This window comes from Bacteroides intestinalis, assembly GCF_003464595.1.
GTDB classification, from domain to species: Bacteria; Bacteroidota; Bacteroidia; order Bacteroidales; family Bacteroidaceae; genus Bacteroides; species Bacteroides intestinalis_A.
This window is the reverse complement of record NZ_QRZF01000024.1, coordinates 1-86,783: the sequence shown is the minus strand read 5'-3', so window position 1 is coordinate 86,783 and position 86,783 is coordinate 1. Positions and strand designations below refer to the sequence as shown.

At 42.0% G+C, this 86,783-nt stretch carries 49 protein-coding genes, 2 tRNA genes and 2 pseudogenes; 24 read left to right on the top strand and 29 right to left on the bottom strand.

Annotation, left to right across the window (positions count from 1 at the left end; all coding sequences use genetic code 11):
- Positions 1–44: 44 nt before the first annotated feature.
- The 9 genes and pseudogenes from DWW10_RS22805 to DWW10_RS22760 all read right to left on the bottom strand — a co-directional run.
- Positions 45–1,334, bottom strand: a pseudogene (locus DWW10_RS22805) (carboxypeptidase-like regulatory domain-containing protein); the annotation flags it as partial.
- A 2-nt stretch (positions 1,335–1,336) separates the two neighbouring features.
- Positions 1,337–2,026, bottom strand: coding sequence for a hypothetical protein (locus DWW10_RS22800; RefSeq protein WP_022393206.1), 690 nt, complete (start codon positions 2,024–2,026; stop codon positions 1,337–1,339).
- Positions 2,027–2,254: 228 nt separating this feature from the next.
- Positions 2,255–3,787, bottom strand: a complete 1,533-nt coding sequence (locus tag DWW10_RS22795; protein ID WP_118421091.1) for a glycoside hydrolase family 28 protein — start codon at positions 3,785–3,787, stop codon at positions 2,255–2,257.
- A gap of 6 nt (positions 3,788–3,793) precedes the next feature.
- Positions 3,794–5,881, bottom strand: a complete 2,088-nt coding sequence (locus DWW10_RS22790) for a glycoside hydrolase family 2 protein (protein ID WP_118421092.1) — start codon at positions 5,879–5,881, stop codon at positions 3,794–3,796.
- 46 nt (positions 5,882–5,927) lie between these two features.
- Entirely contained in the window at positions 5,928–7,202 is a 1,275-nt protein-coding gene (locus DWW10_RS22785) for a glycoside hydrolase family 88/105 protein (RefSeq protein ID WP_259320523.1), read from the bottom strand.
- Between the two features lie 140 nt (positions 7,203–7,342).
- Positions 7,343–11,605, bottom strand: a complete 4,263-nt coding sequence (locus tag DWW10_RS22780; RefSeq protein WP_118421093.1) for a hybrid sensor histidine kinase/response regulator transcription factor — start codon at positions 11,603–11,605, stop codon at positions 7,343–7,345.
- Positions 11,606–11,823: 218 nt separating this feature from the next.
- The gene (locus tag DWW10_RS22775; RefSeq protein ID WP_118421169.1) at positions 11,824–13,956 is read right to left on the bottom strand and encodes a RagB/SusD family nutrient uptake outer membrane protein; all 2,133 of its coding nucleotides are present in this window, start codon (positions 13,954–13,956) and stop codon (positions 11,824–11,826) included.
- A 34-nt stretch (positions 13,957–13,990) separates the two neighbouring features.
- Positions 13,991–17,134 (bottom strand): SusC/RagA family TonB-linked outer membrane protein, encoded by a 3,144-nt coding sequence (locus DWW10_RS22770; RefSeq protein WP_118421094.1) that lies wholly within the window; start codon positions 17,132–17,134, stop codon positions 13,991–13,993.
- A 432-nt stretch (positions 17,135–17,566) separates the two neighbouring features.
- Positions 17,567–20,863, bottom strand: coding sequence for a glycosyl hydrolase (locus DWW10_RS22760; protein WP_409012385.1), 3,297 nt, complete (start codon positions 20,861–20,863; stop codon positions 17,567–17,569).
- A 542-nt stretch (positions 20,864–21,405) separates the two neighbouring features.
- On the opposite strand from DWW10_RS22760, the gene DWW10_RS22755 reads away from it, so the two are divergent.
- The 12 genes from DWW10_RS22755 to DWW10_RS22700 all read left to right on the top strand — a co-directional run bounded on the left by DWW10_RS22755 (position 21,406) and on the right by DWW10_RS22700 (position 49,790).
- On the top strand, positions 21,406–22,587 hold the full coding sequence (locus tag DWW10_RS22755; RefSeq protein ID WP_118421095.1) for a tyrosine-type recombinase/integrase: 1,182 nt from the start codon (positions 21,406–21,408) through the stop codon (positions 22,585–22,587).
- Between the two features lie 335 nt (positions 22,588–22,922).
- Positions 22,923–26,282 (top strand): SusC/RagA family TonB-linked outer membrane protein, encoded by a 3,360-nt coding sequence (locus DWW10_RS22750; RefSeq protein ID WP_118421096.1) that lies wholly within the window; start codon positions 22,923–22,925, stop codon positions 26,280–26,282.
- A 30-nt stretch (positions 26,283–26,312) separates the two neighbouring features.
- Positions 26,313–28,616: a RagB/SusD family nutrient uptake outer membrane protein gene (locus DWW10_RS22745; RefSeq protein ID WP_022391771.1), complete on the top strand. Its 2,304-nt coding sequence runs from the start codon at positions 26,313–26,315 to the stop codon at positions 28,614–28,616.
- A gap of 209 nt (positions 28,617–28,825) precedes the next feature.
- A complete protein-coding gene (locus DWW10_RS22740; RefSeq protein WP_022391772.1) occupies positions 28,826–30,154 on the top strand; it encodes a PD40 domain-containing protein in 1,329 nt (442 codons plus the stop codon).
- 11 nt (positions 30,155–30,165) lie between these two features.
- Complete coding sequence (locus DWW10_RS22735) at positions 30,166–32,004, top strand: rhamnogalacturonan lyase family protein (RefSeq protein ID WP_022391773.1); 1,839 nt, start codon at positions 30,166–30,168, stop codon at positions 32,002–32,004.
- Positions 32,005–32,104: 100 nt separating this feature from the next.
- Positions 32,105–35,110, top strand: coding sequence for a glycoside hydrolase family 2 protein (locus DWW10_RS22730; RefSeq protein ID WP_022391774.1), 3,006 nt, complete (start codon positions 32,105–32,107; stop codon positions 35,108–35,110).
- A 32-nt stretch (positions 35,111–35,142) separates the two neighbouring features.
- The gene (locus DWW10_RS22725) at positions 35,143–36,969 is read left to right on the top strand and encodes a rhamnogalacturonan lyase (RefSeq protein ID WP_022391775.1); all 1,827 of its coding nucleotides are present in this window, start codon (positions 35,143–35,145) and stop codon (positions 36,967–36,969) included.
- A gap of 2 nt (positions 36,970–36,971) precedes the next feature.
- Positions 36,972–40,331, top strand: coding sequence for an exo-rhamnogalacturonan lyase family protein (locus tag DWW10_RS22720; protein WP_182021520.1), 3,360 nt, complete (start codon positions 36,972–36,974; stop codon positions 40,329–40,331).
- A 93-nt stretch (positions 40,332–40,424) separates the two neighbouring features.
- Positions 40,425–43,628 carry an alpha-d-galacturonidase gene (locus DWW10_RS26620; protein WP_022391777.1) on the top strand — a complete coding sequence of 1,068 codons (3,204 nt, stop codon included), beginning with the start codon at positions 40,425–40,427 and terminating at the stop codon, positions 43,626–43,628.
- A gap of 27 nt (positions 43,629–43,655) precedes the next feature.
- A complete protein-coding gene (locus DWW10_RS22710; RefSeq protein WP_022391778.1) occupies positions 43,656–45,062 on the top strand; it encodes a glycoside hydrolase family 88/105 protein in 1,407 nt (468 codons plus the stop codon).
- Positions 45,063–45,082: 20 nt separating this feature from the next.
- A complete protein-coding gene (gene rhaM, locus DWW10_RS22705; RefSeq protein WP_007666569.1) occupies positions 45,083–45,397 on the top strand; it encodes an L-rhamnose mutarotase in 315 nt (104 codons plus the stop codon).
- A gap of 76 nt (positions 45,398–45,473) precedes the next feature.
- Positions 45,474–49,790 carry a hybrid sensor histidine kinase/response regulator transcription factor gene (locus DWW10_RS22700; RefSeq protein WP_118421098.1) on the top strand — a complete coding sequence of 1,439 codons (4,317 nt, stop codon included), beginning with the start codon at positions 45,474–45,476 and terminating at the stop codon, positions 49,788–49,790.
- Between the two features lie 74 nt (positions 49,791–49,864).
- Here DWW10_RS22700 and DWW10_RS22695 read toward each other — a convergent pair whose 3' ends face one another.
- From DWW10_RS22695 to guaA, 16 genes and pseudogenes are all read right to left on the bottom strand, one after another.
- Entirely contained in the window at positions 49,865–50,551 is a 687-nt protein-coding gene (locus tag DWW10_RS22695) for a DUF4468 domain-containing protein (RefSeq protein ID WP_022391780.1), read from the bottom strand.
- A gap of 358 nt (positions 50,552–50,909) precedes the next feature.
- Positions 50,910–52,859, bottom strand: coding sequence for a beta-L-arabinofuranosidase domain-containing protein (locus tag DWW10_RS22690; protein WP_118421099.1), 1,950 nt, complete (start codon positions 52,857–52,859; stop codon positions 50,910–50,912).
- Positions 52,856–53,863, bottom strand: a complete 1,008-nt coding sequence (locus DWW10_RS22685; protein ID WP_022391782.1) for a uroporphyrinogen decarboxylase family protein — start codon at positions 53,861–53,863, stop codon at positions 52,856–52,858. Before DWW10_RS22685 ends, DWW10_RS22690 begins: the two co-directional genes overlap by 4 nt.
- Before the next feature lie 30 nt (positions 53,864–53,893).
- Positions 53,894–55,216, bottom strand: coding sequence for an MFS transporter (locus DWW10_RS22680; protein WP_022391783.1), 1,323 nt, complete (start codon positions 55,214–55,216; stop codon positions 53,894–53,896).
- 39 nt (positions 55,217–55,255) lie between these two features.
- Positions 55,256–57,577: a beta-glucosidase BglX gene (gene bglX, locus DWW10_RS22675; protein WP_022391784.1), complete on the bottom strand. Its 2,322-nt coding sequence runs from the start codon at positions 57,575–57,577 to the stop codon at positions 55,256–55,258.
- Positions 57,578–57,587: 10 nt separating this feature from the next.
- Complete coding sequence (locus DWW10_RS22670; RefSeq protein WP_022391785.1) at positions 57,588–58,286, bottom strand: vitamin B12 dependent-methionine synthase activation domain-containing protein; 699 nt, start codon at positions 58,284–58,286, stop codon at positions 57,588–57,590.
- A 74-nt stretch (positions 58,287–58,360) separates the two neighbouring features.
- Positions 58,361–59,374, bottom strand: coding sequence for a uroporphyrinogen decarboxylase family protein (locus DWW10_RS22665; protein WP_022391786.1), 1,014 nt, complete (start codon positions 59,372–59,374; stop codon positions 58,361–58,363).
- Between the two features lie 17 nt (positions 59,375–59,391).
- Positions 59,392–60,318: a CobW family GTP-binding protein gene (locus DWW10_RS22660; RefSeq protein ID WP_022391787.1), complete on the bottom strand. Its 927-nt coding sequence runs from the start codon at positions 60,316–60,318 to the stop codon at positions 59,392–59,394.
- Positions 60,319–60,338: 20 nt separating this feature from the next.
- A pseudogene (locus DWW10_RS22655) lies at positions 60,339–60,974 on the bottom strand (corrinoid protein); the annotation flags it as partial.
- Positions 60,975–61,011: 37 nt separating this feature from the next.
- Complete coding sequence (locus DWW10_RS22650) at positions 61,012–62,850, bottom strand: alpha-amylase family glycosyl hydrolase (protein WP_022391789.1); 1,839 nt, start codon at positions 62,848–62,850, stop codon at positions 61,012–61,014.
- A gap of 6 nt (positions 62,851–62,856) precedes the next feature.
- Positions 62,857–63,963, bottom strand: coding sequence for a SusE domain-containing protein (locus tag DWW10_RS22645; RefSeq protein ID WP_022391790.1), 1,107 nt, complete (start codon positions 63,961–63,963; stop codon positions 62,857–62,859).
- A gap of 31 nt (positions 63,964–63,994) precedes the next feature.
- The gene (locus DWW10_RS22640; protein ID WP_118421101.1) at positions 63,995–65,602 is read right to left on the bottom strand and encodes a RagB/SusD family nutrient uptake outer membrane protein; all 1,608 of its coding nucleotides are present in this window, start codon (positions 65,600–65,602) and stop codon (positions 63,995–63,997) included.
- 13 nt (positions 65,603–65,615) lie between these two features.
- Positions 65,616–68,576 carry a SusC/RagA family TonB-linked outer membrane protein gene (locus tag DWW10_RS22635; protein ID WP_022391792.1) on the bottom strand — a complete coding sequence of 987 codons (2,961 nt, stop codon included), beginning with the start codon at positions 68,574–68,576 and terminating at the stop codon, positions 65,616–65,618.
- A gap of 54 nt (positions 68,577–68,630) precedes the next feature.
- The gene (locus tag DWW10_RS22630) at positions 68,631–69,554 is read right to left on the bottom strand and encodes an alpha/beta hydrolase (protein ID WP_118421102.1); all 924 of its coding nucleotides are present in this window, start codon (positions 69,552–69,554) and stop codon (positions 68,631–68,633) included.
- Positions 69,555–69,727: 173 nt separating this feature from the next.
- Positions 69,728–71,239, bottom strand: a complete 1,512-nt coding sequence (locus DWW10_RS22625; RefSeq protein WP_147350488.1) for a DUF6377 domain-containing protein — start codon at positions 71,237–71,239, stop codon at positions 69,728–69,730.
- Between the two features lie 391 nt (positions 71,240–71,630).
- Positions 71,631–73,184 (bottom strand): glutamine-hydrolyzing GMP synthase, encoded by a 1,554-nt coding sequence (gene guaA / locus DWW10_RS22620; protein ID WP_022391795.1) that lies wholly within the window; start codon positions 73,182–73,184, stop codon positions 71,631–71,633.
- 124 nt (positions 73,185–73,308) lie between these two features.
- Between guaA and DWW10_RS22615 the strand changes: the two genes are divergently transcribed.
- Positions 73,309–74,004 (top strand): DUF5039 family protein, encoded by a 696-nt coding sequence (locus DWW10_RS22615; protein WP_022391796.1) that lies wholly within the window; start codon positions 73,309–73,311, stop codon positions 74,002–74,004.
- A 273-nt stretch (positions 74,005–74,277) separates the two neighbouring features.
- Here the strand turns inward: DWW10_RS22615 and mscL are convergent, their stop codons facing one another.
- A complete protein-coding gene (mscL, locus tag DWW10_RS22610) occupies positions 74,278–74,715 on the bottom strand; it encodes a large-conductance mechanosensitive channel protein MscL (RefSeq protein ID WP_022391797.1) in 438 nt (145 codons plus the stop codon).
- 139 nt (positions 74,716–74,854) lie between these two features.
- On the opposite strand from mscL, the gene gap reads away from it, so the two are divergent.
- The 7 genes from gap to DWW10_RS22575 all read left to right on the top strand — a co-directional run bounded on the left by gap (position 74,855) and on the right by DWW10_RS22575 (position 82,152).
- Positions 74,855–75,865, top strand: a complete 1,011-nt coding sequence (gene gap / locus DWW10_RS22605; protein ID WP_007215415.1) for a type I glyceraldehyde-3-phosphate dehydrogenase — start codon at positions 74,855–74,857, stop codon at positions 75,863–75,865.
- A 183-nt stretch (positions 75,866–76,048) separates the two neighbouring features.
- A complete protein-coding gene (locus DWW10_RS22600) occupies positions 76,049–78,106 on the top strand; it encodes a M3 family metallopeptidase (RefSeq protein WP_118421103.1) in 2,058 nt (685 codons plus the stop codon).
- Positions 78,103–78,621, top strand: coding sequence for a DUF4847 family protein (locus tag DWW10_RS22595; RefSeq protein ID WP_118421104.1), 519 nt, complete (start codon positions 78,103–78,105; stop codon positions 78,619–78,621). Before DWW10_RS22600 ends, DWW10_RS22595 begins: the two co-directional genes overlap by 4 nt.
- A 4-nt stretch (positions 78,622–78,625) precedes the next feature.
- Positions 78,626–79,096, top strand: a complete 471-nt coding sequence (locus DWW10_RS22590) for a dCMP deaminase family protein (protein ID WP_118421105.1) — start codon at positions 78,626–78,628, stop codon at positions 79,094–79,096.
- A 77-nt stretch (positions 79,097–79,173) separates the two neighbouring features.
- On the top strand, positions 79,174–80,916 hold the full coding sequence (locus tag DWW10_RS22585) for a S41 family peptidase (protein WP_118421106.1): 1,743 nt from the start codon (positions 79,174–79,176) through the stop codon (positions 80,914–80,916).
- Positions 80,858–81,364 (top strand): 5-formyltetrahydrofolate cyclo-ligase, encoded by a 507-nt coding sequence (locus tag DWW10_RS22580; protein ID WP_259320522.1) that lies wholly within the window; start codon positions 80,858–80,860, stop codon positions 81,362–81,364. The genes DWW10_RS22585 and DWW10_RS22580 overlap by 59 nt, the downstream gene beginning before the upstream one ends.
- Positions 81,361–82,152: a histidinol-phosphatase gene (locus DWW10_RS22575; RefSeq protein WP_118421108.1), complete on the top strand. Its 792-nt coding sequence runs from the start codon at positions 81,361–81,363 to the stop codon at positions 82,150–82,152. Before DWW10_RS22580 ends, DWW10_RS22575 begins: the two co-directional genes overlap by 4 nt.
- Before the next feature lie 3 nt (positions 82,153–82,155).
- On the opposite strand, the gene DWW10_RS22570 is transcribed toward DWW10_RS22575, so the two are convergent.
- Both DWW10_RS22570 and recF read right to left on the bottom strand, forming a co-directional pair.
- Positions 82,156–82,446 carry a DciA family protein gene (locus DWW10_RS22570; protein ID WP_007212658.1) on the bottom strand — a complete coding sequence of 97 codons (291 nt, stop codon included), beginning with the start codon at positions 82,444–82,446 and terminating at the stop codon, positions 82,156–82,158.
- Entirely contained in the window at positions 82,443–83,555 is a 1,113-nt protein-coding gene (gene recF / locus DWW10_RS22565; protein ID WP_022208806.1) for a DNA replication/repair protein RecF, read from the bottom strand. The genes DWW10_RS22570 and recF overlap by 4 nt, the downstream gene beginning before the upstream one ends.
- Positions 83,556–83,853: 298 nt before the next feature.
- On the opposite strand from recF, the gene DWW10_RS22560 reads away from it, so the two are divergent.
- The 4 genes from DWW10_RS22560 (at position 83,854) to DWW10_RS22545 (ending at position 85,409) form a co-directional block, all read left to right on the top strand.
- The gene (locus tag DWW10_RS22560) at positions 83,854–84,537 is read left to right on the top strand and encodes a tetratricopeptide repeat protein (protein WP_007212655.1); all 684 of its coding nucleotides are present in this window, start codon (positions 83,854–83,856) and stop codon (positions 84,535–84,537) included.
- Between the two features lie 140 nt (positions 84,538–84,677).
- Positions 84,678–85,172, top strand: coding sequence for a 6,7-dimethyl-8-ribityllumazine synthase (gene ribH, locus DWW10_RS22555; protein ID WP_007212654.1), 495 nt, complete (start codon positions 84,678–84,680; stop codon positions 85,170–85,172).
- Positions 85,173–85,245: 73 nt separating this feature from the next.
- Positions 85,246–85,328: transfer RNA gene (locus DWW10_RS22550), tRNA-Tyr, on the top strand.
- Positions 85,329–85,336: 8 nt separating this feature from the next.
- Positions 85,337–85,409, top strand: a tRNA-Gly gene (locus DWW10_RS22545).
- A 478-nt stretch (positions 85,410–85,887) separates the two neighbouring features.
- On the opposite strand, the gene DWW10_RS22540 is transcribed toward DWW10_RS22545, so the two are convergent.
- Complete coding sequence (locus DWW10_RS22540) at positions 85,888–86,721, bottom strand: pepsin/retropepsin-like aspartic protease family protein (protein WP_118421119.1); 834 nt, start codon at positions 86,719–86,721, stop codon at positions 85,888–85,890.
- Between the last annotated feature and the right edge of the window lie 62 nt (positions 86,722–86,783).

Here is an 86,783-nt window from a genome sequence, read left to right as displayed (position 1 = left end):
GCTAATATACTAAAAATATTAGGTGTGTTTGCGGAGAATCAGATTAATTTATTACGCTCATTCAAAGTATGTGAGAATACACCACCCAAATCATAGAATCCGGCTTTACCATCGCGATAACCACTCTTTTCAGGTAACACCTTCATCATCCAGTCCGAGTAAGTGGTACGTCCGCTCAAAAGAAGCGATGTCTTTTCTTTAATGATTGGTATTTCAAGATTCAGTTTACTGGTCACCAGTCCGATACCCGCCGAACCTGTAAACTTCTCTTTACTGGCCTCTTTACTGGTTATATTCAGTACAGATGCAATACGTCCTCCATATTGGCTGGGAATACTACTTTTATAAAGTTCCGCATCCTTTATCATATCCGAATTGAAAGCTGTGAAGAAGCCAAATAAGTGATTCGGATTATAAATCGTTCCATTATTCAGTAGTAACAGGTTCTGATCCGCCGCACTTCCGCGCACATTGTAACCGCTGGACGCTTCTCCTACTGTCTTGATGCCCGGAAGTGTCTGAAGCATCTTCAGTACATCCACTTCACCCATTGCAGTAGGAATATTCTTCAGTAAGCTGGGCTGGAATTTTTCCATACCCAACTGAGTACTTCTCACATTCTGCACACGTCCTGAAACAATGATAACTTCGTCCAATAAATGGTCCTCTTCTTCCAGTTCTATGTGAGTATTTCCTTCTCCATAGAGCATAAACTGCCGGCGAGTCTCCTTAATATTCAGTCCATTGATTTCAATCGTATTGTATCCGACAGGAAGCTGGATGGAAAAATTCCCCTGACGGTCGGTAGCAGTAGCAACCCACGGTTCACGATGAACGATATTGATGCCTTCCAGTTCCTGTCCTGTTTTAAAATCAGTTATTTTTCCATTCAAAATAACAGTCGCCTCGGAAGAGGGTTTATACCTGTTTCCTATTTCATACACCTTATTTTCAGAAGAAGACTTCACAATAGGAATAAAAGAAGATACCTGTTCACTATCCTGTATCTGCTCCCCTTTCAGAACTGGAGTAAGAGTGGTAGATAAAAACGTCTCCGGCAGAACAAATATCTGATCGGCATAAACAGTGACTTTATAGCGTGTTGCAGCTAATGCCTGCCGCAAACTTTCGGCAGTAGGCTTCGATGTCTCAGACCTTTTCACCTTGAACGGGGTTGCAATCGTAGTATAAATATGGCAAGATGTATTCTTTTCAACAGCATCCATCAGTTCAAAGATAGAAATACTGTCTGTATTCTGCTGTTGTGCCAGCGCTACGAAAGGGGATATAATAAACAGAATGACTGCTATATATCTTATTTTATATACTGTCATAATTATTTCTTATTGATTAGAGAATCAGCATATTGGGTTAATGCAGTCAAAGCCTCTGCGCGGTAAAGAGTACTAAAGTTCAGAAAATGATCCTTTGCATATCTTTTCAATTGCTTTTTATGATCCGGAAAGAGCTTTAGGAAACTGGAACGTGAAGTCACTGTATATTCTCCCCCCTCTTTAGAAAGCACAAAACGCACCACTTTATCGAACTGTTTATAACTGATTCTATCTTTCTCTACGGATGCTCCCATCCTACACAAAACATACTGAGTCAATCCCATCTGTGGGCTATCATATAGTTGTGCAGCAAAAGTATTGCCATGTGGAACAAACTTTTTATCTCCAATGACAAAGTAATTAACTTTCCTCATATCGACCTCAAGAAGCAACCGCTTTTCAGGGGTAATCACAATCAATTGTTTCTTAAAGGTGTCATACCGGAGCTGTATATCGGTATACAGTGATCCATCATAGCAAACTGCCCCTTCCTGAAATTCATCCATATCCCAATAAGGATGATTTATATAAAAGTAAGGGCTGTAGCTCACTTCTACTTTATTGGTATAAAGAGCTGCATAATCTCCCGCCGCTTTTTTGAATTCATCAAAAAGTGGCTGCTGCGTATACACCGGAGAGAGGATACAGAATGTGCATAACAAGATAAGCAGATGCGCTTTTCTAATATTCATAAGATATTAAGATTAACGGAAAGTTCTTTAATGTGTTATTAGTTGTCTAAAGTAAGCAATATATATGAAATCGATAACTATTAAGAGCATATATTTAGGTTTATTAAACATTTCTATTTCTGGTCGAAAAGAGATGAAGCTCTAATACTGAAAATAAAAAGATTCAAATAGGTAGTAATCCACTTATAACTGATGGGGGAACAAAAGTTTGATGTTCCCCCATTGACTTTAACGATTATACATAATGGGGCGTGACAATTCTCCTGAATATTCTGCTTGCAACGTTCCCCCTGGAATATCTAACTTTACATTGATTAGCATGATATTCCGCCCATCTACTACTGAAACCTTTGCATCTTCTGTTTGAATAGAAGAATTCACAATCACCAGTCCATCTACATCCTGTATTCTTATCAGATCTTTGCATTTTGCATTTAGCCCATTTATCGACACTTCACTCAGTGGTGACTCAGGGATACCGGTAGCATCAATTAATCGTTGACAATTCTCTACTATTACATCTTTGATTGATATATGGTGGTAGACTGGAGTTAAAGGCCCTATGGGTAAGGCTGGTAACCGTTTTGCCAAATCACCGACATAACGGGTAGAGCCTAACATATCCCAACGAAAAACGACACTTGGTGAAACCAGCCGTATACGTTCAAAATACAGATTCTCACCACCCCCGGCACGACTACGTCTGGTTTTAAAATAAAAACCATTATGTGTATTTTCAAAGACACAGTCATGTACATACAAGTTGCGTATCATACCGGCAGTCTCACTGCCACATGTAACGCCACCGGGACCTCTTTTGGCTAAACAATAACGAATAACAATATTTTCAGATGGTTTATTAACACGAATTCCATCATCACCGCGTCCTGATTTTATAGTAAAACAATCATCACCACAATCCAGCGTGGAATATTCAATTAGTACATTCCGTGAAGAATCAATGTCAATACCATCACCACGTGGAGTACCTACACTATTTACAGTAATACCACGGATAATTACTCTGTCACAATATACAGGAACAACATTCCAAAAGATAGTCTCTTCAAATGTAACACCTTCAACAAGAACATTGGTACAATAAATCGGTGAAAAAAACATCGGAAGAAATACAGGTTTATTGTCTTTACCGTCATAGACTCTTTCTTCTACAGAATGTCCATTGTTTATAAACTCTTCTATAACTTTATCACGCATTTGCAGGCGATATATTTCGCATTCTTTTGACGGACCGAAAAGTTTCCCTTCCCCAGTCAGTGCAATATTATCTGCTTGATTAGCATAAATTAAAGCACCCAGAGAGTAAAGCTCTACACCTTCGTTACGGGTCAACACTACTGGCAGATAATCTTTTATTTCTCCACTAAAATGGAGTTCAGCACCCTTTTCCAGATGTAGATTTATATTGCTTTTCAGTATAATCCGACCTGTTTGCCATTTACCGGGTGGAATAATAACCGTTCCTCCCCCTTTCCTACTCAGATCATCAATGGCTTTTTGAATAATGTTCGTACTGCTTTTTCCTAGTTTAGCCCCTTTCTTTGCTATATTTAACGTACGGTCCGGAAATGTCGGACGTACAAGTTGAGGCATCGCAAAAGGAGCCTGTATTGGTGCTATTTCAGTAGGCAGACTCATCGCGCCCACTTGATTACTTGTAGGAATATTACTACCCCAGACATATATAGTAGCTATACCAAAAAATATACCTATCAAAACTTTCTTTATTTGATCAAACATAGTGCTTTACTTTTTTACATTCCAAATACAGGTATCCTCTAACAATTGTTTGCCGGATTTCCCTTTTACTTTAATCTCATTTTTGCCTATTGACAAAGTTATATCATCCCATATGATACGATTGAGATGATCCTTTTTTCCCGTTCCTATTTTCTTTCCATTGATATAGAGAGTCGCTTCTTTCAAATTACTATATACCTTCACCTGTGTATTCTGTTCTGTCCGTTCTTTGAAACGGCGACTATTGATGTAAATCATTGGTTCCGGGTTCCAATTCGCTTTATAAAAATAGAATGCATCTTTCTTGGTCTTACGATCGTAGGTTATCAATCCTTTATCATTGATACCATTTTTATCTCCTTCCTGGCGGATAGTCGATTGATAATCAGCAAATACCCAGATAAATTTAGCCCATAAATAGGGACGTTCAACAAAAGCTGCCCAATTACCTTCATGGCAGTAAGCCTGAGCTTCTTCCGGATGGAAAGAAGCAGGGAATTTACCGTCGACAATGTTACTTCCAGTTCTCTGATCTTTTCCATCTAATGGCCATTGGTGATGGTGAATACTTGCTCCTGCGCCGTATTCGGAAACACCAACAGGCTTATTTTTCGCAGTACTCTTCATTTTATCGAAAAACTTGCCTGCAGCTGGTGCTGCATCGCTGTACCAACCGAAATATTTGTTCCAAGTTACCAAATCAGCACAATCCAAATAATGTGATTGGTCTACGCAAGTCGCAAATGCAGTCTGCCGTGATGGATCCAGACTCTTGAATAATGAGTTTAGTTCTTTTACGAATGGTATAGGGTTATCGTATTCTTTAAACTTTGTACCTTCATTCACTAATATTTCATTGAACACGCCCCAAAAGCAAATTGAGGGGTGATTATATTTTTGGTAAACCAATTCTTTTAAGCCCTCGCGGGCATTTTTTTCGAGACCTTCATTATGCAGATAACCGGTATAGGCATATCCGCCGGGACCGACAAAAGGAATTTCTGTCCATAATATAATGCCATTTTCATCACATAGTTCATACATCGTTTCGGCATGTGGATAGTGTGCTAGACGCATAGCCGTGGCTCCTATCTCATTAATTATAGACATATCCCGATCATAATCTTCACGCACCAAAGCACTTCCTTTTCCTTCTATATCTTCATGACGACAGAAGCCATAGAGGTCCAGATATTCACCATTGAGAAAAAAGCCTTTCTCTGGATCAACTGTGAAAAAACGAAAACCGGTTTTCTGTTCTACTTTATCCACCAACTTACCATTGTCATAAAGTTCTGCAACAATTGTATACAGATAAGGGTCTTTCTTCCCATTCCACAAATGTGGGGTTGAAATTTTGAAAGACTGTTTTACTGATTCACCGTTTGCAGCAGTTTCCCTACTTTCTATAACTTTGCCAGTTGCGTCAAGGACAGTAGTCTTCAATGTCAACCCCACTTTGTTGCCTTGCAATGATAACAAACTCTCTACTGTAATATCCGCAGACTGCTTGGATATATGGTCTTGGTGTATAAATACTCCCGGAGAAGCATAATACAACGGAGAAATACAATTCTTATCCGTTACAATCAGCCGACAAGGACGATGAATGCCACCATATATATTGAAGTCTCCGCTGATAGGCAATATATCTGTACGATAGGCATTACTAGCCCAGACTTCCAGACTATTATCTCCCGGACTCACGTAATCAGTTATTTCCAGACAAAAGGCTGTATAACCACCCAGATGCTGCCCAACAGTTCTACGATTGACAAATATATCAGCAGCCGAATTCACTCCTTCAAAATATAAGAATAATCGTTTATCCTTCATGGCAGGAGTAATCGCCAGATTACGCTGGTAAATCATCATTTCCCGATTGTAAGTGGTTGTTCCTTCCAGATAATTCGCGTTCCAAGTGTGTGGCAAAGTTACAGATGTAAGTGCGGCATCCTTCTTAGTAGCAGTAATAGGTTTATATCCCCACCCTTCATTTAAGGAAATAACTTCTCGCGGAGTATTGTCCGCCAAGATATAGTTATTGATTAGAATAAGAGCTATCAGACATAATAAAATCTTTGTATTCTTCATAAGTTTATAATTTATGATATTATTTTCTTTAGCAAACTATATCAGATTAGTTTTCAGCCAAACGATATACCTCCGCTGCTGCTAACAGGAAACAGCCGACTCCAAAATCTTCAAACTCAGGTGTCCGGTCTTTAAGCGTAGGTTGCCCATGTTCCGGCTGAGAACCCGCTCCCTGCACATAACCGAGTAATCCGTCCTTTCCCCGAACGGCTATTTTACTAAGTGCATTCCATCCTTTTAAGACAGACGGCAAATAAGTTTTCCGATTCAAGATACCTGCATTGATTCCGTAGGCCATTCCTGCGACAAACAAAGCAGTACCAGATGTTTCGGGTCCGGGAGATCGAGAATCACCGGTATTGGATGCTGCTGCCAAACTTACACTCCAAAAGCCATCGGAACGCTGACATTTGAGCAATGCCTCAGACATTAGCTTGAAATCATGAATATATTGCTCTTTATGAACCATATTATCCGGTGAATAGTGAAGTACTCTGGCAAGAGCTGCATATGCCCAGCCATTTCCTCTTGACCAGTAGCAAGGTTTATCTGTTTCAACCAGGTCCATATAAGGAGAATCATAACGATAATCTCTATACCATAGCCCATCTTGTTCATTCAACAAAGGTTTGCCACCACATCGCTCATCTCCTCCTTGGTTGTTACGGGTATACATATACATTTGGTACATTCTTTCAAAATAGCGATTATCATTTTCTATCCAACCGATTTGTGCGAATATGGGCATAGCCATAAATAATGCGTCCACCCAATGCCAGTCATCTATTTCATCAGTACCCAACATATTATCAATTAACTCTTTGATATGCGCTTTACGCTCAGATCTAGAAGAATCTAATAAGTACAGATCAAGATAGGCTTGTCCGCAACATTGAAAATCCGCATGACGGCTGGCATTACCTACTCCCGCCTTCCAATGATGAAATTCTCCCCAGTCAACAGCATATTTCAGCCATTTCGGATTAGGACTTTGGGCATACATAGCCATTAATCCAGCATAATAAACACCTCGCGTCCACATCTTGCTATCTCTTTGCTTTCCTCCTACATACGAAGGCGCTCCTACATCAGGATAATGGTTCATAAAGTAATCATTCACTAATGTCGCACTTTTCAGAATATCCTCCTTTCTCAGAGGGTAATTCAATTCCTTTTCTGATAGTGGTATATATCCGTCAGAAACCTTAAATGCCATTTCAAACGGATAAGCATCCATATATTTTTCCGAATTCGAAAAGGATGCGCTACCGATCGCACACTTCAATACAACAAAGGATACAATAAATAATCTTTTTTTCATGATACTATTCTTATTCATTTATCAGGACTTTATTTCTTTGCAAACATAGAGCGCAAAAGACATAAAGTCAATGAACTATAGTACCAATAACTATATTTTAGTTCCAATCTGAGAATAAAGCAGCTTATTTATTATCTTATTTACTCTTCTTTTATGTCTCGCTTGCGATATTGTGACGGTGATTTTCCAAATTGCGCCTTGAAACATTTACTTAGATAGAAGGGATCGCCAATACCTACCTGATAAGAAATTTCGGAAACATTCAAATCCGTATTCATTAATAATTCAGCAGTTTTTTTCATACGGATGATACGCACATATTCATTGGGACTATAGCCAGTAGCCCCTTTCATTTTTCTGAATAGAGAACTCCGCCCCATACCCAACGTTTGAGCAAAATTCTCCACTCGGAAATCCGTATTACTAATATTCTGCTCAATAAGCTCATGCACTTTGTCCAGAAAGACCTTATCTCTGTCTGTAAAAGTGACAGATGATTGTACCAATCCAGGTTCTGTATTGAATCTGCGGCGCAGCCTTTCACGCGTTTCAAGTAACTTTGTTATACGTGCCAGCAAATACTTTGTGCTAAAAGGTTTGGTAATATAGGCATCTGCACCCGATTCTATCCCTTTTAACTGATGCTCTTCGGAAGAATATGCTGTGAGTAAAATAACCGGGATATGACTCGTTTCAAAATTACTTCTTAACCGTTGAGTAAATTCAAACCCATCCATCCTTGGCATCATTACATCACAGACTACGATATCAGGTTGTTCTTCGGCTATTTGCTTAAGAGCATCAGAACCATTAACCGCAGTCGAAACTGCAAAATATTTATTCAATTGCTCTTCTACAAATCCAAGGACTTCCTCATCATCCTCGACTACCATTACCCTATATTCCTTTATAAAATCGTTATCTGACGTTGATATAATACTCTCCTCTGAGGATTTTTCCGGAATACTCTCAGTACTAGCCACTACTTTCATAGTTTTATTGCTTATGATATCTGCCTCATCATAATTATTATCAGATAAAGGTATGGATACAAGGAAACAAGCACCACCAAGCTCTGAGTCTATATAAATAACGTTACCTTTATGTACTTTTACCAATTCAGAAGTAAGATGCAAGCCAACTCCTGTACCATCCGAAGCATAATTAATTTGTTTGAATCGCACAAATAGATTATCCCGTTGCGCAAATGGTACTCCTTTTCCACTATCTGAAATACTCAACTTGAATAAATCTTCAGTAATAGAGATTTCTAATTTCATGATTATTTTTCCACCTGAAGGAGTATGTTTAAAAGCATTAGATAATAGATTGTAGGCCACTTTATCCATTTTACTCCTATCCAGCAATAATTGCATCTTGCAATTCGACGGTTCAAAGAGAAATTCTATATTTTTCTTTTCAGCCATCTCCTTGAAAGTGGTATAAATGTCATAAAAGAAGCTATCCGGATGGGTCGGTTCCAAATTCAGTTCCATTTTGTCATTCTGCAAACGGCGGAACTCTAACAACTGGTCAATTAAGCGCAGTAACCGAGTTGAACTTTTTGTCAAAATCTTCAATTGTTTGCTGGCAGAAGGTGACAAGTTATCTTGGCTACCTAAACTTTCAATGGCCCCTCTGATGATTGTCAATGGAGTACGAAACTCGTGTGAAATATTAGTGAAGAACCTTAGTTTGTATTCGGTCAGTTGTTTTTCTACCTCTACTGCCATATTCAATCTATGCATCCGAAGCATTAACTTTGTTACGAAGAAGAAAATAATAGCAATGATGATTATGTAGAAAATAACAGCCCAACCTGTTTTCCACCATGGTGCTAAAATCACAATTTCCAAAGTCGTTTCCTGTTCATTCCAAACACCATTGCTATTGCATCCTTTCACTTTGAACACATAAGAACCCGGAGGAACATTACGATAAGTAGCGATATTATTGCGAGATATCGGGTTCCATTCTTTCTCATATCCCTCTAAAAAATAGACGTATTGATTAAGCTCCGGCGCCTGTAGATTCAGCATCGTACATTCCAGATTAAAAGAGTTCTGATTGTACTTTAAAACAATCCTTTTGGTAGTGGTAATACTCTCTTTAAGAGGAGATTCCTGTCCTCCAGGGCTCACACTGTTTCCATTAATCCGTAGTTCGGTAATCAGTACAGACGGTGTATAAGTATCGTAAGTAACCTCCGCCGGATTAAAAATGTATACTCCATTATAACTACCAAACATTAACTCTCCATTTTTCTTTTTCCAAGTAGAGAGTTCATTGAAGATAGCAGCATATCGCCGATTACCTGAAAACATAAAATTCTCAAAACGTTCTGTCTTGGGGTTAAATTTAGAAATGCCACTTTCAGTACTGACCCAAATATTTCCTTCATTATCTTCCTGAATAGCTTGAACCATTTCATTGGAAAGCCCATTATCAGAGTTATAATGTTTAAACAATGATTTCTTGAGTGGTTCCTTCTTAATAAGTAAGTAAAGTCCACCTCCTGTACTACCTAACCAAATGTGTCCGTGACTATCTTCATATACCACTCTGACTTCATTACTATTGAATGACTGCTGGTTTTCGATATCAGGATATAGGTTCGTATAATTGGTCTCATCCTTTATAAACTCATCAGGATTAAAAACTATGACTCCATCATTAGAGCCTACCCATATCAATCCTGTTTGATCCTGAATCATAGCTCTCATCATGTTTTGCTGGTCTTTTTCCAATAAGAACTGCCGAAAAGTTAACTGTCCGTTCCGATGTTCTGCCAAATGCAGCCCCCCACCGAAACTACTTATCCACATACGTTCTTTTGAATCACGCATGATTGTAAAAATATTATCACTAGAAGAGGTTTGTCTCGGATGATCCTGCAAATGATAAATCTGCGGTTTATGATCCTCTTTCGGAGGGAAAACAAGCAGTCCCCCTCCTTTTGTTCCAACCCATTTATACCCTAATGTATCTTCAGCAACAGTAAAAGGTAATCCACCATTCATGCGATAGGTAAAAGAACTCCGTAGTAGCGAATCATATACATGGATATTGCCATCTCGCGTTCCAAACCAATAGTAACCTTCTTTATCCTCATAAATCATGCGAACGGCATTATTCCTGTCACCATCTCCCTGAGAAGTAGGATAGAAAACATCAAAAGGATAACTGGCCAGAGAAATTTTGGTTACTCCGGAAAATTCAGTTCCCAACCAAATTTCACCAGAATTATCTTCTGTAATGCAAAGCAGGTAATTAGTAGCCAGATCTTTTTCTGAAGTATAATGAAATATCCGTCCATCAGGATCAATAGCAAAGAGTCCATTACCAAATGTGGTTATCCAAATGATATCTCTGGAGTCCTGATACACTTGATATCGTTCCTGAGTAATAAGAGACAGTATACTGGAAGGTATTAATTCTAATGGTTCAAATGTATTGTCCGGATGATGCCGCCACAGTATTCCAGACATATTATATACCCATATATGCCCTTTATTGTCAGTATAGAAACTGGCATTTTGCAGTTTTTTCCCTCTAAAAAGTTGATCCGCTGAAGCAATCCTCATGTTCTGGGTGTCAAGAGTATATATCCCACTGTTATTGGCAATCATAATAAGTCCATTGTTGAGCAGACACGAACGTTGAACAGATGCGGATGAGTTATTCGGAATAACAATATCGGGCAGAAACGAATTCTGTTTGTTACTGAAAACTGATATGTATCCATTTGCAATAAAAAAGAGTTGCCCCTCGTACTCATGCGCATTATAAAAGTATCTTTCTCTCATTCGAATCACTGAATCTCCCTCGATTAATGAAAGTTCTTCCTGATTTCCAATCCATATTCTGGATTGAGAGTCTTCAAAAACAAATGAAACAGATAGGTACTGTTGATTTTTAGCACAAGGACGCCATGCATTTAGTTTGTTATCTTTGTAACGCAGACGGCAGCAACCCTGTTTTCCCCATAACCATACATCTCCATTTGAAGCAATCATAAGATTAGAAAATATCTTGGCCTTATTCTCCGGCTCGTAATCAATGAATTTTTCTAACCGGGAATCATAACATAATAAAGTACTCGAGAAGGTACGAATCCAAATATATCCATTCTTATCTTCTGTGATACTTCTTATCCTGTTATCCGAAATTGATAAAGATAGTTCAGCCTGAGGATGTACAACAATAAATTCTTTTCCATTATAACGGTTCAGACCGTTTATCGTTCCCATCCACATAAATCCTTTGCTATCTTGCATCATACATCGAATAGTATTTTGTGACAAACCATTCCGATCAGTAATATTGCTGATTTGAAGGACATCGATAGCCGAAGCTGTGACACTTAGTAAACAGAGTAATAAGATTAAATAAAAACGTCGCATAAGGTATTCTTTTGTGAGATGCACAAATCTAACATTAATTTCTCTACACTGAATTCTTTTTTACTAAAAAATCATATGGCATTGAATTGCAGTCCATATATTGGTCAAATATTCCATTAATCCCCCTCTTTTTATTCTTTCCAGTTTCGTAGAATATATAAAAAAGACCTTGGAAAAGTTTCCTTCTCCAAGGTCAAATCTATTATTGGATATTTTTATTAATTCGCACTAACATACCCTGGATTCTGTAAGGCTGCTTTCTCCGCCTCTGTAAGATTCTTACCACTTTCATTTGTCAAAGCATCGATGAAAGTCTGCGGAATCGGACGAAGGAGATGCTTTTCAGCAACATTAGGAGCTGCTTCAGGGTTATATAATTTAGCACGTTTCACCAATGTTTTGGTACGGCTTAATTCTTCCCAACGATTCCATTCACCTAAACATTCACGTGTACGTTCATTCAGAATGAAGTTAATCAAGCGATCTTTTACATCTGTACAGCCCAATTCTGCTAATACAGTTTCATCTTCTTCAGGCAATTGCTGATAACTGGAAATTTGAAGATTTGAAGCCGTCTTGTTTTCAGAACGGTCAACACCAGTCGACAAGAAATACGTATTCTTTTGGATGAATGATGCATTGAAAGCTTGTGCATTTGTCAATTTAGCACCATTAGCATCTACACACTTACCCAACGTTGCTGTAGCTGTAGAATTAGAGGTGAAAGCCATAGAACCATCTGTATAATATTCACGATCTTCGCCATCTTTCCATTCAGCACGCTTACGTAACACATTTACAGTAGAGATAGCATCTTGGTAATTACCCAATCTAACTTGTGCCTCAGCTTTAACCAAGTAAGTTTCACCAGTACGTGCCATAGTAACATCTCGGTGTGCATCCCCTTTTTCACCAGTACGCGAACCATCATCTGTTTTATTGATACCACAGAAAACATTAGATTGACTAGGATTACCACTTACACCATACGTATTCAATACATATTTACCATTCAGAAATAATGGGAATACATTAGGCACCCATTTCCCTGTTTCTGGGTTTACAAAAGAGTGCGGCTGAGCACCACGTCCATATGTTCCATAAGGAGCATTATCAAATGTATCATCACTCTTCTTATTCAAAATAAAGATAATACCTTCATCTCCCAAAGTAGGAACCTGATCGGCAGTAATTCCGTTTTCAGCTATTACATTAGCTGCCTTCTTGGCTATACTATTCAATCCATAGACAGTTTTAAAAGTCTTCCACATACGGGCATCATTCACATTGTCAAATATAGAATAAGTATATTCTGTAGGGCGGCAACGCTGGAAGTCCATACCACCAATATATTGTCCACGCTGTGTCCAACCACCAGAGAAGTTAGAGAATTGTGGATTAAAATAATTATAAGTACGATTACCAAAACGACCAACAGTTGAGCTATCATCATTATGTAAAGCAGCCATTAAGATTTCGGAATCACCTTCATTTTTACAATCAGTACCGGTCCATTCTGAATAAAGTGTATTATAGTCTTTTGCTAACGGACATTCTGCTATCACTTCATCACAAAGGCTAATACATCTGTCTAAATCGGCTTTTGCAGGATATGTAGAGTTCCAGTCTGCACAACGTTCCGACTGACGATACAACAATGCTTTAGCCAAGAAATGAGCAGCAGTATATTTAGTCCATGTACCATTGCCACGCCATTTGGTTGTCGGCAATAATTTGTAAGCTTCTTCCAAATCTGCAATAACCTGGTTAAGAGTTTCTTCAGCACTTGAACGGCTGAAGTTTCTCACGACCCCTTCAGGAGGAGTGGTCTGAATTACCACACCACCATATTGAGCAAACAAACGATAATAGTTGTAACCACGAAGGAAATAAGCCTCCCCCATTGCTTTATTACGTGTATCTTCATTAGCCAACGTTTCTCCTCTCGAAATCAATAAGTTGGCAGTAGAGATACCATAATACATTTCATCCCATAAAGCAGATACTCCAGGACAATTGTCATTTGCTGCACCGCTTGCTTTCTTACAATCTAGTGGACTTAAACGATTATCATAAGTATTCCAAGGTTCACTGGTCAAGTCAGCACCATTAGTGAATTCATCTGTCCCGTAAAGAGTAATACCATAAGCCCATTCATAACCGAAGTGCCAACGGAGATTACCATAAAGAGATGCTGCCATCGCAAGCACTCCTTCTTCTGTTTCAAGAATTGCATCAGTGTACATATGGCCTGCTTCTTCTTTCAGAAAACTATCACCACATGAAGAGGTACCGCTAGCCAATACAAGTACCATCGTACCAAATAGAACTTTTTTTCTTATATTTTTCATGATATACTTCATTTAAATTTATTATTCTTTGATTTTAGAAACCTACTTGAATACCAAATGTAAAGCCTCTGTTATAGTATGTCGTACCAAGATCCAGATCAATGAAATCTACAGAAGAATAAAGGTTACCTAAGTTTTTAGCCTGAGCATAAAGTTTCAGTGAACTAATACCGATACTCTTACATACTTTTTTATCAAAATTATACCCTAAAGAGATGTTACGAATCTTAATGAAGGAAGCATCTTTGAAACCTAACAAGCTCGAATATGAATCACCACCTGCTGTACTATAGATTGGTTTCTGCCATTCTGCACCTGTATTATCAGGAGTCCAATAATCGATTTCACGCTGATTATACATACCTAATTGGCCTTCACCGCCTGTATTAATCATATAACCAAAACGTCCGTAAAGTTCGATAGAAAGATCAATGCCTTTATAAGAGAAAGTGTTTGACCAGCCCATTGTCCAACGCGGGTTTTTACTACCCAGAATAACACGGTCGTCACTATCTATAACATGGTCACCATTTTGATCTACCGGTTTCACCATACCAACTTCAAATTTATGCCCTTTTTTATTAAATTCAGCCATTTCCGCAGCATCAGATTCCTGCCACAATCCGTCAGCAGCAAAACCGTAATATATATTGATTGACTCACCTATAAACCAGCTGTTATCAATCATATCTTGTTTTCCATTAGCCAGTTCCACAATCTCATCCTTTTGGTAGGCTACATTCAATGTTGAATTCCATTCAAAATCTTTATAACGTACAGGAACAGCATTCAATGTAATATCTACACCAAAATTCTTCGTTTCTCCCACATTCGACATTACTGAAGGATAACCTGTTAATGAAGGCAGTTTCATAGACATCAGCAAATCTTTCGTTCTGGAATGATAAACATCCACTGTACCACCGATCCGGCCATTAAGGAAACTGAAATCAACACCATAGTTAAACTGCGTGGTTTTCTCCCAGCCAAGATTCTTGTTTGCCATCAGATTCTGATCCTTCACATAATAAGGTTCATTTGTAGTCAGAATTAAAGTGTTACCTGTACTAAACGGCATCCAATAGGAACCAATTACACCTAATGTTCCATAAGGATCAACAGAAGAGTTACCCGTAGTACCCATACCAGCACGCAATTTCAATTGGTTAATCCATGTAATGTCTCTCATAAACTCTTCTTGATCAAGACGCCAACCTAAAGCTGCTGAAGGGAAGAAATCCCATTTATTGCCTTCAGCCAATACAGAAGAGCCATCATAACGACCAGATACAGTCAATAGATAACGATCCTTGTAAGAATAATTAATACGAGCCATGTAAGAAGCCAATTGTTGTTCAACCAGTCCTGTACCCATACCAGCCTTATAAGCTGTATTGGTTATATCAATGGCTCCCATATTATTCCACATAAATGTTGGCATTAGTACACCTTGCTCACTCATGTTTGCAGTTTCAGTATTTACTTTCGATGCACTCTGAAGTAAAGTTACATCAAAACGATGTTCACCGATTTTCTTGTTATAAGTGACCATATTATCCAGTGTCCATGAGAAATTACGGGTAGATGCCCACTTTGCATAGTTCTTGCTACCTGCCCGAACTGCTGAACTACTATCAATAAAAATACCTTGACGATTGTAACGGAAATCAGGACCAAAAGCAATCTTATAGCTCAATCCTTCCAATGGCTGCCATATCTTACCAAAATCCATTTGAGCATAGAAACTACCAAGTGCACGGAAATTTTGACGATTATCGGTAGATTTGTTCCATTCGTCTATCACAGTATACACATTCGTCACAGAACCAGCAGGTTGCAAAATGATATCTCCCTTATCATCATAAGGTACTGCATAACGTGGAATAGACTTTGCTGCACTATAAATATCAGTAGGACCTGAATTCGAAGATTGTCCCGTACGAGAATAGCCATAATCCTGAACAGAATAAGAACCGTTTATTGAACCACCAAGCTTAAACCATGGAGTAGGTTGCAAATCCAGAGACATAGAGAAATTATAACGCTCGTATTCCTGACCTTTCTGAGTACCTTCATTATTCAAATAACCAAAAGAAAAGAATCCTTGCATTGTCTCACTACCACCACTACCACTTATAGTATGTTCATGAGTGACACCTGTACGTGTAACCATATCAGCCCAATCCGTATCAGTAACCTTAGATCCATCCCAAGTTCCGTTCACCCAACCTTTATTAACATTTGCCAAAGCATATTCATCACCAGAAAAATAAGCTTGATCTTTATCATAATTAGGTTGATTACCCAATGGATTAACTGATGGATTTGAGTTATAATATGCCCAACGACGCCAAGTTATATAATCGCTAGCACTCATAGCTGGCGATTTATCTTGTAACGTTTCAAAAGTAACCGAACCTGAATAGTTCAAAGACAAAGCACCGGTCTTACCACGTTTGGTAGTAACCAGAATAACACCATTGGCACCACGAGAACCGTAAATAGCTGTTGAAGAAGCATCTTTTAATATATCAATAGATTCAATATCTCTTGGATTGAGAGTTTCGATACCGCCTGAATTCAAAGGCACACCATCCACTACATACAATGGATCATTCTTCGCATTTAAAGAGCGGTTACCACGAATACGAATAGAACCAATCGTCCCCGGACGTTCGCTACTTGTGATATCCACACCAGCAGCTTTACCCTGCAATGCTTCAAAAGCATTCGAAACAGGCTTTACATTCAGTTCTTCCGATCCAACGCGAGCCATAGCACCGGTTACATCGCTCTTCTTCTGAACACCATAACCTACTACCACGACCTCATCCAACATTGCATTGTCTTCTTGTAATGTCACCTGAAGATTTGTCTTTCCAGAAACAGAGATTTCTTGGTCTTTATAACCTATAAAAGAAATAGAGATTGTACCTTTTTCAGGCACATTCGTGAGGGTAAACTTACCGTCGAGGTCAGTGATCACACCATTAGTAGTACCTTTAACCAGAACATTGGCACCAATAACCGGTTCACCGGTTTGGTCAATCACAGTACCCGAAACTGTTTTGCTTTGTGCATAGGCTCCTATAGCCAATACCGAGAACAAAGCAACGAGGAACAGCCGCTGGAGTTTGCCCATGCGACCAAACAGACTTAAATTCTTGCTGTTTTTCATACTTTACTTATTAAGTTAAACAAAAGTTAGTTTTCTATTCTCTCAGGAGATTTAAGGTCTCCCACCTGTGAAAAAGTGTTGCAAATATACATACGGAGGCCCAAAAAGGGAATGTAGGATTGTGTCAAAGCATGGAAAATTTAATCTTTTCAACTGAAAAATAGTATCAACGACTGTGAATAAAATCAAAACGATTAGTCCTCGTAGCATTTTGATTATTCTAGAACTTTTAATATATAATTTGTTACCCAAATATTGTATCACATGAATTTCACTCATGTTTTCAAAACCCAAAGTAATATGCCACAATTTTATAGTCATATAAGATAGCTCCTTCCATACAATTCTTATTCCAGATACATGAAATAAGAACTAAAACGAAAGGAGCTTCCTTATTGACTGCTACAAAACAAGAAAAGATATCACTTTTTATCAAAATATTTGTTTCACCAATAGTACCTCTTCTATAATTCCGGAAGAAACCAGTTTATCATCTGGCGTAGCTATCTCAGGATACGCATACGTATAACGTTTCTCATGTGGTAAAGAAGCATCGCCAATCATTCGGTTCATTAATGAATTAACTACTTCAATTTTTAATGAGTTAATCCCTTCGTTTACACATTCTGTTATATCTGCTTCCCATGGAGAGCACCAAACGGTGGCAACTTCCTTCTCATTAACCCAAATACGAGCTAATGAACCAAGACGGGGAAAACGTAACAATATACGTTCATTCTTTTTCAGATTAGATACAGATAACTCTTTCTGGTAAACAGCAGTACCAGAATAAAAGCGGATAGCAGGATCCATATGCTTTGTCCAGTCAATCAACTCATCGAACATAATTTCACCTGGACCACCGCATTTCGGGTCAAAATAAACATTCCAAGAGCCATCAATAGAAGTAATATCTTCTTTTATATTTGCAATTCTAGGTAACAAGTCTGTATTTGGATGATCGGATGTCACAATAAAGCCCGATTCTCTTGGAGCTAAAACAAATTTGAGTAACATTCCGGTGTTACCTGAAGCTTCAAGAGGCAATGCAAACCGGGATCCTGTCACAGCATCCCAATATTCGGCATAACGTGCTTCAGTACGCAGACGAATGGTATCATTAAATGCCCGTTCACTATGATTATTCAAAAAGTAAACATCAGCATCTGATAAACGACGATGAGTAAAATACACTTTATCTTTAATTGTGTTTCCACTCTTTATTGTTATATCCGGATGAATACCCTCACAAACCAGTACTTCAGGAAGAGATAACCCGCTATAAAGTTTTCCTTTACCAATAGTACGTATACCAGAAGCAGAATCATCTGTTCCCCATAATTCTGCAACCAATGCTTGATACTCCTTAACTTCAGCAGCATCTTTTAAGGAGCCTGATCCTTCAGGGCGAGGTCCGCAAACAGTCACTCCGCCTTTCACAAGCTTTGCAATATGGCGTAATACATGAAGTGGCATATCATTGTTGCGTTGAATCACCAAAATCCGGTAGCTCATACCATCCGGCAAAGTTAACTGCCCATTGATAGCAGTAGTACGCGTCACCAAAGCCTCGGCTGTACAGACATCAAAGTCGTAACCTTCGGGTATTTCAGGCAGACGATAAGACAGTAGCTTGACTGGAGGATTCTGCCCCAGATAAATACAAATATCAATGACTGGCATTCCTTTTCTCATCAAGCCTGTGCAACGTGCTTGATAGTCCCAAAACGGACGACTATATTCCCAATAAGTATTATTACGATTTAAACAATAGTGTTTACCTCCGGCTGTACTCCCGGGATATTTATCAATCCAGGGTTGATAAGCCGAGGCACAAAGTACAAACTCATTTACACCAAAAGCATAGGCATAATCACCAGCATTTTTTTGATCAGCAAAGTTGTGGTAGAAACGGCTACCAGTGAAAGCTTCTGCTGAAGCTATATGCTTACCATAAAAATGTGCTGCCGATGAAGTTTCTTTCACATCATATCCACCGTCAGGGTGTGAAGTCCAGAATTCTCCCTGAGGCTTATACACCCGCCCTTTTGCTTGTAAATTATCAGCTACCAGACTTAAACCATTTCCAGTAGCCTGAGCAGTAAATTCTATCCCTCTCTCATTACAAAGCTTTTGTAAAGTACCATAATAGTTATCTGAGATCATATCTGCCATGGTACGGCGCATGTCATATAAGAAGCCATCACTCTCTGTTCTTGAACCAACAATATATCCCATCATAACAGGTAAATAGCGATGCATGCTATATCCTTTTCTCTGAAAAAATTCTTGTTCAAAACCAGGAGTCCAGTTTTGAGCTCCTCCTTCATGACTATCCATAGTTACTCCCATAGGCAAGCAACCTACAGCCTGCAAAGAATCTAAAATAGGCTCTGTATAATTACGCCAATGAGTAGTAACCGCCTCTACAGACATTTTATCACATTCTAATCCCATAAAATTAGCTCGCCCATGACGTATAGTCGCTCCCGTTGGTTCATGGGCGAAACGCATAATTACCCAGTTTCCTTCAGGGACATCCCATTCCAATCTACCATTTTGATCCATCTTCTCTGTCAAATCAATAATCTTCGAAGGATCTATTTCTACTGAAGATGGATAATCCGGAGTCAGGTTCTTCTCTATATATTCCGAATAGAGTGCTGCACGTTCTTCCCATTGGTCCATCCGGGCACGTGAAGACAATTGGATATCACCTATGAATAAATCCGGCCGATTGTCTTTGGGCAATGCCCAATCATGGAAGTTCAAACGGAAATAGCGTCCTGTTATAGTAGGAAAAGAAATCGTTTTTTGTATCCAACTATTACTGGGAGTTTGGTAAATCGGTTTCAAATCACAGACCTTTCGATAGTTTACACCATCATCCGAGACTTCCAACTGTCCTACATCAGGTAATTTTTGATATCCCATGCCATAAAAACTGTCGGCTGGAGGTCCTGGAGGATTCATAGCCCCGGTTGAAGATTTTGCACCACGTGGACGCACTTGATAACTAATGCTCCGAGCTGTAAAGTCTGTACCAAAATCCAAGTTAACATAAACCGATTTTCCTGTTGGTTGAGATGGTATCTCAACTAATGATTCATTTGATTTAAAAAAATCCACTCCCGATAACTGAGGAAGGTTACAAGTTATTTTAGGCAAACAATTGCGGGATGTTTGCCAAGCATCTTGGGGAGCAGGAAAAGCCAATACGGCTACATCCCAAAATTCTTTCTTTCCTGGAGTCGGCAGAGTTATTGATAAACGTTTTCCGCCATTCACCAATGTATCACTAGCCGTCAACCTCTGCATCCCCAGTTTCTTTGTAATCCAAGGACCACCCGCTACAAATCCGTTAGAGAGGTTTATTTCGAAAGAAAGTCCGATACGTTGTGCTTCCAAAGCCGCAAAACGAAGCATATCCCACCATGCCGGTTCAAAAGCAAGGAGCGCATTTTCACACTTCCCATGTACCTGATCATAGTAAACGACTCCGCCAACACCTGCTTTCTTATAAGCTTCCAAATCGGCAGTGATACCTTCACGAGTTGTTTCTGTCTCTCCATGAAACCACCATACTTTCGTACGGGTAGAGTCTTGCGGATGAGAAAATTCCTCCCATGCCTGTGCCAACGTTGATTGTTTGATACCTGACTGGTTTGAACAAGCCATACAAGTCAATAGACAACCTACTGCAAATACTAAATCTTTTTTGTTCATCATACATTATTTATTAAATTCTTCGGTTCAACTTCATTTATCTGAATAAAAGTTTTCATAGACAAAAGTAACGCAAGGAAATTATTCAAGCATGCGGTCTAGTACCAATAAATGGAATAAAATCCTATTTATAAGGGGAAACATACAAGAAAACAGGTTCTTGTATAGATATTCTTTATTATTAATCAAGTTTTATGGTTAATCTCATACAACTCTATATAATCCTGAATGCGTCAATGATTGTCTGCACTACAGTATATGACCGTCCTTTAATCCCCATTCATGAAACACATACTTTCAATAAATAAGTTTATATTTGCATTCATTAGTGTCTACAAGAAAGCCGCAATAATTCTTTGTGATATTTGGGAATTAGATAGCTGATGGAGAAACTCAAATCAACAAACTTGAATTTGTAACTCTGCTGTATGCAGTAGTATTCGGGAGACAATGTATTTTTGAACCAAGTCTATTTAATTTTTAATTATCCTGCTTTAGTGGGCACTTGTACTTGTATCAAAAAACGTATAAACCCAAAAACGAATATGGCTAATCTTTCAATAGTAATTGTACCAACTAAAAAGCTATCTAACGGAAAACATAGAATAAGAATTGCAGTAGCGCATCGCTCGCAAACCAGATATATTTCAACTCAATTTATATTGGATTCTGCAAGTCAAATGAAAAATGGCAGAGTTGTCAGGCACGAAAATGCAGCAAATATTAACACTTGTCTCCGCAAAATAATCTATGAATATGAAGAAATCCTATCATCCATTCATTATTTGCCAACTTTATCATGTACAGAGCTAATACATACTATCACTCGCGAACAACAAAAAACAGGTATTACTTTTAAGACTGTGGCAAATGAGTATCTTTCCCTCATGAATACTGAAGAACAAAAGAAATCTTATAAGCTATATAATATAGCTTGTGAGAAATTCCTGAAATATATGAAAGGAGATTTTCCTTTAGTACAATTGAGTCCATTACAAATACAAGGATTTGCCAATGCGATGAAAGATGAGGGATTATCGGAAACATCCATTAGGATCTACCTTACTTTAATAAAGGTAATACTCAATTATGCCGGTAAAATGAATTATGTGAGTTACCAGGTTCACCCTTTTGTCCTTTTCAAAATGCCCGTTAGCAATGTCAGAGAACTGGATTTGACTGTGGAAGAGTTGAAAAGGATACGTGATGTGAAATTATTCAAGTCAGCACAAATAATGGCTCGGGACATATTTATGCTTACCTATTATTTAGGAGGCATTAATTTGAGAGACTTAATGGAATATAATTTCAAGAACCAAAACAGTATGCGGTATGTACGCCATAAGACGCGGAATAGTAAAAAGAGTGAGAATGAAATAGCTTTTACCATTCAGCCGGAAGCACAGGTAATCATTGATAACTATATCTCAGATAATGGGAAACTGGTCTTCGGCAAGTATTCATCTTATGAAAAAGTCTATAGTTTAGTTTTCAGACATATATATAAGGTGGCGAATTTGGCAGGAGTTAACAGGAAAGTCTCTTATTACTCCGCCAGAAAAACATTTGCCCAACATGGCTATAATATGGGGATCGAAATAGAAAAGATAGAATATTGTATAGGACATAGCATGAAAAACAACCGACCTATATTTAACTATATACGGATCATGCAGGAACACGCGGATAAAGTTTTCAGGGCAATTTTCGATCAGTTAATAAAATAGCAATTTGAATAATCTTAGTTCAAAGCCTCAACCGTATCCGAACCGCGTTTACTCCGTATCATCTCCGTATTCTATAGATGCGAGTTCGTACGGACTTGACACGGACTTGGTACGGGCTTGACACGGACTTGGTATGTGGAGGATTATAAGTAGGGTTAAAAACACTTCCTTCACAGTAAGATTAATCATAGTAATAACTAAAGTATATATTTCTCAATTCGGCAAATAGATCGTATTATTGTATCGGGTCTTCTTAAAACCTCACTCAAAATACTCCATAAGTCATTTTTTTCATCATTATCAAGTTAACTTTTGTTTAACTTAATAATTTAAGTATGAAAAACAGAAAAAAATCAAGTCTGTTTAGTCGCTTGGAAAAAGTCCAGCGGCTGTTCTTCGTTGCTTTATTTTCAGTACTGGCTATAGAAGCCTCTGCACAAAGCAAAACTATTTCGGGAACTGTCCTCGACAAAACTGGTGAATCTGTAATTGGCGCCAGTGTAGTAGTAAAAGGTACTACTAACGGATCAATTACTGATTTTGAAGGCAAATTTACTATTTCGAATGTTCCTGATAATGGGACGATTCAGGTTAGCTTCGTCGGATATAAAACCTTGGATATTCCAGTGAAAGGTCAGTCCAGTTTCCAAATTACATTAGAAGAAGATAGCGAGATTCTGGATGAGGTAGTTGTCGTAGGTTATGGTGTTGCCAAGAAAAGTGATGTAACCGGAGCATTAACCCAGGTGACTGCAAAAACCATCAGAGAACGCCCCGTACAGAATGCTTTGCAAGCCATGCAGGGTAAGGCAGCCGGCGTACAGATTACTTCTAATAACCGACCGGGAGAATTGGGCGATGTACGCATTCGTGGTAACCGCTCTATCAATGCAAGTAACGACCCATTATACGTAATCGATGGTATTCCTATGACTGCGGGGTCTATGGCTGACGTCAATCCCAATGATATCGAATCTATGGAAATCCTGAAAGATGCATCCGCTACCGCAATCTACGGTTCACGCGGTGCGAATGGTGTCGTCCTGATCACTACCAAAAAGGGGAAAACTGGTAAAGTGACGATTAATTATGATGGTTCCATTTCCTTCTCAAAGATTGATTCAATGACCGATTGGATGAATTCGGGGGAATTGATTGATTGGAATCGGCAATCCAATATTAATGCAGGCGCATATACCGGCAAATATGGTAATGCCCCAGACCCCGACATCGATGGAGATGCTTATTTTGGTGGAGTGACCAAATATCCTTATCTGCGTCCGGTCTTCAATTCAGCGTTCCAGTTTAATGCCGACGGTACTCCTGTACTACGTGATGCAACCAAATATGAGCAGGATGTATTAGGATATGCCGCCAGAGTACCGGTCTATGATTCTTCAAAGATTCCAACTACTCCCTGGACTGATTATGTAACCCGTACGGCAGTTACCCACAACCACCAAATGTCACTTTCCGCCGGAACAGAAAAGTCCAAACTGTATATGTCATTAGCCTATCTGGATCAGCAATCTCCGATGAAGGATCAGGACTATAAACGTTATACAATAAATTTGAATGGTGAAATCCAGGCTACTGACTTTTTGAAAGTCGGTATGGGAGTGAATATCAGTCATTCCATTAAAAACTACGGTATTGTCAGCAACTTCTCAAATACAACGGCTAAGGACTCTTATGGTTTAGCTACCAATCTGATGCCCTACGCACCGGCGTATGATGAAAATGGAGAATTACTGAGTCCGTCAGATGGTCCCTCACAGCACAATGCTTTATTGAACATTGACCAGGCTCAAAATGAAACACGCTATTATGGTGTCATGTTAAGCTCTTTTGCAGAACTTGATTTTGGCAAGATATGGGCTCCATTGGAAGGAGTAAAATGGCGTACCAACTTTGGCTCTCAATATCGCAATGCTCGTGAAGGTAGTTATTATGGCAATGACTTTACCAATCCGCTAGGTTATGCCTCAACAGAACCGAATGTAGCTTACAACAATCAAAGTCAGAAACTGGCATGGACACTGGAGAATATGATCTTTGTAAACAAGACATTCAATAAGATTCACTCTTTAGGCCTGACATTGATGCAATCAGCTGAATATTATCGTACAGAAGGTATAGAAGTACGTGCTTACGAATGTAAGTTCCCTACCGCCTTATGGTATAGCGTAGGTGATTCGAACACTTCAAAAGCAGGTATAGGCTCCTCATTCAGCGAACAACAACGGGCTTCTTATATGGCTCGTGTCAATTACTCATTGATGGATCGCTATCTGCTGACTTTAACAGGTCGCTGGGATGGTGCTTCCATGTTAGCTGTAGGCAACAAATGGGATTTCTTCCCTTCAGCAGCATTGGCATGGAAACTGAATGAAGAAGATTTCATTAAAAGTATCAACTGGATTAATACTTTGAAAGTGCGTGTGGGATATGGTGTTACCGGTAATGCTTCTGTAAGTCCTTATCAGACAGGAGGATCTATGGTTTCCCAATGGGCTAACAAGCCTTTCGGACAAGGCGGCGTAACCACCAATACTACAGGTGCCAAAGCTTCCGTATTGCCCAACAAAATGCTAGGTTGGGAAAAAACAGCTTCTACGAACGTGGGAATCGACTTTGGATTCCTAAATAACAGAATCAATGGTAGTGTTGAATACTATGTTGCCAAAACTTCCGATCTGCTGCTGAACCGTTCAATTCCTATCATGACCGGATATACTCAGATCTTATCAAATATAGGTAAGACTCAGAATAAAGGTTTTGAAATAACCCTCTCTACCACAAATATCCAGACCAAAGATTTCACCTGGAAAACTGATTTTACCTTCTCTACCAATAAAGAGAAAATCGTAGAACTGGCCGATGGCAAAAATGATGATACCGCTAATGGTTGGTTTATCGGAAAGCCTATCAATGAGGTATGGACTTACAAATATGATCGTTTGTGGCAAAATACACCCGAAGACCAGAAATTATTGGCAGTCTATAAAGCCAATGGCATTACCATGTTCCCCGGCATGGCTAAACTGGTCGATCAGGATTTCATTGAAGTACCTAAAGGTACAGAGGGATCAATAACCAAGACAGTGGATATCAATGGACAAAAACAGGAAGTCACATACATGGACAATGGTTTCGGTAAATTCAACAATGACGATAATCATTTCTTAGGTTCATTTACTCCAAAATGGGAAGGCGGATTCACCACTACTTTCATTTATAAGAATTGGCAGTTGAATGCATTCATTTATGGCCGCTTTGGCAACACATATTATGGATTAATGCAAACTTACGGACGCCGTGTGGAAAAAGACACCTGGAGCCCGGAAAATACAGGTGCCAGATTCCCTCAACCACGTGCAGGTGGCGAAACATTTACCGACTATAGCGCATATATGAGTTATACCAAGGGAAATATGATTGCCATTCGTAATATTGCCCTATCATATACACTACCGGAAAAATTATTGAATAAGATCGGCGCATCAAGTTGTTCCATTTATGCTCAGGTATTGAATCCATTTATCTTTGGCGGTGAGTTGGTGAAAGCAGGTATCAATCCTGATGATACCACCGGATGGAGTGAAAAGACCAGCGCAACCAACTTTATCGGAGGTCAGACCAATAACACGGTATTGAATCGTAGTTATGTGATAGGTTTAAGACTTGGCTTTTAATTGATGAATCCTATTAAGAATAAAACAAATATGAAGAAATATATATTACTTTCAATGATTGCACTGGGAAGCATGTCTTGTACTGATAGCTTCCTGGAAGAGAAAATGGTATCTACCATTACACAGGACTATTTTGAAACCGAGCAAGGTCTGGAACAACTGATAGTCGGCACCTATGATGCTTTGCGTGTAACCAAACAATATGAACAGGGCCCAAGTAGTTTAATGTTGGGAGTAGATAACTTCTCTGCAAAAACAGCTAGTCGAGGCATGTATTCTGCAAGTGAATGGAATGCAACCGGTAAATTGGCAGGCTATGCTAATGGCTTGTGCGGTGAGAATGCAAAATCATTATTAGGTTTCTATCCTATCATAAATAACTGTAACCGTGCCATATTATCTATTCGTGAAGGTAAGGCACTCGGAAAATTTGCAAGTGATGCGAACTATGCAGCCAAGGCTTTGTCAGAAGCTTTATTCAATCGTGCTTACTCACTTTACATAATGAGTACAATGTATGGTGAAATATTTGTCCCCAAAGGATACACTGCAGAATTACCTTCCAATTATAATTATGTACGCGAAAGTGTACCCAGTATTTATAGCCTGTTGATTGGAGACTTACGTTATGCCTACGATCATCTACCGGATGTAAATGAACAGAACTTGACCACAGACTTCGGTCGTGCAACCAAAGGTGCGGCTGCCCATTTTCTGGCAAAGCTCTATTTACAACGTGCACAAGGTGCTAAATATGGCAGTTCTGAATATGGCGTGAAAGCTGATGGACATGTAGATACCAGTAACTCAAAGTCTTATTTAGGCATGCTGTACAAAGGTGAAGGTACCGCTGATTTGGATTCTTGTATATATTATGCAACGAAAGTAATAGAACATGGTTATTATGCATTGGAATCAGACTATAGAAAACTGTTTAGTCATCCGATGGGAGACTATTCAAATGAGAACAGTCATGAATTGATTCTCTCCTGTGTATATGGTCCGATGGGAGGTGCTGATAATGGTCGTTACGGTAATCGTTTGCCTTATTTCTTCGGTGGTGATTACTCGAATGCATCCTGGGGGATTCCTGATTTCTGTTGGGAATATCCTACAAAGTCCTCTGCACGCGTTGGTTTCACCAATGATTTCGGTTTCGATTTGTACGTAAATAAGCAGGCTGACTCTCGTTATGAAAAATCATTCCATGTAGAATACACAACGGCACTCAAGGGAGGAGATTCAAACTCATCACCCGCCGCCAATCTAGACTATTATGCTTATGACAGCGATAATAACAAGACTTATGTGTGGACTGATGCAATGGCAAAGTACTTTAACGAAAAGATTCTTCCTACGTACACCAGAGCATCTTGGGGAAATCGCAAAGCTGTAGCCGGTGAACACAAAATGGGTAAAGGCGACCTGGCTTTTGCTTATGTAGAAAATACCAAAGAAACCGCTATCGACATAAATGAAGCTTTAGCGCATCCTTTTGTCCTGATGGCTCGCTGGATAAAAGATGGGAATAAATACTATTACCGTATTCCGACAAAGGCAGAAGGAAACAGCTATACTTATAATGACAAGAGTTATTCTGGTTTGGACAAGATGGGGTCTACCGCATGCCCGGCAACTCTGAAGTACGATGAACCGAATCGTAGCAACTATACACACTACGAATCGGGCCGTGATGTACCTTTATTCCGTCTCGCCGAAACATACCTGCTTCGTGCAGAAGCCTACGGTCGTAAAGGTAACTACAACGCAGCGATTGCCGATATTAATGCAGTACGTGCACGTGCAGCCTATAAAACCGGAGAAAAACGTGCAGAAGTCATAGCCATTCTGCAGCCGGGATATGAAAAACTATCGCAAACCGAACAACAATGGCCGTATGAAGTAGCAGTTGATATGACATCTGCAATGTTGATAGACGAATCTTATTGGGATGGAGTCTCCGATCATTCAAAAGCAGAGATGTATCCCAAGACAGCTACTTCAACAGAAGATCGTTTTGCCAACTTCATTCTGAATGAATTAGCACGCGAATTGAATCAGGAAATAATTTATTATGAGAACTTGCACCATTCCGGTTGGCAGGCAGATCGCATTATCTACCATGACCAACTGGCATCTCCTCAAAAAGGTTTATGGGATTCTTCTGATAACCTGATCAACGGTATCGGCCAAACGGGTGACGGTATGGGTATGTTTGAACCTCATTATACCCTTAAACCATTCACTCAATCCATGCTCGACTTATTGACTGACGAGAATGGTAACCCTTTAGACGACTCAGCTAAAAAGGCTTACCAGAATAATGGTTATTAATCAATGATTTTTTAGAATGGGGACTTATTGTCCCCATTCTATCATGTTATTCTTTTGGGGTGCTGTCGCAAGCTCTCCCTCTTGCTGTACATAAAGCGCATTTATAGGGCATATAAGTGGACAAATAACCATATAAATGTATGAATTTCTATTTTATAGAGCGCTCATTGCGCCTAACTTTGTAACATCAAATAAAAAAATGACATACTATGAGAAAGCTCTGTTTAACCATTATTTTATTAATCGGCTTCAGTAAAGCGCTGCTTGCCCAGTTTGGTAATTGTACCGCATCCGAAATGCAGACTTATACAGATCATGAAACCGGGAACACCATTACCATACTCACCGATACTTTAAAGAACGACCGTTTCCTCTATCAAACAGACCCGATGTGGACATCTGACGGCAAATATCTATTGTTCCGGTCATCCAGCCGTGGAAATGGTGAAAAGATAGAACGTACACTTCCCAACGGAGAGAAACGCAGTTGGACTCCCACACAGATTTATTTTATAGAAATGGCGACAGGCCAAATCATTCAGGCTACGGAAGGCCCCGATCTGGGCAGTGCATTCCTGGCCAATAAGAGCAATCGTATGTTCATCAGCCGAAAAGAAAAAGAAGACTGGAATCTGTATGTCATGAATCTAGATAAATTCTTCGCAGATGTGAAAAAAGGAAAGGTAGGAAAACCCGCCGCCTACGAAACTCTTTTAGGTACTTTTCCCACGAACATGGGACGTCCCGGAGGATACGCCATAGATTGCAACGATGACTATGCTTATATCACCGTAGAACGTGAAGGTACAGAAGAAGAAAAAGAACGCATGGCGAAAAATGCATTCTTGCCGGAAAGTAATCAGCCGGTAAAAATAAAACCATCTCTTTGTGGCATCCGAAAAATGAACCTTGCTACCGGCGAAGTAACCAAAGTTATCGATACCGAATTTAAAACAGGACACATACAGGCCAGCCGTTTCACACCGGGAGAAATAGTTTTCTGTAATGAAACCGGTGGCGATGCACACCAGCGCATGTGGTTCTGTACAGCAGACGGATCGGTCTTCAAGCCTCTTTATAAAGAAACTCCGTTAGACTGGGTCACTCACGAAACTTTTGCAACCAAGGACTATGTTTATTTCAATATCCTGGGTTTTCAGCCTCGTCTTCGTAAACAAGTAAGTGGTATTGCCCGTATCAATCTTCGCACCGATGACGTGGAATTAGTGGGTCAGGTAGAACTGGATAAAGACCGCAAAGCCATAGAAGGACAACTTACCGGACGAGGATTCTGGCATTGCAATGCAAGTCGCGACAATCGTTGGGCAGCGGGTGACACCTTCGGAGGAAATGTCTGGCTCATCAACGTACAAACCGGTCAACGTCATTGGTTGGTTTCGGACACCAAAATGAAACCGGATCATGCACACCCAAGTTTCAGTCCCGACGGCACAAAAGTACTTTTTCAATCCGGACACTTCACAAACGGTACACGTTTGAATCTGATGATGGTTGATATAACTTCATTCAATAACTAAAAAAGAAAGCAATGAAAAACAGATATTTACTCCTCTGTACTTTACTAATCGGTACAGCCGGTAGTTTACGAGCCCAAGATTTACGTGAACGTACTTACTACTATGAGATTCTGGAACCACGACATGAACCGAAGCCTGAAGTGAATGGTTTTGCAACCGAACGAATAAAAGAGCACTTGAACAGAGGACTGACAGCAGCCCCTGCCATGGATGGAAAAGGCATATATCTTAGCTGGAGATTGCTGGAACAAGATGATGCAGATGTGTCCTTCCATTTATATCGTACTGCAAATGGCAAGACGGAACGCTTAACCAAATCTCTGGTAAAATCGACTTGTGATTTCATAGATCAATCTCCTGCAAACGGGAAAGCATCTTATTGGATCTGCGCATTGGATAAAAAGAAGAAAGTGATCGACACATCTGCTAAAATAGAAGTGGAACTCCCATCATTGAAGAATTATCAATCAATCAAACTTAATAGAAATATAAAAGCCGGCAAGATAGCTGTTGCCGATTTAAATGGAGACGGGATTTATGATTACATCATCCGCACGCCGGATAAAAATGTAGACCCGGGAATGCCAGGCACTTTGGGTGGAGAGACTTATCAAATTGAGGCTTATCTGAATGACGGTACTTTTTTGTGGTCTAAAGACCTGGGACAAGGTATAGAACCGGGCGTATGGTATTCTCCTTTTATCGCTTACGACTTCAATGGAGACGGCAAAGCTGAAATAGCATTAAAGACTGCTCCTGAAAATTCAAAACGCAATGAAAAAGGACGTGTAGATTCAGGTGAAGAATACTTGAGCGTATTGAATGGCATGACTGGAGAAGAAATAGCCCGCGTGAATTGGCCTGAGCGCAATGACAGATATGGAAATCTTGTCCGCCAGAATCGTAATCAGATAGGTATGGCATATCTGGATGGGAAGACACCTTATATATTAGCTTGTCGCGGAACCTATAAATTGATGGTTGTAGATGCCTGGCAATTAAACAGCAACAAACTGGAACGCGCCTGGAGATGGGATAGTGATGAAGAAAACCCTGTAGTAAGAAGTATGGGATCACATAACATGATATGCGGAGATGTGGATCAGGATGGAAAAGATGAAATACTCTTAGGCTCATGCATGCTTGATAACAATGGTACACTATTGTGGTCTACTGGATTAGGACACCCGGATAAGATTTATCTGACAGATATCGACCCGAATCGTCCGGGAATGGAAGTATTTCTATGTTTGGAACCTTGGCATGACAACGGCCGTGGAGTTTGTGTGGTAGACGCAAAAACCGGACAACCCGTTTGGAACATCGGTCACAAAACGTTCCATGTGGGTGACGGCATGGTTGCCGACTTCGATCCTACTCATAAAGGGCTGGAATGTTTCGCAAGCGAAGACCGTAAAGGAGGAAGTACGGACAAATACCTGCTTTCTGCAGATGGTCAATATTTAGGTAAGAACGAAGATGTACCTTCCTGCCGAAACTGGGCATGGTGGGACGGAGATTTATTGCGTGAAACATTTAAAGGAGACGATAACCGATGGGGAGCAAACTCTTTTTCTAACGGAAAATCTTTAAGCATCATAAAATGGAAAGGGGAATCTCTGACAGAAGGTATTGAAGGGGATATCCTGATGATTGCCGATTTATATGGTGATTGGCGTGAAGAGATCATCACAGCCTTACCGGGCGAAATTCGTATTTACACAACGAATATCCCTGCCAAAGACCGTCGTGTAACTTTAATGCAGGATGCAATATACCGGAATTATGTAGCACATCGTTCTATGGGTTATCCACAGGCACCTGTACCTTCCTACTATTTAGGAGAGTAAATAAGATGATTTTGAATGATAATCTATGCAAATGAATTTTTGTCTATAGAATGAAGGGAACTTTACGCTAGTTTTGCTCCCCAAAATAAATTAATAAACCATGAAACGTAGAATCCTTTTATTCCTTTTGGCTTTTATATCCATAAGCCAGTATGTAGGAGCATCAGATGCTCGCAATAAATATAATTTCAATTCCGACTGGTTACTTTCCGTTGGTGATACTCCTGAAGCCCAACAAGTACACTTTCAGGATACAGATTGGAAAAAAGTCACTTTACCCCGCGCTTTCAATGAAGATGAAGCTTTTCGCTTAAGCATCGACCAGCTAACGGATACAGTGATGTGGTATCGTAAACACTTCCGTTTACCCGCTGGCAGTAAAGATAAAAAGGTATTTATAGAATTCGAAGGTGTCCGCCAAGGAGCTGATTTCTACATTAACGGTCAATATCTGGGCCTGCACGAGAATGGTGCGATGGCTGTTGGTTTCGACTTGACTCCTTATATAAAATACGGACAGGAAAATGTAATAGCCCTCCGCATTGATAATGACTGGAATTACAAGGAACGCGCTACCAACACCAAATATCAGTGGAGCGACCGTAACTTCAACGCCAATTATGGTGGTATTCCTAAGAATGTATGGCTACATGTTACAGATAAATTATATCAGACTCTGCCTTTATACAGCAATCTGCAAACCACGGGTGTCTATATCTATGCGGAAGATATTCGTGTAAAATCCCGCAAAGCGGTGATTCATGCGGAATCCGAGATAAAGAACGAGTACAAGCGTGCCAAACAAGTGGCCTATAAAGTTGAGTTGATAGACCGTGACGGTAAAACAATCAAAGTATTCGACGGTGCTCAGACTTTAATAAAACCCGGAGAAACAGTTACTTTAAAAGCAGCTGCAGAAGTGGACGGTTTACATTTCTGGAGTTGGGGATATGGCTATCTGTATACCGTAAAAACAAGTTTATGGGCAGACGGTAAAAAGATAGATGAAGTAGCCACCCGGACAGGTTTCCGCAAAACTCGCTTTGGGAAAGGTATGATATGGCTGAATGATCGCGTAATCCAGATGAAGGGATTTGCCCAACGTACCAGCAATGAATGGCCGGGAGTAGGAATGAGCGTTCCGGCATGGCTGAGTGACTATAGCAATGGATTGATGGTGGAAGATAATGCCAACTTGGTTCGCTGGATGCATATCACTCCATGGAAACAAGACATTGAATCGTGTGACCGCGTGGGGCTGATCCAGGCAATGCAAGCCGGTGATGCAGAAAAAGACCGTGAAGGACGCCAGTGGGGACAACGGACTGAACTGATGCGTGATGCCATCATTTACAACCGTAATAACCCGAGTATCCTGTTTTACGAATGTGGGAATGAGTCTATCAGTCGGGAACACATGATAGAGATGAAAGCGATACGCGATAAATATGACCCTCATGGCGGTCGTGCCATTGGTTCACGTGAAATGCTTGATATCCGCGAAGCCGAATATGGCGGAGAAATGCTTTATATCAATAAGAGTAAACATCACCCGATGTGGGCCATGGAATATTGTCGCGATGAAGGATTGCGCAAGTATTGGGACGAATACTCTTACCCCTATCATAAGAATGGAGAAGGGAACAATTCTTTCAAATCCGCCGCAACCAATAAAATCCAGAAGAAAGTAGATGCACGTGCTTACAATCATAATCAAGATTCATTTACGATAGAAAATATAATCCGCTGGTTCGACTATTGGCGTGAACGCCCGGGAACCGGAGATCGTGTTAGTTCAGGTGGAGTAAAAATCATCTTCTCTGATACTAATACTCATTTCCGCGGGGTAGAGAATTATCGTCGTAGCGGGGTAACTGATGCCATGCGCATTCCCAAAGATCCTTTCTTTGCACATCAGGTGATGTGGGACGGTTGGGTAGATATAGAAAATCCACGCATCCATATCATTGGCCATTGGAATTATAAAGAAGGTACAGTGAAACCGGTTTATGTAGTTTCCAGTGCAGAGAAAGTGGAATTGTTCCTGAATGGAACATCCTTAGGATATGGTAATAGAGACCACCATTTCTTATATACTTTTGAAAATGTAGCATTTGCAACCGGTAAATTGGAAGCAGTGGGCTATGATGAAAACGGAACAGAATGCTGCCGTACCCACTTACAGACAGCCGGTGAACCGGAGCAAATAAAGCTGAGCCTGATTCAAAGTCCTAATGGATGGAAAGCAGACGGTGCAGATATGGTATTGCTCCAGGTAGAAGTAATGGATAAAGATGGCAGACGTTGTCCGTTAGCCAATGACCTGATACATTTCGATGTGGAAGGACCTGCCGAATGGCGTGGTGGTATCGCACAAGGAAAAGACAATTTTATTCTTTCAAAAGATCTGCCGGTAGAATGTGGTATCAACCGCGCACTCATCCGCTCTCTGACAACTGCTGGTACAGTTCGCGTAACTGCAAAAGCTGAAGGTTTGAAATCTGCTGAGATCAGCTTCTCATCATCACCAATAGAAGTAAAAGATGGATTAAGCAGCTATATCCCCGGCAATGAACTGGAAGGCAGATTAACCCGTGGGGAAACTCCATTAACACCTTCTTATAAAGATACGAAAGTAGATGTTGGCATCTTATCCGCTGTCGCCGGCGCAAATAATGAAAACGCTATCAATAGTTTCGATGATAACGAATTGAGCGAGTGGAGAAATGACGGAAGAGCAAACACAGCCTGGATCACTTACCAATTGGAACGTGCCGCACGAGTGGATGAAGTTTGCCTGAAGCTGACCGGATGGCGTTTGCGCAGTTATCCGCTGGAAATCTATGCAGGTGACGAACTGATCTGGAGCGGAGAAACAGATAAAAGTCTGGGATATGTTCATTTGAAAGTAAAACCTGTATTGACCAACGAGATCACCATTCGTCTGAAAGGGGCCAGCAAAGAAGGGGATGCCTTCGGACAGATAGTTGAGGTAGCTGCTCCCGTCGCCAATGAATTGGATCTATATAAAGCTAAAGATGGAGACAAGACCAGGCACGAATTACGCATTGTGGAAATAGAGTTTAAAGAAAACTTATGGCAATAAGGTTGAATTGTTATATAAAACACTGGGTTATTATGTATATACTCCTGCTTTGCGGGAGTATATATGCTTTTTCTCAACCTTACACAGGAGAAAAGCTATCAAGAGGTCTGGTCGGAATCCCTACAGACAAAGGAATGTACTTCAGCTGGCGCATGACGCTGGATGATGCACCCGGTTTGCAGTTCGACATCTATCGAAGCACCAATGGCGGAACAGCCATAAAACTGAATAAGGAACCAATTAGTAAGACCGCTGATTTTCTGGATGAGGATACTGACTTTAAAGCTACTAATCACTGGATACTGAAAGCTGATAATAAAGAAGTAGCCACCTGGACACATTCGGCAGAAGAGGAACTACACCCCTATTTAAGTATTCCAATCCGGAAACCGGAAGATGGAGAAATTGCAGGCGAACATTTCTCTTATACAGCCAATGATTGCAGTATAGGAGATCTGGATGGTGACAGTGAATATGAAATCATACTGAAATGGTCACCTTCCAATTCTAAGCGTCCTCCGCAACGTGGCTTTACAGGAAATACTTACCTGGATGCGTATAAAATGGATGGAACATTGCTTTGGCGCATTGATTTGGGACCGAATATCCGTTCAGGAGCAGCCACCACCAACTTCCTTGTCTTTGACTTCGATGGAGACGGGTGTGCTGAAATCTGCTGCAAGACAGGAGACGGAACCGTAGATGGAACAGGACACGCTATCGGTGATAATCAAGTAGACTGGAGGACATGGGATAAAGAGAGTCCGACTTATGGAAAGATAGTCAATGGCCCGGAATACCTGACTGTGTTTGAAGGTAAAACCGGAAAAGAATTAGATACTAAAGAATACATTCCTACCCGCTATCCCATAGACGGATGGGGAGGCATCGGCGGTAACTGTGGCAACGATAATACCGGCGGACGCTCCGACCGCTTCACTGCGGGAGTCGCCTTTCTGGATGGTAAGACTCCTTCACCTGTAATGGTCAGAGGATGGTATGGACGTACTGTAGTCTGTGCATGGACATTTACTAACTCAACCTTGAAAAGCATCTGGACTTTCGATAGTGCCGCCCCCGGTTTGGAGGGATATTCCGGTATGGGAAATCATAGCGTAACAATAGCCGATTTTGACGGAGACAGTTATGATGAGATCTGCGTGGGAGCTATGACAGTAGACCATGATGGAAAAGGTCTCTTCACAACGGGACTACGCCATGGAGACGCCCTGCATGCCGGACGTTTAATCCTTTCGCGCCCTGGTATGCAAGTATTCGGCGTACATGAGAACGAAGGGGATAATGAGATTGTCAAGCGAACTCCTGCCGTAGCCATGTTTGACGGAGCCACCGGAGAAATCATCTGGCAAGATGGGTTAGGCAAAGACGCCGGACGCGGAGTAGCAGCCGACATCGATCCACGCTATGAAGGAGCAGAATGTTGGTGCAACATCGGTGGCTTACGAAGAGGAGATACCGGAGAATTCATCAGTGATAAGAAACCGAATTCCTGCAATTTCACAATCTATTGGGATGCCGATCCGCTGGCAGAGTTATTAGACCATGTCTCCATCAGCAAGTGGAATTGGCAAACGGAAGAAACTGAACTATTGCTGAAAGCCGAGGGAGTAGTTTCCAACAATGGCACCAAAGGGAATCCCTGCCTGTCCGGAGATATTCTAGGAGATTGGCGCGAAGAAGTTATCTGGGCTTCAGAGGACCAAACAGAACTGCGCATATACACAACAACGATACCTGCCACCGACAGACGTCCAACATTGATGAACGACCGTCAATATCGTCTGGCTATCGCTTGGCAAAACGTAGCATATAATCAACCACCACACACAAGTTTTTAATCATGATGAAAAGAAACAGATTCCGTACTTGTTTGTGCCTTTCATTTTTCTTTCTGTCTTTACTAACATTGAAAGCACAGGACAATCAGGTTTCCGGCTTAAATGCCCGCCAGTTTCACAAATACTGGAAGGTGGAGTCGGAATCGCCCGATTACAAAGTAACGTTCCGGGGAGATACCGCTGAGATTGTCTCCCCAAAAGGGCTGACTCTCTGGAGAAAGGAGAAGATGAGCGGTAAGGTCACCATTGAATACGATGCCTGCGTAATCAGTGAAACGGAGAAGGACCGCCTGAGTGATTTAAACTGCTTCTGGATGGCTTCCGACCCGAAGTATCCGGACAACTTATGGAAACGCGAGAAGTGGCGCAATGGAATATTCCTGAATTGCTACTCCCTGCAGCTTTATTATCTGGGATATGGCGGAAATCACAACTCCACCACACGCTTCCGTCGTTATGATGGCAATGAAGCAGGCATCACCGATCCTCAGGCCCGCCCTGCGGTCTTAAAAGAATATACCGATGCAGAGCATTTGCTGAAAGCGAACCACTGGTATCATATTAAAATTACGAACGAAAATAATAGGGTTAGTTATTATATAGACGGAAAGCGTCTGGTGGATTTCAGGGATGCCAAACCACTGACTGAAGGTTGGTTTGGCTTCCGCACCACCCTATCGCGTACCCGTATTACCAACTTCCGCTACGAGTGCTCACTGCAGGAAACCTCCGTTGTGCCTTTGCAATGGATCGGCGGCACTCCCGAAATGGACAAAGCGGTCAGCTTCGGCGTACCTTTTGAGAAAGGTAAAATCTTTCCTGAAAGCACTTTACGGTTAACCACCGTAAATGGTGAAAACATACCGATCGACACCTGGGTGCTGGCCTACTGGCCGGACGGTTCGGTGAAATGGAGCGGAGTAGCAGGCGTTATCCCCGCCGGAACAGAGGGGGCGACACTTGAACTAGCAAAAAAGAAGTCGGTAAAAAAGGCAAGAACAACAAATCCCAACGATCAAGCATCCGTTTCCGTCACCGAGACACCCCGGAACATTCTGATAGAAACAGGAGTGATTTCGGCTTACATTCCCCGCCAAGGTGAATTCCTGATAGACAGTCTACTATATAAAGGGGTAAAGGTGGGCGAGAAAGCACGTCTGATATGCAGCACACAGAGCACGCCCGTTCTTGAAAGCACTTCGCAGATATCTTTCAGTAACTATGTGAGCGAAGTGAAATCGGCGACGGTAGAGCGCTGCGGCACTGTACGTACGCTGATAAAACTGGAGGGCATACATAAGAATAAGGACGGTCGTGAATGGCTGCCCTTTGTAGTACGTCTCTATTTCTATGGTGGAAGTGAGCAGATGAAGATGGTGCACAGTTTCCTGTTCGATGGAGACCAGAACCAGGATTTCATTCGTGCTTTAGGCGTCCGCTTCGACGTGCCTATGCGCGAAGCACTTTACAACCGCCACATAGCCTTCTCCTGTGCTGATGGCGGAGTGTGGAGCGAACCTGTACAGCCATTAGTAGGGCGTCGTGTACTGACATTGGGCGGTGCAGCAAACAGGAACTCCGACCGGGATGTGACAGATAAAAATGCCGGTAAGGATAAGGAAATCTCCCTACAACAGCAACAGATGGAAGGAAAACGCATCCCACCTTATGAAACTTTTGATGAAAAAAATCGCTCGCTGCTGGACAACTGGGCATCGTGGAACACCTACCGCCTGTCTCAGCTCACTGCGGATGCTTTCTCCATCCGTAAACGGGCCAATGACACGAATCCTTGGATAGGTACCTTCTCCGGCACGCGCAGTGAGGGATATGCTTTTGCCGGCGACGTCAGCGGTGGATTGGGGCTTTGCCTGCACGACTTCTGGCAGTCTTATCCTTCGGCCATCGAAATCTCCGAGACGAAGACTTCCGTAGCTACCCTTACCGCCTGGCTATGGAGCCCCGATGCCGAGCCTATGGATTTGCGCCACTACGATAATGTGGCACACGATTTAAATGCCAGTTACGAGGATGTTCAGGAAGGTTTGAGCACACCTTATGGAATTGCCCGCACCACCACGCTCACCCTGATTCCACAGGGAGGATATACCGGAAAACAGGCTTTTGCCGACCGTGCCAAGCAACTTTCGGAACCGGGTGTATTAATGCCTACTCCCGAATACCTGCACGCGCAGCAGGCTTTTGGCGTCTGGAGCCTTCCGGATCGCAGTACTCCATTCCGCAACCGGGTAGAAGACCGGCTGGATGCGTACGTTGACTTCTACAAGAAGGCCATCGAACAGAACAAATGGTATGGTTTCTGGAACTACGGCGACGTCATGCATGCGTATGACCCTATTCGCCACACCTGGCGCTACGACATCGGAGGCTTTGCCTGGGACAATACGGAACTGGCCTCCAACATGTGGCTTTGGTATAATTTCCTGCGCACAGGGCGTGCAGACATTTGGCGCATGGCAGAAGCTATGACCCGCCATACGGCCGAGGTAGACGTCTACCATATAGGGGAGAATGCCGGATTGGGGAGTCGTCACAACGTCAGCCATTGGGGATGTGGCGCCAAGGAAGCACGCATCAGTCAGGCTGCATGGAATCGCTTCTACTATTATCTCACTACGGACGAACGCTGCGGGGACCTCATGACCGAGGTAAAAGACGCCGAACAGAAGCTCTATACCCTGGACCCTATGCGCCTGGCACAACCACGTAGCGAATATCCCTGCACCGCCCCTGCCCGCCTGCGCATTGGTCCCGACTGGCTGGCATATGCCGGAAACTGGATGACGGAATGGGAGCGCACCCGCAATGTAGCTTATCGCGATAAAATCATCACTGGCATGAAGAGTATCGCCGCCCTACCCAACCGGATTTTCACAGGTCCTAAAGCGCTTGGCTTTGATCCTGCAACCGGTATCATCAGCAGTGAGTGCGACCCGAAACTGGAAAGTACCAACCACTTAATGAGTATCATGGGCGGCTTCGAGGTGATGAATGAAATGCTCCGGATGATTGATCTGTCCGAATGGAGAGATACTTGGCTGGACTATACGGTGCGCTACAAACAGAAGGCATGGGAGCTAAACCGTAGCCGTTTTCGCATTTCACGTCTGATGGGCTATGCAGCCTATCATACACGTAACCCGGAAATGGCAAAGGAGGCTTGGACGGATTTGTTCACAAGACTTGAGCATACGCCGGCACCGCCTTTCCGCATCACAACCCTACTTCCGCCCGAAGTGCCCGCCCCGCTGGACGAATGTACCAGCATCAGCACAAACGATGCCGCCCTGTGGAGCCTGGATGCCATTTACATGCAGGAAGTAATCCCCATGGACGAATGATTTGCACGATTTTCCATATATATTGCATAGTATTCTATGGAAATATTTCGTATTAAGCCGTATTTTTGCAACTAATGAAAAACAAAATATATCATGAAAAAACCTTGTTTTAAATCCTTGGCCGGCATAGCTGCCATTGCAGTGATTGCGCTGGGATTATCGGGCGCCATGCCCGCCCCGAAATATAAGACTGTCACCGTCAACGCACCTTTCGCCATGGAGCCGATAAAGGAATTTATTTTCCCCAACCGTGATTTTTCCATCGCAAATTATGGAGCAGTAAAAGGAGGGAAAACGATAAATACAAAAGCCATCGCTAAGGCCATCAAGGCATGCAATCGCGCCGGTGGCGGCCGTGTCGTGATTCCCGCCGGCGAGTGGCTTACAGGCCCCGTACACCTAATGAGCAATGTGAACCTGCATTTATCCGACGGTGCCATACTGCGCTTCACAGACAATCCAGAAGACTATCTGCCTGCCGTGATGACGTCATGGGAAGGTATGGAATGTTACAACTACTCTCCTTTGGTGTATGCTTTCGACTGTGAAAATGTAGCCATCACCGGAACCGGAACACTGCAGCCCATCATGGACACGTGGCGCAAGTGGTTCAAGCGACCGAAACCTCACATGGACGCGCTGGCCGAACTCTACACCATGGCCTCAACGGATGTTCCGGTAGAGAAAAGACAGATGGCGAAAGGAGAAAATAATCTTCGCCCGCACCTGATACACTTCAACAGATGTAAGAACGTCTTGCTCGATCAGTTCAAGATTCGTGAAAGCCCCTTTTGGACGATTCACTTGTACATGTGCGATGGCGGTATTGTTCGCAATCTGGACGTATATGCCCACGGGCACAATAACGACGGTGTCGATCTGGAAATGAGCCGCAACTTCCTGATAGAAGATTGTAAGTTCGACCAGGGAGATGATGCAGTTGTCATCAAAGCCGGGCGCAACCAGGATGCCTGGCGGCTGGATACCCCGTGCGAGAATATTGTGATACGCAACTGCGACATCATAAAAGGGCATACATTACTGGGCATCGGCAGCGAAATGTCAGGCGGCATACGCAACGTATATATGCACGATTGCGCAGCACCAGACTCCGTGTTCCGCCTCTTCTTTGCCAAGACCAATCACCGCCGGGGCGGTTTCATCGAAAACATCCACATGGAGAACGTAAAAGCAGGCAAGATGCAGCGTGTACTCGAAATTGATACGGATGTACTCTACCAATGGCGCGATTTGGTGCCCACTTACGAAGAGCGCATCACCCGCATCGATGGCCTGTACATGACGAACGTGACCTGCGAACGCACCGAGGCTATCTACGATCTGAAAGGTGATGCCAAACTGCCTGCAAAGAACGTCGTTATAAAGAATGTACATGCCGATGAAGTTACGAAATTCATCAAGAACGTACATAACGTAGAGAATGTAACGGAAGAGAACGTGACGTACGGCCGCTTCCGCAACGCGGCGAATGCTCCGGCTTATGATTATTCAAAGCTACAAAAGGAAAAGTTGGGTCGTGGTGTAGTAGCCATCCGTGAGAACCCGTCAGAAGTAGCTGTTTCCTGGAGATACCTCTCGTCCGACCCCGAGAATACAGCGTTCAACCTCTATCGGGACGGAAAGAAGATAGCCGAAGTACCTGCTACTACGGGAACTTTCTACCGGGATACCTATAAAGGAAAGAAAGCAACTACGTACACCGTAAAACCCGTTGTAAACGGCGTGGAAACAGGACATATCGAGGGCAACTATACACTGCCAGCGAAGGCACCCATAGGATACATCAATATTCCGCTAAATCGTCCGGCGGATGGGGTCACCCCTTCGGGACAAGCATTCACCTATATACCCAATGACGCCTCTATTGGTGATGTCGATGGGGATGGAGAATATGAGATTATTCTGAAATGGGATCCCTCGAACGCACATGATAATGCCCATGATGGCTATACTGGAAATGTCCTCTTCGATTGCTATCGATTGACAGGTGAACGCCTCTGGCGTATTGATATGGGACACAATGTCCGTGCAGGTGCACACTACACTCAATTCATGGTATATGATTTTGATGGCGACGGCTGTGCAGAGATCATCATGAAGACTTCTGACGGAACCATCGACGGACAAGGTAAAGTGATCGGGGATGCTGCGGCCGACTATCGCGAACCGGGTACCCCTGCCAATCAAGGTCGCATCCTGAAGGGTAATGAGTACCTCACCGTCTTCAATGGACACACAGGTGCCGCTATGCAGACTATCGATTATGTTCCTTCACGCGGAAATCTGGCAGATTGGGGAGATAACCGCGCCAACCGAAGCGACCGTTTCCTGGCAGCCGTTGCCTATCTGGATGGCATCCATCCCAGTGTAGTGATGTGCCGCGGATATTACACCCGTACTGTACTTGCAGCTTTCGATTGGGATGGAAAAGAACTGAAACAACGTTGGATATTCGACAGTAACACCCCAGAATACAAAGCTTATGCAGGACAAGGCAATCATAACCTCCGTGTAGCAGATGTAGATGGGGATGGATGTGACGAAATTATATATGGTTCCTGCGCCATCGATAATAATGGTAAAGGGCTTTACTCTACCGGAATGGGACACGGAGATGCCATGCATCTGACGAAGTTTTCGCCCGACATGCCCGGACTTCAGGTTTGGGATTGCCATGAAAATAAGCGCGACGGTTCCAGCTTCCGCGATGCAGCAACAGGAAAAGTATTCTTTCAGGTGAAAAGCGGAATAGACGTAGGACGTTGTATGGCTGCCGACATCGACCCGACAAACCCCGGCGTGGAAATGTGGTCGTGGGAATCAAAAGGACTACGCAATATCAAGGGAGAAGTAGTCAATCCCGATATCAAAACATTCTCTGTCAATATGGCTGTGTGGTGGGACGGCGATTTACTCCGTGAGTTGCTGAACAAGAATGTGGTATCCAAGTACGATTGGGAAGCCGGCGTCTGCAAACCGCTCGTCACATTCGAAGGTGCTGTATCGAACAACGGAACCAAAGCAACTCCCTGCCTGCAAGGCGATATTCTGGGTGACTGGCGCGAAGAAGTATTGCTACGCACAGAAGACAATACGGCACTACGCCTCTATGTATCACCCATAGCAACTGATTACCGTTTCCACACTTTCCTGGAAGATCCGGTTTACAGGATCAGTATTGCTACACAAAACGTAGCATACAACCAACCTACACAACCCGGTTTCTATTTCGGACCTGATCTGAAAGGAAGTTTCAGAGGATATGAATTTAAATAGTAATTATATAATGTAGTATTTAAAAGTATGAACATAAAGACATTCTGCCTGACAGGCACCTTGCTGTTACTCAGCATCAGCACTTATGCCCAGAAAAAGAAGGAAGCAATAAATGACTCCAACACCCCGCTGCACCTGTTGCAACCGGAGTATAAAGTACCCTATAAAGCTCTTTCTACTACTGAAGTAAAAACTGATATCGACCGTATTCTCCGTTATTTGGAAAAGACTACTCATACCCGTGTGGTCAGTGAGAAGACCGGAAAAGTAATCACTGATTATAGTAACTTGCCTGCCGACGCCCAATTGGAACGCGGCGCCTTCCGCCTGGCCAGTTATGAATGGGGAGTTACTTATTCGGCCATGATGGCAGCTGCCGAAGCCACCGGAGACGCAGCTTACATGAAATATGTTACTGATCGCTTCAAGTTTCTCGCCAAAGTGGCTCCGCATTTTCGTAATCTGCTCGAAAAGAATGGTACTACCGACCCACAAATGAAGCAAATCCTGACACCTCATGCGCTTGATGATGCCGGTGCCGTATGTGCTGCTATGATTAAGGCACAATTACAGGATAAATCTCTCAATCTCTATCCTTTGATAAATAATTATCTCGATTTCATTCTAAACAAAGAATATCGCCTTGCCGACGGAACCTTTGCCCGCATCCGTCCACAACTCAACACGCTTTGGCTGGATGATATGTTCATGGGCGTTCCTCCCATAGCCTGGTACTCTCGTATGGCAGATAAAGAACAGTCCAAATATCTGGCCGAAGCCGTTCGCCAAATCTTCCAATTTGCCGAGCGTATGTGGGTACCCGAGAAGAAACTCTTCCGTCACGGTTGGGTAGAAGGTATGGGGGATCATCCTGCTTTCTTCTGGGGACGTGCCAACGGTTGGGCGCTGCTCACCATGACCGAAGTGCTGGACGTAATGCCGTCCAACCATCCCCAGCGTGAAAAGCTCATGAACCTCTTTCGTGAACACGTCCGTGGACTGGCTGCTCTTCAAAGTGGCGAAGGATTCTGGCATCAACTGTTAGATCGTAACGATTCCTATTTGGAAACTTCAGCAACCGCTATCTATGTCTATTGTATCTCCCACGCCATCAACCAAGGTTGGCTCGATGCAATGGCTTACGGCCCCGTAGCGCAACTCGGTTGGCATGCAGTTTCTACACAAATCAATGCAGAAGGACAAGTAGAAGGCACCTGTGTGGGTACCGGAATGGCATTCGATCCTGCATTCTACTATTACCGCCCGGTCAATGTGTATGCCGCACACGGCTATGGTCCTGTAATCTGGGCAGGAGCTGAAATGATCAACCTGTTGAATAAACAGCATCCTAAAATGAACGACAGTGCTATTCAGTATTACCATACTGAACAGAAGACTACCGCACCGATCTTCAGTGTTAGTAAACCCGATTAACCCTCAATGAATAATATATCATGAAAAGAGAAGCATTTAAAATGTTCCTGAAGCCCGGCTTCGAAAAGGAATACGAGAAAAGACATGCAGCCATCTGGCCCGAACTGAAAAAGATGTTATCCGACGGCGGAGTATATGACTACTCCATCTATTGGGACCGCGACACCAACATCCTCTTTGCCTGCCAGAAGACTCGGGGTGAAGAATCCTCGCAGGATATGGGTGCCAATCCCATTGTACAAAAATGGTGGGATTACATGGCGGATATCATGGAAGTAAATCCGGATAATTCTCCGGTAACCATACCCTTGCCCGAGGTATTCCACATGGAATAAACCTTAAAAGTGCATTGAAGTGAGTCTTCAATGCGCTTTTTTCCTTATTTTTGCTACGTACCAAAATCTATGAAATATGAAAAAGCACTTCTCACTTGCGTGCCTGTACTTATTGCTCTCCATTCTTAACACCTCAGCCTCTGTAGAAGTACGTTCTACCCATATGACCACTACCGACGGACTTGCCAATAATTCCGTCTGCTACGTATTTCAGGACAGCAAAGGGTTTATCTGGATGGGAACCCTGAACGGACTCAGCCGCTATGACGGCAATACCTTCGTCACCCTCCTGCCCGAAGGCGATACTCAGCCCGGACGCCTCTCCCTCTCCTCTAACCACGTCCGCTCTATCAGCGAAGACCGTAACGGTTTCCTGTGGCTCGAAACCTCCGGTGAATTCTTCAACTGCTACGACCTGAAGGCAGAACGCTTCGTTGACTTCACCGGTCGCGGTGAATACCGCCAACACTACGATCGCAAGGCCGAAGCTCCCAATGGAGATATATGGTTATGGAACAGTCGCAACGGCTGCCGCCTCATCACCTACCACAATGGTGCGTTTTCATCCGTTGCTTACAAGAAATCCAACGGAAATCTACCTTCAGACAGCGTGGCCTATGTCTATCCCGATCTGCACGGTAACATCTGGATAGGTACTGACCACGGCGTGGCCCTCGTCAGCAGTGCACAGACTGTCATTGTCGACAACAACAACGCCTTTGCCGCACAGAACTTCGGAAAAGATGTCTTTTTTCTCTCTACCGATGGCATCATCAACCGTAAGAGTGGTACTGCACCCACTGCAACCTCCGCCCGCCTGCCACGTGGCGAAGGCGGCATCACCCTGTATGGCACACTCCGTCTGCAAAACGAGTGGGTCATCTTCACCAACACTGGCGGTTATCTGTTCGACATGAAGACCCAACGCATCAGCCGCCATCCGGAGCTCGACATCCGTAACGGCAATGTACTGACGGATAATCGGGGGGACTTCTGGATTTACAACAACACCGGGCAAGTATGGTATGTCAACGCCACCACTCATGCTGTTAAAACCTTCCGTCTCTCCCCTCCCGATAAACTGAACTATGTGGATATGGAACGCTACCACATTGTACACGACTCCCGGGGCATTATCTGGATCTCCACCTACGGCAACGGGCTCTTCGCCTACAACACTATCACAGAAGAGCTCCAGCACTTCGACTTCCAGATTGACGGCTTCAGCCACATCAGCTCCAACTATCTGCAATACATCATGGAAGACAGTTCCGGCGCTATCTGGGTCAGTTCAGAATACGCCGGTATCGCCCGTCTTACTATCCTGAACGAAGGCATCAAACGCATTTACCCTGAAGCCATCTCTCTGTCCGACCGCTCCAATACCGTCCGCATGATTACCCGCCTCAAGAACGATGACATCTGTATCGGTACACGTGGTGGTGGCGTCTATACCTACGACCCGCTGATCAACACACAGAAAAAAGAAGTTCACTATAACTCCAATATCTATGCCATAGCCGAAGACCTCGACGGCACCCTGTGGATGGGTAGCCGTGGCGAAGGTCTCTGCATTGGTGGAAAATGGTATGTCAACCACTCCAACGACGCCCATTCCATCAGTAACAACCATATCTTTACCCTCTACTGCGACCGCAAAGGCCGTATGTGGATAGGCACCTTCGGCGGCGGATTGGACCTTGCTATCAAAAAGGACGACGGATACACCTTCCGCCACTTCTTCACCCGCACCTTCGGACAGCGCCGCACTCGCGCCATTATCGAAGACTCGAACGGCTGGATATGGGTCGGAAATAGTGATGGAGTCTACGTCTTCTCCCCCGATTCCCTGCAAACCGACCCGCAAAACTACCTGACCTACAATTACAACAACGGAAAACTGCGTAGTAACGAAATCAAATGCATCTACCAAGACACCCGGGGCCGGATATGGATTGGTTCCTCCGGTGGTGGCCTCAGTATGTGCATTCCCGGCACCGATTATCACAACCTTACCTTCAGGCATTACGGCACCAGCAACGGTCTCGTCAACGACATGGTCCAAGCCATCGCTGAAGATAAGCAAGGCAACCTCTGGATTGCCACCGAATACGGTATCTCTCGCTTCAATCCCGAAACGCAAGCTTTCGATAATTACTTCTTCTCAGCCTACACATTGGGTAACGTCTATAGCGACAATAGCTCGTGCGTCAGCAAAAACGGCAGTCTACTGTTCGGTACCAACTACGGTTTGTTAGTCATTAACCCCGAACAAATGGGAAATAACTCGGTGCTCAATTCCTCAATAACCTTCACCAACCTCCAAGTGAACGGAATATCCATGCGCCCGGGTGCCCCCGACTCCCCCCTCTCCAGCGCCATGATGTACACCGACGAAATCGAACTGAAACACTTTCAAAGATCATTTGTAATAGATTTCACCACCTTCGATTACTCAAAGACCAACAGCTACACCTACACCTATCGACTGGAGAACTATGATAAAGAATGGAGCAAACCCTCTCCACTGAGCTTTGCATCCTACAAGAACTTACCACCGGGCAAATACAGTCTGCACGTGAAAATTTGCAATGCTACCGGTATTTTGGGCGATCAGGAAGCTGTTCTGAAGATTACTATCACTCCTCCCTTTTGGAAAACCACTTGGGCATTCCTTATCTATGCCCTCTTGCTGGCCGTCATACTCTACATCACCTACCGCCTGATACTCAACTTCAACCTCCTACGCAACAAAGTGCAGGTAGAGAAACAACTGACGGAGTACAAACTCGTATTCTTCACCAACATCTCACACGAATTCCGTACTCCCTTAACCCTGATTCAAGGAGCATTGGAAAAGATACAGAGCATAGACAAAGTCCCCAAGGAAATGGTCAATTCACTGAAGGTGATGAACAAGAGCACCCAGCGCATGCTCCGTCTCATCAACCAATTGTTGGAGTTCCGGAAGATGCAGAACAACAAGCTTGCCCTCTCCCTGGAAGAAACAGATGTCATGGGCTTTCTTCATGAAATATTCCTAAGCTTCAAGGATACTGCGACATCCAAGAATATGGATTTCCGGTTCCAGCCTTCAGCGGCTTCCTACAAGATGTTCATTGACAAAGGGAATCTGGACAAAGTTGTCTACAATCTCTTGTCCAATGCCTTTAAGTATACCCCGAGCAACGGTAAAGTCATCCTTTCAGTTATCGTCGATGAAGACAGGAAATGCTTGGAAATCTCTGTAGCAGACACAGGAATCGGCATTGCCAAAGAAAAACGGGGAGAATTGTTCAAACGCTTCATGCAAAGTAACTTTTCAAGCAATAGTACAGGTATAGGACTACATCTGACACACGAACTGGTAAATGTCCATAAAGGGACTATCAATTATGATGAGAACCAAGGAGGAGGCTCCATCTTCACAGTCTCCCTCCCCATCGACACCAATGCATACGAAGAAAAGGACTTCCTCATTCCTCACGACGCTTTCCTCGAAGAGAAAGCATATAAACCGGAAAACAACGAAGAAGAAAACACCCTGGAAGTAAATGTAACAAAGGAAAAAGAGCCTTCGAACCAGTACAAATTGCTCATCATAGAGGATGACAACGACGTACGCGAATTCTTGAAAGAAGAATTCAAACTTTATTTTGAAGTTGTTACTGAAGCAGACGGCCTTTCTGGTCTGGAACGTGCACGTACATACGATGCCGATCTCATCATCTGCGATGTACTGATGCCAGGACTCACAGGTTTCGAAGTTACCCAGAAACTTAAAAATGATTTCGATACCAGCCACATCCCCATCATTTTATTGACAGCCATGAGTTCGGCAGAGAATCACCTGAAAGGCGTGGAAAGCGGAGCGGATGCATACATCACCAAGCCGTTTAGTCCCAAGCTATTGCTGGCAAGAGCATTCCAGTTGATAAAACAACGTGAAAAGTTGCGGAAGAAATTCTCGGATGATCCGGGAATGATTACGCCTGCTATCTGTACGTCAGAGAAAGATAAACAATTTGCCGATAAGCTTCAGGCTATTCTGGAAGAACAGATTAGCAACAGTGAGTTCGCCGTAGATGACCTTGCTTCAGTAATGGGACTGGGACGTTCCACCTTCTATCGCAAGGTACGTGGAATAACCGGTTATTCCCCCAATGAATACATGCGCATCATCCGTATGAAAAAAGCTGCTGAACTTTTACTTGAAAATCGTTATACAGTGGCAGAGGTATCTTATAAGATAGGTATCGAAGACCCATTCTATTTCAGCAAATGCTTCAAGAAACAGTTCGGAGTATCTCCATCTGTATATTTACGTGGTAAGAACAACCCGGAAGAAAAAGAGGTTGATGACAAAGAAGAAGAGACGTTCGAACAAGAGTGAATACAGAAAAGCCCGGAATTTAAAACTTTCCGGGCTTTTCCATATTAGAAAATTTCTAAATATAAAGAGGATATTTACCAATCATTATTTTCATTCCCAACAAGGCCATTTTTTGCAGCTTCTTCTATTTTATCCATGATAACATTTGAATAAGCATGTGTCATAACAAGTGCTTTAGAAGAACTTTTTTTAGCCTTATATTCATCTTTTTTTTGAAATGGGAAACACTTTTCTATAGCCCACATTTCAACTGATTTCGTAGGTTGTGTACCCCCTATTGCTCCCATTATGCCTCCACCAATATACTTACTAACATCATAATTTTGTACGGTATAAGTTACACGGATTTTGCCATCCTTAATATCTACTCTGATAATAGGGTGTATACTGATAACATAAGAATTCATACCACCTGCATGAGCTGCAATACCTCCTATAAACCCTTTACCAATAATTACACCGGATTCTTTATCATTTAGCTGAATAACTGCATCAGCATCATTGAATGTGGCAGTGAACCAATAATTCAATGCAACATAAAGCTGATCTTTAGTTTGTTCCCCACAGTCAATAACCTGCGTATAAGTTAATGAATTATTTTTATCCAATGAAATCCCCGCTCCCAGATTCTCAGCCGCCTCAGTCCATTTATCTCCATACTTCTCAACTGCATACTTCTCAAGTTCTTCAGCACGCATAATTTGAGCACTTGCACATACTGCCATAATACATACCAGCGTGCTTACAAAAAATCTTTTCATATTATTAAAACATGCATCGTAAGTTCATCAATGCCTTTATGATAAAATAGTATTGGCGCATTAAAGAATGTGTGAACCTATTAGTTCAATTCACTAAAATTTAAAGTCGAGTTTTATCATTTCGGAACAGGACTAAACACTTCCTTATATGTGTCTGTTGTGTTGTACAACTGTGCAAAGATAAGGAGTTTTCTGTAAAGTTTTAATTTTTGCAGACTTTTTCCTAAAAAAAACGTAATACATACAAAATGAGGTTGTGTCAAATGCTGACACAACCTCTTTCCATATAAAAATAAATAAATCACTAGCTCAAAGCTTTTAAAGCTATAACTACAGATTAATCTAAGGTAAGAGATGATTAAAATCCGGCTTGCCGCAATATGGTTTGACTAATGGGGAGTAGTTCCACTTTCTCTTCCTTTCCTGTGACTTCATTCAGCAAGAAAACCTCCAACTTGCCATTCCGATAGATTGAACGATGATTCTCAATATACTTATAACGTGTATTCTCTACAGGCTTATAGAAATAGTCAGTAAATCCATCAATATATTGACGTCCCTTTTCTTCTATAAATTTTAAAGGATAGGCAAAAGCCTGGATACCATAAAAGAAATAGTGTTCGCCTTTTATACCCTTCACTACTCTGACATTTGTTTTAAATGAAAGCCTAACTTGGTCCTTTGAATTAAATTTACGTTTGAAGATAAGATACTGCCCTTCTTCTTTGTAAGATTCACTACATATTACACCTTCCGCCCATTGGGGTCTACGAATCTTGAGGGTCAAATCCATTGGACGCTCCAAAGTAATAACAAACTTATATTCATTCTTTAGGGGATATTCTGTTTGATTTTCAATACATACACGATTGCCATCAATACGAGTATCAAGCCTGCAGGGCATTAGAAGATTGGCAATCAAAGTGCGATTTTTACCCTGCATCCATGCATTCTGTAGAAAATACGGAGTGATTCTGCCTGCATTAGGTGCACAGCACACAGCAACATCCTGATGAACGGGAGAATATTTATACCGGGTTTGTGTCTTGCCTGGTTCTGCATCACCGTTGCGAGTACCATCCATCTGATATGAATTATCCGTCTTCAGATAGGCAATACAGGAATGATAAGGATGGCGGGCTCCCTGAGCTGCATTATAGAATATATTTTCTATGGATTCAGCTAGAGCTGTGTCACCGGTACGTTGCAATAATACACCATAACTATCTAATAATTCATGCAAAGAACAATATTCATAACCCGTATGGGTAGCATCTGCTTCCCGTCCGCCAATCCATTCATCGCCAATGGCACCACCGGTAGCAGTAGTAACGGTATTGATTTTCCGCAAATATTCCATTAGCGCCTTCTTTATTTTGACATCTTCCGAAGCACTGGCAGCAACAATCATCGGTCGAAGGTGTTCGTAAGTATGCACGGCATGACAGTTCAGTTTATACTCCTTATTCAATGCATTTGTCAACTGTGCATCCCGTTCCCATGCATAAAATTTGGAGTAATCCAGATACAGAAACAGGGCATAATCAAGATATTTCTCTTCACCAGTTAGCTGATACATACGGTCAAGGACATCTGTAAAAGTAAGGCCGTGTCCAACACCTCCATTATAATTCTTTCCAGTATCGAAAGGATGGGAAGCATCAACAGGATAATTTGTCATCACATTATCTACTGCACGTACCAAGGCGTTCCATACTTGTGGTTCTTTAGTATATTCGTAATATGCCAATAAACCACGATACAAGGTAGCTTTTGCCCAAAGTTCTCCATTCTCAGATGTAAAATGATAACGGAGGTCGGAGGCGTAAATCCCCAGATATCCGTCTGCATCCTGGGTACTGAGAATGTCGCTGATGTATTTTTTTACACGAGCAATGTGCTTTACATCATTCAAGAGCAATGCATTCCTCAAATAACCATCCCACCAGTTTGACTGTGATTCGGAATTCCACCATTTATATTGTTCATCTCCTTCAGCATCTCCTTCCTTATTATTACCCAGATCTTTTGCTTTACTATTTTTGTGCAGACGTCCGCTGCCATAGATAGGATCATTGATAAGGTCAGGTACTAGCTTATCCAGGTTCCCCACAAAACCATTTAAGTCAGCTTGCATTTGAGTTTTTAGCCATCCGACAGGCTTGATAGCCCCGAATGGGAAAGAGGTGTAAACAGGTACTTCTTTCATTTGTTCGATAGCTTTTGGAAGGCTTTCAGAGATTTGTGCCCTCGCTACTAGCGAGGTACACAATCCCATAAGTATAATCCATATAAATTTTCTGCTCATTTCATTGATATTTCACGTAAATACTTCATATTCTCAACCGGAGTAGAACGAGGTATTTCACAACCTGCCATCATAATCCAGTTCTCGCGTGGAATACTATTTTTTACTTCTTCATATTTAGTCTTTATTAATTCCCTAGAACCATCCATGACTACAGTTACAGGATCGAGATTACCACATACAACTACTTCATTGCCCAATATCCGATGTGCCTCTGCTACATCTACCATCCAGTCGGCATCCACAATATCCACATCGGTCTGAGCTAGGGAAGGAAGAATGTGAGTAATGTTACCGCAAATATGGAGTTTTACAATAGCCCCATGTTCATGGATGAAAGCAAACAATTCCTTGTGCAGCGGCTGAACAAATTCATCGTACATTTCATCTGAGATTTGTGAACAGAGTGCATCGCCTACACCGATGATGTTAGCGCCGGCTTCTATCTGTGCCAAAGCAAAGTTTTTACCCATTTGCAGACATTTCTGCATAAGAGCCTTCACCATGTCAGGCTCCATAATCATATTCATCATAGTTTCTGATACACCACAAAGGTCAGCAGTTTCGGCAATGGGCCCCTCTATCCAACCAATGATGGGAAAGGGATTACCCAACTTCTCACGGAATAATTTTACTCCATTGATACGGTCAAGGGTACGCTCGTGTGCATATACATCAGGAATCTCCAGCTTCTCAACATCTTCCATACAAGTAATCAGTTTGTCAGCTTTTGGCGAACTGTCTCCATCAAATGTTATTTTGGCTCCAAAAGCCGATGCTTCACGATAAGGGTCGGAAATAACGCTGACCGCATCGTGATCGTACATTTCCAGTAGTTCCATGTTCGATTCTACCAGAATGCGGTAGTCTTGCATAAACTCACTATAGGTTTTGCCATACAAAGTAGCAGCATGCATCATCAGAATCGGATGAAAGTAAATTCTTCCATCATTGGTTTTAGGAGTAGCAAGCATCCTGTGAATTCTTTCTAACTTGGTTTCCATATTCGTTTTTCTTTATTGTTAATGTTAATATTAGTCGGCAGCTTGTTTCACTTTCGAACCAAGCAATGCGTAATACAATATATAGAGTTCTCCAATAACTACAATGAACCAGGTCCAACGCCACATCCCGCCCATCGCATCGGCAAACATACCCTGAAAAAGAGGAAGTAACGAGCCACCGATTACTCCAATCATAATTGTACCTGAAGCAACAGAGGTGTATTTACCCAAACGGCTGATGGCTAGCGTGAAAATGGAACCCCACATCACTGAGTGGAAGAATCCGACTGCCACCAGCAACCAAGGATTATCGGTAACGATAGCTCCCACCGTTGAGAGTGCAGCAAATATAGCAGCTACTGCCAATTGGGTTTGAGGAGGAATACTGTTCAAAGAACTGGATATCAATCGCCCTATGAGCATACCGCCCCAATAGAGAGTAGCCATCAGTGCCGGTATGGCAAAGTTAACTCCACCTATAGTGAGTGAATCCATTCCGAAGAACAAGAATTGGCGTCCAGCATTCTGAAGTTCGATAGCATATAGATTGATATTAGCGCCTACGCAAACTTCCACACCCACATAGAAAAAGATTCCCAATACCCCCATCGTCAGATGGCTGAATGACCATACAGACTTTTCCAACTTCTCGCCGGATTCTGCTTTCGTTCCTTTAATATCGGGCAGTTTCATGCGAGTAAGTATCAGAGTTACAACTGCAAACACAACCATCAATCCTAAGAAAGAAACTTGAATCTGGCTGATATTCACTTCTTCCATAGAGAGACCACCAAAGACGATACCAGTCACGAAGAAAGGAGCCAATGTAGTACCTACCGAATTGGCTGAACCACCGATATTCAATCTCTGTACAGGTTGTGTATTCTTTACGTCGCAAGCTGTCAGATAGGGATTGATAACTACTTGTAGGATGGTGGCACCTGCACCAACCACATAAGAACCCAGCAGAAATATGACATATCCCCAAGGGATAATGGCAGAGCTTATCGTGAAGTGCGAATCAGGAAATTCAATAGTATAGAGTGAAGATAGCCAGAAGATGCCCAACCCTGCAATCAAGATGAGGATGGCTTGGATCAGTGTACGTTTATAGCCGTATTTCGTTACCCAGGAGGACCCGATACCACCTGTCAACGGGTATGCCATGAACCAGGCAAAGGATATCAGTGTGGCAAATGTGTTCTTTAAATCACCAGCATTGCTAAGGAATACGGCTTTCAAAGGGCCTTGAAACTGTCCATTTGCTGTAGTCAGAAAGCCAACGAAGAAGAACAGGATTACCAATGTAATGAATGGAGCCAGATAATTGACTTGTTTCTGTTGTTGTGACATAGGTTTGAGTTTTTAAGTTCTTAAATTTATGGATTCAAGCTATTCAACTAAGGTGAATTTGGCGGATTTCAACTCTACGCTGTTGCAGCCAATCATGGCATCAAAATCACCTGGTTCGCAAACATACTCCAAATCAGAATTATAGAACTTCAGCAAGTCGGAAGTAATTTGGAAGTCTACCTTCACCGATTGTCCGGCTTTAATGAATACTTTCTGAAAGCCTTTCAGTTCTTTCAATGGACGGATAATACTGGCAGCCTTGTCGCAGATATAAAGTTGCACAACCTCATATCCATCCCGTTTTCCGGTATTTTTCACCGTTACACTGGCTGTAAGCTGGCCTTTGGGACTCATAACTGAATCATTCAGGATTACATCGCTATATTCAAAGTTTGTATAACTCAGACCGTAGCCGAATGGGTATAATGGCTCATTCGATACATCGAGGTAACCACTACGGAATTTCTGGAACCACTTGTCCATCGGCTTTCCCGTATTTTTACCGTTGTAGTAGATGGGTATTTGTCCCACACTTTGCGGCCAGGTGGCAGTTAGCTTTCCACTTGGGTTCACATCTCCGAAAAGTACATCGGCAATGGCATATGCAGCTTCGGTTCCAGGAAACCATACATTCAAGATGGCAGGAAGGTTAGCCTTCTCCCAGTTGATAGTTAACGGACGGCCTGTAAAAAGAACCAATACGATAGGCTTACCTGTTTCAGCCAATGCTTTCAATAAATCTTGCTGGGGCTTCGGCAAGTCCAATATTGAACGGCTGCTCGATTCTCCACTCATCTCGGTAGATTCTCCCAAGGTAGCTATAATGACATCCGCATTCTTGGCAACATTCAACGCTTCAGCAAGAATCTCGGTATCCGGGCGGTTATCTTTCTCAAACTCTTTGCCAAAATAGACACGCTGTGCGTATTCTTCACTTTCGAAAGGCTGACAGCCACGCGCAAATACAACTTTTGCTTTGCTACCCACCGCCTCTTTCAGTCCTTCGACCACTGTAGCGGCACGTTGGATGTCATGTGGATAAAACCAAGGCCCCAGCATCATCGGACGGTTATTGCCATGAGGACCAATAACAGCAATCGTTCCTTGCTTCGCTAATGGAAGCAATGGTTTAGCAGGAACAGCAGGGTTTAGTGTAATACTGTCGTTCTTCAAGAGGACGAAGCTTTCACCTGCTGCCTGACGTGACTTAGCACGGTTCTCTTTTGTAAAGAACTCTTTCGCAGGACGAGTTACATCACAATACTTATATGGATTTTCGAACAGCCCCAATTGATACTTAGCCTCCAACACACGACGGCAAGCTTTGTCAATCAGCGCCATCGGTACACGACCATTTCTCACAGCTTCCGGCAACATATAGTGGTAAGCATAGGCCTCCATATCAATATCCGTTCCAGCCTCCAAGGCACGGATGGTAGTAGATACCGGGTCGCCAATACCATGACGGGGCAGGTCGTTAATAGATGCATAGTCAGTAAGCACCAGTCCTTTAAAACCCCACTGTTTGCGAAGCAAATCATCTAATAACCACTTATTGGCAGTAGCAGGTACATTGTCCACTTCATTGAAAGAGGACATCACAGTAGCGACCCCTGCTTCGACTGCTGCCTGATAAGGATAAAGGTAGTCATTGAACATGCGCAGGCGGCTCATATCCACTGTACTGTAATCACGTCCTGCATCGGGTGCTCCATAAAGAGCAAAATGCTTTACACAGGCAAGAATTTGGGTATTGGTTGCAAACCCCGGCTCTCCCTGATAGCCTTTCACCATAGCTTTAGCTACTGCACCACCTAAGAAAGGGTCTTCACCAGCACCTTCTACAATGCGTCCCCAGCGAGGATCACGGGTAATATCCACCATCGGGCTAAACGTCCAGCATACACCGTCGGCACTGGCTTCGACAGCTGCGGTACGTGCCATTGTTTCTATCTGTTTCATGTTCCAAGTAGATGCCATTGCCAGAGGAACAGGGAAAGCTGTTTCATAACCGTGTATGACATCCATACCGAACAGTAAAGGAATCTTCAGACGGCTTTGCTCTACTGCCACTTTCTGTAAAGCATATACTTTTTCCACCCCCTTGGCATTCAACATTGAACCGACACCTCCGCTACGGATTTGCTGTGCGGTTTTATTTCCATCACTGGATAGTTCGCCGGATACAACGTCGCCTCCTGATATCTGGTGCAACTGTCCGATTTTCTCCTCTAAAGTCATTTTGCTCATCAACTCTGTAATGAACTTTTCCATTCGGGCTTCTTTATCGGCAGGCATTTGTTGTGCCATTGCACCGACTGATATTGCCAGAAGGATTAATATTGTTAATTTCTTAATCATAGTATTTTCTTCACTTTGTAGTTATCTTTTTCTTATTCTTAATACAATTCACCATCTTGCAGATAGCACAACTATATTCACGCTTCTGTATGCCCTTTCCAATTGCAACAATACCACTGACGGATTTTACAGGAAGCATCAGACAGGATTCAGTCAATGTTATGCCGGTACTTCCGTTGGGAAACAAGCTAAACAATTGTTGCTGCTCTGCAAGAAACCAGTCGCAATAACCGGGACTATAATTGTTGCTGATATGCATTCCTTCGGCTTCGGCAGCTTCAGATAATTGTTTCATCAATAGTGAAACGGCAGCTTCGGCAAGCACAGAGCCTAGAGCATCGGCAATAAATGCACGCAAGATATCTTCTTCTTCTTTCAACTGATGGGTGTAGCGATCGAACTCCTCACCAATAGTGGCTGTGAATATGGCATATTTTTCTGCTCCTTTCATGGCATGGGCAATGATGACACCAGGATTAAATAACTGGTTGTCTAACCGAAGTTTGCCTTTTTCGGGTACTTCGCCATCCACCAGCACATAACCGTAATGAGGAGTTATTCGTTGCTTTAATTCGTCCACAATCTCCTGGATAAGTTGTAATATATCATTATTCGGAACATGAGAACCATATCCCATGAGTATATAAACTTCCTGCATATCCAAAGGAAGTTCGTCAAAGGTGCAGTCGAAGAATCTTATCTGTTTCATTCTCATCACAATTAAAATTCATGTTCTTATCCATACCCCAAAGGCATTCCGAGAGCGATTCGTCGAGATAGGAATCAGCAGCATTCATTGTACTCTTTCAATGCTTCATAAAACGCAATAATATTTCCATGAGGCGTATGCGGTGGTACATCGCAACCGGAGGAAAGCACAAAATTAGAATACCCGTCCGCTTTCTTTAGCAATTCCAGCGTGGCCGCTTTCAAGACTTCCGGGGTTGCCGATTTGAAAAGGGTTACGGGGTCAATATTTCCCATCACCAGTACATCTGCAGGGCAGCCCTTCAACGCATCTGTCATGTCAATCTTGTTTCCAAAATGATAAGCACGAGCACCGGTACTTACCATAGCTTCTGTACAATGACCTGTGTTACCACAATTATGCAAAATTACGATAAAATCGTTATCTTGTACTGCACTGACAATGGCTTTTACGTACTGTGAAGAAAATTCTTCGCAACCTTCGTCAGACATCAAACCGGCAGCCGGTTCAGCAATCACGACTCCCTGTACTCCCTGCTTTTTCAGTTCCAGACAGTAATTGATTAAGAAGTCTGTGCATTTCTTTAATAGCAAATTTGCCGTATCGGGTTCACAATAGCATGCCATCATAAACTCTGACATATCGTACAAACGCCCTGCCAACGAAAAGGGACCAATCATTCCACCGAAAACAGGTTTATCTCTGATAGCCTCAGCAGTCAAGCGATTTGCTTTCAGATATTCCTGCAAGCGTCCTTTCGTCATATCAGGAATCTCCAGCCTTTCCACCGCATCATAATCAGCAAGCAAACGTCCGATAACATTGGGGATCTCATCTTTCGGGAAATCGATTTTTGCTCCGAAAGCCTCAGCCTCTACTGTTAGGTCCATGATAACTGAACAGGCAGCCGAAGGATATTTATCATTCAATGCCTTGATAGCCTCAAAATGTACTCTTCCGTCACTTACTGCCTGATATACAGTTTTGCCAATCAACTCAATACCCGGATGGGTCATGATGGGAATAGCAATCCGTTTCTTGTCGGCAAGTATGCCTTCCACCCATTGATTCATGTTCCTGTCTTTCATATTTTTTACTATTTTTATTAGTTAATTTTTATTTGTTCTAATGCGTCGTTCAGTGATTCCCTGTCCAATCTGCTACCAATGAAGCAGAGACGGGTGGACGGGTTATTGACTGAACCGGATGGTATCAACCGATAACGGTTGCCCACCCAATCAAGGGTGTAGCCCGTTTCGGTCTCATCCTGAAAACATCCCTTAATGCGATACACAGAGCCAAACACTCCCTCTTGTACTTTATCCAGTAATTGCAGCAGACTACTATGGTTGAAACCTTCAGAATATTCAATGGAGAAGGTTTCAAACAGTCCACTGTCTTTTCCCGGAGCCAAGTACATGGATGAACATGCTTTCTTCTTAATACCTGTATTCCAGCAAGCTAACAATTCATGGATATCAGTAGACACAGGGCAATCTGGATGAATCGTATCTATTAAAGACAGTAACTCTATTACCTGTTGAGACATACAATCTTCCACTTTGCTTACGTAAATAAGATCACTGAATCGAATCTGATCATTAAAAAACTCTTTGGAAACCTTTATCCAGATGGGATAAGTAACGGCATCCACTACAGTTACAACTCTGTTCAACTGATAAAGTCTTCTAACTGCCTTGCATTGGAAAATACGTCGGATATCGGACAAACGAGCAATGCCGGTCGGTTCTATAATTAGTTGTCTTGGTGCATAGCTACTTGCTATTTCAGACAGTTTGTTAATAAGGACATCCGCCCCACTACAGCAAATACAGCCTGCAATGATGCTCTCCACTTCAACTCCTGTCGTTTCCAATACTTCGCCGTCTACATCTATCGCTCCGAATTCATTCTCTAATATCATTAATCTGCCTGACCGAGCCCCCGCTCCGATAATATTCTGGATAAGAGTTGTTTTCCCCGCTCCCAGGAAGCCGGAAATAATATCTACCTGAATCAATTGATTGCTCATATCAGACCTCCTTTTACCTTTTAATGCGTTATACCTAATAATTCTTTTGCTCGCACTACCGCGGAGTTGGCACTGTCACTATATCCGTCTGCACCAATCTCAGCCGCAAATCCGGCACTAACCGGAGCACCGCCTACCATAACTTTCACTTGTTGGCGAAGTCCAGCTTCTTCCAAAGCATCTATAATTGTCTTCATATATGGCATAGTAGTGGTCAGCAAAGCACTCAAACCGATAACATCTGGTTGATGCTCTTTCACAGCCGAGATAAATTTATCACTATCTGCATCTACGCCCAAGTCAATTACTTGAAATCCACAACCTTCGAACATGGAACCTACCAGATTCTTGCCGATGTCATGTAAGTCACCTTTTACAGTACCAATCACTACTGTACCCAATCCTGATTTCTCGTCGCCACCTTTCAATAGAGGCTGCAATAATATAAGGGAGGATTTCATAGCACGACCTGCCATCAACAATTCGGGCACAAATGCTTTCTGTTGCTCAAAACGACTACCGATTTCTTCCATTGCTTTAATCAGATAGTTGTCAATCAACTCCTTCGGAGCTATGTTCTCATTTATTGCCTGTTGAGTAATCTCAACTGCATCCTTCTGCTTTCCTTTAAGGATTGCTTCAAAAAGTAATTTTAAATCTGCCATAATCTATTTTTTTTAAATTTGTATACATTTATTTCGTTGTTTTAAAGTAAATAACTAAAGAGCTATTTGATTCAATCTCTATCTTTTCACCTTTTGTTATTTGTTGTCCGGACAAGATTTCATACCCGGCTTTCATCCCCTGCAATCGCTCTTCAAACTGGTTCCAACCAATAGTTTGTGATTGCGAAGCCCCATTCAATAACACCATCACACATTCAGAATCATTGTAGCGGAAATAGGTATAAATATTGTTCTTAGGTACATAATGCATCAGCTTTCCATTATATACTACCGGTGTACTTTTACGAAAATGAAGCAACTTACGTACATGATCGAACATCTCCTGCTGTTGAGCATTCCTGTATTCTGGTTTAAACAAGTTGATTGTGTCGCCTTCCCATCCGCCAGGGAAATCCATGCGGCATTTATGCGCACCTCCTCGCGGATCGTCAGCAAACAGCAGTTCCGTACCATAATAAATCTGCGGTAATCCACGGGTAGTGATAATAAAACTCATCGCCATCTTTACCTTGCGGATATCCTTCCCAAGCATATTGTAGATACGATCTATATCATGATTATCGGCAAAGACAACCAGAGAATTCATCGCATCTTCGTATAGAAAATCTTGTGCAATTGTATTATAAATAGCTTTTGTACTACCTCCCCATGCTTCATTATCATTGGAAAGCCCCATAACCAAAGAACGCTCCAAAGGGAAATCCATCGCTTTAGGCAAATGGCTGGCAAATCCGTCATGTTTAGGTCTATCCCCAAGCCAGTAGGAAATGATTCCGGGGTCATTGCCCCAAACTTCACCTACGAACTCCATATTGGGGTATTCATTACGGATACTCTTTGTCCATTGAGCACCTTCATATCCCATATAGAAGTAAGTGTCTACCCTGAGAGCATCCAGATTGGCATATTCAATCCACCAGACGGCCATCTGAGTCAAGTACTTCAATGTATAAGGGTTGGACAAGTTCATATCCGGCAAGCTCTCTACGAACCATCCATGTCCACATAGCATACGGTCTACTTTTGAAGCATGCGTATCACTGTAGGCTTGCAAGGCATAATTGCTTTGCGTAAATGTATCAAAGTGATTCACCCAATCAGTGAAAGGCAAATCTTTCATCCACCAATGTCCCGAACCGCAATGATTGGGTACAATATCCTGAACTATTTTCAATCCTTTACGATGCGCTTCCGCCACCATTTCACAATATAATTCATTGGTTCCGAAGTGTGGGTCGATGCGGTAATAATCAGAGATGGCATACTGATGATAAAACTGGTTGTCTTCGAGTAACGGAGTTGACCATAAAGCAGTTACTCCCAAGTCTGCCATATAATCCAAATGATCAATGATTCCCTGGATATCACCTCCATGCCGGGATTCCAAGCCATTACGATCGAGTATCTGAGTAGAGCCTTTTACTATATCATTACTTGTATCGCCATTAGCGAATCGGTCAGGCATAATGAGATAGATAACATCTGCCAATGTCAGTCCTACACGACTTTCCGAACCAGGACGTCGGTTGTGAATCTCATAATTGACTTTTGTCTTCTTATGCCCCTGAGTAATTTCTATTGTGTAATTACCGGCTTTCTCGACAGCCATATCCACAAATAAATAGTTCGGACTTTCAGCATTGTGAACCGTCTTCACCGTCATTCCGGGTTGCAAAACTTTCACACCTGCATCTTTCAGATTTTGTCCATATAACATCAACTGTAATTCGGTTCTCATGCCTGTCCACCAGCAGAGCGGTTCTACCCGCTCTACTTTTTGTGCAAACATGGTCAGAGAAAATCCGAACGTAAACCATACTATGATGAAAATAGTACAAAGTTTCATAGACTCTTAATTTTTCTGATAGAAGACGTAATGTCCTGTCAGGTCATTGAACTTGACATAGTACTTTCCGGCCTTAGTCACTTTGATATCATCACCATCAACAGTTCCTTTACCGTAAGGAAAAGTCTTTGCACTCCATGAGTTCAAACCGCTTAGGAAAGTTAATTCTCCGGTAGTCAGGGTGATATCGTCAGCAATCCAGATGTGCGGATCGTAGTATGCCTGAACCAGGGTAACTATACTGGCAACACCTGAGCCAGATAATTGTATTGTTGCATATACAGGTGCTGCACTGGCATCATATTCTTTGATAGAATAAGTCATTTTGGAAGTACTTGCCGTAATGGTATAATATCCATCTTGGGGAAGTTCAAAGTTACCGCCAGTAAGAGATAGAGTATTGGCATCTTTCTTTCCATACATCGTGTAAGTATTCAAATCACCATCATTAATAAATTTGAATTGCCCTGCCCAAGTCACGTCACTAAAGCCGCGGATAAACCCTGTATATTCATCTGTAGCTAATGCATCATCACGGAACATTACATAACGGTAGTTGGCAATATCCCATACATTCGGGTCTACGAAATAAACTCCAAACATAGAACCGATCAAGTGCAGAGGAGCCATAGCATAGGATGTTACATTAACCTTCACTGCTGTCTGTGAATACAGAATCGGGAGAACAGGTTCCGAGGAACCCAATACCATCGGTTTTGCCATAACCCGTACCTCCAGATCAGTAGCTACATCAATAGCTTGCCCCAACTTATGCATAATAGAATTCAGGTTATCCGAAGTAAGAGGTTTACTAAATACATTATTACCTACAACGACTTCTTGCGGTGCTGCAAAATCATTCCCTGCCACATCAATCTGTAATGTATAGGAAGAAGATATATCTTTTCCATAATCCGCAGCCTCCCATGTAATGACAAATGCCGTATCTTTCGCATTTTCTGCGGAGCATACCAGTGGTACATCGGTATTAACAGTTACGTGTACAGGTCCGTTGCCAGGTTGTAATACTACCTTCTCCAAGTCACTTTCGCAAGAGAATAGCAGTATGGAGAATGCTAACGTTCCAACTAATTGATTAAATATCTTTTTCATACTATTTCCTATTTAAGTCATTCAATACTGATTAATAGCCCGTATTTTGTTTTAGGTTCGGGTTAGCCATTACATCTGTTGCAGGTAAGGGAAACAGGTTGAGGTCTTCACTGACACCCACACCATTTTTAGCTCCACCCTTCCATTGCCATACATAGCTACCAGAAGTATATAATCCATAGCGAATCAAATCCGTACGGCGAAAACCTTCCCAATAGAGTTCACGCGCCCTTTCATCCAGAATCTCTTCCAGAGAAATAGAGCCTACATTGGCAAATTCATTACCAAAAGCTCGTTTACGCAAGTTATTGAAATACCTTACAGCGGTTACCATATCACCTCCTGTACCTCCTCTGAGAACTGCTTCTGTATAAATAAGATACATTTCTGCCAGACGGAACAACGGGAAATCCGTATCTGCGAATGCCTCTGCATAATTGGAACCATTCTGCCCCGTGGAGGTAATATTGCGGAACTTGGCAACAGCTAGCCCTTCTGTAAATTCATTCACATTGTCTACATTCGGCTTAGCACCAAAGAATAAACGGCGCCCGTCAGCCTCATCAAACTTAGCAGGCAATTCCTTACGGCTACGATTACCATACCAACCGCCTAGTCCACCCATTCCAAAATATTCCTGGAAGTTTTTACCGGGGACATCTTCACGACTGGTTATAAAGGAAGCATTAATCATAAATGTCAATCCACCATAGCTTTTATTTCGCTGACCGTCATAGTTGATAGATAGAATGACTTCCGGATTATTTACATTATTATCGGCCATGAATAACTCGCTGAAGTTTTCTTTGAGTGTATACCCTGCACCAATCACTTTGGATGCATAGGTAATAGCTTCCGAATATTTCTTTGTACCTGTATATACTTCTGCATTCAGATACATACGAGCCATCAATGCCCAGCAGGCAGCTTGATCAGCGCGACCATACTCATTAGAATGGGGGGCTTTCAACAAATCCTGTACCTCAAGCAATTCCAATTCAATGTATTTGAACAAGTCCGTTCTCTTTATTTGTGAGGGCAGGAATTTCCCTATCGGTGTATTTTCGTCCACAAAGGGAGGGTTACCGTATACATCCATCAATACCCAATACTGAAATGCCCTGAGAAAACGAGCTTCTGCACGGAAATATTTGATTTCTGTTGCATCGTTGCCTGTAATGCCCCGCCCGCTAACTTTACTTTCTGTAGATTCGCGAAGAAATTCATTCACGAGTGCAATCTGATACAAAGCACGGTAGTATAGCCCGGAGATAAAAGTGTTATTGGAAGACCAGTTCATGAAGTTCAAATCAGGAATGCCACTATCCGTCCAAGTACAAATGGCTTCTTCGGTAGTGAGACATTGAAGGTTAAAGAAGCATCTAAGAAAATCGGCGGATGCACCGTCACCCATCGTTATATCATCTTTGGAAGCCAGGTCATTGCCTACTTGCGAGTAAGAGCCATACACTTTTGCCATCACTTCTTTATAGCCTTGAAAGGTAGCATATACTTTTTCAGAAGTGGTATCATTCGTCGGGAATCTGTCCAAATCGTCCAGACAAGAGGTTGCTGCAACAGACATCGTCAGCAACAATGCCAATGGCATTACAAATCGGTTTAATCTATATTTTTTCATGATGTCTTCTTTATTAATAGTTGATGTTAAATCCTAATGTGAATGTCCGTGGACGTGGATAGAAGCTACGGTCAACGCCTCCCGCTATTTCCGGATCGATTCCTGAGTATTTAGTAATGGTAAATACATTCTGCACGGACAGTGTACCGCGAACATTAACCGTCTTGTTAAATACCTTACCGAAGTTATAAGACAAGCTCAAATTATCCATCTTTACGAACGATGCATTTTCCAGATAATAGTCGGAAAGTGGTTGGTTCAAATAAAAATTAGATTCAAGAACACTACTAGGAGCATTGAGAATACTTTTACTGGGACTCAGGATGTTACTATAAGTAGCAAGAGCAGAGTTCATGTTGTTATACATATAGTTACCGAAGCTACCCCGCAAAGAGGTACTCAATTCCCAATTACGGAAGGACAAGCTGGTACTAAAACCACAAGTCACCTTAGGTTCAGACGATTTGGAGCGAACAAGATCCTTATTATTGATTTTGCCATCATTATTCTGGTCAACATATACGCCTTCTAACGGTTTGCCGTTATCATCATAAACTTGTTGATACAGATAGTAAGAGAAGGAGTTGTATCCTACACTGTGAATCTGTACAGTGCCGCCGGTAGAACCGAAAATCCATCCTTGCGGAATTCCTTCGTATTCATCGCTATCAACCAAAGTTAATTTAGTTATCTTATTCCGATTAAAAGCCATATTAAAAGATGCATTCCAGTTCCAGTCTTTAGACTTCACTATTTCGGCATTCAAGGTAAACTCAAGACCTTTATTTTCCAAGCTACCAATATTGGTTATCAACTGATTGCTGAAATTACTCCCAGCTGGTACGCTTACGGTAGCTAATAAATCTTTTGTCTTTTTCAGATAGATATCCAAACTACCTGTGATACGGTTATCCAGGAAGCCAAAATCCAAACCGGCATTGTAAGTTTCAGTTGATTCCCATTTTATTTCTTGATCATAAGCTGCCGGGCGGTACATATAATAGAATTGATCACCAAACTGATATTGTGCCACATTAGAACTTTGTTCGTAACGCGCCAAGTATGGATAGTACAGATAGATATCCTGTTGACCGGTTTGACCATATCCCAAACGTAGTTTCAATTCACTGACTGCATCCACGTTTTTCAGGAAATTTTCTTCTTTAATCTTCCATGCCAAAGCAAATGACGGAAATGTTCCCCAACGATTATCCGGATGAAAACGGGATGAACCGTCACGACGTACTGTAACCGTCAACAGGTACTTATTCATCAATGTATAATTCAGACGTCCAAATACAGAAATTAATGTATTACGGGGCTCGTCAAATGGGAAATCAGGTTTCTTAAATTCCTCTCCGGTAGCTGTATAATCAATGTAATTATCTGAATGTGTCAACCAGTCCTGATAAGTATAACCGGCAGTTATATCAAAAAAACTTTTAATTCCAGTAAACTCTTTTGCATAATTCAAATAAAATTCAAACAGTTTATTGGTCTTGTTGCTGCCATATTCCTGGCTTTGCCCATTACGAGATGCCATTTGAGGAGCCCATTCAGGAATATATACTTTACCTTTACCTTTTGAATAATCATAACCGACATTCAAGTTGGCACGCAGTTCGGGAAGAAAATGCATTTTATAGTCAATCTGGGCAGTTGCAATCACCCTGGATACATTGGACGTATTATCATAAGTGTTCAGCAACAACATCGGATTGGTAAGGGCCTGTGTTTTCAAATTCCCATCCGGCATCAGCCAGGTAAAATAGCCATCATACTTATCAAAGCCATCTGCCTTCACCGGCTGGGTAGGATCGAAAGAAACTGCTGTCTGAATGGCATCAGTATTGGCAAAACGGTTGTTGATACGGCTACCCTTTACTGAAGCGTCAATCTTTAAATGATTATCAAAGAAACGGGGATTCAGGTTCAAAGCACCGGTAATACGCTCAATATTACCTGTCCTGAGAATACCGTTTTCATTCAGATATCCCAATGACACACGATAAGGAATATTCTTCACAGCACCCGTCAGACTCAGATTATTATCTGTACCGAAAGCTGTCTGATAAATCTGGTCTTGCCAGTCAGTATTCTGTTTGCCCAACAAACCTTTAAGTTCATTAGTACTCTTCGGATTATTGTTCACGACATCTCTGATTTCATCTCCTGATAAGAGTTCCAGCTTCTTTGCAATGGAAGACAAAGAGAATTGAGTGCTGAAATCCACTTTCATCTTCTGCCCGTAAGCAGCTTTCTTAGTGGTAATGATAATTACACCATTAGAAGCTCTTGAACCATAGATAGCTGTTGCCGAAGCATCTTTCAAGATATTCATAGATTCAATATCATTCGGATTGATAGTACTCAATACGCTTGGTGAACCGGCAACTCCGGCATTGTCAACCGGAATTCCATCAATAATCATTAACGGGTCGTTGCTTGCCGTCAATGATGCACCACCACGAATTCGAATGCGACTACCTGAACCAGGAGCACCTCCGTTAGGAGTAACCTGTACACCTGCAACTTTACCAAGAATCATACGGTCAGGAGAAATTTCACCTTTCTGAAGGTCTTTTTCAGTCACTGAAGTAATGGAACCGGTCAAGTCTTTCTTCTTTACCGAACCATAACCAATAACAACTACATCTTTCAGTAAAACAGCGTCATCTTTGAGTTCGACATCAATAACTTTTCTGTTACCTACTATGAACTCCTGAGGAGTATATCCAACAAAAGAGAACACGAGTACGGCTTTCGAATCAGAAACTTTGATGGCATACTTTCCATCCGCATCAGTAATAGTTCCTGTACCGGTTCCTTTAATCAGAATGCTGGCACCAGGTACCGGTTCTTTTTGAGTGTCGAAAACCGTACCTCTGACTTCTATTGTCTGCGCTTGAGCAAAGACAATGCTTGCCAATAGTACACACCAAGTGCATACCATCTTTAAATGAGATGATTTCATAAATAGAAAATTAGGGTTAATTATTAAGGATAAAGTAAAACTCTCGCCAAGCTTTTACTTCTTAAGTAAAAAGATCAAAGGGATATGTAAACGTGCTGCCCAGCATGTTTCGTTATGATCATCACCGGGGAACTCCAAAGTCATCAATGACTTGTCTGTATATCCGGCTGTTTTCACCGTAGCATCAATCATTTTTTGAAATTCAGGATAGTTGGCATCCAGCCCTACCGTCCCATGATCAAAATAGATTTTATGATTTCGTGGCGAAGGTAAATGCTGCTTCAGATATTCATTAAATGCAGCCGGAATCTCCTTGTTATTATCAAAAGTACCAATCCAATGTGTAGAAAGACATCCGGCTCCTGAGAAAATCTGAGGATACTCGCAAATAGCATACATGGAAATCAATCCACCCATGCTTGAACCTGCAATAAAAGTATTCTTCTGATCCGGTTTGGTGGAATAAGTAGCATCTATGAAAGGTTTCAGCTCACTGATAATGAACTTCAAATAATTATCTGCTAAAGGACCTCCGGGCATCAGATCCATCACTTTTTGGTATTCTGGTGCTGCTATGTTGTCTATCGCCTTTTGAGGAAAGTACTCAATGTGACGTTTGTTGCTGTTATTATAGATACCTACTACTATTACCTCTCTAATTTTGCCTTTTTTTATCAGTTTATCGATAGTAGTATCTATATCCCATTCTTTTGCATTCCAGGCTCGACTGCTGTCATATAGCATCTGTCCATCGTGCATATAAAGCACTGCATACTTTTTAGTAGGTGTATAACCATCTGGTAACCAAATATCCACATTCCTTTCATCTACAAAATCAGAATGAAATAGATATCTTTCTATGGATCCTGCTGAAACTTTCACAGCATTTTCCACTTTTATAGCTTTATTATTAATAGGATTTGCCCAAGTTAATTGAGCCATCAGTAATATAAGGAAAATACAGACTTTGTGTTTCATAATACTCAGTTTTTAGAACAACGATTTTGATATTGCAAAATTAATTGCCAGAAGAGTTAAAAACAACAAAGCCCTCTTTTCTATAATGAAAATATAATAATTCAAAAAGATAACAGACTGATATAATGGCAGATAACAATTCTATAATATAATGGTTTTAAACCCTTATATTGTCATTCTATATCTGATTTCACGGATTCTATCTCCATTATTTTTTGTTCAAAGAGATTATTTGGGATGATAGAACGATTCTTTACCTTAGACTTATATGTATTAATCGTATTAACTGAATAATTTAGGAATTTAGCAATATGGTCACTATCCGTAACTCCTAAACGGATTAATGCAAATATTCTTAATTCTGTATTAAGTGTAACAGGTGATGGAAGAACAATCTGTTCCTGTTCAGGAAATAGAGCATTAAAATGCTCCATGAAATCCGGGAATAACTTTAGGAATATACTGTCAAATGAAACAAACTTATTTTCTCTATTCTTTTGGGAATCATCCTGTTTTACTATTTGCAATAATTCATTGTATTGTTTGCCTGCCAATTTACGAGTTACTAATCTACGAAAACTATCGAACTCATCCATAAATGCAGAATTGAGGCTAAAGAAATAACCTATATATTCGTCTTTTATCCTATTTCCATCTTTCAATCTCTTATTTACTTCCTTCAAATCTACATTCTGTTTCTGAATTAGTCTTCTGGCTTTTTTCAACTGTTTCATTTGTTTCAGTATAAAATACATAGCTGTCAGAACGCATAGAGAGAGGAAAGTTACGAATAACAAAGCTATAAATAGTTTGCTTTGCTGCTGCTGCATTATTTCAAAACGGCTGGCTTCAATAATAGGTAGAATATCACTGGCTTCCACTTTGCGGTGGCGCGCATTAAAGAAGTATGCATCGTTCATCCCTTGTTTTATATAAAGGTATGCATGATCTATGTCTCCACGACGAAATGCAATTGTTGCCAGATCAGATAAAGCAGAACTTTCTTTCGTGACATTTCTAATATCTCCGATTGCTGCTTCTGTTAGATAGGAAGTAGCACGTAGAGTATCACCACTTAGTAAGTAAAAAGTGCCTATTCCACCGTAACAAAGGGTCCGGCTGCGATCATCCACTTTCACTGTACTAAGAAAATGTTCGGTTGCTTCTATTGCTTTTACGTAATCCTCTTGACACCTATATATATTAATTTGTTGTAACTTGCTTAATGGGTTTTCCTTGCCTTTTATGTCGATAATTAAATTACTGTATCGGATTGATTGTTTCAGATAATAGTTCTTATAAGGGTTATGCTGAATAGCTAATGCCATATCTAAATAAAGTTTGGAATAGGTGGAAAACAATGCCACTTTCCGTTCTGTATCCAAACTGACAGAATCAATGGATTGCAACAGATCTTTGGCTTCTAAAAACAATCCGGCAGAAATACAACTATACGCTACCATAAGATGGGAATCGGCTAGTTTCGATTGATCATACAATTCTTCTGCAATCTGAATCATTTTGCTTCCGCAGACAAATGCCGAATCATAATTGTATGCCTGATATTCATTAAAAAGAGAGCAATAAATATCATATTGTTTATCCGGTTTTTGAGTGCTTGTAAGCTCGGCTTTCAGTTCTTGAATTTTCTGTTGCTTCTGATTTTCAAATTTCTCTATATTCAATATTTGTTGATCTAACTTCTGGAAATAGCAGTTTATCGAATCCACTTTCCCCGCAAAAATAGTAGAATTGAAGACTAATATAAACAGCAATAACACCTCGTATCGCCGATAAGAGTTATTCATAATTAACATGTTCCGATTTCCGATTTTTAATTTATACTCTGCCAAATATTCCTTTGCGGAATGTTGCAAATATAGTCTATATTTAGAAAAGATGCTAGAGTGAGAGGAAAATAAAAGTTCTGCATTTCTAATTTCCAGTTCACTATCCAATGTCCGGTGAACTACCCAAAGCAACAGACTTAGCGGCAGTTTACTATGAATAATTCAAAAATAGCCCCAACTCTATACAAGTTGAGGCTATTCAAATATAATATTAAAACATACAATCCTACTCCCACTCTATCGTTGCAGGCGGTTTTGACGAAATATCATAGGTTACCCGGTTCACCCCTTTCACCTTATTAATAATATCATTGGAAACCTTGCCCAGGAATTCGTAAGGCAAATGTGCCCAGTCTGCCGTCATAGCATCTGTAGAAGTCACAGCGCGCAGCGCAATGGCACGTTCATACGTACGTTCATCTCCCATCACACCAACTGATTGCACGGGGAGCAAGATAACGCCCGCCTGCCAAACCTGATGATAAAGAGAAGTTTCGCTGCCATCAGCTTCTTTCACTTTCCAGTCACGCAAGCCTTGAATAAAGATATCATCCGCATTTTGCAGAATAGCCACTTTCTCCGGAGTAATATCACCCAAAATACGCACAGCCAAACCCGGTCCGGGGAAAGGATGACGAGTAATCAGATGCTCAGGCATACCCAATCCGCGACCTACACGGCGAACCTCATCTTTAAACAACAAGCGAAGCGGCTCACAAAGCTTCAGGTGCATCTTTTCAGGTAAACCACCTACATTATGATGACTCTTAATAACCGTACCGGTAATGGAAAGGGACTCGATACAATCAGGATAAATCGTACCCTGTGCCAGCCACTTCACATCTTTAATCTTATGGGCCTCCTCATCAAATACTTCGATAAAACCCTTGCCTATAATTTTACGCTTTTCCTCAGGCTCCGTTACACCTGCCAGTTCTGCAAAGAACTTGGCACTGGCATCCACACCGATAACATTCAGACCGAGACATTCATAATCGTGCAGTACATTCTTAAACTCATTCTTACGGAGCATACCGTGATCTACGAAGATACAAGTCAGGTTCTTACCGATAGCACGATTCAACAATACAGCAGCTACGGAAGAATCCACACCACCGCTCAAACCAAGAACCACCTTATCGTCACCCAACTGTTCCTTCAATTCGGCAACCGTCGTTTCAATAAAGGAAGCAGCACTCCAGTCCTGTTTGCAACCGCAAACATCCACCACGAAATTCTTCAGCATCTGCGTGCCATCTTCGCTATGAAATACTTCCGGATGGAACTGTACGCCCCACACCTTTTCGTTCTCTATCTGATAAGCAGCAATCGCCACCTTATCCGTCGAAGCTATTTTTTTGAAATTGGAAGGGATAACCGTAATTGTGTCTCCGTGACTCATCCAGACCTGTGTATTTTCCTTCACGTCCTTGAACAGCACATTGTCCTTGTCAAAAGAGCTCAAATGTGCACGTCCGTACTCACGACTTCCGGCAGGTTCCACCTTGCCGCCATTAGTATAAGCGATAAATTGCGCACCGTAACAGATCCCCAGAACAGGATATTTTCCACGAATTTCACTCAAATCTGCCTTAAACGCATTTTCATCGTATACAGAGAACGGGCTTCCCGAAAGGATAACCCCCTTTACACTCTCATCCCCCTCCGGGAACTTATTGTAAGGTAAAATTTCGCAATACGTATTCAATTCACGGACACGACGGGCTATAAGCTGCGTAGTCTGCGAACCAAAATCAAGAATGACAATCTTTTCTTGCATATAATCTGTATGGATTTAGTTTAAAATGAGCTGCAAAAGTATGAAAAACTGAGGGAATAATAGGAATTATAGAGCGGAAAATCTATATTTGCAAATAAATAAATCATTTAATACACAGGAAAACATGAAAAAAATCAGCTCTTTACTACTATTGCTTTTATGCAATATTGTATGCCTGCAGGCGCAGGAAAACAGAATTGTTGAATTAGAAAAATCACTCGAAATCATACGTACTGATCTGCAGCAAAAGAAACTGCTGTTCAATTGGACACTTATGGAAAAATATCTGGATGCTTGCGAAGCATCCAACAAGTTAATAAACATTAGAAATGAACCGAAGCTGACTTATATCATTTTCGAATTAAAGCCCCAAGAATTAGCTGCTTCCAAAAAAAACTACGAGACAGCCAAAGACGAACTGAAAAAGATGTTGAATACCTATCCCGAGCATGCACAATTAGACTCTGCCTACCGGAATACCGCTAAAGAGGAAATTCGTAAAGAAATCAATGTAGCCATGAATAATTTTTATCATCGTTTATCCGACGAGAATAAAGACTACCGCCCCATGCGCAATAAGGAGCAGAAGGCACTCAGAAACTACTATATAGCCGCAGCACGCTATATGCTGGAAGAAAGCAAGAAGAAACAGGAAGTGGCACCAAATGGCATTATAAATTATAAAGAGCGAGAAGAGATTCTCAACTCCAATGCCGGCCTCAATCAATTATCCGTAGAAATCAGGCTACTGGAAAATTTACAAAAAGAAGCACTTCAGGAATATCAAAAATTAAAATATCATATAACTCCATCCAAGTAAGGCAAAGCCCATTCAAAGTGAAACAAAGCCATGCTAATTATCAGCAACTTACAAGAAGTTAAGAGTTTATCAGCAAGAAGTTAAGAGTTTGTCGACAAACTCTTAACTTCTTGCCGACAGGGTATTAAAAGCCTTTAATAATTGTTCTATTTATCCGATCTCGCCGCACCCTCCCCGCATCAAGTGCGTACCTGCTCCGTACCTATACACTTGGACTTGGTACGGAGTTGGTATGGACCAGACACGGAGTTGGTATGTAGCAGACTATTCTTTCTACTTTTTTTCTTTCAAGATATCCCTGATTTCCGTCAGCAAGACTTCTTCTTTACTAGGTGCAGGAGGAGCAGGAGGTGCTGCGGGGACTTCCGCCTCTTTCTTAGCCGTCAGCCTGGTCAGCAACTTGATGAACAAGAAAATAGAAAAAGCAATAATGAGAAAGTCAAACGTCACTTGCAGGAAATTTCCATAATTCAAGGTTACGGCGGCAATCTCTTTACCATCCACAACTTCAGCAGGTTTCATCACCCACTTCAGGTCCGTAAAGTTCACACCTCCCACCAATAAACCGAGAGGCGGCATGATAATATCTGCCACAACAGAAGATACAATTTTACCAAACGCGCCACCGATGATTACACCGACAGCCATGTCTATCACATTGCCTTTCATGGCAAATGATTTAAAATCTTGTAAAAATGAACTTTTTCCCATCACTTCCATTATTTAATTATAAAATTAAGTGCGAATATAAAAACATTTTCTTACTTTTGCACCGCATTTCAGAAATAAATGCGCAAGAGAAGAGAGATATTTGAACAAATATTATAAAACCCTTAAAAGTTTAAACAAAATGATTAAAGTAGGTATTAATGGATTCGGACGTATCGGACGTTTCGTATTCCGCGCTGCAATGGAAAGAAACGATATTCAAATCGTTGGTATTAACGACCTTTGCCCGGTAGATTACTTGGCTTACATGCTGAAGTATGACACTATGCACGGTCAGTTTAACGGCTCTATCGAAGCAGATGTTGAAAACAGCAAGCTGATCGTTAACGGCCAAGCTATCCGCATCACTGCAGAAAGAAACCCGGCTGACTTGAAATGGGATGCTGTAGGTGCAGAATACGTAGTTGAATCTACTGGTTTGTTCCTGAGCAAAGACAAAGCTCAAGCTCACATCGAAGCTGGTGCAAAATATGTAGTAATGTCTGCTCCTTCTAAAGATGACACCCCGATGTTCGTTTGCGGTGTAAACGAAAAAACATACGTGAAAGGTACTCAATTCGTATCTAACGCTTCTTGTACTACTAACTGTTTGGCTCCTATCGCTAAAGTATTGAACGACAAGTTCGGTATCTTGGATGGTTTGATGACTACAGTTCACTCTACAACTGCTACTCAGAAGACAGTTGACGGTCCTTCTATGAAAGACTGGAGAGGTGGTCGTGCTGCTTCTGGCAACATCATCCCGTCTTCTACTGGTGCTGCTAAGGCTGTAGGTAAAGTAATCCCTGCTTTGAACGGCAAATTGACTGGTATGTCTATGCGTGTTCCGACTTTGGACGTATCTGTAGTTGACTTGACAGTTAACTTGGCTAAACCGGCTACTTACGCTGAAATCTGTGCTGCTATGAAAGAAGCTTCAGAAGGCGAATTGAAGGGTATCCTGGGTTACACTGAAGATGCAGTAGTTTCTTCTGACTTCTTGGGTGACGCTCGTACTTCTATCTTCGATGCAAAAGCTGGTATCGCTTTGACTGATACTTTCGTAAAAGTTGTATCTTGGTATGACAACGAAATCGGTTACTCTAACAAGGTTCTTGACCTGATCGCTCACATGGCTTCAGTTAACAACTAATAAGCAGAGTACAAAATAATATTTAAAACAGGCAATCTCTACGAGGTTGCCTGTTTTTTGTTAAAATACAACGGGTTATTCATTAAATCAGCTATTTTTTTTGCACTTTTGCAGTTAGATTATTTTTACCGAACCTAAGTAAGTATGATAAAATTAAAACTAACGCTAACATTACTCTGCTTTATGAATATAATACAGGCTCAAAACCCTTTTTTTGAAAAGTATTCTACGCCTCACGGTACCATCCCGTTTGAAAAGATAAAGACCGAACATTATGAACCCGCCATTCGTGAAGGTATCAACCGTCACAATGCGGAGATTGATGCGATCACCAATAATCCGGAAGCGGCTACATTCGCCAACACGATCGCTGCTTACGAGAAGTCCGGCGAACTGTTGAACCAGGTCAGCACTGTATTCGGCAATCTGCTGAGTGCGGAAACCAACGACGACATGCAGGAACTGGCAAAATCCATCATGCCGTTGCTGAGCGAACATGGCAATAACATCACTCTGAATGAGAAGTTATTTGCACGCATTAAGGCAGTATATGACCAGAAAGACCAGGTTAATATTACTCCCGAGCAAAACAAGCTGCTGGAGAAGGTGTACAATAGCTTTGTTCGCAGTGGAGCCAATCTCGAAGGAGAAGCCAAAGAGCAATACCGTGCTCTGAGCAAAGAACTCAGCCTGCTAACCCTGCAATTCGGAGAAAACAACCTGAAAGAAACCAACGACTATAAACTGGTACTGACAGACCCTGCACAACTTGCCGGCCTGCCGCAAAGCGCCATTGATGCAGCCGCAGAAACTGCCAAAGAAAAAGGCGTGGAAGGATGGGTATTCACCTTGCAGGCCCCCAGTTATAGCCCGTTTATGACGTATGCCAGTAACCGCGATTTACGCTGTAAGCTTTATATGGCATATAATACCAAATGTACTCATGACAATGAAACCAACAATCTGGAGATTGTAAAGAAGCTCGTTAATACCCGCCTGGCTATTGCGCAACTTTTGGGATACAGCAGTTTTGCTGAATATAACCTGCAAGAGCGAATGGCAGAGAACAGCGGCAATGTATATAAACTGCTGGATCAGCTACTGGATGCTTACACTCCCACCGCCAAGCAAGAATATGCAGAGGTAGAGGCCTTGGCACGCCAACTGGAAGGCAGTGACTTCACAGTGATGCCTTGGGACTGGTCTTATTATTCCCATAAACTGAAAGACCAGAAATTCCAGATAGATGATGAAATGCTCCGTCCCTATTTTGAACTGAGCAAGGTAAAAGAAGGGGTATTCGGTCTGGCTACCCGCTTATATGGCATTACTTTCAAGAAAAACAGTGATATACCGGTATACCATAAGGATGTGGATGCATATGAGGTATTTGACAAAGACGGTAAGTTCCTGTCCGTACTCTATACTGACTTCCACCCCAGAGAGGGTAAACGTGCAGGTGCATGGATGACTTCTTATAAAGAACAATGGATTGACGAGGCAACCGGTGAAAACAGTCGTCCGCACATATCTATCGTGATGAACTTCACTAAGCCGACAAAAGACAAACCCGCCTTACTGACATTTGGTGAACTGGAGACATTCCTGCATGAATTTGGGCATAGCCTGCATGGTATGTTCGCGAATTCCACCTATGAAAACCTGAGCGGTACAAATGTATATTGGGACTTTGTGGAACTTCCCTCTCAATTCATGGAGAACTTCGCTATTGAAAAGGAGTTCCTCCACACATTTGCCAGACATTATCAGACTGGAGAACTCATCCCGGACGAACTGGTACAGCGCATTGTAGATTCGTCTAATTTCGATGCTGCTTATGCCTGCCTGCGTCAGGTTAGCTTTGGATTGCTGGATATGGCATGGTACACCCGTACCACCCCATTTGATGGTGACGTGAAAGCTTACGAAAAAGAAGCATGGAAGAAAGCACAAATTCTTCCTGTGGTAGAAGATGCCTGTATGAGTACACAGTTCTCGCATATCTTTGCCGGAGGTTATTCTGCCGGATATTACAGCTATAAATGGGCGGAAGTTCTGGATGCAGATGCTTTCTCACTGTTTAAACAAAAAGGAATCTTCAATCCGGAAGTAGCCGCTTCCTTCCGGGAAAACATTCTTTCCAAAGGAGGAACAGAACACCCGATGACATTATACAAACGCTTTCGCGGACAAGAACCAACTATTGATGCATTATTAATCAGAAATGGAATAAAGAAATGAAAAAGATGAAAGCCTATATACAGCTGCTGCTAGTCGCTCTCTTTGTACCCGTATTGAGCGCTTGCGATCAGGAAGACGATGTTATTGATATCTTCACCGGAAAAACCTGGTACATGACTTACATTGCAGTGGAAGGACAAAACAAAATGTACGACTTCTGGCAAGGAGATCAGGCTGCAAGAGAAAAGAGTTTTAAGACAATTGCAGGAGATAATTACACTTTAGTGTTCGATGGTGCTGAGGTAAACGGTACAGCGGGTGGAACTTTCACCGGAAAAGCCACCAGTACCTCTGTTAATGGAGACTGGAATGCAAATGGTAACAACCGGGAACTAAAGATAACCGTAAAAAATGCAGGCACCGATGCAGATAAGTATTTAGGAAAAGCCTTTATAGACGGACTAAAGAGTGCATTCAAATATGGAGGAGATAATAAGAATCTATATATTTATTACAAAGAAGGACAGACTGTAAAGTTCATCTCCTTCGCTCCACAACGTAACTCAGGTAATTAAGACTATGGAAGGTTCTGCTAAAGAAAAACAAGAAGCGCTGGACAAGCGTTATATACGTATGGCAAGTATCTGGGCGGAAAATTCATATTGTAAACGCCGCCAGGTAGGTGCACTCATCGTCAAAGATAAAATGATCATTTCTGACGGGTATAACGGAACGCCTGCCGGTTTTGAAAATGTATGTGAAGACGATAATAACGTTACCAAACCTTACGTGTTGCATGCCGAGGCGAATGCAATCACGAAGATAGCACGCTCTAACAATAGCAGCGACGGTGCCACTATGTATGTCACCGCTTCGCCATGCATCGAATGTTCAAAACTGATTATCCAAGCAGGTATCAAACGAGTGGTTTACTCCGAGAAATACCGTCTGGAAGATGGCATCGAACTTTTGAAGCGTGCAGGTATCGAGGTAGTATATGTAGCTACAGGCTACAAGATACAAGATACAAGCAGTGAACAAGAACCTTAAACAAACAATAAACTAAAATCTGCGAAGCATACAGCCACTACCCGTAGCTTGTAGCTCGTAGCTAACAACTAAAAGATATGAGTACAAAAAACTCTTCCCGCTTTACTCCGCTCATCATCGCAATCAGCGTGGTAATGGGAATTCTGATCGGAACATTTTATGCCAGGCATTTCGCCGGAAATACGCTGGGCATTATTAATGGCTCGTCCAACAAGCTGAATGCCTTGTTGCGGGTTGTTGAAGACCAGTATGTAGACACCGTCAACATGACGGACCTTGTGGAAAAAGCAATGCCACAGATATTGGCTGAGTTAGACCCCCACTCTACTTACATTCCTGCCCAGAATCTGGAGGAAGTTAATTCAGAGTTGGAAGGCAGTTTCAGCGGTATCGGTATTCAATTCACCATTCAGGATGATACGATTCATGTGAACAGTGTCATTCAAGGCGGTCCGTCCGAGAAAGTAGGACTGATGGCAGGCGACCGCATCGTTATGGTAGACGACAGCTTGTTCGCCGGAATAAAACTGACCAATGAGAAAGCCATGCGCACTTTGAAAGGCCCGAAAGGAACCAAAGTGAAACTAAGCGTCAAACGTGCTACAGAAAAGGATTTGCTGGACTTTGTCATCACCCGCGGTGATATTCCACAAAATACAATTGATGCAGCTTATATGCTCAGCAATGATTATGGATATATTCAAATCAGTAAGTTCGGACGTACTACTCATGTAGAACTGCTGAATGCTATTGCTCAACTCAGTCATCAGAATTGTAAGGGAATTATTATTGACTTGCGCGACAACACCGGTGGTTATATGGAGGCTGCCGTGCGTATGGTGAATGAATTCCTGCCGGAAGGACAACTTATTGTCTATGCCCAGGGACGCAAATATCCCCGTATGGAAGATTATGCCAACGGAACAGGCAGTTGCCAGAAGATGCCTTTGGTTGTGCTGACCAATGAAAGTTCGGCATCCGCCAGTGAGATCTTTGCAGGAGCTATTCAGGATAATGACCGTGGTACAATCGTAGGACGCCGTTCCTTCGGAAAAGGATTGGTACAACAACCGATTGACTTCAGCGATGGCTCTGCTATCCGCTTGACAATTGCCCGCTACTATACTCCATCCGGTCGTTGCATACAACGTCCGTATAAGAATGGTAAGGACGCCAAATACGAAATGGATTGGCTGACCCGCTACGAGCATGGTGAATTCTTCTCTAAGGATAGCATCAAGCTGGACGAGAATTTACGCTACTCCACCCGTCTGGGACGTCCCGTTTATGGTGGTGGTGGTATTATGCCGGACGTATTCGTACCGCAGGATACCACAGGAACCTCTTCTTATCTGATTGAAGTGCTCAATAAAGGACTGACTTTACAGTTCAGCTTTCAGTATTCCGACCGCAACCGGGCTAAACTGAATGAGTTCGAAAATGAAGAAGACATGCTGAAATATCTTCGTCAGCAAGGCATCGTAGAACAGTTTATCCGTTTTGCAGACAGCAAGGGAGTGAAGAGACGCAATATCCTTATTCACAAGTCCTACAAGCTGATGGAAAGAAACCTTTATGGAAACATTATCTATAATATATTAGGCAGAGAGCCTTATATAAGGTATATCAATCAGGGCGATCCTACCGTACAAAAGGCATTGGAAATTCTGGAGAACGGCGAAGCATTTCCCAAAGCTCCGGAAGATGTTGTGAAAGAAGAGACGAAAGATGAAGGAAAGAAAAAAAGAACTGCGGAAGCGTATGGCATTGTTAAAGACCCGGCACGGGCTTACCACTACGCATCAATCCCAGTCTGCTGAAATACTTGCCGCCCTGGAAGCCCACCCGGCTTTCAGGGCGGCACATATCGTCCTGCTCTATTATTCACTGAAGGACGAAGTCGATACGCATGAATTTGTCCGGAAGTGGAGCCGTGAAAAGCGGATATTGCTTCCGGTTGTCGTAGGTAACGATCTGGAATTGCGTGTCTATACCGGTCCCGAAGACCTGGCAACAGGAAGTTATGGTATTGAAGAACCTACCGGAGAACTCTTCACCGACTATGCAGCTATCGACTTTGTTGCCGTTCCCGGCGTAGCTTTCGATAATGCAGGTAACCGTCTGGGTAGAGGCAAAGGTTATTATGACCGACTGCTCCCCCGCCTCACGGCTTTCAAAGCCGGCATCTGTTTTCCTTTTCAATTAGTGGAAGAAGTGCCTGCGGAGCCATTCGACATCCGCATGGATACGATTATAACAATTCAATGAAAACAAATTATCACACTCATACCACCCGTTGCATGCACGCTACGGGTAGCGACGAAGACTACGTGCTCAGCGCCATCAAAGGTGGCTATCAGGAGCTGGGATTTTCAGACCACACTCCGTGGAAGTATCACACCGATTATGTGGCTGACATGCGTATGCTCCCCGAAGAATTACCCGGATACGTAGAAAGCCTACGCTCGCTCCGCGAGAAATACCGGGATCAGATCAGTATCAAAATCGGATTGGAATGCGAGTATTTTCCCACCTATATCCATTGGCTGAAAGAGAAAATCAAAGAGTATCAACTGGATTATATCCTGTTCGGCAATCACCATTACCATACAGATGAGAAGTTCCCTTACTTCGGACATCATACCGAGAACCTTGATATGCTGGAACTCTATGAAGAAAGCGCCATCGAGGGAATGGAGAGTGGTCTGTTCTGCTGTCTGGCTCACCCGGATTTATTCATGCGCTCATATCCTCAGTTCGACCGTCATTGTAAGTTAATCAGTCGCCATATCTGCCGCACAGCCGCACGCTTCCATATTCCGCTGGAATATAATATCGGTTATGTAGCTTATAATGAGGCGCACTATTTGCAGACTTATCCCTGCCCGGACTTCTGGCACATTGCCGCCAATGAAGGTTGTACTGCCATCATCGGGCTAGATGCGCATAACAATAAAGACCTGGAAACGCCTGTATATTACAATCGTGCCATAGAAGAATTGAAAGCATTGAAGATACAGAGAGTGGATAGCTTATCACTAATCACTAACCACTAATCCCTATCTGAATATGATATTCGTGATTACCTGCGCACCTACGTGGCGATTCAGGTTGCGTACTAGCAAGTCACGTCCCATCATCAGTTCCTGACGCAGGGCGGCAGAGGTCAGATGGACATATAAAATCTGATTGCGGATATAGAGTTCGCGGGTATAAGAGGCAATAGTAGGGCCAAGGATTTCTGCCCATGAGTTAATGAGCCGCTGCTCATTGAGTGGCGACTCCAGACTCTCCTGCCGAAGGAAAGTACGTATCAGTTTACCTATTTGTTCGGCATCGTTACGCTTCATGCTTCATCCTCCTCCCGTTCTGTTATGACTCCTTGATCTACCTGGAACATTTTGTAATCGCTGCCTACCTTATGAAGAATGCGATCCAGATGTTCCCGGTTCGTATCTGTTATGAATATCTGCCCGAAGTTATCACCGGCTACCAACTTGATGATCTGCTCTACGCGAGAAGCATCCAGTTTATCGAAAATATCATCCAGCAGAAGCAAAGGTACTGTGGTGCCGGTCCTTTTCAGGAAATCAAATTGTGCCAATTTCAAGGCAACAAGATAGGTTTTGTTTTGCCCTTGCGAACCTTCCCGCTTGATAGGGAAATCACCCAGAAGCATATTCAGTTCATCTTTGTGAATGCCATGCAGAGAGTATCCCATAATCTGGTCACGTACACGACTTGCTTTTATTACATCCAACAGGGATGCATCACGGGCATGCGAATCATAAGTTAACCCGACCTGCTCCTTATCTTGTGAAATAAAAGAATAAAATGACTGGAAAATAGGAATGAATTCACTGATAAAAGCCTCCCGCTTACGGAAAACAATCTCGCCGGCCTGTGCCATCATCTCTTCCCAAATGAGAAACAGCTCTTCTTCTACCGGCACTTCACTTTTCAACAACGTATTTCGTTGAGCCAACGCTTTATTATAGCGTATCAGAGCTTCCAGATACTCTTTATCATACTGCGAAATTACGACATCCATAAAGCGCCGACGCTCGTCACTGCCTCCGGCAATCAATTCCGAATCGGCAGGAGAAACCATGACCAAAGGCAAGAATCCGATATGATCGGACAAGCGGGTATATTCCTTTTTATTCCGCTTGAATTGTTTCTTTTGCCTGCGCTTCATACCGCAATAAATCTCTTCCGGCGTACCGTCGGGAGCCTCATAGAAGCCTTGAATGACAAAGAATTCCTGATCATGGCGGATGTTTTGCGAGTCGATGGGATTGCCCGAACTCTTACAAAACGAAAGGAAATAAATGGCATCGAGCAAATTCGTTTTCCCCATGCCGTTCTGTCCGAAAAAACAGTTCAACTTGGGTGAGAATGAGAGCTCAACTTGTTCCAGATTCTTATAATTAAGTATGGATATACGTTTCAGTATCATATTACAGCTGTAAATTCAGTTACAAAGATAATGCAAAATCTCGATTTAGTGAGCGAAAAGAGAATTCATTCTTTTTTCCGAATGTGAGAGATTTATCTAAACCGAATGCAGTACAAAATAAGCATGCTTATTTTTAATAGCGGAGGTGAAGCTTAGCTCATCAAAAAGTAGGAAGAATTTCGGGTTTTCAAGTGTAAAAGAAAAAAAGATGCCGCTAAATTTCGTTGATACCTATAAAAAAGTTACTTTTGCGGGTCGAAATGGCTAAATAAGAATAATAACAAAAAGAATATATAAAATGGCAGAACAAAAGAAAGCTAACGAAGCCCTGAATGTGGAAGAAGCATTGTCACAATCGGAGGCATTTCTCATTAAAAACAAAAAAGCAATTATCGGCGCTGTAGTAGCAGTAATCATCATCGTAGCCGGTATAGTAATGTACAAGAACCTTTATGCTGAACCGCGCGAAGAAAAAGCACAGGCTGCATTGTTCAAAGGACAGGAATACTTTGAGGCCGACCTTTACGAACAGGCCTTGAATGGCGACAGTATCGGATTCGCAGGTTTCGCTAAAATTGCTGATGAATACAGCGGAACCAAAGCTGCCAACTTGGCAAAAGCATATATGGGTATCTGCTACGCTCACCTGGGACAATACGAAGCTGCTGTAAAAGCACTGGATAGCTTCAGCGGAAAAGACCAGATGATAGCTCCTGCAATGAAAGGTGCAATGGGTAACTGCTACGCACAATTAGGCCAGTTGGACAAAGCTGCTTCTATGTTGCTGAGCGCTGCTGACGAAGCTGATAACAATTCACTCAGTCCTATCTACTTGCAACAAGCCGGAGAAATCCTCGTTAAGCAAGGCAAGTATGACGACGCTATCAAAGCATATACCAAGATTAAAGACAAATATTTCCGTTCTTACCAGTCAATGGATATCGATAAGTACATCGAACAAGCCAAACTGCTGAAGAAGTAATATACCTTATTATTATATAGTATATCAGACACGGGTTACACAGATTTTACACGGATAAAAAAGAAACAACCGTGAAATCCGTGTAATCCGTTTCTTTTTTTATCCCCCTTTTATTTTTAATTATTAATTTTAGAATAACTATGGCAACAGCTTATCATAACCTTTCGGACTACGACTTCAACTCTGTTCCTGACGCTAAAGAAATGAAGTTCGGCATTGTTGTTTCTGAGTGGAACTTCAATATCACCGGAAAACTTTTAGAGGGCGCAATGAATACTTTAAAAAAACATGGTGCCAGAGACGAAAATATTTTGGTGAAAACTGTTCCGGGTAGCTTTGAATTAATTTTTGGAGCCAACCAATTCATTGAATATAGTAATGTGGATGCAGTTATTGCAATTGGTTGCGTAGTTAGAGGAGATACTCCACATTTTGACTATGTTTGTATGGGAAGTACCAACGGAATTGCTCAACTGAACGCAACTGGCAACGTACCAGTTATTTACGGATTAATTACTACCAATACAATGGAGCAAGCCGAGGACCGTGCCGGTGGCAAACTGGGTAACAAAGGTGACGAATGTGCAATTACTGCAATAAAAATGATCGATTTTGCTTGGAGTTTACAAAAATAGTCGTATCTTTGCACCGCAATTGAGAAACAAAGCTACTCAATGAGAGAATTGAGATAGATTTCAAAGTGCAAAAGGGCAAATACCAGAGTGGCCAAATGGGGCAGACTGTAAATCTGCTGTCTTTCGACTTCGGTGGTTCGAATCCATCTTTGCCCACAAAAATTGCGGAAGTAGCTCAGTTGATAGAGCATTAGCCTTCCAAGCTGAGGGTCGCGGGTTTGAGCCCCGTCTTCCGCTCTTAGAGAGAATCCTGATAGTCAAGCAATTAGCTATCAGGATTTCTCTTTTTTTATAGTCCATAAAACTACAAATTTAGGCGGTTTCAGAGGTTGCATGTAAACCAAGATGTAAACCGAGTGAGTTAAACCGAGAGTTAAACCAAAATCTTATGAACACAACAATCAACGTAGCGTGCTACAAATGGAAAACTTTAGCAAAAGAAAATGATTACCTACATCTGAAACTCATAATCATAAGGTTCATGGAATATATTAATGAATTTCACAAGCAATGGATAGAGTTCACTCGTCAATCAATACCCTCATTGGGCAAGTAACCGCATCGTTAGAAGAGAAAAGGAAGCAACAGGAACGTTTGAACGAACAGAGACTTATAAGAGAAGACAGACAGAAGGACTGATAAGATTTACCAATTCCAATAACCTATGAATTTCTCTCCGAGCTAAATAGATTGAAATTATAATTCAAACTCCTTTTTACAACAATTCAAGTATCTGCTTCTTATAATTAAGTATAAAGGAATGACCTTGTAAGAATTCGATGTTTAAGAGCCCAATATTGCCATTACCTATTATAAAATCTAACGTATACTCATCCTTTCCTATCTTGAATGTTACATTTCTACATAATTCAGCCGTCTTAATTGATAATTTATTTACGATATTAGCTGTTTCCTTTTGGATTTGCTCAGGTTTTCCTACATATAAACCACGTTGAAGCTTATTGTTTCTACATCCCGTATCAAAAGCAAATCGTGTTTTTTTTCCATTGACTTTACTATCTAAAATGATATAATCTATTGCCACATCAGGATAGTCTTCATGGTTTTTCCATTTATAAATAGTCCCTTTCGCTTTATTATTAGAATCGTAGGATTCAACAATATTCTTTTCCATATCAAATTTCCAAGTTCCTGATCTAAGGATATTAGCCCCGACGATAAATTTTGGTGCATATTTTTGATAAAGACCAGTAAGATCTGCAACTAAGCAATACACTTTATGATATGTCTTTCCACAAAAAAAGATAGAATCTATAAAAGCACTTGAAATCTTATCTTTAGTTTGGTTAACAGGAATTGTTTGTAATTCATCTTCTTTTATTCCGCATGAATCAATAGCAAAAATAGAATCAATTATACATAACGAACAACCCGTATCAATAAGAGAGGGTATTGAGTGTCTTGTTGTCTCATTGAACACCTGTACATCCGTATACATAAACTTATCTTTAAAAATAAGCTTTGATTGTGCTTTAGCAGCAAAACTGACAGCAAGCATTATACATAAGGATAAAAAATATAACTTCATAATTATTTAAAAAATATCTGATTATCCGTTTATGCACCTGTTATATTCGCAATTACTAGTCT

Coding starts and splice junctions, on each gene's coding strand:
- mscL (WP_022391797.1), bottom strand. CDS start 74,715: ATGGGAAAAAGTTCATTTTTACAAGATTTTAAATCATTTGCCATGAAA.
- DWW10_RS22650 (WP_022391789.1), bottom strand. CDS start 62,850: ATGAAACTTTGTACTATTTTCATCATAGTATGGTTTACGTTCGGATTT.
- rhaM (WP_007666569.1), top strand. CDS start 45,083: ATGAAAAGAGAAGCATTTAAAATGTTCCTGAAGCCCGGCTTCGAAAAG.
- DWW10_RS22580 (WP_259320522.1), top strand. CDS start 80,858: ATGGCATTGTTAAAGACCCGGCACGGGCTTACCACTACGCATCAATCC.
- DWW10_RS22590 (WP_118421105.1), top strand. CDS start 78,626: ATGGAAGGTTCTGCTAAAGAAAAACAAGAAGCGCTGGACAAGCGTTAT.
- DWW10_RS22695 (WP_022391780.1), bottom strand. CDS start 50,551: ATGAAAAGATTTTTTGTAAGCACGCTGGTATGTATTATGGCAGTATGT.
- DWW10_RS22660 (WP_022391787.1), bottom strand. CDS start 60,318: ATGAGCAATCAATTGATTCAGGTAGATATTATTTCCGGCTTCCTGGGA.
- DWW10_RS22790 (WP_118421092.1), bottom strand. CDS start 5,881: ATGAAGAATACAAAGATTTTATTATGTCTGATAGCTCTTATTCTAATC.
- DWW10_RS22785 (WP_259320523.1), bottom strand. CDS start 7,202: ATGAAAAAAAGATTATTTATTGTATCCTTTGTTGTATTGAAGTGTGCG.
- DWW10_RS22740 (WP_022391772.1), top strand. CDS start 28,826: ATGAGAAAGCTCTGTTTAACCATTATTTTATTAATCGGCTTCAGTAAA.
- recF (WP_022208806.1), bottom strand. CDS start 83,555: ATGATACTGAAACGTATATCCATACTTAATTATAAGAATCTGGAACAA.
- DWW10_RS22645 (WP_022391790.1), bottom strand. CDS start 63,963: ATGAAAAAGATATTTAATCAATTAGTTGGAACGTTAGCATTCTCCATA.
- DWW10_RS22600 (WP_118421103.1), top strand. CDS start 76,049: ATGAATATAATACAGGCTCAAAACCCTTTTTTTGAAAAGTATTCTACG.
- DWW10_RS22780 (WP_118421093.1), bottom strand. CDS start 11,605: ATGCGACGTTTTTATTTAATCTTATTACTCTGTTTACTAAGTGTCACA.
- DWW10_RS22730 (WP_022391774.1), top strand. CDS start 32,105: ATGAAACGTAGAATCCTTTTATTCCTTTTGGCTTTTATATCCATAAGC.
- DWW10_RS22745 (WP_022391771.1), top strand. CDS start 26,313: ATGAAGAAATATATATTACTTTCAATGATTGCACTGGGAAGCATGTCT.
- DWW10_RS22630 (WP_118421102.1), bottom strand. CDS start 69,554: ATGAAACACAAAGTCTGTATTTTCCTTATATTACTGATGGCTCAATTA.
- DWW10_RS22735 (WP_022391773.1), top strand. CDS start 30,166: ATGAAAAACAGATATTTACTCCTCTGTACTTTACTAATCGGTACAGCC.
- DWW10_RS22680 (WP_022391783.1), bottom strand. CDS start 55,216: ATGTCACAACAACAGAAACAAGTCAATTATCTGGCTCCATTCATTACA.
- DWW10_RS22770 (WP_118421094.1), bottom strand. CDS start 17,134: ATGAAAAACAGCAAGAATTTAAGTCTGTTTGGTCGCATGGGCAAACTC.
- DWW10_RS22635 (WP_022391792.1), bottom strand. CDS start 68,576: ATGAAATCATCTCATTTAAAGATGGTATGCACTTGGTGTGTACTATTG.
- DWW10_RS22595 (WP_118421104.1), top strand. CDS start 78,103: ATGAAAAAGATGAAAGCCTATATACAGCTGCTGCTAGTCGCTCTCTTT.
- DWW10_RS22800 (WP_022393206.1), bottom strand. CDS start 2,026: ATGAATATTAGAAAAGCGCATCTGCTTATCTTGTTATGCACATTCTGT.
- DWW10_RS22685 (WP_022391782.1), bottom strand. CDS start 53,863: ATGGAAACCAAGTTAGAAAGAATTCACAGGATGCTTGCTACTCCTAAA.
- DWW10_RS22540 (WP_118421119.1), bottom strand. CDS start 86,721: ATGAAGTTATATTTTTTATCCTTATGTATAATGCTTGCTGTCAGTTTT.
- DWW10_RS22615 (WP_022391796.1), top strand. CDS start 73,309: ATGAAAAAAATCAGCTCTTTACTACTATTGCTTTTATGCAATATTGTA.
- DWW10_RS22640 (WP_118421101.1), bottom strand. CDS start 65,602: ATGAAAAAATATAGATTAAACCGATTTGTAATGCCATTGGCATTGTTG.
- DWW10_RS22665 (WP_022391786.1), bottom strand. CDS start 59,374: ATGAAAGACAGGAACATGAATCAATGGGTGGAAGGCATACTTGCCGAC.
- bglX (WP_022391784.1), bottom strand. CDS start 57,577: ATGATTAAGAAATTAACAATATTAATCCTTCTGGCAATATCAGTCGGT.
- DWW10_RS22575 (WP_118421108.1), top strand. CDS start 81,361: ATGAAAACAAATTATCACACTCATACCACCCGTTGCATGCACGCTACG.
- DWW10_RS22690 (WP_118421099.1), bottom strand. CDS start 52,859: ATGAGCAGAAAATTTATATGGATTATACTTATGGGATTGTGTACCTCG.
- DWW10_RS22750 (WP_118421096.1), top strand. CDS start 22,923: ATGAAAAACAGAAAAAAATCAAGTCTGTTTAGTCGCTTGGAAAAAGTC.
- DWW10_RS22670 (WP_022391785.1), bottom strand. CDS start 58,286: ATGAAACAGATAAGATTCTTCGACTGCACCTTTGACGAACTTCCTTTG.
- DWW10_RS26620 (WP_022391777.1), top strand. CDS start 40,425: ATGAAAAAACCTTGTTTTAAATCCTTGGCCGGCATAGCTGCCATTGCA.
- DWW10_RS22755 (WP_118421095.1), top strand. CDS start 21,406: ATGGCTAATCTTTCAATAGTAATTGTACCAACTAAAAAGCTATCTAAC.
- DWW10_RS22560 (WP_007212655.1), top strand. CDS start 83,854: ATGGCAGAACAAAAGAAAGCTAACGAAGCCCTGAATGTGGAAGAAGCA.
- DWW10_RS22775 (WP_118421169.1), bottom strand. CDS start 13,956: ATGAAAAATATAAGAAAAAAAGTTCTATTTGGTACGATGGTACTTGTA.
- DWW10_RS22570 (WP_007212658.1), bottom strand. CDS start 82,446: ATGAAGCGTAACGATGCCGAACAAATAGGTAAACTGATACGTACTTTC.
- ribH (WP_007212654.1), top strand. CDS start 84,678: ATGGCAACAGCTTATCATAACCTTTCGGACTACGACTTCAACTCTGTT.
- DWW10_RS22720 (WP_182021520.1), top strand. CDS start 36,972: ATGATGAAAAGAAACAGATTCCGTACTTGTTTGTGCCTTTCATTTTTC.
- DWW10_RS22760 (WP_409012385.1), bottom strand. CDS start 20,863: ATGATGAACAAAAAAGATTTAGTATTTGCAGTAGGTTGTCTATTGACT.
- gap (WP_007215415.1), top strand. CDS start 74,855: ATGATTAAAGTAGGTATTAATGGATTCGGACGTATCGGACGTTTCGTA.
- DWW10_RS22795 (WP_118421091.1), bottom strand. CDS start 3,787: ATGTTTGATCAAATAAAGAAAGTTTTGATAGGTATATTTTTTGGTATA.
- guaA (WP_022391795.1), bottom strand. CDS start 73,184: ATGCAAGAAAAGATTGTCATTCTTGATTTTGGTTCGCAGACTACGCAG.
- DWW10_RS22700 (WP_118421098.1), top strand. CDS start 45,474: ATGAAAAAGCACTTCTCACTTGCGTGCCTGTACTTATTGCTCTCCATT.
- DWW10_RS22585 (WP_118421106.1), top strand. CDS start 79,174: ATGAGTACAAAAAACTCTTCCCGCTTTACTCCGCTCATCATCGCAATC.
- DWW10_RS22710 (WP_022391778.1), top strand. CDS start 43,656: ATGAACATAAAGACATTCTGCCTGACAGGCACCTTGCTGTTACTCAGC.
- DWW10_RS22725 (WP_022391775.1), top strand. CDS start 35,143: ATGTATATACTCCTGCTTTGCGGGAGTATATATGCTTTTTCTCAACCT.